Raw genomic sequence first — 114,303 nt, 5'->3', positions numbered from 1 at the left:
TCAGATGCATCGGCTTCCACTCGAGCTCGGCGATCTTCTTGATCGCCTGAGCCGCGAATTTCGGGGTGGCGATGTTGACGAAGACATCGGCGCCGGTGCCCTTGAGCTTGACGATATGGGCGTCGATCGACGGCTCCGACGTCTCGTAGCTCTCTTCGGCCACGATCAGCTTCGATGCCTTGTCACCGAACACGTCCTTGATGCCGGCGAGATAGTCCTTGCCGAAATCGTCGTTGGCATAGAAGATCGCGACCTTCGCGTCCGGCTTCTCCTTCAGGATGTACTTGGCGAAGATCTGGGCTTCGACCCGATAGCTGGGCTGGAAGCCCATGGTCCACGGAAAGTTCTTCGGGTCGTTCCACTTGCTGGCGCCGGTGGCGAGGAAGAGCTGCGGTACCTTCTTGGCATTGTGATATTTCTGCACGGCGGTCTGCGTCGGCGTGCCCAGCGCGTTGAACACCAGGAACACTTCGTCGCTCTCGATCAGCTTGCGGACCTGCTCCACGGTCTTGGGCGGCGAATAGCCGTCATCGTAGGAGATCCAGTTGATCTTGCGGCCGTTGATGCCGCCCTGATCGTTGATCATCTTGAAATAGGCTTCCTCGGTCTTGCCGATGACGCCGTAGGCGGAAGCGGGGCCGGAATAGGCCTCGACATTCCCGATCTTGATCTCGGTGTCGCTGGCGCCGGTATCGTATTTCTTCTGCGCCTGGACGCTCTGGGCCGAGAGCAATGTCAGGGCTGCCGCCGCCGCGAGCAAAGAGAGTTTCTTGTTCTTCATGGAAATTCCTTGGGTTTCTTGTGGGTTGGCAGGCACTTCAAAAAGAAAGGCGCCCGCGAGGGGCGCTCTGGTCAGGCGTTGGCGACCTTCTTGTCGACCTCGGAGGCCACCGAGAACGCCTTGCGCAAGGTCGGCTTGTGAATCTTGCCGGTGGCGTTGCGCGGCAGCGCGTCGACGAAGCGGATCTGGCGCGGGCATTTGAAGCGCGCCAGATTGGCCATGCAGTGCGTGAAGACATCGGCCTCGGTCAGCTTCTGCCCTGGCTTGACCGCGATGATGGCAAGGCCGACCTCGCCCCATTGCGGATCCGGGATACCGATCACGGCGGCTTCGGCGATCGCATTGAGCTGATGCAGGACGTTCTCGACCTCGGCCGGATAGACGTTCTCGCCGCCGGAGATGTACATGTCCTTCCAGCGGTCGACGATGTAGTAGAAGCCCTCTTCATCCATGCGCGTTGCGTCGCCGGTGTGCAGCCAGCCGTCGGTGAAGGAGGTCTTGTTCGCCTCCGGCCTGTTCCAGTAGCCCGGCGTGATGTTGGGTCCCTTGACCCAGAGCTCGCCGAGTTCGCCGACATCGGCATCGCTGCCGTCGGGGCGCACGATGCGCACTTCCGTATGCAGCACCGGTTTCCCGGCGGAGCCTGCCTTGCGCGCCGCATCCTCGCGATCGAGCACCAGCACGGCCGGCGAGGTCTCAGTCATGCCGTAGCCCTGCTGCAGGGCGACGCCGCGCGCTTCCCACACTTTGAGCAGCGGCACCGGCATCGGTGCGCCGCCGACACCGCCGACGATCAGCCGGCTGAGATCGGTGGTCGCGAAGGCCGGATGCTGCGCCATGAACTGGTAGATCGCGGGCACGCCGAAGAACACGTTGATGCCCTGCGCGGGATCGTTGATCAGGCCTAGCGCGGCGCCGGGATCGAAGGCGCGCATGATCATCACGGTACCGCCGGCGTGCAGCACGGGATTGGTGTAGCAATTCAGCCCGCCGGTGTGGAACAGGGGCAGCACGGTGAGCAGCACCGAGGCCGGCCCGATGCAGGCGGGGCCGCCGAGATTGACGCAATTCCAGAAGGTCATGCCATGGGTGATGGTCGCACCCTTCGGATGGCCCGTCGTGCCCGAGGTGTACATGATGGTCGAGACATCATCGAGCGTGACCTCTTCGGCGCGGTCGAGCGGCTTTGCGGCGGCGATGCCGGCCTCATAGGACCCGCCGGGGCCGAGCAGCAGGCTCGTTCCGACACCGCAACGCGTTGCGACGGCAAGCGCAGTCTCGGCAAGATCGGTGTCGTGGATCATCACCTTCGGCGCGCAGTCAGCCGTGATGAACTGGAGTTCGGGGACGGTGAGGCGGGTGTTCAGCGGCACGAAGATAGCACCAAGCCGCCCGCAGGCGAATTGCACCTCCAGCGTATCGGTGGTGTTCAGCGCCAGCACCGCGACACGGTCACCGCGGGAGACGTTGAGCGTGTGGCGCAGGAACGAGGCGAGGCGCGAGACGCGGGCATCGAGCTGCGAATAGGTGAAACGGCGCTCGCTCGCGAGGTCGATGACCGCGACCTTGTCAGGCGTGCGGCGGCCATGATGGACGATCCAGTCGTAGTAGCGAACGGCCAAGAATACCTCCCTCGGCGCACCATGCCCGGCATGGCCCTGGGGCCAGCCGGAGTCTGTGCAGCAACGTTTTTTGCGCCAGAGTTGGCCTGCGAGCGGGGAAAATCGTCTTGCGTTGAGTTGCTGGCTTGCAGCCTTTCCCGAAGCGCCGGCTCCTGTCAGCCACTGCGCGCAAGTGAACCGGCCATGTTCCAGCGATGGTAGCCGAAGCGAATCCGGCTGCGAGACGAAAGCGATGAAGAGCCCGTTTTATACCGCCGAGCACGACGCGTTTCGCGACGTGATGCGACGCTTCGTCGACAAGGAGATCGCTCCGTTCGCCCATGAGTGGGACGAGGCCGGTGAATTCCCGCGCAGGCTCTATCGCAAGGCCGCCGAGATCGGTCTGTTGGGCCTGGGATTCCCCGAGGAATATGGCGGGATCGCCGCCGATCAGTTCATGAAGATCGTGGCCAGCCAGGAGCTCGCGCGTGCCGGCGCCGGCGGCGTCAGCGCCAGCCTGATGAGCCACACCATCGGTTCGCCGCCGATCGCGCGGGCGGCACGGCCCGAGGTGAAGGCGCGCGTGCTGCCACAGGTGCTGGCAGGCGAGAAGATCTCCGCGCTCGCGATCACCGAGCCGGGCGGCGGCTCTGACGTTGCAAACCTCCGCACGAGGGCGCGGCGCGACGGCGATCACTACGTCGTGAGCGGCGCGAAGACCTTCATCACCTCGGGGATGCGCGCCGATTATCTGACCGTTGCCGTGCGTACCGGCGGCGAGGGTGCCGGCGGGGTCAGCCTGCTCCTGATCGAGGGCGATACGCCGGGCCTGTCGCGCACCAAGCTGAAGAAGATGGGCTGGTGGGCCTCCGACACCGCGACCTTGCATTTCGACGAATGCCGCGTGCCGGCCGAAAATCTGATCGGGGAGGAGGGCCAGGGCTTCAAGATCATCATGCAGAATTTCAACAGCGAGCGCATGGGCATGGCGGCGGGCTGCACCGCCTTCGCCCGGGTCTGCCTCGACGAGGCCATCGCCTATGCCAGGGAGCGCAAGACCTTCGGCAAGCCGCTCGCCCAGCACCAGGTCATCCGCCACAAGATCGTCGACATGGCGCAAAAGGTCGCGGCAAGTCAGGCGATGCTGGAGATGCTGGCCTGGCGGCTCGAGCAGGGCGAGAGCCCGGTTGCGGAAATCTGCATGATGAAGAACCAGGCGACGCAGACCATGGCGTTCTGCGCCTCCGAAGCTGTGCAGATCTTTGGCGGCGCCGGATTCATGCGCGGCATCAAGGCCGAGCGCATCTACCGCGAGGTCAAGGTCAACGCCATCGGCGGCGGCACCGAGGAGATCATGAAGGATCTGGCGTCACGGCAGATGGGGTTGTGACCTCGCGCTGCGCGCGCCCCGGAATGACGAAGAGGAAGAAATGCTATTCACCGCCGACCACGACGACATTCGCCGTTCTCTGCAGAAATTCATCGCCAATGAGATCAATCCGCACGTCGATGAATGGGAAAAGGCCGACATCTTCCCGGCGCATGAGCTGTTCAAGAAAATGGGCAGCCTCGGCTTTCTCGGGCTGAACAAGCCGGTCGAGTTCGGCGGCTCCGGCCTCGACTATTCCTATGCGCTGATGATGGCGGAGGAACTCGGCGCCATCACCTGCGGCGGCGTGCCGATGGCGATCGGGGTGCAGACCGACATGGCGACGCCGGCTCTGGCGCGCTTCGGTTCGGACGAGGTGCGCCGCGAATTCCTCGCGCCCTCGGTCTCGGGCGATTTCGTCGCCTGCATCGGCGTCTCCGAGCCCGGCGCGGGCTCCGACGTCGCCTCGATCAAGACGCAGGCGCGCTCCGATGGCGACGATTACGTGATCGACGGCGGCAAGATGTGGATCACCAACGGCACACAAGCCGACTGGATCTGCCTGCTCGCCAACACCGGCGACGGGCCCGTTCACCGCAACAAATCGCTGATCTGCGTGCCCATGAAAAGCAAGGGCGTCACCATCGCGCGAAAGCTCGACAAGATGGGCATGCGCTCGTCGGACACGGCGCAGATCTTCTTCGACAATGTCCGCGTGCCCAAGCGCAACCGGATCGGCGAAGAGGGCAAGGGCTTTACCTACCAGATGATCCAGTTCCAGGAGGAGCGGCTCTGGGGTGCGGCGGCCTGCCTGAAGTCGCACGAATACATCATCGACCAGACCATCGAATACACCCGCAATCGCAAGGCCTTCGGCCAAAGTATTCTCGACAACCAGGTCGTGCACTTCAAGCTCGCCGAGATGCAGACCGAGGTCGAGCTGCTGCGCGCGCTGATCTATCGCGCTGCCGAGCAGCTGGTCGCGGGCGAGGATGTGACGCGGCTCGCGACCATGGCCAAGCTGAAGGCCGGCCGGCTCGGCCGCGAGCTCACCGATGCCTGCTTGCAATATTGGGGTGGGATGGGCTTTACCAACGAGACGCCGGTCAGCCGCGCCTATCGCGACAGCCGCCTGACCTCGATCGGCGGCGGTGCCGACGAGGTCATGCTGATGGTCCTGTGCAAGATGATGGGCACGCTGCCGGGAAGTAAAGGAAACGCCTGATGATCACGCTCTATCATTGCGACGCCGCGCGCTCGTTCCGTCCGCTCTGGATGCTGGAGGAGATGGGGCTGTCTTACGAGCTGAAGATGCTGCCGTTCCCGCCGCGGGTCTTTGCCAAGGAATATCTGGCGCTCAATCCGCTCGGCACGATTCCCTTCCTGGTCGACGGCGAGACCAAGATGACGGAGTCGTCGGGCATCTGCCACTATCTCGGCATCAAGCACGGGCCGACGCCGCTGATGGTCGGGCCGGAAGATCCCGCCTATGGCGCATTCCTGAACTGGATGTATTTCAGCGATGCCACGTTAACCTTTCCGCAGACGCTGGTGCTCCGATACACCCAGCTCGAGCCGGAAGAGCGCCGCAATCCGCAGGTCGCGACCGACTACGCAAAATGGTTCCTGGGACGCTTGCGCGCCGTTGAGGCAGCGACCGCGAATGCCGAAACCTTGTGCGCAGGACGTTTCACTGCCGCTGACATTGTCATCGGCTACGCCCTCCGGCTGGCCGACAATATCGGGCTCGCCAAGGATTTTGGGCCAAATGTCGCAGCCTATTGGGCACGCCTGCAGCAGCGCGACGGTTTCAAGCGTGCTGTTGCTGCGGAGCAAAGGGCCGGCGCCGAGCAGAATGTTGCACCGCGCGTGAGAGCGTGAGCCTTCACAAGTCGGGAACTACAGACCCGCGATGGTCCCGGACGGCTGGCCGCCGTCCTGGAATGCCAACGCTTTGCGCTCCATGACAGCGCTATCGCGCCGTGACAGCGCCCAAATTTCGGCTAAGGTGACCTCCGTCCGCAGCGGCCAGAGAGCCGCGCGAGGAGGACCCCAATGGAAGATAAAGGTCGCGAATCCGACCATCTCATGCTGATCACGCCGGAGCGGGTATTTTACGCCGGCCTGCTCGGACGGCCCCGGAAGCGAACCCCCGGTTGCTGCCATGTCTATGTCGCGGTGAAGGGCAGCCTGCATCTCACCATCGATGACACGCTTGCCACCGGCGAGCTGTTCGTCACCCTGCCGAACCAGCGACACTCCATTGCCAGCGATTATCGCACCGCCATCAGCGTGACGCTGGAGCCGGAGAGCATGCCGGACGGCGTGATCGAGGCCTTGGCCGAGCGGCTGCGGGGGCCGGACAAGGCCGCCTATGCCCGCAAGATCCTGGCCGCCTACGCGCTACTCCGCCAGCGCCGCTATGGCGACATCACCACCGCCGAGTTCGACGAGATGTGTTTTGGCGAGGCGCTGCCGCGCCGCGTGCTCGATCCGCGTGTGACCCGTGCCGTCGCCCGCATCGAGCGTTTCTCCGGTGAGCCTGTGACTGCCGACACCTGTGCGGCGGAAGCAGGCCTCTCGGCCTCGCGCTTCCTGCATCTGTTCAAGGAAGAGACGGGCATCTCCTTCCGCTCCTTCCGTGCCTGGAAGCGTGCGCGGCATTTGCTGCACTTCGCCAATCAGGATCTCAACCTCGCCCATCTCGCGCAGGACATCGGCTATCCCGACTCCACCCATTTCAGCCACTCGATCCGTCGTTTCTACGGATTGAAGCCGCGCGCGATCTTCGTCGGCTCGCGCGATCTTGCGATCTATCGCAGCACCGAGACGGTGCGGCTGGCGGAAGCGAGTTAACTCCGCTCGTTATCCTTGGTAGAGGCGGGTTGGCGCAGCGTAACCCGCCTCTTTGATCTCCTCGGAGGCAGAAGTGGCGGGTTACGCTTTCGGCTAACCGCCCTGCGATTCGTCGTTTTTCCCAGCTTCTCGGCGCAAGAAGCCGCATGCCGCCCATCACATGATCGCAATCGTTGAATTCTCAACGTGCGAGATATCATTGGCATGAGCGACAAGGCCGTCATCACCTGCGCGCTGAACGGCGTGCTCACCGACCCCAAGCAGCACAACGTGCCCGTGACGCCCGAAGAGATGGCGCGGGAGGCCAAGGCTGCGTTCGATGCCGGCGCGTCCATCATGCACATCCATCTGCGCCAGCAGGCGCCGGGCAAGGGGCACCTGCCGTCCTGGGAGGTCGCTGTCAGCAAGGAGATCCAGCAGGCGATCCGCGAAGCCTGCCCCGGCGTCATCATCAACCACACATCGGGCGTGTCAGGGCCGAACTACTCCGGCGCGCTCGACTGCATCCGCGAGACCAAGCCCGAGATCGCGGCCTGCAATGCGGGCTCGCTGAACTATCTGAAGGTGAAGTCCGACAACAGTTGGGCCTGGCCGCCCATGATGTTCGACAACGCGGTCGAGAAGGTGAAGGACTATCTCGACGTCATGAACGCGGTCGGCACCATCCCCGAGTTCGAATGCTTCGACGTCGGTATCGTCCGCTGCGTCGGCATGTACCACCAGGTCGGCATGTACAAGGGGCCCCTCGAATATAACTTCGTGATGGGCGTTGCCTCCGGCATGCCCGCCGACCCTGAATTGCTGCCGATCCTGATCAAGCTGAAGCGCCCCGAGGCGCATTTCCAGGTCACCGCCATCGGCCGCGAGGAGATCTGGCCGCTGCATCAGCGTTGCGCCGAGCTCGGCGGCCATTTGCGCACCGGGCTGGAGGACACCTTCTATCTCGCCGACGGCAAGAAGGTGACGTCGAACGGCCAGCTGATCGAGGCCATCGCCGCCTGCGCAAGGCGTGCGGGCCGCGAGATCGCGAGCCCGGCGGAAGCGCGGAAGATATTTGGGACGAATCGCTGAATATCACTGTCGTTCCGGGGCAATGCGAAGCATCGAGCCCGGAACCTCGATATTCCGGTGTCAGGCTTCGCGTGCCCCGGAATGACGATCAAGGTCTGTCATGTCCACCATCGAAAACACCATCTCCCCCGGCAGCGCCGCCTACCACGCCAACCGTGACGGCATGCTCGGCCTGATCGACCGCATGCGCGCGCTGGAAGAGCGCACGCGCGCCGCATCCGCCGCGGCCAAGGACCGCTTTCACAAGCGCGGCCAATTGCTGCCGCGCGAGCGCGTCGCGCTGGTGCTCGATCCCGGCGCGCCCTTCATCGAGCTCTCCACGCTCGCCGGCTACATGTTCGACGTGCCGGATGCCGGCAAGAGCGTGCCGGGCGGCGGTGTCATCGCCGGCATCGGCTTCGTCTCGGGTATCCGCTGCATGGTCAGCGCCAGTGATTCCGGCATCGACGCCGGCGCGCTGCAGCCCTTCGGCCTCGACAAGACGCTGCGGGTGCAGGAGCTGGCGCTGGAGAACCGGCTGCCTTACGTGCAGCTCGTCGAAAGCGCCGGCGCCAATCTCCTGCGCTACCGCGTCGAGGACTTTGTCCGTGGCGGCAACATCTTCCGCAATCTGGCGCGGCTCTCGGCAGCCGGTCTCCCGGTCGTCACCGTCACGCACGGCTCCTCGACCGCTGGCGGTGCCTATCAGACCGGCCTGTCCGACTACATCGTGATGGTGCGCGGCCGCACGCGTGCCTTCCTCGCGGGCCCGCCGCTGCTGAAAGCGGCGACCGGCGAAATCGCGACCGAGGAGGAGCTCGGCGGCGCCGAGATGCACACGCAGGTCTCCGGCCTCGGCGATTATCTCGCCGAGGACGACCGCGATGCCCTTCGCATCGCGCGCGAGATCATGGCGGCCCTTGAATGGGAGCGGCCGGGCCGTGCGGCGCGCGAGTTCAAGCCGCCGCGCTACGACCAGGACGAGCTGCTCGGCATCATGCCGATGGACCACAAGCGCACCGTCGACATGAAGCAGGTGATCGCCCGCATCGTCGATGATTCCGACTTCACGGAGATGGCGCCGAATTACGGCCCGGCCACCGTCTGCGGCCATGCCCGCATCGAGGGCCAGGCGATCGGCATCATCACCAACAACGGGCCGCTCGATCCCGCCGGCGCCAACAAGGCGACGCATTTCATCCAGGCCTGCTGCCAGACCCGCACGCCGATCCTTTATCTCAACAACACCACGGGCTACATGGTCGGCAAGGCCTATGAAGAAGCCGGCATGATCAAGCACGGCTCCAAGATGATCCAGGCGGTAACGTCGGCCACGGTGCCGCAGATCACCATCTATTGCGGCGCTTCGTTCGGCGCCGGCAATTACGGCATGTGCGGCCGCGGTTTCCATCCGCGCTTCTGCTTCTCCTGGCCCAACGCCAAGACCGCTGTGATGGGCGGCGAGCAGGCGGCCGAGACCATGGCGATCGTGACCGAGGCGGCTGCGGCGCGGCGGGGCAAGCCGATCGAGAAGGACAAGCTGGACGCGATGAAGGCGCAGATCATCGGCGTCTTCGACGGCCAGATGGACGTGTTCTCTACCAGCGCGCGCGTGCTCGACGACGGCGTGATCGACCCGCGCGATACCCGCGCGGTGCTGTCCGAGGTGCTCGCGATCTGCCGCGAGGGCGATGCGCGCACGCCTCAACGCATGCAGTTTTCGGTGGCCCGCCCATGAGGAACGGATCAGTGCAGCACCGGCTGTTCTTCAAGATCCTGGTCGCTAATCGCGGCGAGATCGCGCTGCGCGTGATGCGAAGCGCGCGGCAGCTCGGCCTTGGCGTCGTCGCGGTCTATTCCGATGCGGATCGCGATGCGCTGCATGTGCGCCAGGCCGACCAGGCCGTGCGCATCGGCGAAGCCTTGCCGGCCCAGTCCTATCTCAACATCGCCGCGATCATCGCCGCCGCCAAGGCGAGCGGCGCGGATGCCGTTCACCCCGGCTACGGCTTCCTCGCCGAGAACGAGGATTTCGCGCAAGCCTGCAAGGATGCCGGTCTCGTCTTCATCGGCCCGTCGCCGCAGGCGATCGAGGCGATGGGCAACAAAGCCGGTGCCAAGGAGATCATGAAGAAGGCCGGCGTCCCCGTCGTGCCAGGCTATCAGGGCGCCGATCAGGGCGACGAGGTCATGCTCGCCGAAGCCAAAAAGATCGGCTTCCCCGTGATGATCAAGGCGGTCGCCGGCGGCGGCGGCCGCGGCATGCGGCTCGTGCCCGACGCCGCGTCGTTCCCGGATGCGCTGCGCAGCGCGCGGTCGGAGGCGAAGGCGGCGTTCGGCGATCCCACCGTGATCCTCGAACGCGCCATCCAGAATCCCCGCCATATCGAAATCCAGGTGTTCGGTGACAGCCATGGCAACGCCATCCATCTCGGCGAGCGCGATTGCTCGGTGCAGCGGCGGCACCAGAAGCTGATCGAGGAGGCACCGTCGCCGGCGGTCACGCCGGAGCTGCGCGCAAAAATGGGCGAGGTCGCGGTCGCCGCGGTGAAGGCGCTGCGTTACGAGGGCGCCGGCACGCTGGAATTTTTGCTCGATGCCGGCGGCGAGTTCTACTTCATGGAGATGAACACGCGGCTCCAGGTCGAGCATCCCGTGACCGAGGCGATCACCGGCCTCGATCTCGTCGAGCTGCAGTTGCGCGTTGCGCGCGGCGAGCCGCTGCCGGTGAAGCAGCAGGACATCAAGTTCTCCGGCCACGCCATCGAGGCGCGCCTGTGCTCGGAAGATGCCGCGCACGATTTCATGCCGCAGTCCGGCCGCATGGCGCGCTGGCAGGTGCCTGACGGCATCCGCGTCGAGCACGCGTTGCATTCAGGCTCGGAGATCCCGCCGTTCTACGATTCCATGATTGCGAAGGTGATCGGCCACGGCGCCACGCGCGAGGAGGCGAGGGGACGGCTGATTGTCGGCCTGGAGCAGCTCACCGCGTTCGGCGTCACCACAAACCAGTCGTTCCTGATGTCCTGCCTGCGTCATCCCGGTTTTGCCAAGGGCGAGGCGACGACGGCGTTTATCGGCGTGCACCGCGACGAGTTGCTGGCGCCGCGCGCGGACGCGGCATTCGATACGGCGCTGGCGGGCCTGCTGCTCTACGTCACCAATCCCCGCGCGCCGTCCTGGCAGAGTGGCCGGAGCCTGTCGGCAACGTTCCCGCTGCCGGCAAAACTCGAGATCGCGGGCCAGACGCTCGATCTCGAAATCACCCGCGAGCGCGACGGCAGCTACATCGTCGCGACAGGCGATCGCCAGGACAGGTTTGAGGTCGAGCAGCTCGACGCCGATACGGTCCGCTTCCGTCATGACGGTGTGATGGACAGCGCAAGATTCCTGCGCGATGGCGACCGGCTGTATGTGCAGCATCGCGGTACCCCTCTCGCAATCGCCGATGTCACGCTCGCCGCGCCGAAGTCCGCCGCAAGCAACGGCGGCGACGGCAAGGTGCGCGCGGCCCTGAACGGCCGCGTCGTCGCCGTCCTGGTCAAGCCGGGCGATCGCGTGACGGCCGGTCAGCCCGTGATGACACTGGAGGCGATGAAGATGGAGCACGTCCACAAGGCCGGCATCGACGGCGTGGTCGCCGCGATCGACGTCGCCGAGGGCGAGCAGGTGACCACAGGACGGATCGTGGCGGAGATCGGCGCCGTCTAGCGCGGTATCGCGGCAAAGACGCAACGCGGGTGCCGCGACCGCCCCGCAGAGAGGGACTACCCTCTCGATCCGGTGGTGCCCTCGGGCGACCGCGGTCTGCACTTATGCCTGTCCGTCTTGGGGTCGCAAGGAAACGTCTTTTGGACCTTGTCGATCATCCAGAGCATGACCGGGTTGCCGGGGTTCACCGGGTGATCGGACGAAGGGCTTTGTGCGGACGGCATCGGCGCGGCCGAACGCGCGCTGGCCGGCACGGGGCCGATGCGGGTCGAGACGGCGGTGCCGGTCGACATGGTCCGGCCGTCGGGGGCCAGCGTGTAGTTCCAGCTGCCGAGGCTGTTGGTGTAGATCAGGACGTTGCCCGAGCAGGTCCAGGTCCCCTGCACACAGGCCGGATGCTCGCTGCACAGCGCGCGGCCGTCGCGCAAGACGGACCCTCGGTTGCCGCTTCCCGAATGGCGCCATTCGCCGACGAATTTGGAGGCGCAGCTGGCGGGCGGAGCGGCGAAGGCCGAAGACGCCATCAAGGTCAGCAGCACGGAAGCGATCAACGATCTCGTAGCGATCATAATCATCATAATAACGCCTCCCTGGAAAACGCCGATCTAGCCCGGGCGGGGCCACGTTCTCAACTGGTCGGCCGGAACAGGGATTAACCGGCTAGCACAGCACGCGACGATGGAGCTGCTGTTCGCGATCTCTCCATGGGAGGACGCATGGCGCGCTTCGACTTGCCCACCTTTGATGCTTGATCCCGATCAAAGGGAAAAACCAAGTCATTACAATGAGGTTGGAACGAGGGTCAGGCGCTCGAAATGTTCCTTGAAAATTGTTCACGTTTGTGGCTACTAATGTTGAACATTGTTCGATTCGAGGTTCACATGTCTCGCGCCGACGGTCACGCCGCAATACAGGCTTTAACCCGCCGATTCTCGTTTGCCGCACCACAGCCACGCGAAAAATATCTGATCGGCGCAGTCTCGGCGCTGGTGTTGGTGACGCTCCTCGCGCCCGCGCTGCCCGCCGCCAACTGGCACATCCCGCACTTCATCGACACTCGCACCTGGCTCGGCGTGCCCAACGCCGGCGACGTGCTCAGCAATCTCGCGTTTCTCGCGATGGCCGTCTGGGGCTCGGAGCGACTGCGCGCGCGCCACGACACACCCGTGGGCGCAAGCTGGTTCTTCGTGGGATTGATCCTCACGTGCTTGGGCTCAGGCTTCTATCACCTCGATCCCGACATGCCGCAGCGGCTCGTCGCCGATCGTCTTGGCATGGCGGTCGCGTTCGCGGGCTTTCTAGGTATCGCCGCCGGTGAGCGCATCAGCGTGCGTGCCGGTGAAGCCGTGCTGGTCCTGATGATGATTGCGGGCCTGCTGGCTGCCTGGGTGGCACGCGAAAATCTCACGCCATGGGTGGTCGTGCAGTTCGGCGGCATGGCGTTCGCCGTGGGACTGGCATTGACGCGTCCTCGACCCGGCGCGCTCGGCGTGCCGCTCGGCGGCGTGATCTTCTTTTATGTGCTCGCCAAGCTTTTCGAACTGGGCGACGAGATCGTTTTCGAAGCAACAGGGCACTTCGTCTCGGGCCACACGCTCAAGCATCTGGCTGCCGCGCTGGCGGCCTGGCCGGTGATCCGCGCGTTGCGGCATGATCGGCAAGCGTAGGGCGTAACCCACCACTTTTCGTTCCGTGATGGCAAAGGTGGTGGGTTACGCTGACGCTAATCCACTCCACAGGGCTACAGCGCCGCGTTGCTCCGACCCGTCCCGTCGTTGAGCAGACACGCCACCTGATGCCCGTCGCCCGCGTCCAGCAGCGCTGGCCGCTCGATCTTGCACCGGTCCATCGCGAACCGGCAGCGGGTGTGAAACGCGCAGCCCGGAGGCGGATTGACCGGGCTCGGCACGTCGCCATCCACCAGCGGCGCGAGCTTCTTCGCCAGCGGATTGGCGACCGGCACGGAAGCGAGCAGGGCCTGGGTGTAGGGATGCCTGGGATTACGGAATAGCTCGTCCTTGTCTGCGATCTCCACGATGCGGCCGAGATACATCACGGCGACGCGGTGGCTGATATGGGCAACCACGGCGAGGTCGTGCGCGATGAAGAGATAGGAGAAGCCGTGCTGCCGCTGCAGGTCGATCAACAAATTGATCACCTGCGCCTGGATCGAGACGTCGAGCGCGGAGACCGGCTCGTCGCAGACGATCAGGCGCGGCCCCAGCGCGAGCGCCCGCGCGATGCAGATGCGTTGGCGCTGGCCGCCGGAGAATTGATGCGGGAAGTTGCGCATCTGGTCGGGCCTGAGGCCCACCTGCTCGAACAGCCTTGCGACGCGCGCCTCAAGGTCCTTGCCGCTCGCGAGCCCGTGCACGGCGAGCGGCTCCCCGACGATGTCGCCGGCGGTCATGCGCGGATTGAGCGAGGCGAACGGGTCCTGGAACACGATCTGCATCGAGCGGCGGTGCGGGCGCAGCGCCGCCTTGGACAGATGCGTGATGTCCTCGCCGTCGAGGCGGATCTGCCCTGAGGTCGGCTCGACCAGCCGCAGCACGCTGCGCGCCACCGTCGACTTGCCGCAGCCGGATTCGCCGACCAGCCCGAGCGTCTCGCCGGCCTGAAGGGAGAACGAGACGCCGTCGACCGAGTGCACGGTGCCGACCTGTCGCCGCAGCACGCCAGCGCGCACCGGATAATATTTCTTGAGGTCGGTGACCTCGAGCAGTGCCTCGGTCATGCCACCTCCGCGACTTCTTCCGCGCGCCAGCAGGCCGCGAGGTGGCCGCCGCCCCAATCCGCCAGCGGCGGATATTCGGCCTCGCAGCGCTTGATCGCGAGCTTGCAGCGCGGCGCGAAGGCGCAACCCTGCGGCAAGCGGACCAGTGACGGCACGGTACCGGGAATCTCGTTCAGCCGCGCCGGTGCGACGATGCCGGGCGCCGGCACCGCCGGGATAGAGGCCATCAGCCCGCGCGTATAGGGATGCTTCGGCGCGGCGAACAGCGCCTCGACGCTGGCTTCCTCGACCTTCCGCCCCGCATACATCACGATCACGCGCTGCGCCGTCTGCGCGACGACGCCGAGATCATGCGTGATCAGCACGAGGCCGGTGCCGAGCTCTTTCTGAAGGTCGAGGATCAGCGCCAGGATCTGCGCCTGGATAGTGACGTCGAGCGCGGTGGTCGGCTCGTCCGCGATCAAGAGCGCCGGCCGGCAGGCCAGTGCCATCGCGATCATCGCGCGCTGGCGCATGCCGCCGGACAGCTGATGCGGATATTCCTTCGCGCGTCGCGCCGGTTCGGGAATGCGCACCAGGCGCAGCATCTCGACGGCGATGGTCCGTGCCTCCCTGGCCGGGATGTTCCGGTGCAACCGCACGGCCTCGACGATCTGATCGCCGATCCGCATCACCGGATTGAGCGAGGTCATCGGCTCCTGGAAGATCATGGAAATGCGGTTGCCTCTGACGGCGCGCATCTCCGCCTCATTCAGCGCCAGCAGATCGGTGCCTTCGAGCGTGACGGAGCCGCCGACGATGCGGCCGGGCGGGTCGGGCACGAGGCGCATCAGCGACAGCGCCGTGACGCTCTTGCCGCAGCCGGATTCGCCGACGATCGCCAGCGTCTCGCCGCGCTTGACGGTGAAGGAGACGTCGTCGACCGCCTTGAACAGCCCTGAGTTGGTGAAGAACACCGTCTTCAGGTTCTTCACCTCGAGCACGAGATCGGATTTGTCCGCCATCAGCCGCGTTGCCTCGGATCGAGAATATCGCGCAGCGCGTCGCCGAACAGATTGGCGCCGAACACGGCGAGGCTGATGGCGATGCCCGGGAAGATCACCAGCCACGGCGCCGTGCGGACATATTCGGCGGCGGACTCCGACAGCATGCGGCCCCATGACGGATAAGGCTCGGGAATGCCGAGACCGAGGAAGGACAGCGAGGCCTCGGTGAGGATGGTCGAGCCGAGCTGGGCGGTTGCGAGCACGATCAGTGGGGCCAGCGTGTTCGGCAGCACGTGGCGGAGCGCAATCCGCACCTCGCTCATGCCGATCGACTTGGCGGCCTCGACGAAGGGCAGCTCCCGCAGCGCCAGCGTGTTAGCCCGGATCACGCGTGACACCGTCGGGATCAGCGGAATGGCGATGGCGATGATGACGTTCGGCAGGGACGGGCCGAGTGCCGCCGTCATGATTAGCGCCAGCACCAGCAGCGGCAGCGCCTGCAGCACGTCGGACACGCGCTGGAAGACGAGATCGACCCAGCCGGACAGATAGCCCGACGTCAGCCCGACGATGACGCCGATCGTGCCGCCGAGGGCGGTCGAGCCGATGCCGACCGCGAGCGAGATCCGCGCGCCGTGGATGATGCGGCTGAACACGTCGCGGCCGAAGGAATCGGTCCCCATCCAGTGCGCCCAGCTCGGGCGGGCGAGTGCGCTGGCGGAATCGACGGTCAGTGGGTCGTAGCGCGCGATGAAGTCGGCAAAGATCGCGGTGAACACGAACACGCCCATGATGATGAGCCCGGCCGCGCCGAGCACGTGCCGCTGCGCCAAAAACAGCACGCGCCGCCATCCACCGGTGGCATGCGCGCCGGCGCGCCGCAGTTCGAGATCGTAGTCGATTGCGGCCAAACAGCTCTCCTAATCCGTGTACCTGATCCGCGGGTCGAACACCGCGTAGAGCATGTCGACGATGAAATTCGCGACCACCACGACCACGGCGATGAACATCACCAGGTTCTGCACGATCGGATAGTCGCGCCAGCGGATCGCCTCGACCAGGAAGCGCGCGACGCCGGGGATGTTGAACACCGTTTCGGTGACGATCAGGCCGCCGATCAGGAACGCCGCCTCGATGCCGATCACGGTGATGACGGGCAGGATCGCGTTCTTCAGCGCGTGCTGATAGTTCACGGCCGTCTCGGAGGCGCCCTTGGCGCGCGCGGTGCGGATGTAATCCTGCCGCAGCACCTCCAGCATCGAGGATCGCGTGATGCGCATGGTCAGCGCCGCGCTGCGGAAGCCGACGGCGGCGGCCGGCACGGCGTAGGTCGCGAACGCCTCGAGCCAGGTCTTCGGGTTTGGATTGAAGATCGGTATCTGGCCGAACATCGCGACCGCCGCGGTGAGGATGAGCAGGCCGAGCCAGAACGAGGGCAGCGACAATCCGCTCAGGCTCACCACGCGCAGGGCGTAATCGAGCCGCGTGCCCTGCTTGACCGCGCTGATGACGCCCAGCGGAATGCCGATCGAGGCCGAGAACAGCAGTGCGAGGCCGGCCAGCTTGGCCGTGATCGGGATTCTCGGCAGGATTTCCTGCAGCGCCGGCTTCTCGGAAACATAGGAATAGCCGAGATCGCCGCGCAGAAAACCGCTGATCCAGTGCCAATATTGCACGATCATCGGCTGGTCGATGCCGAGCTCCTTCTCCAGATTGGCCTTGTCGGCGGGATCGACATAGCCGGCCGCGGCGAACAGGATGTCGACGATATTGCCGGGCACGATGCGCAGCAGAACGAAGATGACGACCGAGATCCCGAACAGGGTCACGAGCATCAGGAACAGGCGTCGCACCAGATAGGCAAACATCCTTCGCCCTCCGCGAGCCGCTAATCTTCAGCCAGGCGTGCTACTTGTCGAGCCACACATCCTCGTAGCGAAAGCCGTTATAGGAGCTGTTCGACATGATCGTGACGCCCTTGACGTAAGGCTGCCAGCAGGTGCCGGCCCGCGCGTGGAAGATGATCGGGCGGGCGACATCCTCCTGCAGCTTCTTGTCGATCTCCCAGACCAGCGGCTTGCGCTTGGCGATGTCGATCTCCTGCGATTGCACGTCGAACAGCTTCTCGATCTCCTTGTTGCAGTAATTGGTGTAGTTCCGCTCGGAGCCGCAGGAATAGTTCTCGTAGAAGGACTGGTCGGGATCGTCGACGGAATTGCCGGTCAGATTGAGGCCGAGCATGTAGTCCTTGCGCGCGACTTTCGGGAACCAGTTCGCGGTTTCCACGACGTCGAGCTCGCCGTCGATGTAGATGCTCTTGAGCTGGTCGATCAGGATCACGGCGGGGTCGCGATATTCCGCGAGATTGCGGGTCGAGACTTTCACCGCAAGATGCTTGTCGGGGCCGTAGCCCGCCTTCTGCATCAGCTTCTTCGCTTCCTCGCGGTTCGCCTTCACGTCCTGGCCGTAGCCCGGAATGGTCTCCAGCCTGTCCTTCGGCATGCCCCAGATGCCTTGAGGCGGCGGCAGCATGGTGCCGCCGATATCGGCCTGGCCTTCGAACAGGATGTCGATGAAGGCCTTGCGGTCGAGCGCAAGGGACACCGCCCGGCGAATATCGATGTTGTCGAACGGCGCGGACGTCGAGTTGACGATGATGTTGGTCGAGACATTGGTCGGCTCGACGACGCAGGTGGCGTTCGGCGCCTGCGACTTGATGTCCTTCAGCAGCGGAATCGTGATGTGCGTCGGGAAGGTCATGTCGAACTTGCCGGCGACGAAAGCGAGGATCGCGGTCGAGCGGTTCGTGATGATGGTGTACTCGACGCCGTCGAGATAAGGCAGGCCCTTCTTCCAATAGTCAGGATTTCGCGTCAGCTTGATCGATTCATTGGCCTTGAACTCGACGAATTTGAACGGCCCGGTCCCGATCGGATGGGTGCGCATGTCCGCCGGAGAGACGTGGCAGGGATAGACCGGCGTGTAGCCGGACGCGAGCATCGCCAGTAGCGAGGGTTGCGGCCGCTTCAGGTCGAAGGAGACCTCGAAATCGCCATTCGTCGTAATCTCATTGACTTCGTTGTACCAGGCCTTGCGCGGGTTCTGCCGCAGCTTCTGCTGCGATTTGCCCATCAAGAGATCGAAGCTGCATTTGACGTCGGCCGACGTGAACGGCTTGCCGTCGTGCCATTTGACGCCCTGGCGCAGCTTGAATGTCAGCTTCTTGTTGTCGCCGCTCCAGGACCAGCTTTCGGCGAGCTCGGGCCTGAGGGTGTCAGGACTGTTCTGCGCGATGTGCTGGTCGTAAATGACGAGATTGTTGAAGACCCCCATGAACGGCACGTTGACCGAATAGGTCGCGCCTTCGAGGATCGAGGCGTTGGCCGGACTGTCACGGTGGTACATCCGCAAGGTTCCGCCCTGCTTGGGCTCGCCGGCGAGCGTGGTGGTTGAGGTCGTCAGCACAGATAGCGCCGCCGTTACGGCGAGCGCCCACACGCTCCGCATGCTCATCCTCCCTGGACATCGGCCTTTTGCGGCCTGTTTGACCGGACGATAGCACGCAAGCCGAGCGAGGCAACCCCGATAGCGCCTCATGCCGCCTCGACAATTCGGATGACGGAGGCTGCAGGGGATTTCATATCTCACAATGTGAGAGTGCAGGTGCGAAGAGATGGGGCCTGTGCTGCGTGCAGAAGTTGCGCGCCGGGACGACAGCGAGTGGAGCCGCGCCCTCACACGATCCTTGACGCCTTGTTTCCCCAGTACCGGTCCCGCAGCAGGCGCTTGTAGAGCTTCCCGGTCGGCAGCCGCGGCAATTCCTTCTCGAAATCGACCGAGCGCGGCACCTTCTGCCGCGACAGCGATTTCGCGCAGAACGCGATCAGCTCTTCGGCCAGCGCCGCGTCCGGCACGACATCAGGCATCGGCTGCACCACCGCCTTCACCTCCTCGCCGAGATCGGGATTGGGCACGCCGAACACGGCGGCATCGGCGACCTTCGGATGGGTGATCAGCAGGTTCTCGCATTCCTGCGGGTAGATGTTCACCCCGCCGGAGATGATCATGAAGGTCGCCCGGTCGGTCAAATACAGGAAGCGGTCTTTGTCGACATAGCCGACATCCCCGACCGTGCTCATGCTGCCGTCGGCCGAGCGCGCCTCCCTGGTCTTCTCAGGGTCGTTGAAATATTCGAACGGCGATCCCGTCTTGAACCAGACCTGGCCCGGCGTCCCGGTCGGGCACGCCCGCATGTTCTCGTCGAGGATGTGGAGATCGCCGAGCAGCACCTTGCCGACGGTGCCGCGGTGCGCGAGCCATTCCTCGCTGTTGCAGGCGGTGAAGCCGAGGCCTTCGGTCGCGCCGTAATATTCGTGGATGATGGGTCCCCACCATTTGATCATGTCGTCCTTGACCAGAGCAGGGCAGGGCGCGGCGGCGTGGATCGCGATCTCGAGCGAGGACAGGTCGTAGCGCTTGCGCACCTCTTCCGGCAGCTTCAGCATGCGCGAGAACATCGTCGGCACCAGCTGGGTGTGCGTGATGCCCCATCGTTGGATCAGCTCGAGATAGCGCTCGGGATCGAAACTCTCCATGATGATCACGGTGCCGCCCATGCGGATCGTGAGGTTCACGGCAGCTTGCGGCGCGGAATGATAGAGCGGGGCCGGCGAGAGGTAGACCAGGCCCTCACGGTAGTGCCAGAGCTTGGTCAGGAAATCGAACAGCTGCAGATTGTGCTTCGGCGGCTCCTCCGGCAGCGGCCGCAGGATGCCTTTCGGCCGCCCGGTCGTGCCGGACGAATAGAGCATGGCGGTGCCGAGCCATTCGTCGGCGATCGGCGTCGCCGGCAGACCAGCGGTCACCTCCGCAAGGCCGACGATGCGCTCGCTCTCGCCGGGGCCATCGGCGACGATGCAGAGCTTGATATCCGGGCAGGCTTGGATCGCCTCGCGCGCGATGTCGAGCTTGGCCACCGACGTGATCAGGATCTTCGACTGGCTGTTGACGAGCAGATAGGCGAGCTCGCCCGGCGTCAGGAAGGAGTTGATGCAGGTGTAGTACAGCCCGGAGCGCTCGCCCGCGCCGCAGGCCTCCAGGTAACGCGAATTGTTCTCCATGAAGATCGAATAATGGTCGAGCCGCCTCAAGCCGTGCTTGCGGAACAGATGCGCCAGCCGGTTGCTGCGCGCCTCCAGCTCGCGATAGGTGACCGCCTCGCCGGTGGACGCCATGATGAAGGCGGGCTGCAGCGGGCGCAGGCGGGCGTGTGTACCTGTGTACATCGATCCTCCGGTTCAGATCATGCGGCGAGAAGCAGGATTTCGCGCACCTGCGCCGGGCCTTCGATCTTGCGCGGATTGCGCGGGACCCAGGGCGTGCGCATCGCCTGCTCGGCGATCACCTCGAAATGCTCGGACGACACATGCACCTCGGCGAGGCTGCGCGGCATGCCGAGCGAGCGGATGAAGGCGTCGAGCACGTCGGCGGCGTTGTGGCCGGGAAAGCCCATGGCGGCGGCGACGATCATCTGCCGCTCGGCATTGTCCTGCGCATTCCAGCGCATCACCGCCGGCAGCATGATGCAGGAGGTGTAGCCGTGCGGCACGTCGAAGGCCGCGCCGAGCACATAGCCGATGCCGTGGCTCGCGCCCATCGGCACGCCGGCGGCAAGGGCGCCCATCGACAGCCAGGTGCCGATCTGCGCGTCCATCCGCGCGTCGAGGTCGGAAGGGTCCGCCTTCACCCGCGGCAGCGCGTCGGCGAGCATGGCGAGCCCCTTCACCGATTGCGCGTCGGCATAGGGATGCGTCTCATGCGAGCAGATCGCCTCGACGCAATGGTCGATGGCGCGGATGCCGGTCGACAGGAACAGCCATTCCGGCGTGTGGACGGTAATGGCCGGGTCGAGGATGGTGGCGCGCGGCACCGTCAGCGGATGCCGCAGCATCTGCTTCACATTTGTGCTGCGGTCGGTGACGCCGGCGATCGCGCTGAACTCGCCCCCGGCGATCGTGGTCGGCACGCTGATCTGCCGCACGTGAGGGGCGATCATCTCGGGCGCGACGCCCTTGCGGACGCGGATGCGCTCGATGCCGTCGATGTCGGTGATGCCATTGGCAAGGCAAAGCTGCACCGCCTTGGCGCCGTCGGTGATCGAGCCGCCGCCGACGGTGACGATCAGATCAGCTCCAGCCTCGCGGGCTGCATTTGTGGCCGCAATCACCGCCTCGCGCGGCGTATGCGCCGGCATGGCGTCGAACAGGCCTGCGCAGCGGGAGCCCAGCGCCTGTTTGATTGTCTCGATTTCGTCGGTCTGCCGGTTGAGCGTGCCCGAGACCATCAGGAAGGCGCGGCGCGTTCCCAGCCGGTCCATCTGCGCGACAATGGCGCCGGCTGAGGGATGGCCGAACACGACCTCCTCGATCGCGCCGAAAACGACACGTCCCTGGTGCACGCCTGTCCTCCCGGACAATTTGCCTTGTTTTTGTAGGGAGAGCTTAGCCGAGCCCATTGCGGGCGTCATGCGCGAAGACGCTGGCCATCGCCACGCGCGAAGCCGGCTATCGGGCTGTCAACCCGCCATCCGGCCAGGGCGTTCGTCCGAGCATTGCGCGCACCGCGGTCTTGAAGAGTTCATCTTTGCCACCCATCTTGTGGCGCCCGCAGGTAGAGGCGTACCCTGCATTTTCTGCGGCTTTTGCACGAGGACTGGCGAGGACTTGGGATGAGCGGACCGGATGGAAGCGAGCGGTTTGTCAAAAAGCACGATCTCGTTCTGGCTCGACTGGGCGCAATCGCCGCGTTTGTCGGTGCGACTTTCGCGCTCACCGGTTGCGGGCAGCCGGCCTCGCAAGGCGCTGCTCCCCCGCCAGCGCCCGTGACCGTCGCCCAGCCGGTCAAGCGCACCGTCACCGATTGGGACGAATTCACCGGGCGCTTCGAGGCGGTCGAGGAGGTGCAGGTGCGCCCGCGCGTCGGCGGCTTCGTCAACTCGGTCGAATTCCAGGATGGCGCCATCGTGCGTCAGGGCGATTTGCTTTACGTGATCGACCCGCGCCCGTTCGAGGCGGTGGCGACGCAAGCGGAGGGCCAGCTGTCGGACGCGCGCGCCAAGGTAGAGCTTGCCAAGCGCGAGCTCGATCGAGGCCTCAGCCTGGTGCAGAGCAGCGCCGTCTCCGAGCAAGCCGTCGACCAGCGCCGTCAGGCCCTGCAGGCGGCACACGCCGCCGAGATGCAGGCCGAGGGCGCGCTGAAGGCCGCCAAACTCAATATCGAGTTCACCCATGTGACGGCGCCGCTGACGGGCCGCGTCAGCCGTCATCTCGTCAGTCCCGGCAATCTCGTGCAGGGCAGCGACAGCGGCACGTCGACATTGCTGACGTCCATCGTCACTCTTGATCCGATCTACGTCTATTTCGACATGGATGAGGCGACGTTCATCAAATACAGCAAGCTGTGGTTCGAAGGCCGGCGCCCGAGCTCGCGCGACACGGCGAACCCGGTGCAGGTGACGCTCGCCGGCGAGACCAAGCCGTCGCATGAGGGCACCATCAACTTCCTCGACAACCGGCTCGACGTCTCCACCGGCACGCTACGCAGCCGCGCGGTGATCAAGAACACCGATCTGTCGATCCTGCCCGGCCAGTTCGGGCGTGTCAGGCTGATCGGCAGCGCGCCCTACGAGGCGCTGCTGATTCCGGATGTTGCCGTCGCGACCGACCAGTCCCGCAAGATCGTGTTCGTGGTGAAGCCCGACGACACCGTCGAGGCGCGTCCCGTGGTGCTCGGGCCGCTGGATGACGGCCTGCGCGTGATCCGCGAAGGGTTGAAGGCGGAGGACCGCGTCATCGTCAACGGCATCCAGCGCGCCCGCGTCGGCGCCAAGGTCGCGCCGCAGAGCGCGCCCGCCGGTGGCAAGCCGGGTGACAAGTCATGAATCTCGGCCGTCTCTCCATCAACCAGCCCATCCTGGCGATGGTGCTGTCGATCGTGCTCCTGATCGTCGGCGCGCTCGCCTACACCACGCTGCCGGTCTCCGAATATCCCCAGGTGGTGCCGCCGACCGTGGTCGTCACCACGCAATATCCCGGCGCCTCGGCGCAGACCGTGTCCGACACGGTCGCAGCGCCCATCGAGCAGGAGATCAACGGCGTCGAGGACATGCTGTATCTCTACAGCCAGGCGACCTCGAACGGCCAGCTCACCATCACCGTCACTTTCAAGCTCGGCACCGATCTCGACAAAGCCCAGGTGCTGGTGCAGAACCGCGTCGCGATCGCGCAGCCGCGGCTGCCCGAGGAAGTCCAGCGCAACGGCGTCACCACGCGCAAGAACTCGCCCGACATCCTGATGGTCGTGTTCATGCTGTCGCCCGACGACACGTTCGACCAGCTCTACATCTCCAACTACGCGCTGCTCCAGGTCCGCGACCAGCTGCTGCGCCTCGACGGCGTCGGCGACATCCAGATCTTTGGCGCGCGCGACTATTCGATGAGGCTGTGGCTCGACCCTGACCGGATCGCCAATCTCGGCCTGACCTCGGCCGAGGTGCTGGCGGCGATCCGCGCCCAGAACGTGCAGATCGCGGGCGGCCAGATCGCCGAGCCGCCGATCGCCGACCGCGCCTTCCAGCCGAACCTGACCTTCACCGGCCGCCTGAAGGATCAGAAGCAGTTCGAGGACATTCTGATCAAGGCCGGCTCCGACGGACGCGTCGTGCGGCTCCGCGACGTTGCCCGCATCGAGCTCGGGGCGCTGGCCTACTCCACCAACAGCTTCCTGCTGCGCAAATCCGCGGTTGCGATGCTGGTGACGCAGCGGCCCGGGTCCAACGCGCTCGCCACGGCGAAGAACATCAACGACACCATGACGAGGCTCAAGGAGAGTTTCCCCAAGGGTCTCGATTACAATATCGGCTACAATCCGACGGAGTTCATCGCGCAGTCCGTCCACGAGCTGATCAAGACCATCTACGAGGCCATGCTGCTCGTGGTCATCGTGGTGCTGGTGTTCCTGCAGGGATGGCGGCCCGCGATCATTCCGATCATCGCGATCCCGGTGTCGCTGGTCGGCACATTTGCGGTGATGGCGGCGCTCGGCTTCTCCATCAACAATCTCACGCTGTTCGGCCTCGTCCTCGCCGTCGGCATCGTGGTCGACGACGCCATCGTCGTGGTCGAGAATGTCGAGCGTCACCTCGAGCACGGCATGAGCCGGCGCGACGCCGCGCTGAAAACCATGGAGGAGGTCGGCGGCGCGCTGGTCTCGATCGCGCTGGTGCTGTGCGCGGTGTTCGTGCCGACGGCGTTTCTCGGCGGCATTTCCGGGCAGTTCTTCCAGCAATTCGCCGTCACCATCGCGGTTGCGACCGCGATCTCCTGCTTCTGCTCGCTGACGCTGTCGCCGGCGCTGGCCTCGCAGATCCTCACCCCGCACGAGGCGAAGCGGCCGCCCGCGAGCTGGAATGTCATCGCGCGGGCATGGGGCGCCTTCACCGGCGTGTTCAACCGCGTGTTCGACCGGCTGGCGCACGGCTATGCCGGCCTCGCCAATTTCGTGATCCGGCATTCGGTCCTGATGCTGCTGATCTACGTCGTGCTGATCGGCAGCGCCGGCTGGCTGATCGCAACCACGCCGCAAGGCTTCATCCCGGCGCAGGATCGCGGCTACGTCATCGTGTCCGTGCAACTGCCGGGTGCGGCCTCGCTGGCGCGCACCACCGAGGTCGTGCGCGAGATCGAGCGGATCGCGCTGGATACGCCGGGCATCGTGCGCGTTGCCGCCTTTGCCGGCTTCTCCGGCGCGACGCGCACGCAGGCCGGTAACGCGGCGGCTCTGTTCCCCGTGTTCGACGAGCCCGAGGCGCGGATCAAGAAGGGATTGTCCGCGAACGCCATCACGGTCGAGCTGCGCAAGCGCCTGTCCGCGATCCAGGGTGCTTTCATCATCGTGATTCCGCCGCCGGCCGTGCCCGGCATCGGCACCGGCGGCGGCTTCACCATCCGCATCCAGGATCGCCAGGGCCGCGGGCCCGAAATGCTCGCTGCGGCCACCGACGAGCTTGTCGCCGCGGCGCGCAAATCGCCCTCGCTGCTCGGCCCCTCGGTGTTCTCGCCGTTCAGCGCCAACACGCCACAGCTCTTCGTCGACATCGACCGCACCAAGGCGCAGAAGCTCGGCGTGCCGATCTCGAACATCAACGACACGATCCAGAGCTATTTCGGGTCGACCTATGTCAACGACTTCAACCTGTTCGGCCGCACCTATCACGTCACCGCGCAGGCCGACTTCCCGTTCCGGAAGGAGCCCAGCGATCTTGCGCGCCTGCGCACGCGTAACGCCTCCGGCGACATGGTGATGCTCGGCAGCGTGGTCGAGTTCAGGGATGTCTCGGGTCCCGACCGCGTCGCGCGCTACAATCTCTATGCCGCGTCCGAGCTCCAGGGCGAGCCGGCGCCGGGCACCAGCTCGACCACGGCGCTCAACGCCATCAAGAAGCTGGCGGACGACACCTTGCCGAGCGGCTTCACCTTCGAATGGACGGACCTCTCCTATCAGCAGATCACCGGCGGCAATGCCGGCCTCTACGTGTTCCCGATCTGCGTGCTGTTCGTCTATCTCGTGCTCGCCGCGCAATATGGCAGCTGGACCTTGCCGTTCGCGGTGATCCTGATCGTGCCGATGTGCCTGCTCGCCGCCACCATCGGCGTGCGCCTCATGGGACAGGACGTCAACATCCTCACCCAGATCGGCTTCGTCGTGCTGGTGGGGCTAGCCGCAAAGAACGCGATCCTCATCGTCGAATTCGCGCGCGACATCGAGAACGAAGGCAAGCCGCGGCTGGAGGCCGTGATCGAGGCCTGCCGGCTGCGCCTGCGGCCGATCCTGATGACCTCCTTCGCCTTCATCCTCGGCGTGCTGCCGCTCGTGGTCTCGACCGGCTCGGGCTCCGAGATGCGACAGGCGGTCGGTGTCGCCGTGTTCTTCGGCATGATCGGCGTCACCCTGTTCGGCCTGTTGTTCACGCCGATCTTCTATGTGGTGGTGCGGAACCTGGCGGAGGGGCGGAACGAGGGGAAGAAGCCGGAGATGGTGGCCCCTTAAGCGTTGGTGATGACCCCTCGCGTTCCCTCTCTTACGGTGTCGTCCTCGCGAAGGCGGGACCCGTAACCCCGGGGAGACGTGCGGGGCGAAATGGGTAACCACGGGTCTTCGCCAAACCACTTCCTGTGGTTCTCGCGACGCGCGCAAGCGCTCGCGCGGAGGCCCCGGATCTTCGCTCCGCTCGTCCGGGACGACAGCGGCTATTTGGCGCGCAGAATCCCATACTAACGACCAACTTGAAATGGATGGGCAGGGCCGGGGTTCTTCCCTAATATCCGCGCGATTTCAAAACAGAAAACTGCTGGGAGCTAACAGATGAAATCAGCACTTTTGGCCGCCGTCGCAACCTCTGCTTTGGTGCTGGCGGCGCCGGCTGGCGCGCAAGGCGTCAAGATCGGCATCCTCAACGACCAGTCCGGCGTCTATGCCGATTACGGCGGCAAATGGTCGGTCGAGGCGGCCAGGATGGCGATCGAGGATTTTGGCGGCGAGGTGCTCGGCCAGAAGATCGAGCTGGTCACCGCGGATCACCAGAACAAGCCCGACCTTGCGGCGTCGATCGCGCGGCGCTGGTATGACGTCGAGAACGTCGACATGATCACGGAGCTCACGACCTCCTCGGTCGCGCTCGCGATCCACGAGCTGTCCAAGGAAAAGAAGAAGATCGACATCGTCGTCGGCGCCGCGACCTCGCGGCTGACGGGCGATGCCTGCCAGCCCTACGGCTTCCACTGGGCCTACGACACCCGCGCACTCGGCGTCGGCACCGGCGGCGCGCTGACCAAGGCCGGCGGCGACACCTGGTTCTTCCTCACCGCGGACTACGCCTTCGGCTATGCGCTGGAAAAGGACACCAGCGAGATCGTCACCGCCAATGGCGGCAAGGTGGTCGGCTCGGTGCGCGTGCCGCTCAACTCCTCGGACTTCTCCTCCTTCCTGCTGCAGGCGCAGAGCTCCAAGGCCAAGATCGTCGGCCTCGCCAATGCCGGCCTCGACACCACCAACTCGATCAAGCAGGCGTCCGAATTCGGCATCGTCTCCGGCGGCCAGAAGCTCGCGGGTCTGTTGATGACGCTCGCCGAAGTGCACGGCCTCGGACTGCAGGCCGCACAGGGCCTGGTGCTGACCGAAGGCTATTACTGGGACGTCAACGACAAGAGCCGCAATCTCGGTGAGCGCTTCCTCAAGCGCACCGGGCGGATGCCGAACATGATCCAGGCCGGCACCTATTCGGCGACGCTGAGCTACCTGAAGGCGGTCAAGGCCGCCGGCACCAAGGATCCCGATGCCGTCGCCAAGAAGCTGAAGGAGCTGCCGGTCGACGACGATTTCGCGCAAGGCGGCAAGGTGCTCGAGAACGGCCGCATGGTCCACGACATGTATCTGTTCGAGGTCAAGAAGCCGGCGGAGTCGAAGAAGCCCTGGGACTATTATAAGCTGCTCGCCACCGTCCCCGGCGACAAGGCATTCTTCACCGCCAAGGACAGCGGCTGCCCGCTGACGAAGTGAAGCTCTCTCGTGCCCCGGATGCATCGCAGCGCGCAGCGGTGCGATGCAGAGCCGGGGCCCATCTCTCCGCACAGCGTGCCGCCTGCTGGGTCCCGGTTCAGCGGCGCAGCGTTGCACGCTGCACCGCGCCCGGGACACGAGCAGGTGTGATACCATGCTTCACTTCACCAGCCGCAACACCACCGCCCCCAGTGCGCCCGCCCACAGCGCCATCGCGGCGACGCCCTGGATCATGAAACCGGGACCGCGCTTGGCCGCCGCCTTGGAATAGCCGATGAAGTAGACGACGCGGCCGACGATCCAGACCGCGCCGAGTCCGGCCGCGGCGGCATCGCCGATATAGATCGCGAACAGCCAGAGCGCCGGCAGGACAATCGGCATCCATTCCAGCGTATTCATCTGGATGCGGAAGGCGCGCTCGAAATCCGGATGGCCCGACATCGCCGGCACCTTGACGCCGGTCCTGGTGCGCGAGCGCGAGACGTTGATGGCGGTGAAGAAATAAAACGCGATCGCCAGCAGCGTGACGAGGGCGGTGAGGTGATACATCGCGGAAATCCTTTGAAGAGGTCGCGGCTTCAATACCCGGTCAGCTCGAGATAGCCAACGCCGTGATGGCTCCCGGCAAAGCTGATCGGTCCCTCCCAATAGGAAAAGCCGGTGCCCATCCAGGCCCTGGGATTGAGCGGCTTGCAGAGGATCGAGAACGAGCGCGATGGGATCGCGATCTGCCATTCCACCGGCAGCCTGCGTCCCGCGACCTCCGCGGTCGCTTTCGGAAACATCTGGATGTCACCGCCTGCGATCATCTGCGTCTCGCCGGCGGCGCTGATCCAATTGCCGAACGGATAGTCTTTGCCGTCCTTCTGCCGCAGCCGGTACAGCATCAGCTTGTCGCCGGACGACAGGTGCAGCGACAGCCAGTCCCAGCCGGTCTGGTCAGCGTCGAGCGGCTGGCTGCTCCATTCGCGGTCCATCCAGGCTTGCCCTGAGACAGCGACCGGCTTGTCATCGATGGTGAGCGTGCCGCGCGCGCGGTAGAACGGCTGGCTGTAATAATAGGACGCCTGCCCGCGCTCCGATTTGCGGCTGTAGCCGCGATCGCCCTGCAGCACGACCGGACGATTGGCCTCCAGCGTCAGGGCGTAGCTGAAATCGGTGCTGGACGCCTTCAGTGTCAGCGGCGCCAAACTGCGATCGTCGGCGTGCTCAAGCCCCTTCATCTCCCAATCGTCGATCCAGGCCGCAAACGGCTTTTCCGTGACCCCTGCTTGGCCCACACCACCACGTGAAAAGACTTCGTTGAAGCGATGGGTGTCGGCGCGCGTCACCGCCGCATGCGCCATCCATATCTGCCGATTGGCCCAGCCTTCGCCTTGCGGACCCGGCTGTGATGCCTGGCGGAACAGCGTCCATTGCAGGCCGCACGCCGCACCGCTGCCATCGACGAGATTTGCCGTCAGATACCACCACTCGATGCGAAACTCCGGATGCGGCCCGTGATCGGCCGGAAATGCGAATGTCTTTCCCGGCGTCACCTGTGCAAAGCCGTCCGCGGTCTCGCCGAGGCCGGCATAGCCTTGCGCGCCGGCGCGGCGTGCGAGCGCCAGCGCGGCGATGCCGCCGGCGAAGGCGCGGCGCGAGATGCGATCAGCGCTCATTGGCGAACACCTTGACGAGGCTGGCCGGCTGCATCCGTGCGAGCCGCACGACCGGCAACAGGGCCGCGAGCAACGAGGCCAGCAGCGCCACCGCGACGAGCCCGATCAACTGCGCCGGAAACACATGGAACGGCAGCCGCCAGCCGAATGCCTTCACGTTGACGATCGCGATCAGGCACCACGCCACCAGGAGGCCGAGCGGCACGGCCAGCAGCGATGTGAACAGCGCGACCGACAGCGTCTTGGTCAGTTCGATCGCGGCGAGGCGCGGCCGCGTGATGCCGATCGCCCATAGCGGCGCGAGTTGCGGCAGGCGGGAGTTCGCCAGCGTCAATAGGCTCGTGAACAGCGCGATGCCGGCGACGCCGAGCGTGAACGCATTCAGCGCGGACGTGACCGCAAAGGTGCGGTTGAAGATGCGGATCGATTCTGCCTTCACCGTTGCCTGGTCGGCGACGCTGCGGTCGTCGAGCGCAAACTGCTTCTGCAGCGCCGCGACCAGGCCGGGGATATTCTCCCTGGCAACGATCAGGCCCATCCGCGTCTGCGGCGTCTGCGGAAACTGCCGCATCAGCGCCGCGACATTCACCGCGAGCTGTCCCTTGGGATTGCCGTAATCGGCATAGATGCCGACGATGTCGAGCTCCCAGGTCCCGCCAGGTGCCGGCACCTCGACGACGTCGCCAATGCGCACATTCAGGCGGCGGCTGAGCTGCTCGCTGATGAAGGCGGCATTCCCCGGCACGAGCCGGGTCCAGACGCGGGGCGCGGCGTCTAGCAGCGGCCAGCGCTCGCGATAGAGTGCATGATCGGGCAGGCCGAGCAGCTCCACCGGCTGGCCCTGAACCTGCGCTTCGGCGCGGCCGCCCGACAGGATCGCCTCAACGTCGCTGCGCTGCTTCAGCCAGTTGCGGATCTCCGTGCCTTGCGCGTTGTCGGCGGCGCTGATGTAGACGTCGGCGGCGAGCCGTCCGTTGAGCCAGCCGATGAAGGTGCGGCTGAACGTCCCCACCATGGTGGAGACCCCGACATTGACGGCGAGGGCGAGCAGGAGCGCCATCAGCGCCAGCGACAATCCCGAGAGCTGCTGCCGGCTGTCCGCCCAGAACCACAGCGCCAGCGGTTTTCGCGCGGCACGTTGGCCGGCCAGCAGGAGCAGTTCGAGGAAGGCCGGCAGGATCAGGGCCGCGCCGAGCATCAGGGCCGCCAGCACGCCAAAGCCCGCAATCAGCGATTCGCCATAGCGCAGCAGCAACAGCGCGACCGCGAACACGGTGCAGGCGGCCAGGCTCTGCAGGATCAGCCAGCGGCGCTGCCGCTGCTGCCAGGCGTGCGGCTGGGCCGTTGCCAGCACCGGCATCCGGATCGCCTTGATCAGGCTGGTCGCCGCCGCGACGAGCGCGCCCGCAATGCTGATGCCGATGCCGGCGAGCCACCATTCGGGCCGCAAGCTGAGCTGCCCGGGGATTTGCGCGCCATACAGCCCGCGCAGAGAGGCCGCGACATCGGGCAGGAGCACGGCCGCGATGAAATAGCCACAAACGAGCCCGATCAGCCCGGCGATGAGGGCCAGCGCCACCAGTTCGACCACCAGCACGCTGTTGACGAGCCGCGCCGAGGCACCGCAGGCCCGCAAGGTGCGCAGCATCGGCAGCCGCTGCTCGAAGGCGAGGCCGACGGCTGAGTTGACGATGAAGAGGCCGACGAAAAACGACAGCAGGCCGAACGCCGTGAGGTTGAGATGGAAGCTGTCGGTGAGGTGCTCCAGCTCGGTCTCCGCGCTCGGCTCGATCAGCTGCAACTGATCGCCGACAACGCTGGCCAGCGGCGCCGGCTTGCTTCGTGGCTTGCCGATCAGCAGCCGCGACACCTGGTCCGGCTTGTTGAGGAGACGCTGCGCCACGCCGATATCGACCACCAGCACGTCGGGCACCAGCTGCGGCAGCACGCGCAGCGGCGGCAATGTTGCGCCGTCGCTGGTCGGAGGCGCCGCGCCCTCCTGCTCCCGCAGATCGCGCAGCGTTTCCCGTGCCACCAGCGTCTGGCCCGGCGGTGCAACGAAACTGCCGAGATCCGCGGCACCAAGGCGCGGCGCATTGCCGACATCGACAGGGAGCGTCACCGGCTCGATGCCGAGCAGCCGCACCGAGCGGCCGTTGATCTGGACCCGGCCCTCCAGCGCCGGCGATACCGGCCAGCCGGCGCGGCGCAGCTTGACGAACAGGTCCTGCGAGAAGGTTGCCGCATGCGGCGCGACCAGCATGGCCGTGCGGCTGCCGCCGAACGTCGCCGCGGCGCGGTCATAGGCGGTGCGGGCCTGCTGGTTGATGGCCTGCACGCCGCTCCACAGCGCGGTCGCCGCGATCAGCCCGATCAGCAGCGTCGCGAACTGCATCTTGTGACGCCGCCAATGGCTGAGCAGCACCGCGAGAATCCACAGCGCGCGTCTCATGCGATCCGTCCCGCATGCAAGGTGAGGTGGCGGTCGAGCTGAGCGGCCAGATGCAGGCTGTGCGTCACCATCAGGAAGCCGCAGCCGGTGCGCGCAACGAGGTCGCGCGTCAGCGCCAGCACATCCTCGGCGGTGTCTTCGTCCAGATTGCCGGTCGGCTCGTCCGCCAGCAGCAGCGACGGCTTCGTCGCCAGCGCCCGGCCGATGGCGACGCGCTGTTGCTGACCTCCGGATAATTGCTCGGGATAGCGCTTCAGAAGAGCGCCGAGCCCGAGACGTTCGGTCAGCTCGCCGGTCCAGGCCGCATCGTGACGGCCCGCAATCCGCGCCTGAAAGATCAGATTGTCCGCGACCGACAGGCTCGGGATCAGGTTGAATTGCTGAAACACCAGGCCGATCCGGTCGCGCCGCAAGCTGGCGCGCCCCGCGTCAGAGAGCTTGGTGACCTCGGCGTCTCCCAGCCGGATCGAGCCGCCATCGGCGGCATCGAGTCCCGCGATCAGGTGCAGCAGCGTGCTCTTGCCGCTGCCAGACTCGCCGGTCAGCGCGACGCGCTCGCCGTCGGCGAGGTCGAGATCGACGCCGCGCAGCACATGGACCGGTTCGCCGGCCGAGGAGAAGGTCTTGGAAAGATTACGGATGCTCAGCACGATGAATGGCGCCGGACGGAATTAGCGGACTTGTTGCGTAGCACACTTGCTGCAGAAATGCCGGGTTGCGTTGGTCTCGAAGCCGTTGTTAGCTCCCAAGACGGCCAAATCAAAAAAGTGCCAAAAAGACATGCGGGGAGAACGATGAGCGCTCAGGGAACGCCTGATACGGCGGGCAGCACGGCGGGGAACTCCAAGGCTTCGGCAAAGCCGACGCCGAAGGGCGCCTGGACCGTCACTTTTCTCCTCTTTCTCTTCATGGTCGTGAACTTCGCGGACAAGATCGTCGTCGGCCTCGCCGGCGTGCCGATCATGACCGATCTGAAGCTCTCACCGGGGCAGTTCGGCCTGCTCGGCTCCTCGTTCTTCTTCCTGTTTTCGATCGCCGCGATCGTGGTCGGCTTCATCGTCAACAAGGTGCCGACGCGCTGGGTGCTGCTGGCGCTCGCGGTGGTCTGGGCGCTGGCGCAATTTCCCATGGTCGGCACCGTCTCCTTCACGACGCTGTTGATCTGCCGCATCGTGCTGGGCGCCGGCGAAGGCCCGGCCTTCTCGGTCGCCGCGCACGCGATCTACAAATGGTTTCCCGACGAGAAGCGCACGCTGCCGACCGCGATCTTGTCGCAGGGCTCTGCCTTCGGCGTGATCCTCGCCGTGCCAGCGCTGAACTGGGTCATCGTCAATCATTCCTGGCACTATGCCTTCGGCACGCTCGGCGTCGTCGGCCTGATCTGGGTTTGTGCCTGGCTCGCGCTCGGCAAGGAAGGACCGCTGGAGGACACGCAGGTCCTGGCCGCGACCGAGTCGAAGATTCCCTATTTGCAGCTTCTCACCTCGCGCACCTTCATCGGCTGCGTCGCGGCGACCTTCGGCGCCTATTGGGCGCTGTCGCTCGGCCTGACCTGGTTCACGCCTTTCATCGTCAAGGGGCTCGGCTTCTCGCAGAGCCAGGCCGGCTTCATCTCGATCCTGCCCTGGGTGTTCGGCGCCACCATCGTCATCCTCACGGGATGGATCTCGCAGGTGATGATGGCGCGGGGCTACAACACCCGCGCGGCCCGCGGCGTGCTCGGCTCGGTGCCGCTGGTGATCGGCGGGCTGATCCTGGCAATGATGCCGCATGTCCAGGGCGCGGGCCTGCAGATCGCGCTGCTCGTGGTCGGCTCGGGCCTGTGCGGGGCGATCTATGTCGTCTGCCCGCCGATGCTCGGCGAGTTCACGCCGACGTCGCAGCGCGGCGCGATCCTCGCCATCTACGGCGCGCTCTACACGCTGGCCGGCATCGTCGCGCCGGCCGTGATGGGGGCGATGATCCAGCGTGCCGGCAGCACGATCGACGGCTACATGACCGGCTTCACCATCAACGCCGTGATCATGGTCGGCTCCGGCCTGCTCGGCCTGCTGCTGCTCTGGCCGAACACGGAAAAGGCGAGGTTGAGCCGTGGTGCCGCGGCGCAAAGCGCCGAGCTGAAGGGCGCGGTGACGCTGACGTAAGGGGGCTCACACGCCGCTGTCGTCCCTGCGAACGCAGGGACGACACTGAAAGTGAGGCGCGTGCTGCGCACCTCACAACTCCACCTAGTTCATCCCCTTCGCGCCCCGGATCAGCTTCCCCGGCCGCCGGCCGGTGGCCTCGCCGTGCCGCCGCGTCACCACGCCCGACACGATCGTGGCATCATAGCCGTCGACATCCTGCAGCAGCCGTCGCCCGCCGACCGGCAGATCGTAGCGCACCTTGGGCGGATGCAGGTGCAGGCGGTCATAGTCGATCACATTGACGTCGGCCTTGTAGCCGGGCGCAATCAGCCCGCGGTCGGTGAGGCCGACCGATAGCGCGGTCTTGCGCGACTGCGCCGCGACCACGAACGGGATCGACAGCTTCTCGCCGCGCGTGCGGTCGCGCGTCCAGTGCGTCAAGAGATAGGTCGGGAAGCTCGCATCGCAGATGATGCCGCAATGCGCGCCGCCGTCGGACAGGCCCGGCACCGATTGCGGGTCGATCAGCATCTCGCGCGTCGCGTCGAGATTGCCGTCGGCATAATTGAGGAACGGCACATAGAGCATGCCGCGGCCCTCGTCCGACAGCATCGCGTCATAGGCGAGCTCCTCCGGCTGGCGCCCCTGCTTGCGCGCCTGCGGCCCCAGCGCGTTCTCCGGCGGCTGCTCGTAATCAGGGGGATCGCCGAGCAGGAACATCTTGTCGTAATTGGGCCGGAAGAACAGCGGATCGTCGGTCGCGGTCGCCGTCTCGCTCAGGATCGCCTTGCGCACCTCCGGTTGATGCAGCCGCGCGAGCCTCTCTCCAAGCGGCAGATGCGCGATCGCCTTGTAGCTCGGATGGGTCTGGAACGGGTTGCGCGACAGCTCGAGGCCCAGCAGCAGGCCGACCGGGCGCGCCGCGATCTGCGCGGTGATGGAAAGGCCGCGCCTCGCCGCCGCGTTGATCTCGTCCAGCGTCTGGCGCCAGCGGTTTGGCGCCTTGTCGTTCTGCGTGATCGAGAACGAGATCGGGCACTTGGTGGCATCCGCCACCCGCAGCATCATCGGCAGGTCTTCGTGGATGGTGGAGAGATCCAGCACGAATTGCAGCACACTGCGGCCCTGCCGATGCATGGCGCCGGCAATTGCAGTGAGCTCGTCCTCGCCGGCCTTCAGCGTCGGCGTAAAGTCGCCGGTCGACGTGCGATGATTGAGCGTGCGCGACGTCGAGAAGTCGAGCGCGCCCGAGCGCACCGCTTCGCCCGCGAGCCTTGCCATCGCGGCATTGTCTTCCGCGGTCGAAGGATCGCGGCGCGCGCCGCGCTCGCCCATGACATAGACCCGCAGCGCGGCATGCGGCAGCTGCGCGCCGACGTCGATGTCGAAATCGCGCTTGGCGAGCCAGTCCATGTAGTCCGGAAAGCTCTCCCAGGCCCAGGGAATGCCGGCGCTCAGCACCGGCTCGGGAATGTCCTCGACGCCTTCCATGAGCTGGATCAGGCGGGTGTGGTCGGCGGGCTTGCAAGGCGCGAAGCCGACGCCGCAATTGCCCATGATCGCGGTGGTGACGCCGTTCTGCGACGACGGCGTGATGTCCTGGCTCCAGGTGACCTGGCCGTCGTAATGCGTGTGCACGTCCACGAAGCCCGGCGTCACCAGCTTGCCGCGTGCGTCGATCTCTTCGTGTCCCTTCGAGGCGACCTTCCCGACCTCGCTGATCTTCCCTCCGGTGATGGCGACGTCCGCCTCGAACAGCTCGCCGACGCGTCCGTCCGCGACGGTGCCGCCGCGGATCACGAGATCAGGGGTGCTCATGGTGTTTCTTCCCGAATGGTTGTTTTGCTTGGGCGCATTTTCAGGCGCGCCTGCGCAGTGTCAACCGCGGGGAAGTGCGCTCAGGGTTGCGTCGCCGCGTTGGCTTCCCGCTTCCGTTCCGTGAACGGCGACAGCACCACGGTCGCGACCATGAAGATCACCGACGCGCCGAACACCCAGTGCGGTGCGCCCTGGTCCATGATCCAGCCGAACAGCAGCGGCGAGACGATGCCGCCGAGATTGAAGCCGGTGGAGACGATGCCGAAGGCGCGGCCCGCTGCGCCCGGTGGCGCGGCGTTGCGCACCAGCATGTCGCGCGAGGGAGCGATCACGCCGGAGAGGAAGCCCGCGAGCGTCATCGCAGCGGTCAGGATCCAGCCGGGCAGCGTCACGAGCGCGATCAGCAGCACGATGGCCGCGTTGACGGCAAAGCAGGCCGCGGCGACGTAACCGTGGCGTTCGGTATGATCGGCGAGGAAGCCGCCGGCGAGCACGCCCGCGGCGCTGGCGCCGAGGAATGCCGTCAGCATGACGTTGGCCGCCGAATAGGACGTCCCGTAGCCGCTCATCAGCGCGACGACACCGAAATTGTTGATGCCGGCGACCGACAGGCTGAGCAGCATGAACAGCGCCGTCAGCGTGATCAGCGCCGGAGTGATGACGGCTTGCTTCGGCGCGTTCGCAGCGCCGGGCTTCTTCTTGCTGGCGCCGGCGTCGGGAATGTTCATGGTGAGCAGCAGCAGCGCCACCAGAATGCCGATCGCGCCGGACGCGATCAGCGCGCCGACGCCGCCGGACATTGTGACGAGGCCAGCCACGATCGCGGGCGCCACCGCGCCGCCGAGAAAGCCGGCAAAGGTGTGGATCGAGAAGGCGCGGCCCATCCGCGCCTCGTCCATGTGCTCGGCGAGGATCGCGTAATCCGCGGGGTGATAGACGCTGTTGGCGAGACCCAACAGCACGGCGCAGGCGATCAGCGAGACATAGCTGAGATGCAGGCCAAGCAGGATCAGCGCGCAGCCGCCAAGGGTCAGCCCGATCAGCAGGATCTTGCGCGCGCCAAAATGGTCGACGAGATAGCCGGTCGGCGCCTGCGTCAGCCCCGACACCACGGCGAACACGGTGAGCGCGAAGCCCAGCTCGATATAGCCGACGCCAAGCTGCGCTTTGAGGAACGGGAACAGCATCGGCAGGACCAGCAGATGGAAATGGCTGACCCAATGCGCGATCGAGATTCCCGTCAGCGTGCGCAGCGCGCTGTCCGCCTTGCCTTGCTGCGGTGCGGCGAGAACGTCGACCATTGCAGTTCCGTTTCACTCCCGATGGAGGCGGAAACTATCGGGGAGAGCGGTTATTTGTCCATGAACGCAGGCGCATGGCAGGTAGTGCGGGTGGCGACGACAGCGGAGTTTGAGGCCACCCCTCACAACGGTTCGTCGTCCACGCCGTAGCGATCGCGTTTGGGCGTTGCGATGTCGCCGTCCTCGTAATCGTCGTCATCGAGAGAAGGCGGGGGGAGCTTCCCCTTGTTGTCTGCCGGCTTCTTCCCGACGGTGTTCTTCTCGGCGATTTTGGGCGGCTCGCCCGGTTTGCAAATCTTGGTCATGGCTGGTCCCGGATGGTGATGCTGCACCCGATCCTACCCTGGAAATATGAGCGGTCCCTGACCTAGCGCAAGGACCGCGCGTGGCGATGGCCAAGCCCGTCAATGCACGAGCGGCCCGCCTGCCTTCTTCCAGGCATCCACGCCGCCGGCGATGTGCGCCGTGTTGGAGAGGCCGGCCGCCTTGGCGGCCGCCACCGCCATCGCCGAGCGCTCCCCAAAAGCACAGAAGAACACCACGCGGCGTCCCGTTGCGGCCGCGACCTCGCGCAGCATGCCGCCTGGTTTGAGGCTGTCCTCGACGGACGGATAGGGCGTGTGCAGCGCGCCTTCGAGCATGCCGTGCTTGGCACGCTCGTTGGCCTCGCGCAGATCGACCAGGAGGATGTCGGGCCGGCCGAGCGCACGGATCGCCTCGACGGCGCTGAGCGCGCGGCCTTCCTTCTCCAGCTCTTCCTGATGCAGGCCGACATGCATGTTGGCCGGCACCGCCACGTCCATCATCTTCGGATTGGGCAGCTTCAGATTGGCCATCAGCTCGATATATTCGTCGACCGAGCGCACCTGGAGGCGCGGGTTGTAGCGTTTCTCCTCGCCGATCGTGGAGACGGTGTCGCCCTTGTAGTCGTGCGCAGGGAATACCATCGTCTCATCAGGCAGCTTGAGCAGCCGGTTGAAGATTGAATCGTATTGTGCGCGCGACGAGCCGTTCTGGAAGTCGGTGCGACCGGTGCCGCGGATTAGCAGCGTATCGCCGGTGAAGACGCGGTCGCCCATCAGATACGAATAGGAATCGTCGGTGTGGCCGGGCGTGTACATCACGTCGAGCGACAGGCCCTCGATCGTCACCTTGTCGCCGTCGGCGACCCGCATCGCCACGACGTCGGCCTTGGTCTGGTCGCCCATCACCGTCATGCAATGGGTGCGGTCGCGCAGCTCGGCGAGGCCGGTGACGTGGTCGGCATGCAGATGGGTATCGACCGCCTTGACGAGCTTGAGGTCGAGCTCGCGCAGCAATTGGCAGTAGCGGTCGACCTTCTCCAGCACGGGATCGAGGATCAGCGCCTCGCCGCCGGGACGGCTGGCAAGGAGATAGCTGTAGGTGCCCGAAACGCTGTCGAAGAGCTGACGGAAGATCATAGCAGGAGGTCCGGCAGTGGAACTGATAGTCGAGGATTCTACTACAACAGGGGTCGGAGAGAGAAGTATTTTGCTGCGAGGCGAGCAAAATATGGAAGATTATTGTTGCGTGCTGTCGTCGCCCCCTAGTGCGCAATTGCGCACAGGGGCGGGCGATCCAATCGTCCAGAGGCCGAGATGGGATACGGAGGTGCTGCGGAGGACTGGATTCCCGCCTGCGCGGGGAATGACCCCGAATGGGGCGTTACACTGTGGGGACGGTCAGACAGCCCTACGGCCGCACCAGCGTGTACCCGTTCTCCGCCAGGAACAGGATCTGTCCGACGCCCACCTGCACCGGCGTCGCCGCGGGAATGAACTCCGGCCGCTTGCCTGTCTCGCGCTCGATCGTATCCACCGTGTTGAGACAGATGTCGAAGCGCACGCCTTGCGCGATCAGGCTTTCGACCTGCTTGCGACGCTCGTTGCCGGACAGCAGGAGCTCGATGCCGGGGCCGAACGCCACCACTTCGACCGCGATCTTGTCGGGGTCGTAGGCCTTCAGCAGGTTGTTGGCGACGCTCAGCACCAGCGCCTGCTTCCTGGCATCGCCGTCGGAGAGCTGCAGCACGATCCTGTGCTCGGCGAACGGCTTGTCCTGCAGCGGTACCTGTTGTGCCGAGGCCGGCGCGACGGCGGCGAAGGAGAGCAGCGCCAGCATCAGCGCGGAGAGGATCTGCGCGCGCCTCATCCCTGTCCCGTAATGCCTGGATTGTCTTCGACGCCCCTCAGCGTGACGCCGGAGCCGAGCCGTTCCGGAAACATCCGGCCCGAGCTCAGATATTTGCCGACGACGTCCCACACCGGAGCGCCTTGCCGGCCGGTGACCGAAGCCCAGCCCGCGACCTTGTAGCGGTGGCTGGCGCCGAGCGCCTTGCCGCTATTGAGCTTCAGCTCCGAGATGCGGCTGCCGATCGCGGCGTTCGGCGTGCAGGTGTAGCTGAGCCCGCCGGCGCGCACCATGTCGCCGCCCTGCTGGTAATAGGGATCGGTATTGAAGAGGTTGTCGCAGATGTCTTCCAGCACGTCCTTGATCTCTGCGCCCGTCATCTCCTGCACATAGGTCTCGGGATAGGTGATCGCCGTCTCCGCGAGCAGATCCTCCATGGTCAGAGCCTGGCCGGACAGCGCGGTGACGCCCCAGCGGAATCCCGGCGACAGCGCGATCTCGGTGTCGAGCTCGGCGCGCAGCGCGGTGCAGATCAGCTCGTCGACCGGTCCGGAGAAATTGCCGCGGCGATAGAGCAGGCGGTCCGGCGTTGCGATCTTCGCCGACCAGTCGGCCACATGCGGTGCGCGCAGCCGGCCGATCAGCTCAGCCATTGCCGGGTCGGGCTTCAGCAGCTCGGAATAAACCGGCAGCAGATGGTAGTGCACGTCGCTGACCTTGCCCTTGTCGATCGCGAGATCGAGCACGGCGAGGAATTTCCCGTTGGAGCCGGCATTGGTGACGAGCGTGGTGCCGCCGGCGTTCTTCACTGGCATAGGCTGCGGAACGGCATCATGGGTGTGGCCGCCGAGGATGACATCGATCCCGGTGACGCGGCTTGCGAGCTTGAGGTCGACATCCATGCCGTTGTGCGACAGCAGGATGACCGCATCGACCTTCGCGGTGCCGCGCAAGGCATCGACATGCTTCTGCAATTCCTCCTCGCGGATGCCGAAGGTCCAGTCCGGCGTGAACCGCTTGGGATGCGCGATCGGCACGTAAGGGAAGGCCTGACCGACGATCGCGACGCGGTGGCCACCGATCTCCCTGATCATGGATGGCTTGAACACGCGCCCACTGGCCTTGTCGAAGGCGGCGGCGTCGTTGAACGCGGCTTCCTCGGTCAGGAAAACGTTCTGCGCCAGGAACTCGCCCTTGAAGCGCTCGAGATTGTCGCGCAGCACCTGTTCGCCATAGGTGAATTCCCAATGCCCGGTCATCGCTTCGATGCCGAGCAGATTGGCGACCTCGACCATGTCGCGGCCCTGCATGACATTGGCAAGCCCGCTGCCCTGCCAGAGATCGCCGCCGTCGAGGAGCAGCGAGCGCTTCTCGCCGACATCCGCACGCAGGCGGTCGACCAATGTCTTCAGATGGGCAAATCCGCCGAGCTTGCCGAAGCGGCCTGCCGACTTCTCGAACTCGACGCAGGTGAAGGCGTAGGCATCTGCGCTGTCGGAACGGATGCCGAAACGGTCGAGAAAGGCGCGGCCGACCAGATGCGGCGGCCGTCCCGCCATCTCGCCGATGCCGATATTGATGCTGGGCTCGCGGAAATAGACCGGGTTGAGCTGCGCATGCGTGTCGGTGATGTGCAGGATCCGCGCATTGCCGAACCGCTCGAGGTCGTAGAGGCTCGCGGCCTCGGTGCCCCGCGCAAGCCGCGGCAGGCTGAGCGATGCGGCGGCAAGGCCGGCAGACTTCAGGAAATCGCGGCGGCGGATCGCCATCCAAAAATTCTCCGCGCCCTCAGTGATCGCAAGGCTGTTGCACCAGAGCGTTTTCGAGCGAAGTGGATACCGCTTCGCGTGAAGAAAACGCGTCAAAAAGCTCTAGCGAACAGTCTAGCGGATTTCCATCGCCTTCCAGGCTTCTTTTTCGGACGTCGCCTGGAAGATCGACGCCTTTGCCAGCGCCTCGGCCTCTTTGGCCGCGGCGGTGGCGCGGTCGAAATCGCCGCCATCCGCCGCTTTTTTGGCCGCGGCCAGCGCAGAGACGGTCACGGTCCACTGGTTGCGCAAGCCGGCAGCCTCCTTCGATGCGGCTTCGGCGGCGGTGTAGGCCGCCTTGTAGTCCGCTTCATTTGCCGCGCGCGCCGTGGCGGCGAGGCCGAACGCGAGCAGCATGGCCAAGGCAAGTGTCCGCTTCATGGCCGCGCTCCCGGGCCCGAAATCGGCAGGCCGTTGGCGACGTAGGACAGGAAATATTCGACGTCGCGATATTCATCCGCCTGCGGCGCCAGCGGAACCGCGCGAGTCTGGCTGTTGCAGGTGACGAAGCGGCGGCTGGTCGTGCCCATGCCGCTCCATTCGGAGCGGTAGATCGGCATTGCGTTCAGGATGCCGAGCGCCGGCGCCAGGATCTCGGCGCGGATGCGCTCGCCCGGGCTCTGCACATGGCAGCTCGCGCAGGAGAAATTCATCTGGCCGCGGCGGGTGTAGAAATAGCGCTTGCCGTTTTCGAAGGCTTCGAGCGCACGCGGATCATCGGGGATCTTGATGTCCATCAGCTTGCCGCGCGACGTGTAGGCCATGTACGCGGTCAGCGAGGCCATCTCGTCCTTGACGTAGGAGTAGGGCGCTTCCCCATTGGCTTCGCGGCAGCGGTTGAGCGCGAGCTCCAGCGTGACGACCTTGCCTTCCTTCGTGTCGAAATAGGGATAGTTCTGGCGGATGCCGACGCCGCCATTCGGGAAGCAGTCGGCATAGGTCTTGCCGTTCTTGAACGGCGTCGCGAACATCTCCTTGCCGGCATCGAGCGCGAACTCGTAAGGCGGGAATTCTTCCTTCTCCTGCCATTGCCGCTTCAGATCGGCGTTCATGGAATAGGGGCCGTTGACGAAGTCCTCGTGCTTCACATCAGGAAACTTCTGGAAGAAGAAGTTCTGGAACGCCTTGGCATCGGCGACGGGATCGACCTTGTCGGCCGCGACGACGCGCGGAGAGGTTAGGGCGAACGCGACGAGCGCGGCGCTGAGCGAGCCAAGCAGCAAGGAGGTGCGGGTTTTCATCACGCGATCTTCGCGGTGGTCGTATCCGACGCACCCTTGTTGTCGGTCCAGGAGATCTTGAGCTCGTCGCCCTTCTTGGCGCCCTTGAAGCTGAACTTCACATAGGGGTCCTTGGAGACCGCGGTGCCCCAATCGGCGACGAAGACGTCCTTGCCGTTACATTCGAATTTCAGCTGCTGGATGTAATGCGCGGGGATCAGTTCGCCGGCGGGATTTTTGACGAGGCCAGTATCCATGGGGTGCTGGATCAGCGCCTGCACCTCGGTGATGTCGCCGTTGGATGTTGCGCGCACGCGAATGCTTGATGCCATCGGACCGATCCTCCTAGCCGCCGCAGCCGCCGACGGTGACCTTCACTTCCTTGGTCGCGCTGTAGAGCTTGCCGTCAGCCTCTACGATGGCGACCAGTTTGGTGGTCTTGGCCATCTTCAATCGGTTGGCGACAGCAGGAATCGTACCCTCGGCGATCTTGTAGGACGCCGCGAGCGCGTATGGGTTCTCGGTTACGAAGAACGAGATCGAGCTCACCTTGTCGAGCGTCGTCGTCACCGAGACCGGCACCACGCCGCCATTCTCGGCGATCTCCGGCGCATCCAGCTTGACCTTGTCGGAGGGCTCGGCGGTCTTGCCATAGAGCGCCTTGATCGCGTCGGCCTCGTTCTTCTGCTTGAAGGCCTCTTCCGGATATTTGTCGTTGGCCGCGGCACGCGCGGGCGTCGCGAACGGCAGATTGCCGAGGCCGAGCAGTGCGACGGAGGCCGCGCCCTGAAGGATCAGGCGCCTCGTCGCAAGCGGGCCGGTGGTCGTGGTCATCTCAAATCTCCTGGGCAGCCGGCCGTTACAGGGTCTGCAGGAAATCAACGATCGCGCTGATCTCCTGTTCGGTCAAAATCCGGTTCCGGCCGAACGGCGGCATCATGGTTTGCGGATTGCGCTTGGTCTCGTCGAAGATGATCGCGGTGAGCTCGTTTCGATCGGGATACTTGGCCTTGAGGTCCTTCAGTTCCGGACCGATCGTTCCCGGCAGGTCGCCGCCCTTGATGACGTGGCAGGTCAGGCAATTGCCCTTGCCGCGGTCGAAGGCGAGCTTCTGGCCGTCGGCCACAGCGGATTGCGCCTGCGCCGGGGCCACGGAAGCGGCGGCGGCGAAGGCCAGCGCCACCAGGATGGCAGGCTTGCAAGGAATGGCGGTCAAGGCATCGTCCCGAGCGTTATGTCGATGATCTCGTTTGTGGAAATATAGGCGTTCCAAAGCACAAAGGGCACCGCCTGACAATCAAGACTATGCACGCAGCAAAATGGAGTTAATATCCTGCGCATTGCAACCGATGAGATAGTTCGTTCATCCTGCGGGTTGGCGCTAGCAAATTATTCTAGGGGCGTTTGGCCCTCAGGCCTTCGTTGTTGTTTCACATATTTTGGGGATCTCGCTTGGCTGAATATGTCGTCGAATTTGGCAGGGATGGTGGGCGGGTCGAGTCGGACGGGCGGCTCGATGCGCCGGCGTTCCATCGCAATCACGTGCCGATCTGGGCTGCGCTCGAAAAGCACCTCGCCGGGCTGACCGGCAACGTGGTCGAGCTCGGCAGCGGAACCGGCCAGCACGTGGTCCATTTCGCCCGCCACACGCCCGGCCTGGTCTGGTGGCCGAGCGACCTCAATCAGCGCCATCTCAGGAGCATCGAGGCCTGGCGCGTGTATGCGGGCCTGCCGAACATCCGCCCGCCCCTGCGCATCGATCTCACCGATCCCGACTGGTGCGTGGAGATGAAGAACGGGCAGGCACCGACGAGTCTTGCCGCCGTGTTCTGCGCCAATGTCATCCACATCGCGCCCTGGGCGGTGGCCGAGGGCCTGTTCGCCGGGGCCGGCCGCTATCTGCGTCCCGACGGCAAGCTGTTCCTCTACGGCCCCTTCAAGCGCGACGGCAAGCACACCGCGCTCAGCAATGCGGTGTTCGACACCTCCTTGCGTGAAGGCAATCCGGAATGGGGCGTCCGCGACGTCAGTGACGTCGAGGCGCTCGCGAAAGCGACAGGCCTCCGCCTGGTCGATTCCACCGACATGCCCGCGAACAATCTGACGCTGGTGTTTGCGCGCTAGCTACGAGGGAGGTGCGCTCCCTCACCAGCCGTGCCTCGCACGTCGACCTCTCCCGCAAGCGGGAGAGGTGCACCACCCGCGACGCTCGCGTTTACGCATCAAGCGGCCGTCAGCCCTCACCATCCCTCCACCCGATTTTCTCCTTTAAAAACCGGAACCCCAGCACCTCGAATCCCGCACGCTCCTTGTTGTCCTTGCCGTAGCCGTGACCGCCGGCGGCCGGCTCGTAGAACCAGGCCTCGTAGCCCATCGCCTGCAGCTTCGCCGCCATCTTGCGCGCGTGGCCGGGATGGACGCGGTCGTCGCGCCGCGTGGTGGCGATCAGGATCGGCGGATAGGGTTGGCCGGCCTTCACGTTGTGATAGGCCGAGTAGGTCTTCAGCCACTCCCATTCTTCGGGCTTGTCGGGGTCGCCATATTCCGCGATCCAGCTCGCGCCCGCCAGCAGCTTGGTGTAGCGGCGCATGTCGATCAGCGGGATGGTGCAGAACAGCGCGCCGAAGCGCTCGGGATAGCGCACCAGCATGTTGGTGATGAGGATGCCGCCGTTCGAGCCGCCTTGGGCTGCGATGCGCTTCGGCTGCGTCACGCCGCGGCGGACGAGATCGGCGGCGACCGCGGCGAAATCGTCGTGCGAGAGCTTCTTGCCGGCGAGCCGGCCGGCGTCGTGCCAGCGCGTGCCGAACTCGCCGCCGCCGCGCAAATTCGCCTGCACCGTCGTACCGCCGCGCTCCAGCCACAGCTTGCCGAGCGAGGAATTGTAATACGGCTTCACCGCGAGTGCGAAGCCGCCATAGGCGCTCATATAGACCGGCGCATCGCCGGTCTCGTTGGCCGGGCCGGTCTGCACATAGGGGATCCGTTCGCCGTCGATCGATATTGCTTCGTGCTGCGTCACCACGAGCCCGTCGGCGGTGAAGGTCTTCGGCGCCTGCTTCAGCACGGTCGGGCTGGCGACACCGCGTTCGAGCAGCAGCAGCGAGGGCGGCGTGAGCGGATCCTGCACATTGGCGAGCAGATCGCCGTTGCTCTCGCTGGGATGACGATCGAGCGCCCAGACGTCGACGACGCCGATCTCGGGCAGGCCAGGAAGCGTCTCGCGGCGCCAGCCGGCGGCCGACGGCGTGCAGATCTCGAAGTGCGGGCGCAGCTCGTCGAGGATCGACAGCACGAGCTTGCCCGCCGCCCAGAACAGACCCTGCAGAGCGCGCCGCGGCGCCGGCTCGAACAGCACCGCGAAATCGCGGCTGCCGGCAAGGAACGCCGAGAGCGAGATGCCGAGCACGGTGTCGGTAGCGTAGGTCCGTCCCTCGACCTGCCAGTCCTTGCGCAGCTTGATCGCGAACCAGTCGCCATGGGCCTGCATCCAGACGCCGGTCGGCAGATCGAGCTTCGTCATGCTGCCGGCCGCATCGCGTAGCCAGATCGCGCCATTGAAAAAGTCGATCTGGTCGACGATCCACACGCGCGGCTCAGGCCCGGTGTCGTCAGTGCTGCCATAGATCACCATGTGGTCGGCGGTGGTCTCGATGATCACCTCGGCCTGATCGACAGGCTGGCCGCGCCGCCACAGCCGCACGGTCCGCGCATAACCCGAGCTCGTCGCCATGCCCTCGCCAAGGGCGCTCGACAGCAGCAGCGTATCGGCATCGAGCCAATCGACGCCGCCCTTGGCCTCCGGCAGCGCAAAGCCGTTCGTCACAAAGCTCTTCGTCCCGAGGTCGAATTCCCGCAATGTCACCGCGTCGCTGCCGCCGCGCGACAGGCTCAGAATCGCCCGCGAGCTTCCCGGCCTCGTGGCGATGCCGCTCAGCAGCCAGTCCTCGCCCTCGCTCGCTGCGAGCTTGTCGATGTCCAGCATGGTCTCCCATGCAGGAGTTGCCTTACGAAACTCCGCAAGCGTCGTCCGCCGCCACAGACCGCGCGGATTGACGGCGTCCTTCCAGAGATTGTGCAGATCATTGCCGCGCCGGGTGACATAGGGAATGTTGTCAGGCCGATCGTAGATCGCCGCGAGCACATCGCGGTCGTGCTCGTAGGCTTTGCCGCCGAACGCCTGCAGCGTCAGCTCGTTCTGCCGCTCGACGAAATCGAGCGCCTGCTTGCCCTCGATCTCCTCCAGCCACAGGAAGGGATCGTCGTCGGGAGCGTTGAGCGTGGGCCTGTCGTCGACGGTCATGAGCGAAACTCCTGGAAGTCGCGGAGAATAGGATTTGATCGAGCGCAAGCCGTCAAGCGCGCGGGGCCGCTATCATCCAGCCGATTGCGCCACAGGCATGGCCTGCGCCCGTTTGCGCCGGTTGCCCGCCGACTCGCGTCCCTCCATAGTGCCCGGGAATCAACCAAGCCCGTTGGGCGGAACAGCCGATGCTTGACGTGACTTCAACCCACGAGATTGCCGACGACGCCCGCGCGCGCGCCAATGTGGTGCGCCTGGCCGCCGCACAGGCGTTGACCGGCGCCAACTCGGCCGTGATCTTCGCCACCGGCTCGATCGTCGGCGCGACGCTGGCACCTGACATGTCGCTCGCGACCGTGCCGCTGTCGATGTACGTGCTGGGACTCGCAGCAGGCACGCTGCCGACCGGCGCGATCTCGCGCCGTTTCGGCCGCCGCGTGGCCTTCGTCATCGGCACGGGCCTCGGCGCGCTGACCGGGCTGCTCGGCTCGTTCGCGATCCTGCACGGCTCGTTCGCGCTGTTCTGCCTCGCGACCTTCCTCGGCGGCCTCTACGGCTCCGTCGCACAATCCTATCGCTTCGCCGCCGCCGACGGCGCCAGCGCGGCCTACCGGCCCAAGGCGGTGTCCTGGGTGATGGCGGGTGGCGTATTCGCCGGCGTGCTCGGTCCGCAGCTCGTGCAATGGACCATGGATGTCTGGCAGCCTTATCTGTTCGCCTTCAGCTTCCTGGTGCAGGCCGCTGTGGCGCTTGTCGCGATGGGCATCGTCGCCGGCGTCGATATCCCGAAGCCCGCGCCGGCCGATCTGCATGGCGGCCGGCCATTGCTCACCATCGTGACCCAGCCCCGCTTCATCGCCGCGGCGCTGTGCGGCGTCATCTCCTATCCCATGATGAACCTGGTGATGACCTCGGCGCCGCTCGCCATGAAGATGTGCGGCCTGTCCGTGTCCGATTCCAATTTCGGCATTCAATGGCACATCGTCGCCATGTACGGGCCGAGCTTCTTCACGGGCACGCTGATCGCCCGCTTCGGCGCGCCGAAGGTCGTGGCCGCCGGCCTGCTGCTGGAAGCCGGTGCTGCCGGCATCGGACTCTCCGGCCTCACGGCGATGCATTTCTGGGCGACGCTGGTCGTGCTGGGCGTGGGCTGGAATTTCTCCTTCATCGGCGCCTCCGCGCTGGTGCTGGAGACCCACCGCGCGCAGGAGCGCAACAAGGTGCAGGCCTTCAACGACTTCCTGGTGTTCGGCATGATGGCGATCGGCTCATTCTCCTCCGGGCAGCTGCTCGCCAGCTACGGCTGGTCGGCGGTGAACCTGGTGGTGTTCCCGCCGGTGATTCTCGGTCTCGTCGTGCTCTCGCTGGTCTCCTGGGCCCGCCGCCGCAGGGCGCGGCTGGAGACCGCGATGGGCGAGTTCCCGGACGCGGTGTGAGCTGGCAGGAGGTTGTCAGCAGCGTTGACAGTTCGATCGCCGTCGAAGTGATTTTCGGACGCTCGGTTGTTACGTGATGCTTGTCATGAACAGCGAGCGCGAAAGCACGGCGCTCGCGGGGGAATGAAAGACCGGCGCAAATGCTCGACAATCCCCACACCGCCGCGCCCATCGACGAATCCTCCCTCCGTTACGAAGGCTGGCGCATCGTCGCGGTCTGCTTCCTGCTCGCGACCTTCGGCTGGGGGCTCGGTTTCTACGGCCAGAGCGTCTATGTCGCCGAGCTGCAGCGCGCGCGGGGCTGGCCGACCACGCTGATCTCCTCCGGTACGACGTTCTTCTATCTGTTCGGCGCGCTGCTCGTCGTCTTCGTCGGCGAAGCCGTGCGAAAATATGGTCCGCGCCTCAGCCTGGTCGCCGGCACGCTGGCGATGGCGGCAGCGAGCGTCGCGATCGGCGCGGTGCGCGAGCCGTGGCAGCTTTATCTCGCCGATGCCGTGCTCGCCTTCGGCTGGGCCGGCACAAGCCTCGCCATGATCACCAACACGATCAGCCTGTGGTTCGACCGCAAGCGCGGCATGGCGATCAGCCTCGCGCTCAACGGCGCCAGCTTCGGCGGCATCGTCGGCGTGCCGCTGCTGGTCACCCTGATCGGTCATGTCGGCTTCGCCAGCGCGATGTACGCCGCGGCCGGCGCCATGCTGGTGCTGCTGCTGCCGGTGATCCTGCTCGTCGTCGGCCGGCCGCCCGCGTCCCACGGCCGGCACGCGGCGACGAAGACGAAGGTGCAATCATCGGCGCAGATCCGCGCCTGGGCGCTGCGTGACGTCGGCTTCCTCTCGGTGACAATTGCATTCGCGCTCGTGCTGTTCGCGCAGGTCGGCTTCATCGTGCACCTGATCTCGTTCCTCGATCCCGTGATCGGCCGCGAGCGCGCCGCGGTGGCGGTCGCGGTGCTGACCGCGATGGCGGTGGTCGGCCGCGTGCTGTTCTCGCTGGTGATCGACCGTCTCAACCAGCGCCTCGCCTCGGCGCTGTCGTTCCTCAGCCAGGCCGCGGCGCTTCTGGTCGTCATCAACCTGCACAATGATTACGTGCTGATCGCGGCCTGCGCATTGTTCGGCTTCTCGGTCGGCAATCTCATCACGCTGCCGTCGCTGATCGTGCAACAGGAGTTCGACAGCGCCGCGTTCGGCGTGCTGATCAGCCTGAACACCGCGATCAACCAGGTGACGTATGCGTTCGGCCCCGGCGTGGTCGGCGCCTTGCGCGACTGGTCAGGCGGCTATGCTCTGCCGTTCTATCTCTGCATCGCGCTGGAGCTGGCGGCCGCCGCGCTGATCATGTTGCGAGGAAAACAGGTCCAGTAGGGCGGATTAGCGAAAGCGTAATCCGCCAACTTCGTTCCGCATGTGCTGAAGCGCGGCGGATTACGCTCCGCTAATCCGCCCTACGGCATCAGGCCTCCCGCGCCGCCAACAACGCTTCCACGTCCAGCCGCTTGGTGAACATCGCAAGCTTGCCGTCCGCTCCGAACGGCCATTGCTCCCTCGGCTTGTCCCAATACAGCTCGACGCCGTTCTCATCCGGATCTCGCAAATACAGCGCCTCGCTGACGCCGTGGTCGCTGGCGCCGTCCAGCGCGATGCCGGCCGCGAGCACCCGGTGCAGCGCATCGGCCAGCGCTGGCCGCGTCGGATAGAGGATCGCGGTGTGATAGAGCCCGGTCGTTCCCGGCGGCGGCGGCGAGCCGCCCTTGCTCTCCCAGGTGTTGAGCCCGATGTGGTGGTGATAGCCGCCGGCCGAGATGAAGGCCGCACCGGATCCCATCTTCTGCATCAGCTCGAAGCCGAGCACGCCGCAATAGAAGCCGAGCGCACGATCGAGATCGGCGACCTTGAGGTGAACGTGGCCGATCCTGGTGCCGGCGACGACGGCTGGGCTTTGCGACATGTGAATGCTCCGTTGATGCACTCCACATAGGGTGGACCTCGGGACACTGCTATTGGCCTATCCTGAAACCCAGCGTTTCCTGATGCGCAATTGCGCATCAGGATAGGCAATCAAGCCAGCTCTTTCACCTCGCCCTCGGGCAGCTCGAACTCGAAGGTGTTCAGCGTCATCGACACCATCGTGTAATAGCCGCACAGGCCGATCACCTCGACCACGCCGCGCTCGCCGAGCAGCTTCACCGCTTCATCATAGAGGCCCTTCTCGACGCCGTGACCCTCGTGCAGCGACTTCGCGAGGTCGTAGATCATCTTCCCCTTGGGGTCGTCGAACTCCGGCGTGCGGCGATCGCGGATGGCGTCGATGATGGCAGGGTCCATGCCGCCCGCGAGCGCGAGGCGCTTATGGGCGTACCATTCGTAATGCGCGGTCCAGTGCCGCGCCGTCACCAGGATTGCGATCTCCGAGAGTTTTGCCGGAAAGATCGTGTCGTAGCGCAAGACCTCGCCGAGCCGCGTGGCGTGGCGGGCCATGTCGGGACTGTTCAGCCAGGCCATCATCGGCGCCGGCGGCTTGCCGCGTTTGCCGGCAATCGACTCGTCATAGGTCTGGCGCTGGCTCTCGTTCATTTCGCCAGGCGAAAGAAGTTTCAGGCGCATCGTCGTTTCCTCTTTGTTTTCAAGCACCGTCTTGGCCGCGACTATAGCGGAATGCGGGCGCGCGGAAGTGGTTGAATTCCGCAGGAGCTTGGCCCAGAGTCGTGCCCAACAAGTCGATTTGATTGATGGAAACGACCATGAGTGACACTGACTCCACCGAGCTCGAAACATTCCGCAGCGAGACGCGCGCCTGGCTGGAGGCCAATTGCCCGCCGGAGATGCGCAAGCCCGCGACCTCGGATGCCGACGTGTTCTGGGGCGGGCGCAACGCAAAATTCTCCTCCGAGCCGCAGCGCATCTGGTTCGAGCGCATGCGCGACAAGGGCTGGACCGTGCCTGATTGGCCGAAGGAGTATGGCGGCGGCGGCTTGAGCGCGGCCGAGCACAAGGTGCTGCGCGCCGAGATGGCGAAAATCGGCGCGCGTCCGCCGCTGTCGAGCTTCGGCATTTGGATGCTCGGGCCGGCGCTCTTGAAATACGGCAATGAGGCCCAGAAGAAGGAGCATCTGCCGAAGATCGCGGCCGGCGAAATCCGCTGGTGCCAAGGCTATTCCGAGCCGAATGCCGGCTCCGATCTGGCTTCGCTGCAGACCCGCGCCGAGAGCGACGGCGACGATTTCGTCATCACGGGCTCGAAGATCTGGACCTCCTACGCCAATTACGCCGACTGGATCTTCTGCCTCGTCCGCACCGATCCCACGGCGAAGAAGCACGACGGCATCAGCTTCATCCTGTTCGACATGACCTCGAAGGGCGTGACGACCAAGCCGATCCTTCTCATTTCCGGCTACTCACCGTTCTGCGAGACCTTCTTCGACGGCGTCCGCGTGCCGAAGTCGCATGTGGTCGGCACCGTCAACCGCGGCTGGGACGTCGCCAAATATCTGCTGCAGCACGAGCGCGCGATGATCTCAGGGATGGGCGAGCGCGGCGTCGGCCGTCCGCTCGGCCAGATCGCGGCGGACTCCGTCGGCACCGATACGCAGGGCAAGCTCGACGATGCCATGCTGCGCGGGAAGATCGCCACCTTCGACGTCGATGAAGCCGCACTCGCGGCCTGCGCCGAGCGCGCGGTCGATCTCGCCAAGGCCGGGCAGGCGCATCCGGCGTTCTCCTCGGCGATGAAATATTACGGCACTGAGCTCAACAAGCGCCGCTACGAGATCCTGATGTCGGCCGGCGGCGTCGATGCGCTGGAATGGGAGAGCGAGCGCTCCAGGCAGGGCGCTCGTCCGCGCGCCTGGCTGCGCACCAAGGCCAACTCGATCGAGGGCGGCACGACGGAGGTGATGCTCGGCATCGTCGCCAAGCGCATCCTGGATTTGCCGGGGGCGTGAGCCTTTCCGTCGCTCCGGGGCAGTCCGAAGGATCGACCCCCGGAACCTCGAGATTCCGGGTTCGATGCTGCGCATCGCCCCGGAATGACATCAACAATATGCGTCACGCGATATTAGAGACTTAAGCACCATGGCCCTCGTCCTCACCGAAGAACAATCGATGCTCCGCGATAGCGCGCGCGGGCTGATCAGCGACAAGGCGCCGGTGTCGCACCTGCGGCATCTGCGCGACAGCAAGGACCCCACCGGCTTCTCCAAGGAGCTCTGGCATTCCTTCGCCGAGATGGGCTTTGCGGGCTTGCTGGTGCCGGAAGAATTCGGCGGCAGCGGCCTCGGCGTCATGGAAGCCGGAATCGTGATGGAGGAGATCGGCCGCACCTTGATGCCGTCGCCCTTCCTCGCGACCTCGGTGGTCGCGGCCTCGGCGCTGACCCGCGGCGGCAGTGCCACGCAGAAATCGGAATATTTGCCGAAGATTTCGAACGGCTCGCTGCTCGCCACGCTCGCGATCGACGAGGGCGCCAAGCATCGTCCGCTGCAGACCAGCCTGCAGGCCGTGCGCGCCGGCAACGGTTTTAAACTTTCCGGCGCCAAGGCGCTGGTGGTCGACGGCCACGTCGCCGATCTCCTGATCGTCGCCGCGCGCACGTCCGGCGCTGCCGGCGAGCGGGACGGCCTGACGCTGTTCCTGGTCAACCCCAAGGCCAAGGGCGTTGCGGTCGAGCGTACCATCATGGTCGACGCGCACAATGCGGCGCGGATCGAGCTTTCCAATGTCGAGGTCACCGCCGACAGCGTGCTCGGCGAAGTCGATCAGGCGGCCGGCCTGCTCGAAGGCGTGCTCGACATCGGCCGCGGCGCGGTCGCCGCCGAGATGGTCGGGCTCAGCGAGGAGGTCTTCAACCGCACCGTCGAGTACCTCAAGAACAGGAAGCAGTTCGGCAAGCTGATCGGCGAATTCCAGGCGCTGCAGCACCGCGCCGCCGAGCTCTATGTCGACATCGAGATCACCCGCGCCGCCACCATGAAGGCGCTGCAAGCGCTGGACGCCGATGTCGCGAAGGCGGCCTCAGCCGTCGCGGTCGCCAAGGCGAAGGCCGGCACCACCGCCACGCGCGCGGTGCAGGAAGGCGTGCAGATGCACGGCGGCATGGGCATGACCGACCAGTTCGACATCGGCTTCTTCATGAAGCGGGCCAGGGTCTGCGAGGAGCTGTTCGGCGATGCCAATTACCACACCGAGCAGCTGGCACGGGCGCGGGGGTATTGATCGGGAACCTGTAGCCCGGATGGAGCGAAGCGAAATCCGGGATTCTGTCCGCGAGACTGCCCCGGATTTCGCTACGCTCCATCCGGGCTACAGGCCTTCGCGAGGATGGAAGCTCGCGCCCCGTCATTGCGAGGAGCGCTTGCGACGAAGCAATCCAGAATCTTTCTGCGGAGGCAGTCTGGATTGCTTCGCTACGCTCGCATGACGCGGCTGGATCGCCGCCTTACCTCATCGGCGGTGCGTACTGCACGCCGCCGGCGTTCCACAGCTGGTTCATGCCGCGCGGAATCTTCAGCTTCGACTTCTCGCCGATATTGCGCTCGTACATCTCGCCGTAATTGCCGACGTGGCGGATGATGCGGACGACCCAGTCCTTGGTGAGGCCGAGCTGCTCGCCGTAATTGCCCTCGGTGCCGACGAGGCGCATTACTTCCGGCTTCTTCGACTTCAGGGCTTCGTCGATGTTCTCCGAGGTCACCCCTAATTCCTCCGCGTTGATCATCGCGTAGAGCGTCCACTTCACGATCATCATCCAGTCGTCGTCGCGCTGGCGCACGACCGGAGCGAGCGGCTCCTTGGAGATCATGTCCGGCAGGATCATGTGGTCGCCGGGCTTGGTCAGATTCAGCCTGAGCGCGTAGAGCTGCGAGACGTCGGCCGAGAGCGTGTCGCACTTGCCGCTGTCGTAGGCCTTCACGACGTCGTTGAGATTGTCGAGCTTGACCTCCTCATACTTCATGTTGTTGGCACGGAAGTAGTCGGAGACGTTGAGTGCCGTTGTTGTTCCGCTCTGCACGCAGACCTTGCTGTCCGCGAGGTCCAGCGAGGTTTCCTTGTTGCGAGCGCGAGGCAGCATGAAGCCGACGCCGTCGTAATAGGCCACGGCCGGGAAATAGAGGTCATAGTCGAGCTCGCGCGCCATGCTCCAGGTCGAGTTACGCGAGAGGATGTCGACTTTCCGGCTCTGCAATTCCTTGAAGCGCTCGTTGGCGTCGAGCGGAACGAACTTGGCTTTGCCGGGATCGTTGAAGATCGCCGAGGCCACCGCCCGGCAGAAATCGACGTCGAACCCGGTCCAGTTGCCCTTGTCGTCGGGGATCGAGAAGCCCGGCAGGCCCTTGTTGACGCCGCACAGCACCTCGCCGCGGCGCACGGTGCGCTTCAGGGTGCGGGTGTCGTAGAATTCGTAGATGATGGCCAGAACGGCGACCAGCACGGCGACCGCGAGCCCGATCAGCAGGCCGCCTCGAAAACTGCGCATCATGTTGCTCTCTCGAAAAATCGGGAAAAGGAATTGGGAGGAGGGCGCAGAGCATGATCCCCGGGGATCATGCTCCAACGATAGCCTTACAGTTCAGGCTTCTGACGGATGACGACCTTGGTGCCGACAGGCACGCGGTCGTAGAGATCGGCGACGTCGTTGTTGACGAGACGGAAGCAGCCTGAGGACACCTTGGTGCCGATCGTGTCGGGGCGGTTGGTGCCGTGGATGCGGTACACGGTGGTGCCGAGATACATGGCGCGGGCGCCCAGCGGATTGCCGGGGCCGCCGGCCATGAAGCGCGGCAGATAGGGCTGGCGCTGGATCATCTCCGGCGGCGGCGTCCAGTCCGGCCACTCCTTCTTGTTCGTGATGGTCACGAGGCCCTGCCACTGAAAGCCGTCGCGGCCGACGCCGATGCCGTAGCGGATCGCTCGCCCGCCCGGCTGCACCAGATAGAGATGCCGTTCGGCGGTCGATACGATGATCGTGCCCGGCGCCTCGGTGGTGCGGAAATAGACGACCTGCTTCTGCCATTCCGGCTCGAGCTGGTAGCCGTCGTCGGCGACCAGGCCCGGCTCGTCGCCGCGGTCAGGCTGCTGGGCGAAGGCGGAGGGCGTGGACAGAATGAGCCCCACCGCAGCCATGAACATCCCGGTCAGGCGACGAAAATCCGTCATCTCAAGCTCTCCCCGCTGCCACAGCGCAAATCATTCAGAAGCATCAAACCTGAGGGGCAGGTTCATGGCAAGTTGATGGCGCGCCGCCCTGATATGTCACGAGAATGCCTATGGTTTTTTAACGGTGCCGGGCAATGCCACAAACAGGGGATGGCGCGAAAAGCTTAGGTCGCGGCGGCAACGGGGCTGCGCTCCCTCCCCCGCTTGCGGGGAGGGCCGGGGAGAGGGTGTCTCCGCAACGGGACACTTCCCCAGAGGAAAGAAACTTCACCCGCGCGACCTCTCCCGCAAGCGGGAGAGGCTCAGACCGAGCCCGCGTTGATGTCTACATCGACCATTGTCATCGGAAGCCAGTCAGATCTTATTGCTCTCCGCCGCGATCCCCAGCCGCCGCACGATCTCCGTTCCCACCGCGCGCGCCTCCACCCGCGAGCCGATCCGCGGGCTGCGAAACCTTCGCCCCGAATGCAGTCGAATCACGACGATGCAATGCTCGTCCTCGGACCGGCCGCGGCGCTCGACCGTGATGGTCTTCACGTCGGGTCCTGCGATGTGGTCGGCGCGCGGCGTGCCGTCGCCCCACAGCCGTTCGACGCGGATGTCGCGCTCGCGGATGATCCAGAGCGCGCCAGTGAGGAGGTTGGCATAGCGATGCACGGCGAACGCCGCGAGCACCCCGAGCGGTAGCAGCAGGATGTCGACATGGCTGGGCGGCCATCCGCGCCAGAGTTTATAGGCGTAGGGCACGGCGGACAGAGCGACGACGATCAGAGAGACAATCCTGATGTCCCGCGTGGGAAACGCCTCCAGCGGCTCGCCGAGATGCATCTCCGGATTGCTGGCATCGAGCGGATTGACGGGCTCCTCGACATTGGGAACCTCGAACTGCGCCGCGATCCGGGCCACGGTGTCGCGCACATGCGTGACGTCGGAGATCGGCGGCGACGTCAAGCGCTCTCCCGAGGCCAGCGTGAACACGAGTTGAAAGCGCGCCTTCACCCGCTTGCTGCCGGGAACCTGCAACGCCGTGATGTCGTCCTTCGCGACGATGCGCGTACGCAGCTTTCCGAACGGGCTTTGCCGTCCGATCAGGATCTCGTTTGCCGTGATGATCCACACCACGGCCGGCGCCAGCATGATGCCGACGACGAATCCCGCCCCGATGAGCAGCGCCACCACCGATATGATGATTTCCAGGGTGTCGTGCGTGAACAGGCCCGGCGTGAAGCACAGCGCAACGGCCGCCGCGAAGCCTGCCACGACCAGCCGCTGCGCGATCGAAGAGCCTTCACGAAGGCGGATGTCGGTGCTGGTGTTCGCGTCGTCCATCGCGGGCGGCTGATTCCGATGCCGCGAACCTCCACGGACGGGTCCGTGGAGTCAAGCAACAAGGGCGACAACTAAAACCCGCCGCGCGGCGTCCGTGCGGCATCAGCTGCTGGCGTTCAGCAGCTTGGCCACGGTGCGGTCGATCTCGTCATAGCGGCCTTCGCCGGCGTGCTGGAACACGATCTTGCCGTTCTGGTCGATGATGTATTGCGCCGGCCAATATTGGTTGCGGTAGGCGTTCCAGGTCTTGGAATCATTGTCCTGCGCCACCGGATACGTGATGCCGTGGCGTTTCAGTGCGGCCTGCACGTTGGAGGCCGAGCGCTCGAACGGGAATTCCGGCGTGTGCACGCCGACCACGACGAGGCCCTTGTCCCGATACTTGGCGTAGAGCTCGGTGACGTGCGGCAGCGTGTTGACGCAGTTGACGCAGCCATAAGTCCAGAAGTCGACCAGCACGACCTTGCCGCGGAGCTCAGTAAGGCTGAGGGGCTTCGAATTGAACCAATTGTTGATGCCGGCGAAGTCGGGCGCCGTCTGCTGGCTTGCTGCGGCGACGGTGATCGGCACGGCGGGCGCGGCTTCGTCGCAGAAGCCGGGGATGACGGCGCCGGTGGCAGTGAGGCCGACAAGTGCAGCTGAGACGGCGAGCAGTTTGAACGTCATGGGCGAGTCCTCCGGTGAAGATGAGGGATTACAGGCCGATCTGGCCGGTCGGGTAGAAGCCGGTGAGCCACGCCACGATCAGCGTGTCGTATTGGAAATAGGCGGCAACCGCGAAGGCGATCACGACGATTCCAAAGCCCTGCTGCAGGCGTGGGGTGATCCGCGACAGGCTGCGCACCCGGGTGGTCGCGGCCTGTCCGCCGTAGGCGATCGCCAGCATCGGGATCGCCGCGCCGATCGCATAGGCGATCAGCAGCGTGCCGGCCCAGGCCAGATTCTTCGAGGTCGCAACCAGCGTCAGGATCGAGCCGAGCACCGGGCCGGCGCAGGGCGTCCAGACCAGGCCCAGCGTGGTGCCGAGGATCAGCCCGCCGAGCGCGCCCTCGCGTGGCGCGCCGCCTGCGCTGCCGAGATCGAGCCAGCCATTGAGCCGGATCGACAGCCATTCGAACGGCGTCGGCCACAGCATCAACAGGCCAAAGCCGAGCAGCAGGATCGCGGCGGCCTCGCGCAGCACGTTCGGATCGAAATCGAGCAGCCGCGTCAGTGCGCCGAGCAGCAGCGCGACCGCCGAGAACGAGACGACGAAGCCGAGCGCGATCATCAGGGGGCGCAGCCGACCGTCGCGCCCGATCGAGGCGCCGAGCAGGATCGGCAGCATCGGCAGCGTGCAAGGCGCGGCGATGGTGAGGATGCCGGCAAGGAGAGCGAAGAGCAGTTCGAGCATGGCGCACTCGCGAGGGAGGTCACGAGGGCAGTTCGGGCGCGGTGGGGTGGTCGTTACGCACCGTCACGCCTTCGTGACGGGGCCGAATCTCGGCCATGACGATGTGGAAGCAGCCGTGGCTTCCAGCGTCTGCGACCCCCAAACACAAAACGACCCGGAGGGGGGCATCCCGTCCGGGTCGCTGGAGGTCCTTGGGAGGTTTAAGCAAAACCGTATGTGAGCTTTATAGGGAGGAAGTTTTTCCGCCTGATGTTGTGCTTTGTTTCAATTGTTTCGTCGGCGGTAACACTTCCGTGTCCCGGGGTGGGGCCGCCTGGCGGGCCTCAACCCTTTGAAATCGTTGCCTCAGGCGGCGAAACGCTCGACGCCGGCGCCTTTAAGCAATTCGGCCAATTGCTTGCGGGCGTAGAACATCCGCGTCTTCACGGTGCTCTGGGGGATGCCGATGATCTGCCCGACCTCCTCCACCGACTTCTCGTGGTAGTAGACGAGGTTGATGATCTCGCGATGCGCGGGCGACAGCTTCTGCACGCAGGCGCGCAGGATGGCGCTGGTGTCGCTGCGGTCGAGCGAGGTCTCGGGCGTGTCGTTGCCATCAGGAATCTGGCGCACGTCCTCCTGGTCGATGTCCTCGAAGCGGCGCTGGCGCATCGCTGTCAGGGCCTTGAAGCGGGCGATCGAGAGCAGCCAGGTCGAGACCTGCGAGCGGCCCTGGAACTGGCCGGCGGTCCGCCACACGTCCAGAAACACCTGGCTGACCAGGTCTTCCGCCGCGGTGGCGTCGCGCACGATGCGCAGGATGAAGCGGTACACCCGCACATTGTGCCGGCAGTAAAGGATGTGCATGGCCGTCCGGTTACCGTCGGCAATGCTTTCGAGGAGCATGTCGTCCGAGGTCGCCTGAGCGGCGATGATGCTCTGGCTGGCTTGGGCGTTGATGGCGATGACGTTCCGCATGGACTTGGCTCCCCGTAGCGCCGCAACCGAGCGGCGTTTCCTTGGACCAAAGTGTTAATGAGCCAACGTTTCGGGACGTCTGCACGAAAAGCGGAAAATGGTTTCGTGCGCCGCCAAATTGTTTCGTCGAAGGGGGCGCGACGAAACATTCGGGGCAAAAAGCCGTGGAATTTCAATGTACGGAAAATACGGGTGTGGGGATTTGGCGGCGCCCTGAGCAGTCAGGAACGTATTTCCGGGTCTTGCGTTCGGTCGCGCTGCACCCACCGATGTCGTTCCAGATGGGCGCTCCGTGAAGCTCCATCCGGGCTACGGCACCGCGCTCCGCCGCCCGCCCTCTACGCCTTCTCGCCCTGCGGCGAGAACAGATAGCCGCCGCCGCGGATGGTGCGGATCACGGCCGGCTTGGCCGGATCGGGCTCGATCTTGCGGCGGATGCGCATGATGCGCAGGTCGACGGCGCGGTCGAAGGCTTCGGCGTCGCGCGCATTGGCGAGTTCGAGCAGGCGCTCGCGCGACAGCACGCGCTTGGGATTGGCCGCGAACACTTTCAACAGCCCGAATTCGGATGCGGTCAGCGGGTGCTCGTTGCCCTCGTCGTCGCGCAAGGCCTGGGCTTCGAGATCGAGCCACTTGGTCCCGAACCGTACCAGCTGCTCCTTGTCGGACTTCGCCGCCGCCTCGGGCGCGGCCGCCTTGGCCGGCACGCTCCGGCGCAGCACCGAGCGGATGCGCGCCATCAGCTCGCGCAGCTCGCAGGGTTTTGCCACGTAATCGTCGGCGCCGAGCTCGAGCCCGACGACGCGGTCGATCGGGCTCGCGGTCGCCGTGAGCATGATGACCGGCACGTTGATGCGGCTCTTGAGGTCGCGGATGATCGAGAGGCCGTCCTCCTCGGGCATGTTGAGGTCGAGCACGACGAGATCCGGCATGCTGCCCTGGATCGCGGCGCGCAAGCTCTTGCCGCCGTCGCACAGCGTCACGGTGAAGCCGTGCATCTTGAGATAATCGCCGACCATCTCCCGGGCCGGGGCTTCGTCGTCGACGATCATGATGTGCTGGCTTTGGGTCATGGTCTCTTGATCACGGCATTTCGGTCGCGGGGAGGGCGATGGTGAAGGTCGAGCCCTTGCCGGGCCCATCGCTGTCGGCGGTCACCTCACCGCCGTGCATGTCGATGATGCGCTTGACGATGGAGAGGCCAAGCCCCGTCGAGCTCTCGCCGGCGGTCGGCTTGGCCGACAGCCGCTGGAACCGGCCGAACAGGCGGCCGAGATCCTCCGGCGACAGGCCGGCGCCCTCGTCGCTGACGCGGACGATGGTGTCGCCGCCCTCATGGCTGACGGCGACGTCGATCTTGCCGCCGATCGGCGAATATTTGATGGCGTTGCTGATGAGATTGTCGATGGCTTCGCGGATGCGGTCGGTGTCGCACATGGTAACGATGTTGGCCGGTGCGATGACGCTGATCGCCTGCTGCTTGTTGACGGCCAGCGGCTGGTTGGCCTCGGCGACCTCCTTGACCAGGGCCGCGACGTCGACCGGCTCGCGGCGGATGGTGATGTCGAAGGCGTCGGCCATCGCGTCCGAGATCAGGTGGTCGACCATCGTGGTCAGCCGCTTCGTCGCATCGCGGATGTGATCGACCTGGGCGACCACGCCGCTTTCCGAGGCGCCGGTCGAGATCAGCTCCTTCAGCATCTCGGTGCGGCCGAGGATGACGCCGAGCGGGTTCTTCAGATCGTGGGCGACGGTGCCCAAAATCTCGTTCTTGAAACCATTGGCGCGCTGCAGCCGCAGCCATTGCGCGGAGAGGCGGCGATTGGCCTGCATCAATGCGCGGGTGCGCTGGGCGACGCGGTCCTCAAGCTGGGTGTTGGCGTCCTGCAGCTGCTGGTAGAGGATGACGTTGTCGAAGGCGATCGAGAGCCGGGAGGAGAAGATCTCGACCAGCGAGCGGTCGGTCTCGGACAATTCGCGCTCGGCCTGCAAGAGCACCACGACCTCGCGGCCGGATCCGGTGCGCAGATAGATCACGCTGCGATGGTCGGCGAACTCGTTCTTGCGGCGCTGGAACGCCGCCTCCACCATCTCGCGCAGATCGGGGTCGAGCGCCTTCGACGTCGTGGTGCCGATGAAGCGGCTGTAGCAGCCGCTGCCGGCGAGCACCGAGAGCTCGGGATCGATGCCGCCATTGTCGCGCAGGACCAGGATGCCGGCGCAGTCGACGTTGAGCAGCGAGGCGAGCTGGGTCAGCACGCCCTCGGCGAGCCGCTGCATCGACTTGAAATCGTACAGCGTCGACGCCGCATCGATGATGATCTCGAGCCCCCGCCTTGTCTGCACCATGCGCTCGAGCTGCTGATAGGAGCGCAGCGCCGCGGTCAGCGAAGTGAACAGCTTGTCGGCGGTGAGCTCGGTCTTGGCCTTGTAGTCGTTGATGTCGTACTGCACGATCACGCGCCGCTCCGGCGCCTGGCCGGGCTGGCCGGTGCGCAGGATGATGCGCACGGTCTCGTTCTTGATCTCGTTGCGGATGAACTCGACCAGCTCGAGGCCGGCGACGTCGGTCTCCATGATGACGTCGAGCAGCACGGCGGCGATGTCGCCGTGCTCGGCCATCAGCTTGCGGCCTTCCGCCGCGGAATAGGCCGACAGGATCTCCAGGCTCTGGCCGTTCAGGCTGTAATCCGAGAGGGCAAAACGGGTGCCGTCATGCACCGCCGGATCGTCGTCGATGACGGCGATCTTCCATTTCCGGGCGTTGCTATCCTCCGACGCGGTACCGGTGTCGTCGATCAGGTGGAGGACATCGTCCTGTTCGGCCATTGAGAAGTCCCGTCGCTTTCTGTGCTTTGCGCGCCGCCCTTGGCGATGCGGGGCATGATAATGCGAAAAGTAGTGCCTTGTCCCAGCTTGGATTCCAGCATCATGCGGCCGCCGAGCTGCTGGGTGACGAGGTTATAGACGATATGCAGGCCAAGTCCCGTGCCGCCTTCATTGCGCCGGGTGGTAAAGAAAGGGTCAAAGGCCTGGCGCTGCACGTCAGGGGTCATGCCGGCCCCGTCGTCGGTGAAGCTGAGCTCGATGTCGTCGGCCCCGCGCGGCCGCGCCGAGATCGTGATCGTGCCGGCGCGCCCGTCGGCGAAGGCGTGGTTGGCGGCGTTGAGGAAGAGGTTGGTCAGGATCTGGCCATAGGAGCCCGGATAGCCGTCGAGCAACAGGCCCTCGGGCACGTCGACCTCGAGCGTGATCGGCGAGCGCTTCAGGACCGGCCTGAGGCTTGCAATGATCTGGTCGGTGGCCTCGCTGAGCGAGAATTGCCGCCGCTCGGCATGGGAGCGGTCGACCGCGACCTGCTTGAACGACTGGATCAGCTCGCCGGCGCGCTGCAGGTTGGCGACCAGCTGCTGCGAGGCATCGCGCGAGGACTGCACGAACTCCTCCAGCTGCGAACGGCGCAGGCCGCCCTCGCCCTTGAGCTGGGCCTCGAAGATCTCGGTGCGGCGGGCGAAGCTGGAGGCAACGGTCAGGCTGATGCCGATCGGGTTGTTGACCTCGTGGGCGACGCCGGCGACGAGGCCGCCGAGCGCCGCCAGCCGCTCGGCGTCGATCAGATTCTGCTGCGCGGTATTGAGCTCGAGCAGCGCGCTTTCGGCCTTCTCCTTGGAGGCGCGCAGCTCGTCCTCGGTCTGGCGCTTGGCGATCGCGTTCTCGCGGAATACCTCCACGGCGCGCGCCATGGCGCCGACCTCGTCGCGCGCCTTGGTGCCCTGCACCTCGCGGTCGAGATCGCCGAGCGTGATCGCGCGCATCGCGGTCATGATCTGTTGCAGCGGCAGCCGGATCGACAGCGCGATCATCACGCCGGCGGTGAGGATGATGCCGAGGAAGATCACCGCGATCGACAGCACCCGCCGTGAGATATCCGCCAGCGTGCGGTCGAACGTCTCCTGCGCCTTCTGCTCGCGCTGGCGCATCATGGTCGAGAGGTCGTCGATGGCGCCGATCGCCTCGGCCTGGCTGGCGTCGATGGTGTTGCGCAGCAGCTCGGTGCGGCTCGCGAGCTGCTCGGAGAGTTTTGCAAAGCCCTCGCGCAGCGCGGCGGTGCGGGCCCCGAGCCGCTGCAGCGCCATGCGCTGGAGATCGTTGTCGGCGAGATCGATCATCACGGGGATGGTCTTCTCGATCGTCTCGGTGTTGCGGCGGGCGTCATCGGCCGCGCCCGTCGACAGCGACAGATAATAGGAATTGGCCGCCACCAGCATCGCGGTGAAGGCCTCGCGGGACTTCCCTAGCGAGGGCCAGATCAGCGCGTCGCGATGGCCGGTGGCGCCTTCGATGATGGAATAGAGGCCCGCCATGTCCCGGGCCGGACCCTGCACCTGCTCCTCATAGGTCTTGGCGATGGTGGCCTGCACACTGCGCAGCTCGCCGAAGCCGTTGAGGAAGCGGTCGGTGGTGCGCTCCAGCTCCTCGACCGACCCCGACAGCATCGGGTCCTTGGCGGCGCGGTTACTCAGCGTGCCCAGCACCGCCTCGCGCAGCAGCAGGATCTCGGCGAACAGGTCCGGGCTCGGCTGGTTGATGTAGCGGTGGATCAGATTGTGCAGGCGTCCGGTCTCGCTTTCGAGCAGCGCCAGGATGCGATCGGATTCGCGCACCTGGCGGACGTCGTCCCAGGCCGAGCCCAGCACCTGCGCGCCGTTCCAGATCATGGCGACCAGCACCACGACCACGGCGGAGTTCAGCGCGGCGATCGACAGGATGCGCCAGCGGATCGGCACCGCTCGCAGCACGCCGACGAGACGTGCGCGCAGCCGACCGATCGGGCCGGCCGGCCGCTCCGCGTGCTCGTGATGTCCAAGTGCAGCCAACGCGGCTCACTCCACCTTGCGAATGCGTTCGATCAGCGCGGCCGCCGCGGGATCGCGCCCGGCCTTGGCATAGATCGCCGCCATCGCGTCCTCGAACGGCTTGCGGTCGATGTCCCTGATGATGGTGACGCCGGCCTCCTCTGCCTTACGCTGTGACTGCTCCTCGAGGTCGCGCCATTTCTCGCGCATGAACCGGCTGGAGCGCTGCGCGGCCTCGCGGAAGATATTCTGGTCGTCCGGCGACAGGCTCTGCCAGGCCTTCAGCGAGATCACCAGCACCTCGGGGCTCATCGTGTGCTCGGTCAGCGTGTAGTGGCCGGCATGCTTGTAATGGTCCGTCGTCACGAAGGATGGCCAATTGTTCTCGGCGCCGTCGACCAGATGATGGGCGAGCCCGGTCAGCACCTGCCCATAGGGCATCTCGACCGGCTCGGCTCCGAGCGCGCGGATCATCTGGCTCATCAACTCCGACTGCTGCACCCGGATCCGCAATCCCTTGAGATCCGCGATGCTCTTCACCGGGCGGACACCGTTGTAGATCGAGCGCGCGCCGGAATCGTAAAAGGCGAGCCCGACGAAGCCATAGGGCTCGAAACTATCAAGGATCTCGCTGCCGACAGGCCCGTCCAGCACCTTCTGCATGTGCTCGATGGACCGGAACAGGAACGGCATAGCGAGCACGTTCATCGCGGGAACGAAGTTGCCGATCAGCGCCACGTTGGTCCGGTTGAGGTCGATCGCGCCGACCCGGGTCTGCTCAATGGTCTCCTTTTCCTCGCCGAGCTGACGGGAGTGGAACACCTTGATCTCGTGACGGCCCTGGGTGCGCTCGGCGATCAGGGCGCCCATGTAGCGCAGCGCCTGGACGGTCGGGTAATCCTCGGTCTGGGTATCGGCGGCGCGAAATTCGCGCGCAACGGCGCCCGTCGCCCGCATGCCCATCGAGACTGCGGCGAGCAAAAGCGCGACGAAGATTACCCCGGTCCGCGAGAGTTCGGCACGGTTTAGCACTGGCACACTCAACCCCTCAGTGGTGGAGTCTATGGCGGGGGCAAAAGGTTCAATGCAATCTAGCAGATGGTCGGGGGAAGACCATCCCGCCGCGGGGGCTGGGATCGATTGTGCGGCGCGGCCGCCGTTCATTCACGGTTGAAACCGGCTATGCCGCGCCTTAAGCAGGGCGGCCGCCTTGTCGACCGCGGCGTGGGAAGAGCCATCGCAATGCCAGCCTTGCGCGTTCTACGAATCGTCGCCGCCCTCGCGGCCTTCTCATCGGCTTTCTCATGGGCTGTCCCTGCGGGCGCCGCCACCGACATCGCGCTGTGGCACGCGATGTCCGGCGAGCTCGGCCGGCAGCTCGAAAAGCTCGCCTCCGATTTCAACGCCTCGCAGTCCGATTACCGAATCGTGCCCGCTTACAAGGGCAACTACACCGAGACGGTGACCGCCGCGATCTTCGCGTTCCGTTCGCGCAGCCAGCCCGCCATCGTCCAGGTCAACGAGGTCGCCACGGCCACCATGACCGCGGCCAAGGGCGCGATCTATCCGGTGTTCACTTTGATGCGCGACCAGGGCGAGCCGTTCTCGCTCGCCGACTATTTGCCGGCGGTCTCCGGTTATTACACCGACGCGGCCGGCAATCTGTTGTCGTTCCCGTTCAATTCCTCGACGCCGATCCTCTACTACAACAAGACCATGTTCCGCGACGCCGGCCTCGATCCGGAGGCGCCGCCGAAGACCTGGCCGGCCCTGGGGCTCGCGGCACAGCGCCTGCGCGACCGCGGCGCTGCGTGCGGCTTCACCACGTCCTGGCCCTCATGGATCCATGTCGAGAATTTTTCCGCCTTCCACAATCTGCCGGTGGCGAGCCGGGCGAACGGCTTTGCCGGGCTGGATGCGGAATTGACCATCAACAATCCCACCCTGGTGCGCCACGTCGCCCAGCTTGCCGAATGGCAGAAGACCAAGGTGTTCGACTATGGCGGACGCGGACAGGCCGCCGAGCCGCGCTTCCAGAACGGCGAATGCGGCATCTTCATCGGTTCCTCGGCAACGCGCGCCGACATCAGGGCGAATTCGAAGTTCGAGATCGGCTACGGCATGATGCCGTATTGGCCCGACGTGAAGGACGCGCCGCAGAACTCGATCATCGGCGGCGCCACGCTGTGGGTGCTGCGCGACCGGCCGCGCGAGGAGTACAAGGGCGTGGCGCGGTTCTTCGCCTACCTGTCGCAGCCCGGCGTGCAGGCGGCCTGGCACCAGAACACCGGCTATTTGCCGATCACCCGCGCCGCCTCCGAGCTGACGCGCGCGCAAGGCTTCTACGAGCGCAATCCGGGCTCGGCGATCTCGTTCGAGGAGATCACGCTGCATCGGCCGACGGAGAATTCGAAGGGCATCCGCCTCGGCTCCTTCGTGCTGATCCGCGGCGCGATCGAGGACGAGCTGGAGCAGGCCTTTGCCGGCCACAAGAGCGCGCAATCAGCCCTCGATTCCGCCGTCGAGCGCGGCAACAAGCTGCTCCGCCAGTTCGAGCGCGCCAGCCCGGACCGGTAGCGTGGAGCGATTGAACACCGCTGCAGCCGCGCGGGCGGTGCGCTCCCTCCCCCGCCTGCGGGGGAGGGTTGGGGAGAGGGCTCTCTCCACAATGGGACAATCCCCTAGAGGAGAAAGCCCCCACCCGGCGCTTCGCGCCGACCTCCCCCGCAAGCGGGAGAGGTGCACCGCCTGCTCGGTTCGCACTGAATCAATGAAGCTCATATCGTTGAGCTATCCCAAATGATCTCCGCTCCATTGCAGGGGTTGCCAGACCTCCTCGACGCCGAAAGCTTCCGCGCCTTTCGCGCCGCTCCCTCACATTGGCTGCCGATCGCGCTCGACATCGCGCGCAGCCATGGTCTCGATACCAGCACGCCGCATGTGTTTGTAACCGGCACCAATCTCGTGGTCGGGCTTGGCGAACAACTGATCCTGAAGATCTTCCCGCCGCTGCTCCGCGCCCAGTTCGTCTCCGAGCGCGGCTCGCTTGCGCAGCTCAAAGGCCGTCTCGATCTGCCGATCCCGGAGATCGTCGCGGAAGGTGAGCATGACGGCTGGCCCTATCTCGTCATCACGCGGCTATCAGGCGCGCTCGGCTCGGAGGTCTGGCCCTCATTGCCGGAAGCGCAGAAGGAGCGTGTGCTGCGCCAGATCGGCGAGACCATCGCCGCCGTGCAGCGCGCGCCGCTCGGCCCGCTCGCGCAGATCGAGCCGCGCTGGGACGATTTCATGCGCGGACAGATGCGGGGCTGCCGCGCGCGTCATACCCGTCTCGGCCTCGCGCCAAAATTTCTCGCCGGCCTCGATGATCTCCTGCGCGATGCGGAAAAGCTGATCCCCATGGACGCGCCGCCGGTGATCCTGATCGGCGAATACATTCCCGAGAATTTTCTGCTCGCCTGCGATGATGACCAATGGTCGCTCGCCGGCCTGTTCGACTTTGGCGACGTGCTGGCGGGATGGCGCGACTACGACCTGCTCGGCCCCGGCGCCTTCATGGCGGCGGGCCGGCCGGGGAGGGTGAAGAGCCTGCTCGAAGGCTTTGGCTATCCGAAGCCGGATTTCGCGCTCAAGCGCCGCCTGATGGCCCTGATGCTGCTGCACCGCGCCAGCGACCTCAACAGCCACATCTGCATCGAGGGCTGGCAGGAGAGGGCCGATGATTTGGTCGAATTGCAGGAACTGATCTGGGCCACCTGATCGAGCCACGGCTCTGATTAGAAGGCGGGCGACTGTTGGTCATCGCCTATAAAATGAGCAAATCCGCATCTTTGTATGCAATGTGAAGAGCCGAGGCGAAGGTCGCACATAGGTCAGAATCTAAATTATTGTTTTAAAATTAGTTACTTAGATCGATCGTAAGCGCTTCTTAACCCTTGGCACGAACCTTGCGAATCCAGTTCCAACCAAACCCTTTGCGTTGGAGCCATTTCATGAAGCGCCGCGATTTCCTCAAGTCCGTGTCCGGATTGGCCGCCGGAGCGGCGCTTCCGGCGATGCCGTCCGTGATCTCCACCGCCTATGCCGACGCGCGCTCGGAGACGCTGCTGATCGTCTCGGAGGGCGGACCGAACAATCTCGACATTCACGGCATCGGCACCAACGTGCCCGGCTATGAGGTGTCGTGGAATTGCTACGACCGCCTGATCAGCCACGAGATGAAGGTCGGCCCCGGCGGCGTGCCCTATTACGACCGCGACAAGTTCAAGGGCGAGCTCGCCGAGGACTTCAAGATCGACGACATGTCGGTCACCTTCAAGCTGCGTAAGAACGCCAAATTCCACGACGGCACGCCCGTCACCGCCAAGGACGTGAAATGGTCGCTCGACCGCGCCGTCAGCGTCGGCGGCTTCCCGACCTTCCAGATGAGCGCGGGTTCGCTGACCAAGCCCGAGCAGTTCGTCGTGATCGACGATTATACCGTGCGCGTCGACTTCCTGAAGAAGGACAGGCTCACGATCCCCGATCTCGCCGTGATCGTGCCCTGCATCGTCAACTCGGAGCTGGTGAAGAAGAATGCCAGCGAGAAGGATCCCTGGGGCCTCGAGTTTACAAAACAGCAAACCGCAGGCTCCGGCGCCTACAAGGTGACGAAGTGGACCGCCGGCACCGAAGTCATCATGGAGCGCAACGACGATTGGGCGTGTGGTCCGCTGCCGAAGATCAAGCGCGTGATCTGGCGCATGGTGCCGCAGGCCGGCAACCGCCGCGCACTGCTGGAGCGCGGCGACGCCGACATCTCCTACGAGCTGCCCAACAAGGACTTCCAGGAGATGAAGGCGAACGGCAAGCTCAACGTGGTGTCGCTGCCGTTCTCCAACGGCATCCAGTATATCGGCATGAACGTCACCAAGCCGCCCTTCGACAATCCGAAGGTGCGTCAGGCCGTCGCCTACGCGCTGCCCTATCAGAAGATCATGGACGCCGTGATGTTCGGCCTCGCCAACCCGATGTTCGGGGCGCCCAAGGACAAACCGACCGAAGTCGCCTGGCCGCAGCCGCACAAGTTCAACACCGACGTGGACAAGGCGAAGGCGCTGCTGGCTGAGGCGGGTTATGCCAACGGCTTCGAGACCACGATCTCGTTCGACCTGAATTTCGCAGGCGTCAACGAGCCGCTCTGCGTGCTGGTGCAGGAATCTCTCGCGCAGATCGGCATCAAGACCACCATCAACAAGGTGCCCGGCGCCAACTGGCGCACCGAACTCAACAAGAAGGAGATGCCGCTCTTCACCAACGTGTTCTCGGGCTGGCTCGATTACCCCGAATACTTCTTCTACTGGTGCTATCACGGCAACAATTCCGTCTTCAACACCATGAGCTACAAGTCGGCCGAGATGGACAAGCTCATCGACGGCGCGCGCACCGCGGCCGCGAGCGGCGACAAGGCAGCCTACGATGCCGACGTGAAGGGCTTCGTCGATCTCGCCTTCACCGACATCCCGCGCATCCCGCTCTACCAGCCCTTCGTCAACGTCGCGATGCAGAAGAACATCAGCGGCTATCAATACTGGTTCCACCGGAGGCTGGACTATCGCGCGCTCGTGAAGGGGGTGAGTAACAAGTAGAGCTAGGCACCGCATATGGCGTTCAGAAGCTTATCGGCTTGCTCCGTTCGCCTCTCCCGCTTGCGGGGGAGGCCGACGTGCTCGGAGAGCGCGGCGGGTGGGGGCTCTCTCCACACGAAGAATCCCTGTGCTGAAGCACCCCCACCCCAACCCTCCCCCGCAAGCGGGAGAGGGGGCGCAGTTCGACCTGTTGCGTCATCTCCTCTCATCAGGAGCATCCCATGCTGACCATGATCGGCAAGCGCCTGATGTTCGCGATCCCCTCGCTGATCGGCGTGGTCATCGTCACCTTCCTGCTGACGCGCGCGCTGCCGGGCGATCCCGCGGCCTATTTCGCCGGTCCCGCCGCAACCAAGGAAGCCGTCGAGCAGATCCGCAAGAAACTCGGTCTCGACAAGCCACTGATCGAGCAGTTCTTCCGCTACACCAACGATCTCGCCCATGGCGATTTCGGCAACTCGTTGACGACCGGCCAGCCGGTCGCGGCCGAAATCCGCAACCGCTTGCCGGCCTCGGCCGAGCTGACACTGCTCGGCCTCGTCGTCTCCATCGTCATCGCCATCCCGCTCGGCGTGCTCGCGGCAACACGGCCGGGATCGTGGGTCGATCATCTCTGTCGCATCACGACGACAGCGGGCGTCTCGCTGCCGGTGTTCTTCACCGGCCTCGTGCTGGTCTACGTCTTTTATTTCCGGCTCGGCTGGTCTCCCGCGCCGCTCGGGCGCCTCGACGTGTTTTACAGCGCGCCGCCGACGGTGACGGGCTTCTATCTGGTCGACACCCTGCTCGCGCGCGACCTCAAGGCGTTTCGTTCTGCGCTGAGCCAGCTCATCCTGCCGGCAACGACGCTTGCGATCTTCTCGCTGGCGCCAATCGCGCGCATGACGCGCGCCTCGATGCTGGCGGTGCTGGCATCCGAATTCGTCCGCACCGCGCGCGCCAGCGGCCTGTCGCCGGCGACCGTCATCGTGACCTACGCCTTCCGCAACGCCATGCTGCCCGTCATCACCACGCTCAGCATGGTGTTCTCGTTCCTGCTGGGCGCCAACGTGCTGGTCGAGAAAGTGTTCGCCTGGCCCGGCATTGGCTCCTATGCGGTGGAAGCGCTGATCTCGTCGGACTTCGCGCCGGTGCAGGGTTTTGTCCTCACCATGGCGGTGATGTACGTGCTGCTCAATCTCGTGATCGACATCCTCTACGGCGTGATCGATCCGCGCGTGCGGCTGGAAGGGTAGGGGGACTCCATGAGCTCCGTTGCGCCTGCTGTTGAACCCGTCGGTCCCGCCCGCACGTCAGGGCTTACCGCAATCCTCGAACAGACCCGCTACGTTCTCAGCGAGAACAAGGTCACCGGCTTTGCCTTCGCGCTATTGATCCTGATCCTCGCGGCCGCGATCTTCGGCCCGTATGTGGTGCCCTATGATCCACTCGCGTCGGACACCGCTGCCGCGCTAAAACCGCCCTCCGCCGCGCACTGGTTCGGCACCGATCAGCTCGGCCGCGACATCTTCAGCCGCGTCGTCGTGGCGACGCGGCTCGACACGTTCATCGCAATCGCCTCCGTCGCGCTGGTGTTCTTGATGGGCGGCCTCGCCGGCATCGCGGCCGGTTACTTTGGCGGCTGGACCGATCGCATCGTCGGCCGCATCGCCGACACCATCATGGCCTTTCCGCTGTTCGTGCTCGCCATGGGCATCGTCGCCGCGCTCGGCAATACCGTGCAGAACATCATCCTCGCCACCGCCATCGTGAACTTCCCGCTCTATGCCCGCGTCGCGCGCGCCGAGGCCAATGTCCGGCGCAATGCCGGCTTCGTGCAGGCCGCGCGCCTCTCCGGCAACGGCGAATTCCGCATCCTGCTGGTGCACATCCTGCCGAACATCATGCCAATCATGATCGTGCAGATGTCGCTGACCATGGGCTATGCCATCCTCAACGCCGCCGGCCTCTCCTTCATCGGCCTCGGCGTCCGCCCGCCGACGGCGGAATGGGGCATCATGGTCGCCGAAGGCGCGGGCTTCATGGTGTCAGGCGAATGGTGGATCGCGCTCTTCCCCGGCCTCGCGCTGATGATCGCCGTGTTCTGCTTCAACCTCCTCGGCGACGGCCTGCGCGACATCGTCGATCCCCAGCGGAGGACGTGATGGACAATTTCTGTCCAAAATTCCGTAACGATTCCAACGCCATTCTACTGTGCATGGGGTTGTTTTCGGGTTTCTTGATCGGCAGGCCCGCATGACCACCCAGCCCCTGCTCGACGTCCAGGACCTCACGGTCGAATTCACCACTCGCCGCGGCATCGTCAAAGCCGTGCAGCACGTCAACATTTCCGTCGCCAAGGGCGAGACGCTGGCCATCGTCGGCGAGTCCGGCTCCGGCAAGTCGGTGACCTCATATGCGGTGATGCGCATCCTCGACCGTGCGGGCCGCATCGCCGAGGGCTCGGTGATGTTCTCCGGCATCAACGTCAAGGCCGCGAGCGAAGACCAGATGCGCGATTTGCGCGGCCGCGAAGTCTCGATGATCTTCCAGAACCCGCGTGCGGCGCTGAACCCGATCCGCAAAGTCGGCGACCAGATCGAGGACGTGTTGCGCACCCATGTGCAGCAGGCCCAGGTCGCTGACCGCGGCGAGAAGGCGATCGAGGCGCTGGAGCAGGTCAAGATCGCCCGCCCGCGCGAGCGCTACCACGCCTATCCGTTCGAGCTGTCGGGCGGCATGTGCCAGCGCGTCGTCATCGCGCTCGCGCTTGCCTGCAATCCGCAGCTGCTGATCGCGGACGAGCCGACGACCGGTCTCGACGTCACCACGCAGAAGGCGGTGATGGATCTGATCGTCGAGCTGACGAAACGCCGCGCGATGTCGACCATCCTGATCACCCACGATCTGGGCCTCGCCGCCGCCTATTGCGACCGCGTCGTGGTGATGGAGAAGGGCCGCGTGGTCGAGACCGCCAACGCCGCAGACATCTTTGCCAATCCGCAGCATCCCTACACAAAAAAGCTGATGCGCGCGACGCCGCGGCTCGGGGTGAGCTTGCGGGATTTGTTGCCGGAGGAAGAGGGTGCCGCGCCCGCGGTGCCCGCCGAGTCGGCCCCGGCCGCCGCAGCGAGTGCAGAGAGCCAGAAGCCCCTCCTCCTCGTCGACAAGCTCGTCAAGGAATATCCCCGCCAGGGCGCTACCGCCGTGCTCGGCAAACTGTTCGGCCGCAAGCCGCCCGTGGAGCCGGACGTCTTCCGCGCCGTCGACGGCATCAGCTTCTCGATCAGCCATGGTGAGAGCGTCGGCCTCGTCGGCGAGTCCGGCTGCGGCAAATCGACGACGTCGATGATGGTGATGCGCCTCTTGGACCAGACCTCCGGCCTGATTCAGTTCGACGGCGAGGACATCTCCGGCATCGCGCCATCAGCTTTTGCCCGGATGCCGCAGCGCAGCCGCATCCAGATGGTGTTCCAGGATCCGACCGACAGCCTCAACCCGCGCTTCACCGCCGCCCGCGCCATCGCCGACCCGATCCTGCAGCTTGGCGACATCAGGGGACGCGATGCGCTGCGCGCGCGCTGTGAGGAACTGGCGACCATGGTCGGCCTGCCGCACAATCTTCTGGACCGCTTCCCGCACCAATTGTCTGGCGGCCAGAAGGCCCGCGTCGGCATCGCCCGCGCCATCGCGCTGCACCCGAAGCTGGTCATCCTGGACGAGCCGACGGCGGCGCTGGACGTTTCGGTGCAGGCGGTCGTGCTGAACCTGCTTCAGGACCTCAAGGCGCGGCTAGGTATGAGCTATCTGTTCGTCTCGCATGATTTGAATGTGGTGCGCTTGCTGTGCGATCGTGTCATTGTGATGCGGACGGGACGGATCGTCGAGGAAGGCACTTCCGAGCAGGTGCTCGGCGATCCCCAAGACGACTATACCAAGGAACTGCTGACGGCGATCCCGCATCCGCCGTTGCCGACACATTGATTGCTGGGACGCGTGATGGCCGAACCGTTGGACGATTATATCGACGCCTTATCGAAAGCGCTGGCACTGCCGGTCGAGGAAGCCTGGCGGCCAGCGGTGCGCGCCAATCTCGAAGTCTCGCTGCGGCTTGGCCGCATGGTCGACGAATTCGCGCTGCCGGACGAGACCGAGCCGGCACCGATCTTCACGGCCTAATGCCGCCATGACCAGCAAGCCAGAGATGACGGCCGCCGAGATCGCCAGCGCGGTTGCGACCCGCAAAATGTCCGCGCTCGATGCCACGGAAGCCGCGCTCGCGCGCATCAAGCAGCATGACGGCATCCTCAATTCCTTCACCGATATCACCGCCGATCGCGCCCGCACGAAGGCACGCGCGGTCGATGCCGACATCGCCGCCGGCAAGGACGTCGGCCCGCTCGCCGGCGTGCCCTTCGCGGTGAAGAACCTGTTCGATGTTGCTGGCCTGCCGACACGCGCCGGCTCGAAGATCAACCGCGACCGCGCACCCGCCAAGCGCGATGCGATGCTGATCGAGCGCATGGAAGCCGCCGGCGCCGTGCTCGTCGGCGCGCTCAACATGGGCGAATACGCCTACGACTTCACCGGCGAGAACGTCCATGACGGTCCCTCGCGCAATCCGCATGATACGACGCGGATGACCGGCGGCTCCTCCGGCGGCTCGGGCAGCGCCGTCGGCGGCGCGCTGGTGCCGATTGCCCTCGGCTCGGATACCAATGGCTCGATCCGCGTGCCGTCCTCGTTCTGCGGCATCTTCGGCCTGAAGCCGACCTATGGAAGGCTGTCGCGGGCGCGCTCGTTCCCCTTCGTCGCGAGCCTCGATCATCTCGGTCCGTTCGCACGCTCCGCCGCCGATCTCGCGCTCGCCTATGACGTCATGCAGGGCCCGGACACGGAGGATAGCGCCTGCACGACGCGCGGGCTCGAGCCGACGCTGCCGCTGATCGCCAATCCGGTGTCGGATTTGCGCATCGCGATCGCCGGCGGGTATTTCCAGAAGAACGTGTTCCCGGAAGCCGTCGAAGCCGTCAGCCGCGTTGCCAAGGCGCTCGGCGCAACGCGAGTCGTCGACGTGCCCGAGGCGGCGCGCGCTCGCGCCGCGGCCTATGTCATCACCACCACCGAAGGCGCCTCGCTGCATCTCGACCGCTTGCGCCAGCGCCCGAACGATTTCGATCCGGCGGTGCGCGACCGGCTGATCGCCGGCGCCATGGTGCCGTCGCCGCTGGTCGACCGCGCGCAGAAATTCCGCCGCTGGTACCGCGCGCAGCTCGCCGAGATCTTCAAATCGGTCGATGTGCTGCTGGCGCCGGCAACGCCCTGCACCGCGCCAAAGCTCGGCCAGGTGAACTTCAATCTCGACGGCGTCGAGCTGCCGGTACGTGCCAATATCGGCGTCCACACCCAGCCGATCTCCTTCATCGGCCTGCCGGTGGTGGCAGTTCCGGTGCCGCTCGAGCCGCTGCCGATCGGCGTGCAGATCATCGCCGCGCCCTGGCGCGAGGACATCGCACTCCGTGTCGCCTACGCGCTGGAAAAGATGGGCGTCGCCGCCGCGCCCGCGCCAAGGGGACTTTGAGAGGAATTTGAGATGGAGATCGATCTCCCCGACGTGATTGCGGAAGTCAGAGCCGCGTTCGACCGTTATGAGCAGGCCCTGGTCAGCAATGACGTCGCCGTGCTCGGCGAGCTGTTCCGCAACGACCCCCGCACGCTGCGCTATGGCATCGGCGAGAACCTCTACGGCTATGAGGCGATCTCGGGCTTCCGCGCCGCGCGCTCACCCGTCGGCCTCAATCGCCGCACTGCCAGGACGGTCATCACCAGCTATGGCCGCGACACCGCCGTGGCCTCCACTCTGTTCTATCGCGACACGGCGCCCGGCAAGGTCGGCCGGCAGATGCAGACCTGGGTTCGTTTTCCCGAGGGCTGGCGCGTCGTCGCCGCCCATGTCAGCATCATCGACGAGCCGAAAGAGGCGTGACCGCATGACGCTCGACGATCTTCCGCCAGACGCCGTGCCGGCCGAGCCGGTGGTGCCGCGCGTCGACCGGGCGCAGCCCAGCGTGCACAAGATCACGCGCGCCGAGGAGCTGCGCCTGCAGCTTGCGGACGAGATCGTGCGCGGCGCTCTCGCCCCCGGCGCGCCGCTGGACGAGACCGACATCGCGCGCCGCTTTAACGTCTCGCGGACGCCGGTGCGCGAGGCGCTGCGTCAGCTCGTGGCAAGCGGCCTCGTCGAAGCGCGCGCCCATCGCGGCGCGGTGGTGGCGCAGCCGTCGATCGAGCGGCTGAAAAGCATGTTCGAGGCGATGGCGGAGCTGGAAGCGCTGTGCGCCGGCCTCGCCGCTGAGCGCATGGCAGCGAGCGAGCGACATGGCCTCGAGGCGATCCACGAAGAGCTGCGCGTGCTCAGCTACACCGGTAATCCCGATCGCTTTCACGAGGTCAACGAGCGCTTCCACAACGCGATCTATGCGGGATCGCAGAACGGCTACATCGCCGAGATCACGCTCGCCACCCGCGTCCGCGTGCAGCCGTTCCGCCGCGCCCAGTTCCGCAATCTCGGACGTCTCGCCAAATCGCAAGCCGAGCACGACCGCGTCGTCGTCGCCATCATGCGCGGCGACAAGCAGGGCGCCGCCGCCGCGATGCGCGCGCATATCGAGCTGGTGCGCGGGGAGTATGAGAACTACGCGGTGTCGGTGTAGCGCCGCACGATCGGTGCCGTAGAGTTGGCAAAGCGAAGCGTGCCCACCCTACGAGACCTACGCCTTGGCTGCTTCCTTCATATACGCGCGCCATCCCCCATACGTCGTGATATCGCGCGCATCGCCCAGCACCTCCGGCTCGACGAGAAACCCCTTCACGCTGCGACCATCGGCAAGCCGCACCGTGCCGATCGCCATCGGCGCGGGAATGGCGTTGACGAACTTGCCGAACGCCGACGACGACAGCGACCAGATCTCCAGCTCGATCGCCGCGCCGTTACCGGCTGCAACCCGCAGCATGCCCGGCTTCGGCGGCGTGGTCTGAAGCGCGAAGAGCTTGTAGTCGGGTGCGGTTTTGGTCGCCTCGATCAGCGTGGCATTCAGCGCCGTCAGTTCACCGTTGAGAGCCATGCCGGACAGATGTGCACCGACGACCGCGATCGGGATCTCGTCGCCGCTACTTGCCGGCAGAGGCGCGAGCGGTGCCTGCGCCACGCCCCCGGCGCCGAGGCTCAGCTTCGTATCCGCATGGAACATACGCCCGATGCTCGCGAGCAGCGCGTCATGTCCCGCCGGCGCCAGCAGCGTGATGCCGAACGGAATGCCATCGGCGCGCATCGATGCCGGCAACGCCAGGCCGCAGAGGTCGAGCAGGTTGACGAAATTGGTGTAGGTGCCGAGCCGGCTGTTGAGCTCGATCGGGTTGGCGAGCACCTGCGCGGTCGTGTAGGCCGTCGGCGCCGTCGGCAGCACCAGCGCGTCGATGCTCGCAAACGTCCGCTCGGCGATCTTGCGCAGGCCTTGCAGGCGATACAGCGCCGAAAATGTCTCCGCCGCCGTCAGCCGTGCGCCGGCCGCGGTGATCTCGCGCGTCACGGGATGGATCGCATCCGGCGCGGACGCCAGCAGGTCCTTGATCACGAGATAGCGCTCGGCGACCCACGGGCCCTCATAGAGCAGCCGCGCCGTCTCGTAGAACGGCTCGAGGTCGAACTCGACCAGCGTGGCGCCGAGCGCGGTCCAGCGCTTCAGGGCATCGGCGTAGGCGGCCTCCGATGTCTTGTCGCCGAAGAAGATCAGCTGCCCGTTGCGCGGCACCCCAAGGCGCAGGTTTGCGGGAAACGGCGTGATCGGCTGAAGCGGCCGGTCGCGCGAGAACGGATCGGCCGGGTCCGGTCCCGCCATCACCGACAAGGCGAGCGCAGCATCATCCACCGTCAGAGCGAAGACCGAGATGCAGTCGAGCGTTCGGCAGGCCGGCACGAGACCGGCGTTCGAGATCATGCCGAGGCTCGGTTTCAGCCCGACGATGTTGTTGAGCATTGCCGGCACCCGTCCGCTGCCTGCGGTATCGGTGCCGAGCGACAGCGGCACGAGACCGGCGCCGACGGCGACCGCGGAGCCCGAGCTCGATCCGCCGGGCACGAGATCCTCACGGACCGAATTTTTGGGGATGCCGTAGGGCGAGCGCACGCCGACGAGGCCGGTCGCGAACTGGTCGAGATTGGTCTTGCCGATGATGATGGCCCCGGCGGCACGCAGCCGCGCCACCGCGGTCGAGTCGTGCGTCGGCGTGGTGGAGAAGGCCGGGCAGGCCGCGGTGGTCGGAAAGCCGAGCGCGTCGATATTGTCCTTCACCGCGACCGGCACGCCGTAGAGCGGCAGGCCAGCGGCATCCGCGCGCGCGGCAAGCTGCTCGGCCTCCGCGACCGCATCCGCCTCGTCGCGCAGGCTGATGAAGATGGCTGGATCGTTGCGGTCACGGATGCGCTGATAGGTCCGCGCGATGGTCTGTGCCGGCGTCATTGTGCCCGCGCGATGCGCGGCCACAATCGCGGCGATCGTTTCAGGCTGCTCAGCCCCCACCTCAGCCCTCATGGCGATAAAACTCCGGCAATCTGTCCTCGCTCGGAGCGAAGCAAGCGATGTGCCATTGTGTACAATACCGTCGGTCGGACGAATGCTCAGGATATTGTCGATTAATCAATAGCTTGAGATTTATTGGACGAGGTCACGCCGACGCCCCGCGACGGGCATCTGCCCAAATCGTAGGCAATCCAGATCAGGTGAAGCCAGCGAGGATCCGGAGCAGCTGCACCCGGTTGTCCTTGCCGATCTTATCCTCGACATGCCGCTCGTGCTCGGCCGCGAGCCGCTTGAATTTCGCCAGTGCCGTCTCGCCCTGCGCGGTGAGGTGCAGCGCATGGGAACGGCGGTCCGCCTTCGACTTGACCCGCTTGACGTATTTGCGCTGCTCGAGGCTGTCGAGCAGGTGCACCAGCCGGGCGCGCTCGATGCCGAGGCGCTTTGCCACCGCCATTTGCGACAGGCCCGGATTGGCGCCGATCAGCGTCAGCACCGAATATTGCGTCGGCCGGATGTCGACCTCGCCGAGCGTCTTGATGAAGTCCTGGAAAATCCAGATCTGGAAGCGCCGCACCGCGTAGCCGGCGTGCCCGACCAGCGCGTCGAGGCCAATCTCGTCGGCGGCATCGCGAGGCGCCGCGCCGTGGCGCTTGCGTGGGGCAGTCTGGGTTGCGCTGGCTGTCACATCGTATCTCCCGCCAGGCCAACCTTAGCGCTTCGACAACGCGAGCGAAAGATTGTTGTTGACGACAACAATTGTCATGCCCAACATTATGGTCAAAGCAGCCCGAACGAGGCTGCCGCCGATCCGTATCCGGACGGAGGAGGAAACCCATGACAGCCGCCCCACGCGGTGACGTTGCAGGCCTGTTCGCAACGCCGAGGACGCTCGCAGAGCATCGTCCCGATGGCAGCATCGTGTTGCGCTCGCCCGAACCCTTGGGCGACAGCGCCCGCTGCGTCGGCGACTGGCTGGAGCATTTTGCGCGGCACGCGCCGGATGCGGTCTTCCTCGCCGAGCGCGGCCAAGTCGATGCGCCCTGGACCACGGTCACCTATGCCCAGGCGCTGCGCCAGGTGCGTGCGGCGGCGTCCTGGATCCTGGCACAGGGCCTCAGCGCCGAGCGCCCGCTCGCGATCCTCTCCGACAACAGCGTCGACCACGCGCTGCTTGCGCTTGCCGCCCAGCATGTCGGCGTGCCCTCGGCTGCGATCTCGCCGGCCTATTCGCTGATGTCGAGGGATTTCGAGAAGCTCAAGAGCATGATCATGCTGCTCGAGCCGGGTGCGATCTACGTCTCCGCGACGAAACCCTTCGCGGCCGCGCTGGCCGCCATCGCGCCGCTGCACAATGCGCAGATCATCAGCGGCAAGGCCGACGATGCCGATACGCTTGCCTTCAACGTCATCGCGGCAATGCCCGAGACGCCTGACGTCGCAAAGGCGTTCGCCGCGGTGACTCCGGACACGATCGCAAAATTCCTGTTCACGTCAGGCTCGACCGGCACGCCGAAGGCCGTCATCAACACCCAGCGCATGCTGACCTCGAGCCAGCAGGCCAAGGCGCAGACCTGGACCTTTCTCGAACCGGGTCGCGGCGATCTCGTCATTCTCGACTGGCTGCCCTGGAGCCACACCTTCGGTGCCAACCACAATTTCAATCTCGTGCTGCGCAATGGCGGCTCGCTCTATATCGACGGCGGCAAGCCCGCGCCCGGGCTGTTCGCGACCTCGCTCGCCAATCTAAAAAGCGTGATGCCGACGGTCTATTTCAACGTGCCGCGCGGCTTCGACATGCTGATCGCGGCGCTGCGCGGCGACGAGGAGCTGCGCCGCCGCTTCTTCAGCGAGGTGAAATTCGCCTTCTATGCCGGCGCCGCGCTGCCGCAGAATCTCTGGGATGCCATCGAGGAACTCTCCATCAAGACCGTCGGCCGCGCGCTGCCGATGGTCTCGGCCTGGGGCTCGACCGAAACCTCGCCGCTGGCCACCGACTGTCATTTCCTCGCCGAACGCTCCGGCAATATCGGCGTGCCCATCCCCGGCACTGAGCTGAAGCTCGTCACATCAGGCGACAAGCTGGAGGTGCGCGTGCGCGGCCCCAATGTCACGCCGGGCTATTGGAAGGCACCGGAGCAGACGAAGCAGGCGTTCGATGACGAGGGCTTCTATCTGATCGGCGATGCCGTCAAGCTTGCTGATAGTGCTCGGCCGGAGCGCGGCCTGTTCTTCGACGGCCGCGTCGCAGAGGATTTCAAGCTCAATTCCGGCACCTGGGTCAATGTCGGCACGCTGCGCGTCGCCGGCATCGCGGCGCTTTCGCCGCTGGCGCAGGACATCGTCGTCGCGGGCCATGGCGGCGACGAGGTGCGCTTCCTGGTGTTCCCGAACATCGCTGCCTGCCGCACGCATGCCGGCCTGGGCGAGACGGCCGAGGTGAACGAGGTGCTCGCCCACGACAAGGTGAGGACCGCGATTGCGCAGGGCCTCGCAAAGCTGAAGCAGCAGGGTCCCAACTCCTCCGGCCACGCTACCCGCGCGCTGCTGCTGGCCGAACCGCCGTCGGTCGACGGCGGCGAGATCACCGACAAGGGCTACATCAACCAGCGCGCCGTGCTGACGCGGCGTGCGGAGGCGGTGGCGCGGTTGAATGATGATGCGCCGGGCGCGTGGATCGGGTTGCAGCGTGAATAGCTATCTCGTCGCTCAACCACTCTCGTGCGCCGGACGCAGCGCAGCACGCGGGCGATGCGAAGCATCGCCCGATGTGATGAGCTGCAGAGCCGGGGCCCATCGCCCCTAGCATACGCCGCCGCATGGGTCCCGCTCTGCGCAGCAGCGTTTCACGCTGCAGCGCGGCCGGGACACGAGGAGCCACACTTCCCACTAAGTCAGGCACCCTGCCGCAATATATCTCCAATTCTTTTGTTGCCTAAGCAACTAATTTATGCGAACCGTTCCGGGGAGCGATGACGGCGGGGAAAACTGCCGCGTCCGGTCCTGGAGGAAACGATGCTCGGCCCGCACGGTGCCGTCGGCAAACGACGGCGCATGCCTGGATGTGACGCAAGGTGGCGCCTGGTGCGCGGCCCGTCAGGCCTCAGTGCTGCCGGTGACCGCACCGAGATTTTCGTGCAACCGGCGCAGCAGATCGATCAGCACCTCGCGCTCGTCCTTGTTCAGGCAGGACAGCAGCCGCCGTTCGCGCTCGAGCGCGGCGACGATCACCTTGTCATGCGTGGCGCGGCCCTTTGTCGTCAGCGCGATCGAATGGGTGCGGCCGTCATTCGGGTCGGTGCGGATCGAGACCAGCCCGCGCTTCTCCAGGCCCGCCAGCGTCCGGCTCACTGGTCCCTTGTCGAAGCCGATGACGTGGCAGATGCGCGAGGCTGGAATGCCGGGCTCGATCGCCAGCAGCGACATGATCCGCCATTCCGTGACGTTGACGCCGAACTCCCGCTGATAAAGCGCGGTCGCGCTGTTCGAGAGCTTGTTGGCGATGAAGGTGACGAACGCCGGAACGTAACGGTCGAGATCGAGCGTCGGTCCCGCGTCGGTGGGCGCTGGCTTTTGGCGGGATCGGGTCAAGGACGGCGGCATGGCGGGATTCGGACTCGCGGCGGGTCAAACGACCTAAGGGCATGCGCCGGCCTTTCACAAGATCAAAATGAGGGAGGACTTCAATGAGCGCACCCGGCTCGGCTGTATCAGGCGTCCCGCATCTCGACGTCGATCCCTTCGACATGAATTTTTTCGCCGACCCTTATCCCACGCATCAATTGCTGCGGGAGGCGGGGCCGGTGGTCCATCTCGACAAGTGGAACGTCTACGGCGTGGCGCGCTATGCCGAAGTCCATGCGGTGCTGAACGATCCCGCGACCTTCTGCTCCAGCCGCGGCGTCGGCCTGTCCGACTTCAAGAAGGAGACGCCGTGGCGGCCGCCGAGCCTGATCCTCGAAGCCGATCCGCCCGCACACACCCGCACCCGTGCCGTGCTGTCGAAAGTGCTGTCGCCGACCGCGATGAAGCAGGTGCGCGACCGTTTTGCCGCCGCGGCCGAGGAGCGGGTGGACGCGCTGCTGGACAAGCGCAGCTTCGATGCGATCGCCGATCTCGCCGAGGCTTATCCGCTCTCGATCTTTCCGGATGCGCTGGGCCTGAAGCCGGAGGGGCGCGAGCATCTGATTCCCTATGCCAGCGTCGTGTTCAACGCGTTCGGCCCGCCGAACGAGCTGCGCCAGCAGGCGATCGCGCGCTCGGCGCCGCACCAGGCCTATGTCGCCGAGCAGTGCCAGCGCGACAATCTCGCACCCGGCGGCTTCGGGGCCTGCATTCATGCGCAGGCCGACGTGGGTGCCATCACGGCCACCGAGGCGCCGCTATTGGTGCGCTCGCTGCTGTCGGCCGGCCTCGACACCACCGTCGACGGCATCGGTGCCGCCGTCTATTGCCTCGCGCGCTTCCCCGAGCAGTGGCAGCGCCTGCGCGATGATCCGACGCTGGCGCGCAACGCTTTCGAGGAGGCCGTGCGGTTCGAGAGCCCGGTGCAGACTTTCTTCCGCACCACCACGCGCGATGTCGAGCTCTCAGGCGCAAGAATCGGCGAGGGCGAGAAGGTGCTGATGTTCCTCGCCGCCGCCAACCGCGATCCCAGGCGCTGGGACCAACCCGACAGCTACGACATCACGCGCCGCACTTCCGGCCATGTCGGCTTCGGCTCGGGCATCCACATGTGCGTCGGCCAGCTCGTCGCCCGCCTCGAAGGCGAGGTGATGCTGACGGCGCTGGCCCGGCGCATCGCGAAGATCGAGATCACCGGCGAGCCGAAACGCCGCTTCAACAACACGCTGCGCGGGCTCGACAGCCTGCCTGTCACCATCACCCCGGCCTGACGAGGAGCCTTGATGCCCGCCATCACTTTCATCCATCCCGACGGCAAGTCCGATCGCGTCGAGACCTCGGGCGGCGAGAGCGCCATGCAGGCCGCGACCCGTCACGGCCTCGACGGCATTCTGGCGGAATGCGGCGGCAACGCCATGTGCGCGACCTGCCACGTCTATGTCGATGAAAGCTGGCTCGCGCGCCTGCCTGCCATGGCCGACGACGAGGACGCATTGCTCGACGGCACCGCAAGCGAGCGGCGGCCGAACAGCCGGCTGTCCTGCCAGATCAAGATGACGCCGGAGCTCGACGGGATCGTCGTGAAGCTGCCGGTGCGGCAGGTCTGAATTTCCCGCGCCGGCAACACCGGCGCGGCAACACATCAACAGGGGAGGGAACCATGAAGCATTCGAAGTGGACGCTAGCGCTGGCCGCGAGCCTCATCGGTAACGCGGCGAGCGCCGAGATCTCGGACAATGTCGTGCGTGTCGGTGTGCTCAACGACATCTCCGGCATCTTCCAGGACACCAACGGCATGGGCTCGGTGGAAGCCGCGCGCATGGCGGCGGAGTATTTCAACGGCGGCGGCAAGAACATCAAGGTCGAGATCGTCTACGCCGACCACCAGAACAAGGCCGATGTCGGCAACGCCATCGCGCGCAAATGGCTCGACGTCGAAGGCGTCGATGCCATCGTCGACGTGCCGAATTCAGCCGTAGGCCTGTCCATCAACACGCTGCTGCGCGACAGCCGCATGACGTTCCTGGCCTCCTCGACCGCAAGCTCCGATCTCACCGGCAAGGCCTGCTCGCCCAACACCATCCAATGGGTCAACGACACCTGGGCCACGGGCAACACCACCGCGGCTGCCATGATGTCACGCGGCGGCAAGGACTGGTATTTACTCACGGTGGATTACGCGCTGGGCAAGGGCATCGAGGCCGAGGCGCAAAAATACATCGACGGCCATGGCGGCAAGGTGTTGGGCTCCTCCAAGCATCCGCTCGGCACCTCGGACTTCGCCTCATTCCTGCTGCAGGCGCAAAGCTCGAAAGCGCAGGTGATCGGCCTTGCCAATGCCGGCGGCGACACCATCAACGCCGTGAAGCAGGCCGCCGAGTTCGGCATCCAGCAGAACGGACAAAAGCTCGTCGCCTTCCTGCTCTTCATCAACGACGTCCACGGCATGGGCATCAAGGTCGCGCAGGGCCTGCAACTGATGGAAGCCTTCTACTGGGACATGAACGACGACACCCGCGCCTTCGCAAAACGCTTCGCCGCGCGCCCCGGCATGAACGGCAAGATGCCGAGCGGCAACCAGGCCGGCGTCTATGCCTCGACGCTCGCCTATCTCAACGCGGTTGCCGCCACCGGCAGCGACAACGCCAGGGATGCCGTCCCCGAGATGAAGAAGTTTCGAGGCAAGGACAGGCTGTTCGGCGACACCACCATCCGCCAGGACGGCCGCGTGGTGCATCCGATGTATCTGTTCGAGGTGAAGAAGCCGGAGGAGTCGAAATATCCGTACGATTATTACAAGCTGGTCTCGACGATTCCGGCGGAGCAGGCGTTTCGCCCGCTGGCGGAGGGCGGGTGTGAGCTGGTGAAGTAATTGCAGCAGCGAGCGCTGCTGCACCCTCTCCCCCTGTGGGAGAGGGTGGCTTCGCAAAGCGAAGCCGGGTGAGGGGTTCTCTCCTCACGGAGGATCTCGCGAGTTGAGAGAACCCCTCATCCGACGCTTCGCGCCACCTTCTCCCACAAGGGGAGAAGGAAGAAGGTTACACCACCTTGCTACTCCCCTGCGTGATCAACCGCGCGGCGCGCTGGTCGCGTGCGTAGATCCAGAGCCAGCTCAGTGCGACGCTGAGACGGTGGCGCAGGCCGATCAGGAAGTAGATGTGGGCGATGCCCCAGATCCACCATGCGATGGCGCCGCGCAGCTTGAAGCGGCCGAAATCGATGACGGCGAGCCGCTTGCCGATCTGGGCGAGGCTACCGGCGTGCTTGTAGCGGAACGGGCCGGTCGCGGCACCACGCAGGCGGGCCTTGATGGTCTCTGCGACGTGACGGCCCTGCTGCTTCGCGGCCGGCGCGATGCCCGGCACCGGCTTGCCCTCCCAGGCGTTGATGCTGACGGTATCGCCGATCGCAAAGATCTCGGGATGGCCGGGAATGGTGAGGTCCGCTTCGACCTGCACGCGCCCGGCGCGATCGGCTGGTGCGCCCAGCCATTCGGCGGCGGGCGAGGCGCGGACGCCGGCGGCCCAGATCCTGGTCTTGGCTTCGAGCAGCTTGCCGCCGAACACGACGCCCTCGCGGTTGATCTCGGTGACGGCCTGTCCCAGCACGACCTCGACGCCGATCTTCTCCAACGACGCCTGCGCATAGGCCGAGAGGTCGTCGGCGAAGCCCGCGAGCACGCGCGGCCCCGCTTCGATCAGCACGACGCGCGCTTTCGTCGTGTCGATGTTGCGGAAATCGCCGGGCAAGGTGTGGCGCGCCATTTCGGCGATGGTGCCGGCGAGCTCGACGCCGGTGGGGCCGGCGCCGACGATGACGAAGGTCAACCGCGCGGCGCGCTTCTGCGGATCGGTCTCGCGCTCGGCGCGCTCGAACGCCACCAGGATGTGACGGCGCAAGGTGGTGCCGTCCTCGAGCGTCTTCAGGCCCGGCGCCCATTGCTCCCATTCGTCGTGGCCGAAATAGGCGTGACGCGCGCCGGTCGCCAGCACCAGCGTGTCGTAGGGTACCTCGCTGCCGTCGTCGATCAGCACGCAGCGCCTTGCCGCATCGACGCCGCTGACCGTCGCGAACAGCGTCGTCACGTCGGGCCGGTCGCGCATGAGATGGCGGATCGGCCAGGCGATCTCGCTGGTCGCGAGCGAGGCGGTCGCGACCTGGTAGAGCAGCGGCTGGAACAGATGATGGTTGCGGCGGTCGATCAGCGTGATCTCGACGCCCGCGCCTGCAAGCCGGTAGGTCGCCTCCAGCCCGCCGAAGCCGGCGCCGACAATGACGACGCGATGGGGATGTGCGGCCATGATACGTCCTCGAATCTCGCTGCTGCCTCTTCCTCATTTAAGTGCGGATCGGGGGCCGCGGTCCAATAGAGGTCATCAATCGCGACATAGGCGGGATGTATCGTTCCGGCGCGGGAAACGCCGCGGCTCCGGACCGGCCTCAGGCCGGCCTCGGTCAAAGTGAGTAGAATTATATTTCTTGCCATCCGCATTGGGGGCGAAATATGGTGCAGGGGCGGGCGCTGAGCCATTGGCGGCGCGACAGATTTTGCGTTCAATAGAGAAGGCCCGGGGCGGCGATCACCCCGCTTGCGGGCTCAATCATAAGGAGGGGAGTGATTATGAGGACGGCATTCTGGCTGGCGGGCGCAGCGGCGCTGGTGCTGGCGAGCCCGGCTTTCGCCGGCGACACCATCAAGATCGGTTTCGTCTCGACCTTCAGCGGCCCGACCGCCGTGATCGGCAACGACATGCGCAACTCCTTCGAGCTCGCGCTGGATCACATGGGCCGCAAGATGGACGGCAAGCCGGTCGAGGTCATCTACGAGGATGACGGCCAGAAGCCCGATGTCGGCAAGCAGAAGACCGAGAAGCTGGTGCAGTCGGACAAGGTCGATTTCATCGTCGGCTATATCTGGTCGAACGTGCTCCTGGCCTCGCTGAAGACGGCCGTGGATTCGCAGACCTTCCTGATCTCGGCCAATGCCGGTCCGTCGCAGCTCGCTGGCGAGCTCTGCTCGCCTTACGTGTTCTCGACCTCCTGGCAGAACGACCAGACGCCGCAGGCGATGGGCCTCTACATGAACCAGAAGGGCGTCAAGAGCGTGTTCCTGATTGGCCCGAACTATGCCGCCGGCAAGGACATGCTCGCGGGCCTGAAGAACACCTTCAAGGGCGAAATCAAGGGCGAGGAATACACGGTCTGGCCGAGCCAGCTCGATTTCTCCGCCGAGCTCTCCAAGGCGCGCGCCTCGGGCGCCGAGTCGATCTTCGTGTTCTATCCCGGTGCGGCCGGCGTGCAGTTCCTCAATCAATATGCGCAGGCCGGCCTCAAGAGCACGATGCCGCTCTACACGGCGTTCACCGTCGACGAGCTCTCGCTGCCGCTGCAGAAGGAGAACGCGCTCGGCGTGCCCGGCGCGCAGGAATGGGTCAACGACCTGCCCAACGAGCAGAACAAGCGCTTCGTCGCCGACTACCGCAAGAAATATCCCGGCCTGCGCCCGACCTATTACGGCGCACAATCCTATGACGCCGCCCAGCTCATCAACAGCGCGGTGGTCGCTGTGAAGGGCGACACCAGCAAAAAGGACGCGATGAAGGCCGAGATGGAGAAGGCCAACTTCAAGTCGCTGCGCGGCGCCTTCAAATACGGCAACAATCACATCCCGGTGCAGAGCTTCTATCTGCAGGACGTGGTCAAGGACGCCGAAGGCCAGCTCGCGCTGAAGACGGTGGCGACCATCGTGGAGAACGACCAGGACCGTTTCCACGACAAGTGCAAGATGAAGTGAGGTCGTAGCTACAAGTGACGTGGCGCGAAGCGCCGGAGGGGTTCTCTCCACTCTTGCAATTGCGAGTGAGGAGAGAACCCTCGCCCGTCTCGCCGCTAGCGCGGCGAGCCACCCTCTCCCACAAGGGGCGAGGGAAACAAGAGCCTACACCCTCGGCATGCTCGCGGGTCGCACTTCGCGGGCCTGCGCTGCGAGCCTGATGCCGGCGTTCGCCGCGCCAAATCCCTGATAATTCCTGCGTTCGACGATCTCGAAAAAGAACCGCTCGTCGAAGATGTGGGTGTAGACCTGGAAGAACTCGCCGTCGCCCTCGCGGTCGTAGAGAATGTGGTTGGCGCGCAGCTGCGCCATCAGCTCGGGGGCGAGATCGTATTTGGCTTCGATGTCGTCGTAGTAATTGGCGGGGATGTCGAGAAAATCCGCTCCCCGCGCCCGCATCTCCGCGACCGTCGCAAAGATGTCCCGGCACGAGAACGCGACGTGCTGCACGCCTGATCCGAAGAACTCGGAGATGAAGCGCGCCGGCAGCGTGCGGTTGGCTGAGGAGCCGTTGAGCACGAAGCGCAGGCTCTGGTCGGCGTTGACGATGGCCTGGCTCTGCACGAGGCCCCTGGGATCGGCGATCTCCATCTGCGGCAGCCGCTTCAGGTCGAGGATGCCGGTGTAGAACAACAGCCACGACAGCATCTCGTCATAGGGCATCGACTGCGCGATGTGATCGACCGCGAGCAGCGCGTCGGCACTCGCCTCGCTCGGCACCGGCTCGAAATCGGTGTCCCAGTTCTTGCCGGCCTGATCGAGGAAATACAGCAGGCTGCCGCCGACGCCGTGGATCGCGGGAATCTCCAGCTCGCCCGGTCCGACGGGCTGGTAGAAGGTGCGCGTCTTCAGCATCTCGGCGCGCTGCATGGCAAGGCCCGCATTGTCGACGTCGAGCGCGATGGCGCAGACGCCGGGGCCGTGGGTGACGTAGTGGGAATGCGCAAAGCCGTCGGTCTCGCTGTTGATAACGAGCTCGACCTTGCCCTGCGACCAGCGTTCCACCGCCTTGCTGCGATGCTGACCGGTCCTGCGGAAGCCGAGTTGCGAGAACAGCCGGGCGAGCTCGCCGGCCTTGGTCTCGTTGACGGCAAACTCCACGAAGCCGGTGCCGCGGCTCTTCGCCTTCGGCGCCAACGGCTCGGCGGCGAATTTCGGCCAATCCGGCGCAAGCTGGTCCTCCAGCAGGATCAGCGAGCGCAGGCCGTCGAGCGCGGTCTGCGCGGCCGAGCCGGCGCGGAATTGGTCGTTGAAGATCTCCAGCGACAGCGGTCCGGCATAACCGGTTGCCGCGACCGCCGCCATGAATTCACCGACCGGCAGATCGCCCTGGCCGGGGAAGGAGCGGAAGTGCCGACTCCAGGACAAAATGTCGAGTTCGAGCTTCGGCGCGTCCGCGAGCTGCACCAGGAAGATCTTGTCGCCGGGAATCGAAGCCATCGCACGGACCGGAAAGCCCGGCGCGAGCGCGTGGAAGCTGTCGAGGATGATCCCGATCGCGGGGTGATCGGCGCGCCGCACGATCTCCCAGGCATCGCGGTAGTCGTTGACGTGGCGGCCCCAGGCCAAGGCCTCGTAGCCGACGCGCAAGGACCGCTTGGCCGCGCGCTCGCCGAGCTCGCGAAAATCGTCGGCGGCGCGGTCGATGCCGCCAAGCGAGGCGGGCGAGACGTTGGAGCAGATCAGCAGCAGATCCGTGCCGAGCTCCTGCATCAGATCGAACTTGCGCTCCGCACGGGCAAAATTGCGCGCCCGCTGCGGTTCGGGCATGCCCTCGAAATCGCGGAACGGCTGGAACGCGCAGATCTCGAGATTGAGATCCTTGCAGAGCTTTGCGATGTCGCGCGGGCCGGCGCCGAACGACAGCAGGTCGTTCTCGAAAATCTCGACCGCGTCGAAGCCCGCGGCCGCGATGGCGCGGAGCTTCTCGTCGAGAGCGCCGGAGAGGGAGACGGTGGCGATCGAGCGTTTGTTCATGCTGCCTGCTCCATGATCCGGCTTGGCGAGATCTTTTGTCCGGTGCGCGCCGCTTCGCTGACGGCCTCGACGACGGCGAGCGTGCCCATGGCGTCCTCGACCGAGATCAGCGGCTGCTCGCGGCCGGCGATCACGGCCTGGAAATGCCGGAGCTGCTCGACGAGCGGATCGTAAGCCGAGAGTGCGACGGGCTCGCGAACCAGCGGCGCGTGCCAGCCGGGATCTTGTCGATACGACCACAGCTCCATGGTCGGCACCGACAGCGAACCGTTGGTGCCGGCGAAGACGTAACAGGGCTGGTCCTGTTTGGGATAGACCGCATTCTCGCCCGCGGTCAGCTCCCAGCTCCACGGCGCCGGCGTTGCGTCCGACACTGTCACGGTTCCGAGTGCACCATTGGCAAAGCGCAAGAGCAGGGCGGCGGTGTCCTCGACCGCGAAGCCGCGCGCCTTGTTCGACGTCAGCGCCTGCACCTCGACGATCTCGCCGCAGATGAAGCGGAGATTGTCGATATCGTGGATAAGGTTGATCAGCAAAGGCCCGCCGCCCGCCTCACGCCGCCAGGCCATTTCGAAATAGTCGTCGGGCTTCTTCAGCAGCCACAGCCCGACCACGGCGGTGAGCTGGCCGAGCCTGCCGCTGGCCACCGTTTCGCGGGCCGACTTGATGATCGCATTGTGCCGCCGGTGTTGGCCGACCAGCATCGGAACGCCGGTGCGCCTCACCGCGGCGCAGAGGCGCTGCGCGGAGGCGACCGTCTCGGTCACCGGCTTCTCGATCAAGGCCGGCACGCCGGCTTGCGCGCAGTCGAGCGCCATCGGCAAATGCAGATTGTTGGGCGAGGCGATGACGAGGCCGTCCGGCTTCTCCTGTGCCAGCAACGCGCGATGGTCGGGATAGCAGGGCAAATTGTGCGCCAAGGCAAAGTCCTTCGCGGCGGGCGAGGGATCGGCGATGCCGGCCAGCGCGCAATCCGGCGACGCCTCGATCAACTCGATGTGGCGGCGGCCGATCAGGCCGGCGCCCGCGACCGCAATGCGCATTCGCGCGCTCATGCCGCGCTCTCCTCCATGGCGCCGCCTAGGAAGAGCTGGCCGATGCGCGGATCGTTCAGGATGCGCTTGGCGTCGTCGACCATGCGGGTCTGGCCGAGCTCGAGCACGATGCCGATGTCGGAGATCTCCAACGCCGAGCGCGCGTTCTGCTCGATCATCAGGATGGTGACGCCGCGGTCGCGTAGGCTTTTGAGGATGTCGAAGGTCTGCTGCACCATCAGCGGCGACAGGCCGATCGAGGGTTCGTCGATCAGGACCAGCTTGGGTTCGAGCAGCAGCGAGCGGGCGATCTCGAGCTGCTTCTGCTCGCCGCCCGACAGCGTCGAGGCCTGCTGTGTCGACTTCCGCCGCAGCGCCGGAAACAGATCGAGCGCCGCCTCGATCCGCTTCGGCAGGTCGAGGCCCTTGCCGGCGGCGACGCCGCCGAGCTCGATGTTATGGCGCACCGACAGCTCGGGGAAGATGTTGCGGCCCTGCGGCACGTAGCAGATGCCGGCATTGAGCAGGGCGCGCTGGCTTAAGTTCGTGACGTCGCGGCCGGCGAAGCTGATCTTGCCCTCGCGCAGCTTGAGCAGGCCGAAGATCGCCTTGAACACGGTGGACTTTCCGGCGCCGTTCGGGCCGATGATGGTCGTGATGGTCGCCCGCGGCACGCCGAATGTGGTGCCGTTCAGGATGGTCATCTTGCCGTAGCCGCCGACGAGATTGTGAACCGAGAGGATCGGGTCGCTCATGGTCAATGTCCCAAATAGGCTTCGATCACGGCGGGGTTCTTGCGCACCTCGTCGGGGCGTCCCATCGCCAGCACCTTGCCTTCCGCCATCACCATCACGCGCGAGCACAGCGACATCACGAACTCCATGTTGTGCTCGATCACGACGAAGGTGGCGTTCTTCTCGCGGTTGATCGCAACCAGTCTTTCCTTGAGGTCCGCCAGCATCGACGGGTTGACGCCGCCGGCGGGCTCGTCGAGCAGCACGAGGTGCGGGCCGCCCATGAAGGCCATGGCGGCATCGAGCAGTTTCTGCTGGCCGTAGGAGAGTCCGCCCGCCGGCTCGTCGGCGAGATGGTCGAGCTTGAAGAAGCCGATCATCTGGTTGGCGGCGTCGGTCAATCCGGCGTCGGAGCGGCCGACCAGGCGCGAGGCCATGCTGCCCTGGTGCTCCTGTCCCGCGAGGATCAGGTTCTCGCGCACCGAGAGCTTCGGAAACACCTGCAACAGCTGGAAGGTGCGGCTGACGCCGAGCTTGTTGAGCTCGGCGGGACGCAGGCCGGTGACGAGCTTGCCGTCGAGCTTGACCTCACCGCCCGATGGCGTGAGCTGGCCGAGGATGCAGTTGAACAGGGTCGACTTGCCGCAGCCATTCGGCCCGATCAGGCCGAGGATCTCACCTTCCCGCACCTCGAAGGAAACGCCGTCGACGGCGCTGATGCCGCCAAAGTTCTTCTTGATGTCGGTGACTTCGAGGACCGCACTCATTGCGCCGTCTCCAGGCGGGATTTTGCGACGGCGCGCAATGCGGACGCCGCCTTGGTGCGACGTTCGGCGAGATAGCGATCGAGGATGCCCAGGATGCCGGTGGGTGACCAGATTAGCAGCAGCATCACCGCCACCGCATAGAGCATCAGATAATAGCCTTCCGTGAAGCGCAGCCATTCCGGCAGCAGCACCGCGATCATCGCGCCAAGGAACGGGCCGAAATAGAAGCCGGCGCCGCCGACGATCACCATCATCAGCAGGTCGAGCGAGAGCGACAGGTTGAAGGGCACAGGATCGATATATTGCGTCAGCGGCGCATAGAGCGCGCCGGCGATGCCGCCGAGCGCCGAGCCGATCGCGAATGCCATCAGCGTGTAGCGCCGCGTGTCGATGCCGAGCGATTGCGCGCGCAGCGGATTTTCGCGCAGCGCCATGAAGGCGCGGCCCCAGGGCGAGCGGATCAGCCACCACACCGCGAGCGACACGATCGCGAGCGCGCCGAGGCAAACATAGTAGAAGGGGAGGGGCTTGTTGGTCGCGAAGCCGAAGATATGGGGACGCGGGATGTTGGAGATGCCGTAGATGCCGCCGGTGAGCCAGCTCTCGTTGCGGAACACCAGGAAGGCGAGGGTGGAGAAGGCCAGCGTGACGAAGGCGAGATAGTGGTGCTGCACGCGCAACGCGGGATAGCCGAGAACCCAGCCGACCGCGAAGCTCAAGACGATCGCGACCAGGATCGCGGCGGGCAGAGGCCAGCCATGCGTCGTCATGATCGCCGCGGCATAAGCGCCGATGCCGACGAAGGCGCCCTGCGCCAGCGAGACCTGGCCGGCATAGCCGAGCGTGAGGTTCAGCCCCATCGCGGCGATGCTCATCACCGCCCATTGGCTGAGGATGAACAGGCCGTAGCGGTTGAAGTTCATGGGGATGATGATCAGGCCGGCGATGACGGCAAGGCCGAGCGCGATCTTCAGGGGCTTGGCGAAGCTGGTCATACCGTGCGCTCCTCGGCGCGACCGAGCAATCCTTGCGGCCGGAACAGGATGACCGCGATCAGGAAGATCATCGGCACGGCGGCGCGGTACTGCGTCGAGACATAGGCGGCCGCGAGATTGTCGAGCACGCCGATCAGGATGCCGCCGGCGATCGCACCGCGCACCTGGTTGAAGCCGCCGACGATGGCGGCGATGAAGGCAGCCTGGCCCAGCACTTCGCCGGAGGAGAATTTTGCGAGGTAGATCGGCGTGATCAGCAGCGAGGCCAGCGCCACCAGGAAGGCATTGATCAGGAACGTCAGCAGGATCATGCGCTCGACGGGCACGCCGATGATGCGCGCCACGGTCGGATTCTGCGCCGCCGCCTGCATCTGGTGACCGAGCGAGGTGCGGTTGAGCAGCGTGGTCAATCCGAGCACGGCGAGGATGGCGACGACGAGCACGCCGATACTCTGCAGCGACACCGCGTGGCCGAAGATGGAGACGTCACCGGTCGGCACGATCGAGGGGAAGGGCGAGGCCTCCGCGCTGAAGAACTGCTTGACGGCTTCCTTGAGGCCAATGGCGAGCGCCATGGTCGCAATCGCCAGCGGCAGCACGCCGTGGCGCATCATCGGGTCGACCAGCAGCATCTTGAAGGCGAGCCCGAGCAGGATCATCGAGAGCAGGATGCCGAGGATGATCGCGAGCCAGAACGGCGCGCCGGCATGCATCGCCGCCAGCATCAGGAATGCCGGCAGCATCACGAACTCGCCTTGCGCGAAGTTGATGGTCTGCGAGGTCTGCCACAGCAGCGTGAAGCCGACCGCGACCAGCGCATAGATCGCGCCGGTGGCGAGCCCTGCGACCAGAAGATCGAATAGGTTGGACATGGGTTCTCTTTGAGCCCGAGTGAACTCGACGCGAATTCAGGTCTATCGCTCCCTCTCCCCATAAGAAGAACGGTGAGAGGGAGAAGAAAGATCTCCCCGCTCGCAGGGAGAGGCAAAGATCACTTCACCTTCGGCAGCACCTGCTTCACGACCTGCTTGCCTTCGACCACCTCGACCAGAAAGCTCTGGCGGTCGATGTCGCCGGTGTCGCTGAAGGTGACGTCCATCAGGATGCCCGGCTCGTCCGCGGCCTTGATGGTGAGACCGTGCAGCGTATCGGCGAACTTCTTCGGGTCGACCTTGCCCATCTTCTCGGTGGTGGCCTTCACCATGTAGACGGCGAGATAGCCCTTCAGGCCGTTGTGATCGGGGACGTAATTGTACTTCTTGGAGAACTTCTCGCGGAATTGCTTGACGAGGTCGACCGGCGCATCGGTGGTGAGACCGACATGGCCGCGGGCGCCGTTGGCGGCATCGCCCGCAAGCTCGATCACCTTCTGGCCGATCAGCGTGGTCTCGCCCATCAGCGGCGCGGTGACGCCCTGGCGCTTCAGCTCCTTCAGGATGCGCGCGCTCTCTTCTTCGTTGAGATAGACGAACACGGCATCGGGATTGGCAGCCTTGATCTTGCCGACGTCGGCGGCGAAATCGGCCTGCCCGGCTTCAGTGGAGAGGTCGGCGACCACCTTGGAGCCGAGCCGCTCGAGCTCCTTGATGACGACGTCGCGGCCGCCGCGGCCGAAATCGTTGTTGACCCAGACCACCGCGACCGTTTTCGCCTTCATGTCGTCGTGGATGTATTTTGCGACCTTCGGCATCGAGGATTGCTGGCCGAAGGAAGTGCGGAACAGAAACTTGTTGCCTGCCTGCGTCAGCTCGGCGGCTTCGCCTCCCATGATCTGCGCGATGCCGGCTTCGGCCGCCAGCGGCGCCGTCACCTTCACCGAGCCGGAATAGCCGGGCCCGAGCAGTACATAGGGCTCGGCATCGAGCGCCTTCTGCACCTGGGCGCGCGCCACGCCCGGGTTGGACTGCGAGTCGGCGTGGGTCACCTCCAGCTTGCGGCCGAGCACGCCGCCCTTGGCGTTGATCTCCTCGATCGCGAGGTCGATGCCGTTCTTCCAATTGGTGCCGACGGTGGCGCCGCCACCCGAGAGCTCGGCGACGTCGGCGAGCTTGATCGCCTGGGCAAGGGCGCTCGTTGCAGTCAGGGCTGTCAGCAGCGCGCCCACCAGTAGCGTTGATTTCATCGTCCTCTCCTCCCGTTTCAAATTTTGCAAGCGGCCTTGTGCCGGCCGCTTTGCCTCAAGCTGCCTGATAGGCGGCGTTGCGCGCAGCCATCACGGCGTCGAAAGCCTCTCCCATGACTTCGGTCGATGGGGCAAGGCCGGTGAACAGTTCGAAGGCGTCGGCGGCCTGGTAGATCGCGAGCTCGCGACCGGTCATGATCCGAGCGCCTCTCTCTCGCGCTGCGGCAAGCAGCGGTGTGATCAGCGGCGAATAGACGGCATCGGCGACCCACAGGTTTTCGCGCAGTAGCGAAGCCGGCACCGGAGTGTCCCGGTTCGGCAGCATGCCGACCGGCGTGCCGTTGACGAGGCCGGTTGCGCCGGCAAGTGCGTCCTCCACGCTTCGGGCCACTCGCGCACCACCGTGCGGGGCCAGCAGCGTCGCAAGTTTTTCCGCTCGCGCCGGCTCGCTGTCGAAGATGCGGAGGTCAGCCACTTTCAGGTTCGCCAGCGCAAAGGCGATCGCCTTGCCGACGCCGCCGGTGCCGATCACGGCCACCGCGTTTCCGGTGCGCGCCAGCAGCGGTGCGACGGCACGCGCAAAGCCGGTCGTGTCGGTGTTGTGGCCGATCAGCCTGTTATCCCTGACGACGACGGTGTTGACCGCGGCCATGGTCGCCGCAGCCGGCGCCAGCTCGTCGAGCAGCGGGACCACCGCTTCCTTGTAGGGAAAGGTGACATTGACGCCGGCAAAGCCGAGCCGCCGTACGCCTTCCAGCATCATGCGAAGGCCGGCCGCATCGGCGCCGGCGACCTCGATGAGCTGATAGTGCCCGCGCAGGCCGAGCGCCTCGGCGGCACGTTCATGCATGGCGGGCGACGCGGAAGACGCGATCGGCGCGCCGATCAGGCCGGTGAGGAGCTTCTTGCTGGCGGCGGATCCGCGCGTCGACATGGTTCGCTATCGTCTCGTTGAGAGCTTTCGGTCCCGGTCATTAGCGGAGAACCCCGCGCAATTCCAAGGGGCGTCAAAGGGGCTTCCGGTCTGACGATAGCCTTTCCCCTGCCTAACACAATTACCCTTTTATCCGACAAACCTAACATCATGTTATTTCTTCCGCCCGCGCGCCGGTGCGGCCTTGCCGGGACCGCCCGGCACGGCCTTGCCGTTGCCACCCGGCACGGCCTTGCCGTTGCCGCGCGACGGCTCGACCGCACGCATCTCGGCGCGCAACGCCTCGATGAAAGACTCGGCATGGAGCGACAGCGGCGCGCCGCGCTTGACCGCGATGTAGGTGTCGAAGCGCGTCGGCTCGGTGATCTTCAGGAGCTCGATCCCGGGATAGCCGCCATGAGCTACGGTGAACTGGTCGATGATGGCGATGCCGAGCCCCGCCTTCACCAGCGCGCAGACCGTGGTGCCGAAGCGCGCGCGGATGGTGATGTTGTAGTCGAGCCGGTGGCGCGCGAAGATCTCGGCCATGATCCGGCCGTAGGGATCGTTGGGATCAATGCCGATCAGCGGATAGCGGGTGATCTCGGCGGCCGAGACCTGCTTGCGGCCGGCGAGCTCGTGGCCCGGCGGCACGATGCAATACAGCTCGCCCGAGGCGAGCGGCATGAAGTCGAGCGCCGAATGCTCGAGCCGGTAGCTCATCGCGACGCACTCGCCGCGGCCGAGCATGAGATAGTCGATGGCCTCCTCGAGCTTGAGGATGTTGATGTCGATGCCGAGGTCGGGATAGCGGCGCCGGACGCGCTCGATCGCGCGGGGCACCATCACCTGCGAGATGCTGGGCACCGAGCCGATCCGCAATTCGGAGAGGCCGCCACGGCCGATCTTGGAGATGATCTCGGAGAGGTCGTCGACCTTCTTGTAGACGCCGTTGATCTGCTCGAAGATGTTCTCGGCTTCCGGCGTCGGGAAGTAGCGTCCGTTCTGGCGCTGGAAGAAGCGGATGCCGAGCGAGCGCTCGGTGTATTTGACGAGGCGGCTGATCCCCGGCGCGGAGACGTTGAGCAGCTTCGCCGCGCCGCCGATCGTACCCGTCACCATCACGGCACGGATCACTTCAACCTGGCGCAGCGTCATCATGCTCTTGGCATCCGAAAGAGGATCGTGGCGGCGATCATCTCACGAGAGCATCGGTGTCATCCAGCGGCAAGTGCGTCGCTGTGGAGGGCGAGCCGCTCTCGCGTTCCCGGCGCGGAGTCAGGACCCAAAAGGCCAGAGAGGAGGTTGCGGATGGGTGGGCCCCGGCTCTGCAGCGCATCGTCGAAGAGACGCGGCGCTGCGTCCGGGGGCACGTGGGCTCGTCGCCTTCTCAAATGGGAGGAGAGTAACTTCGCGGCCAGATTGTTTCGGCAGCGCGCTCAAATGGAAGGGCGGCGGCGCGCGATCTGTCGCATGGTCGTTTACCGCAACTGCGCTCTAGCTCGCCGGGCCCTCGGGCGAGACGCTGTCGGCCAACTCCGCACACTCGCTTTGCAGCACCTTGCGCGCGAACTCGATGATCTTCTGCTTGTTTGCCGTTTCGCGGACGGCGAAAAACACGCGATTCAATTCCAGGCCGAGCACGCTGTTGAGGGCGATGTCCTCGTCTTCCATCGTGGTTTTCCCGCTTCGGACGCGTTGAGGTGTATCGTGAGGTCAATTCTGCCACAAGTAGTTTAAATCTTCAGGCCGGATGCGCACCGGGAAACTACGGTCGCAGCAGATTTGAGGCCGCGCCCAAATACGTGCTATATGGCGAGGGCCAAGGTCAGGAAACGTACCGATGTCCGCCGTTGATGCCGTTGATTATGGCCGCGAGGCGCTCGACTTCATCGAAGGGCTCGGAGCCTATACCAAGGTTCCGGACGCGATGAATGCGCTTGAGACGGCTTTCGGCCGCTTCGGTTTCGAAACCATCATCGTGACGGGATTGCCGAATCCCGACCAGCGGTTTGCACAGATGGTGCTCGCCAAGCGCTGGCCGGCGGGCTGGTTCAGCCTCTACACCCAGAACAATTACGACCGCTTCGATCCCGTGGTGCGGCTGTGCCGGCGGTCGGTCAATCCGTTCGAATGGTCGGAAGCGCCCTACGATGCCGACCTCGAGCCGAATGCGGCCGAGGTGATGAACCGCGCCACCGACTTTCGGATGTCGCGAGGCTTCATCGTGCCGATTCACGGCCTCACCGGCTATGAAGCCGCGGTGTCGCTTGGCGGCGTTCATCTCGACCTCAATCCGCGCAGCAAGCCGGCACTGCACCTGATGGCGATGTACGGCTTCGACCACATTCGCCGACTGCTCGAGCCGGCGCCTTATCCGTCGACGCGCCTCACCCCGCGCGAGCGCGAGGTGATCTCCTGGGCCTCGCAGGGCAAGTCGGCCTGGGAAATCGGCGAGATCCTGCACATTACGCAACGCACTGCTGAAGAGCATCTTGCAACCGCCGCGCGTAAGCTTGGTGCCGTCAACCGCACGCATGCGGTCGCGCTTGCGATTCGGAGCAAGATCATCGCTCCCTGAGCCCCGTACTGGGAAATTTCCCAATACCGAACCCGGCTGTTTTCGCAGACTCTGCTCCCATTGAGGCTGAATGGGGGTTTTTATGATTCACGCAATTTCTGCGGTAAATCGCCACCTCTATGAAGACGTGATTGAGCAGCATTTCCGGCTGCGTCATGAGGTCTTCGTCGAGGAGCGGCGCTGGGAGACGCTGCGCAGGCCGGATTGCCGCGAGATCGATTCCTACGACGACGAGGATACCGTCTATCTGCTCGCTCTGGAGGGACGGCGGGTCATCGGTGGTCACCGGCTCTATCCCACCACCAAGCCCTCGATGATGAGCGAAGTGTTCCCGCATCTGGCGTCGGTTCGCGGCTGCCCTGCGGATCCGCTGATCTGGGAATGGTCGCGTTATTTCGTCGTGCGCGATCGCCGCGATGGCGCGCTCAATCTGCAACTGATGGCCGCGGTGCAGGAGTTCTGCCTCGCGCAAGGAATCGCGCAGGTCAGCGCGATCATGGAAACCTGGTGGCTGCCGCGCTTCCACGAGGCCGGCTTCGTGGTGACCCCGCTTGGCCTGCCGGCGCTGGTGGAGAACGCATGGACCATGGCGGCCACCATCGACATTCGTCGCGAGACGGTCGACGCCCTGCACGATCGTATCGGCATGGCATCGGTCGTGCGCCAGGACGGCCCGCATCTGGACGCCGTCGCCCGTGCCAACCTTTGCGGCGCTGCAGCCGCGCAACGAAAGAGTGCCTGAGATGTCGAACATGATGCGGGACAGCCAGATCATGGCGCAGACCAGGGACGAGACTCTCGGCTACATGTCCGACATGGCGCTGGAGCTGGCGCAAATGGCGGAAGACACCGGATTGGCGACGCTCGCCTATCTGTTCCGGATGGCGGCGCTGGAGGCCTCGACGGCCAACAGCGTGCTCGCCGAACCGGATGACCTCCCCCAGCAGATGACGTCGCACTAGACGCATCCAGGGATCCGACAGATTGCGGCACCCTCCTCCGGCAACGGGGGAGGGTGATCGCATTCATGCGACAGAGGTCGTCATGGCCGGGACAAGCCTGGGCATGACGACGTGCGGCAGGTTGCCCCAGCCCGGCGCGGCAGCCTTCTTGCAAGGTCATTTTGAAAGGTCATTCTAATCGCATGCATCGGCATGCAACAAAGTGCATGTTTGGTGTCGAATCGCTCTTGCCTCGGAACGATACTGCCATTACCCATTTTTCCGCCTTGATGAGGCAGGGGGAGCTCTTTCACTGATGGCGACTGTGTTCGAACATCGGCGCGCGTCCGTATGCGCCTGAAAGAGTCCTGATGCTGCTCGTCGTCGAACAGTTCCTGAACGGATTGCAGTTCGGCCTGCTGCTGTTCCTGCTCGCCGCCGGCCTGACGCTGGTGTTCGGGATCATGGATCTCGTCAACCTCGCGCACGGCTCGCTCTACATGATGGGCGCCTATTTCGCCGCGACCTTCGCGGCGTGGACCGGCAGCTTCCTGCTCGGCGCGCTGCTGGCGCTGGGCGCGACGCTGGTGCTCGGCATCGTGCTCGAGATGAGCGCGCTGCGGCATCTCTATGGCCGCGACCATCTCGACCATGTGCTCGCAACCTTCGGGCTGATCCTGTTCTTCAACGAAGCCGTGCGGCTGATCTGGGGCCCGGCGGGCCTCGCGCTGCCGCTGCCGGCCTGGCTCACGGTGCCGGTGCCGATCCTGCCCGGCATTCACTATCCCGCCTATCGCCTCGCCATCATCGTCGTGGCACTGCTGGTGGCGCTCTTGCTCTATCTCGGCGTGATGCGCACCCGCATCGGCATGCTGATCCGGGCAGGGGCCTCCAACCGCGAGATGATCGGTGCGCTCGGCATCAACATCAAGCTGCTCTACACCCTGGTGTTCGGCCTCGGTGCGGCGCTCGCCGGATTGGCCGGGCTGATGCAGGCGCCGATCCTCACCGTGCAGATCGGCATGGGCGAGAACATACTGATCCTCGCCTTCGTCATCATCGTGATCGGCGGCATCGGCTCGATCCGCGGCGCGTTCCTCGCCGCGATCTTCGTCGGCATGATCGACACGCTCGGCCGCGCCTTCCTGCCCAATCTGCTCCGGCAGGTCTTGAGCGGCGCCGCCGCCTCCACCGCCGCGCCCGCGCTGTCCTCCATGCTGATCTATCTCCTGATGGCGATCGTGCTGGTGGTGCGGCCGGAGGGGCTGTTTCCGGCCAATCGCCGATGAAGAGTTTGACTGTGAGCAAGGCCGTCACGGCCCTGATGCTGGCGGGCCTCGTGCTGCTGCCGCTGTATTCGCAGCTTAGCGGCAACATCTTCATCCTGACGCTGTTCACCCGCATCATCATCCTGGCGCTGGCGGCCGCGAGCCTCAACCTCATCATGGGTTTTGGTGGCATGATGAGCTTCGGCCACGCCGCCTATCTCGGCATCGGCGGCTACGCGGTCGGCATGCTCGCGCAGGAAGGCGTAGGGTCCGGCTTCATCCAGTTTCCGGTCGCGCTGGCGGCCTCCGCCATCTATGCGCTGGTGATCGGCGCGCTCTCTTTGCGCACCCGCGGCGTCTATTTCATCATGATCACGCTGGCCTTCGCGCAAATGGCCTATTACGTCGCCTCAGGCCTTGCGCGTTACGGCGGCGACGACGGCCTTACCGTCTACAAGCGCAGCGACTTCTCCGGGTTGATCAACCTCTCGAACCGCACGCAGTTCTACTATCTCTGCCTCGCCTGCCTGCTCGGCGTCGTCTTCCTGATCTGGCGCATCGTCAATTCGCGCTTCGGCCTCGTCGTGCAGGGCCTGCGCTCGAACGAGCAGCGCATGCAGGCGATCGGCTTTCCCGCCAAGCGCTACAAGCTCGTCTGCTTCGTCATCTCAGGGACCATGTGCGGGCTCGCCGGCGCGCTGCTCGCCAACAACACCGATTTCGTCAGCCCGGCCGTGATGTACTGGACCCGCTCCGGTGACCTCATGGTGATGGTGATCCTGGGCGGCATGGGCACGCTGTTCGGCCCGATCATGGGCGCGGTGGTGTTCCTGCTGCTCGAAGAGTTCCTGTCGCAGATCACCGAATATTGGGCGCTGATCATGGGCCCGCTGCTGCTGCTGATCGTGCTGTTCGGCCGCGGCGGCATCATGGGCCTGCTCGGGAGGGTTGGCCGTGGCTGAACCCCTGCTCCGCGTCGAGAAGCTTGTGCGTCGCTTCGGCGGCATCATCGCCACCGACAACGTCTCGCTCGATGTCGCGGCCGGCGAGCTGCACGCCATCATCGGCCCGAACGGCGCCGGCAAGACCACGCTGATCAGCCAGCTCACCGGGCATCTGGAACCGCATTCCGGCAGCGTCTCGCTGGCGGGGCGCGACATCACCTACTTGCCGGCCTATCGCCGCTGTGCGCTGGGCCTTGCCCGTTCATTCCAGATCACCTCGCTGCTGCTCGATTTCACCGCTGCCGACAATGTCGCGCTGGCGGCGCAGGCGCATGCCGGCACCTCGTTCCGCTTCTTCGCCGATGCGCGCAAGGAGAAGGGTCTGCGCGATGCCGCCCATGCCGCGCTCGATCGCGTCGGTCTCGCTCATCGCGCCGATGTCCTGGTCTCCAAGCTCAGCCATGGCGAGCGACGCCAGATCGAGCTCGCGGTCGCGCTCGCCAGCAAGCCGAAACTGCTGCTGCTCGACGAGCCCATGGCCGGCCTCGGCGTCACGGAATCCCAGGGCATGGTGAAGCTGCTGCAGGAGCTGCGGAAGGAGGTCTCGATCGTGCTGGTCGAGCACGACATGCCGGCGGTGTTCGCGCTGGCCGACCGCATCTCGGTGCTGGTCTATGGCCGCGTCATCGCCTCCGGCGATCCGGCCGCGATCCGGGCCAATGAAGACGTCAAGCGCGCCTATCTCGGTGACCAGCATGTGGTGACGCATCATGGCTGACACGCTGCTCGACGTCGACGGCATCGAGACCTGCTACGGCCTCTCCCAGGTGCTGTTCGGCCTGTCGCTGTCGATCAAGCCGGGCGAGATGGTCTCGCTGATGGGCCGCAACGGCATGGGAAAGACCACGACGATCCGTTCCATCATGGGCCTGACGCCGGCGCGCGCGGGCGCGATCCGGTTTGCTGGCACTGAAGTACGGCAGCTGCCGTCCTACAGGATTGCAAAACTCGGCGTCGGTCTCGTTCCCGAGGGACGCCAGATCTTCCCGAACCTCACCGTGCGCGAAAATCTCGTGGCCGCCGCCGCCGATCGTTTCGGCAGCTCCAATCCCTGGACGCTGGCGGCGATCTACGTGCTGTTCCCGCGCCTCGCCGAGCGTGCCGCCAACATGGGCAACCAGCTCTCCGGCGGCGAGCAGCAGATGCTCGCGATCGGCCGCGCGCTGATGACCAATCCGAAGCTTCTGATTCTGGACGAAGCGACCGAGGGCCTCGCGCCGCTGATCCGCGAGGAGATCTGGCACTGCCTGTCGCTGCTCAAGAGCCGCGGACAGTCTATCCTGGTCGTCGACAAGAACGTCGACCATCTCGCTCGCATCTGCGATCGCCATTACATCATCGAGCGCGGCAAGACGGTGTGGAGCGGCACATCCGACGAGCTGATGGCCGAGCCGGATCTCCAGCACAAATATCTGGGCATCTGAGCGCGCCAGTTTCGAAGCTCTCCAAACTGGGCGCAGAGGTCTTGAGTACGCCGCCGCGGGCCGTCAATGTCGCCGCGTAAGCGGATGCGATGCGGGACTTTTACGATCACATTGTCGGACGGCCTCAAGACGACGTCATCGGTGCCGCACAGCGAGGGTCTTCCGCTCAATGGCTGGATTTCCCGGGCTGCGTGTTCGTCAGAGGTGAGTTTCGCGCCGGTCTCGACGGGCCCGCGATTGTCGCGCCGGGCCTGTTCATTTCCGTCGCGTTCGACGAGAGCGCAAGCCGCGGCATTCTGACGCGCGCAGCCGGGGAAAGGCAGATGACGGCCATTGCCGTGCGCGAAGCCGCCGCTGCGGGACATTCGGTTCGATGTGACGAGCGTCCTGCGATCGGCCTGGCGCTCCCGCAGGCCTCCATCGACGAGCTCGGACTTGGCGACGCGTTTCGGGCGCTGTTCAGGGATGACGACGCGGGCGCGGCCACGGTATCGCTGACGGTGTCGGCGCGCGTGCATGCCGTTGCGGCGGAGATGTTCTCGCCGCCGGTCGCCGGAAGCGCCGCGCAATTGTTGCTGTCGGCGCACGCCGCCGAGATCGTGGTCCACGCCTTGTTCGGCGAGCGCGGCCGGATCGCGGTCGATCCCGCCGCCGATCTCCAGCGCACGCGCCTGCAATCGGTCAAGGAGCGGATAGATGCCGATCTCGCCCATCCCTGGAGCATCGAAGAGCTGGCGCGGAACGCGGGGCTGAGCCGCCGCTCCTTCAACCAGAAATTCCAGATGGCGTATGGCGAGAGCGCGATCGACTATTTGCGGCGCCAGCGCCTTGATGCCGCACGCGAGCTGCTGATTCATCAGCGGTTGTCGGTCACCGAGGCGGCCTATCGCGTCGGCTACGCGCATCCCGCGAATTTCGCCACCGCGTTCCGCAGGCGCTTCGGCCACTCGCCGAGTGGCTGCCAGTAATTTTGCACTGAACTGCACCGAACTTGAAAGCCTCCAAGCGCGATCAAAGGTGATTTGCGCGCGCGCAAAGGCGGCGCACGTCCCGATCTGGTTACACCCGGGTTCGAACACGGAACTCGGGGACGATGATGACGCGGAATGACGGGCAAACGCCCGGCTGGGAACGAATGGTGAGAACTGGTCTCGGCGCGGCCGGTTTGGGAATAGTCCTTCACGCGACGCCCTCGGCGGCACAGACCTCCGGGACCAATTCGACGTCGACGGCGGCGACATTGCCTCCCGTCACGGTGGAGGCACCGAACCAGGCGCGTCCGCGCGCCCAGTCTGCCCAGCGCGCCTCACAATCGCAGCGTGGCCGCGTCGCGTCGCGGCGCAGTTCCGAGGGCGCGCAAGCCGGAAACATGCGCGAGGCTGGCGACAGCAGCGGCAACGCGTCGAGCGAGCGCAGCTATGTCGCAAGCGGCAGCTCGGCCGGCACGAAGACGAACACCCCGTTGCTGGAGACGCCGCAGTCGATTTCCGTCGTGACCCGCAAGGAGCTCAACGACCGCGCCGTGCAGACGCTGACGGAGGCGGTCGGCTATCAACCGGGCGTCCGCATCGATGCGTCCGGCTACGATCCGCGCTTCGACGCCATCTCGATCCGCGGCTTCGACATCACGTACAACGGCATTTATCTCGACGGCTTGCGTCTCGTCGGCGCCGGTCTCAGCGTGTTCAAGACCGAACCCTATGGCGCCGACAGCATCACCGTGGTGCGCGGGCCGAGCTCGGCCCTCTACGGCCTCGGCTCGCCCGGCGGACTGATCGACCTGCAGAGCAAGCTGCCGACCAGCCAGCCGTTCCACGAGGTGCAGACGCTGTTCGGCGACCGCGAGCGTGCGCAGGGCAATTTCGATTTTTCGGGGCCGATCGATCCCAACGGCCAGTTCTCGTATCGGCTGACCGGCGTGGTGCGCGACGCCGACGTGTTCGTGCCCGGCGGCAAGGACAATCGCACCTATGTCGCTCCGGCCGTCACCTGGAAACCGGATCAGTCGACGACCCTGACGATTCTCGGCGCTTACCAGAAATCGAAGACGCCGGGGTCCATGTTCACCTATTCTTCGGGCACAGGGACCGCGACGGACATCTTCACGGGCAGCCCCTCCTACAACTCGCTCGATCAGGAGCAGGGACGCGTCGGCTATTTGTTCGAGCATGCGTTCAACAATGCCGTGACCGTCCGCCAGAAATTCCGCTATGTCGACGTCGACGCGGTCACTCGCTATGTCGGCTTTCTCGGCGCTCCCGTGAACAACGTCGTCTCGCGCTATACCGGCTATGTCCACGACACCCTGCAATCGGCCATCATGGACAACCAGGTCGAAGCGAAACTCTCGACCGGTCCCGTGCAGCACACGCTGTTGGTCGGCACCGACTACACCGCGTCGAAATTCAACGACAAGCAGGGCTTCGGCTTCGGGGTCTCCGACCTCAATCTGGCCGCGCCGGCCTATGTGCCGGAATCGATTCCCGATCCCGCGATCTCGACCTCGACGCGGCAGCGGCAGACCCAGTCCGGCGTGTACATCCAGGACCAGGCCAGGCTCGACCACTGGATCCTGACGCTGAGCGGCCGCAGCGACTGGGTCAGCACCACCGGCGAGGATCTGTTCGCGGTGACAAGGCAGACGCAGTCCGACCAGGCCTATAGCGGGCGCGCCGGACTGACCTATGTGTTCGATTCCGGCGTTGCGCCCTACGTTGCCTATTCGACCTCGTTCTTTCCCAATCTCGGCGTCGATCCCTCAGGCGCCTTTTTCAAGCCGACCACCGGCGAGCAGACCGAGATCGGCATCAAGTATCAGCCGCCGGGGACGCGGAGCTTCGTCACCGCTGCATTGTTCGACCTGACCCAGACCGGCGGCCTCGTGACGACGGGAACGGGCATCACGGTCCAGCGCGGCGAAATCCAGAGCCGCGGCTTCGAATTGCAGGGGCTCGCGAGCCTCGGCGGCGGTTTCGACGTCACCGCGTCCTATACCTATCTTGACATGGTCACCAAGCAGGCCGGAGACAGCGCGTTGATCGGCAAGTTTCCGTCGGGCAATCCGCCGCACACCGCGACGCTGTGGGCGAACTATGCCATGCCGCTGGCAGGCCCGTTCGCAGGACTGAGCCTCGGCGCCGGCGCGCGTTACATGTCCTCGAACTATGGCGACGATCTCAACACGTTCAAGAACAGCTCGGTGACCCTGGTCGACGCGGCGCTGAAATATGATTTCGGCCAGGCGGCAAGGGAGCTGAAGGGGCTCACATTCCAGGTCAACGCCAAGAACCTGTTCAATCTGCACTACACGACGTGCCAGGTCGGATATTGCTACCGCGGAGCCCCGCTGACCGTCATCGCTACGCTCGGCTACCGCTGGTGAGTCTCTTCGCGAGGGGTGGGTTGCCTGAACCAAGGTCCGTGGCCCAATAAGCCGGTGGCGCTGCAACTCGCGGACCACGCGGGTCGCGACAGAGGGGCATCGTCATCACCGCTAACTGGCCAATCCAGCTCACCTAAATTCCCGCCGGGGAGCGCTAGCGCGCGAGCCGGTGTGTGCCGATTTCGATCAGCGTCGCCCGGCAAGACAAGCGATAAATCAGGCTGAACAATTGAGCAAACATGATCGAACTCCACTGTTGATCACGGCCATGATCGTAGACCCTGCGTCTTTCGGGCGTTTTTCGAGGCGCCGGAAAACGGCTTCGTCGGATGTGCCAGGATGTCGTCGGAACAGGGGGCGACGAAGTCGCTTCACAGGGGCGTGAGGGGGCAGCGCTCTCTATGCCCTCGGGAAGCGTCGGGTATCAAAACACCTCGAAATATTCGCGGTGCTCCCAGTCGGTCACTTCAGACAGGAAGCGGTCGATCTCGGCGTTCTTGATGTGGGTGTAATAATCGACGAATTCGGCCCCGAGCTTCTCGCGGAAGAAGGGATCGTCCTTGAGCGCACTGACCGCATCCCTCAGCGATTTCGGCAGCAGCGGCGCCTTGGTTTCGTAGGGCGTGTCGGCGGACGGGCCGGGATCGAGCTTGCGATCGACGCCGTCGAGCCCGGAGAGAATCTGCGAGGCCATGTAGAGATAGGGATTGGCGGCGGGCTCGCCGATGCGGTTCTCCAGGCGCGTGGCGGCATCGTTGGCGCCGCCGAGCACGCGGATCATCACGCCGCGATTGTCGCGGCCCCAGATCGCGCGGTCCGGCGCCAGCGAATAGGAGCGGTAGCGTTTGTAGCCGTTGATGGTCGGCGTGGTGAACAATGTCGAGGCGCGGGCATGGTCGAGCAGGCCGGCGAGCCAGGCCCTGCCGAACGCGCTGAGCGGCTCGGTGCCGTCCTTGACCATGAACTGGTTCTCAGCCGTAGCGCGCGACACGATCGACTGATGCAGGTGCCAGCCGCTCGCGAACAAGTTCGGCAGCTTCGGGCGGCACATGAAGGTGGCGTGATAGCCATGGCGGCGCGCGATCTGCTTCACGGCGCTCCGGAACAGCACCATGTTGTCGGCGGGCTCCAGCCCCTTCCGCGGCGCGAAGGTGAATTCGCACTGGCTCGGCCCGAACTCGACCTCGACCGAACGCAGCGGCAGCCCGAGCGCGACGATGTCGCGGCGCAGAATCTCCAGCACCGGCTCCATCTGATCGAAGCGTTGCTCGGTCAGATATTGATAGCCGTGGCTGAGCAGGCTGACCGATGGCGGCGTGCCGGGCTGGCCGGCGTCCTCGGGCCGCATATGCGCGTCGTCGAGCTTGAAGATGTGGAATTCGACCTCGAGCCCCGCGACGAAATCGTGGCCGCGGCTGGCGAGCTCGTCGAGCACCTTGCGATAGAGCGAGCGCGTCGCGAACGGCACCGGGCGGCCGTCGCCAAAATAGAGATCGCACAGCACCCAGCCCGTCGCCGGCGCCCACGGCAGGATACGAAACGTCGTGGGATCGGCGACCATCAGCACGTCGGCCGCGCCCTCCATCTCCTTCATGCCGAAGCCGCCGCCCGCGGTGAACACCGGAAACACCGTGCGGTGCGAGGTGTCCTTGGCGAGCATGGTGGTGGTGATGGAGCAGCCGCTCTCCAGCGACGCGATCGCCTCCGAGGCGATGATGGTCTTGCCGCGCAGGATGCCGTGCTGGTCGGGGAAGGCGAGGCGGATGACTTCGAGGCTCTTGTCCTCGACGATGCGGCGCATGCGCGCCGCGGCGTCCTTCTGCTCATCCGACCACAGCGCATGACGCGCGACGAAAGTCACTTTGGTTGCTCCCTTGCTACCTGTCATTTCCGGGGCTCGCGAAGCAAGAACCGGAAACTCGAGATTCTCAGGTGCGCAATTGCGCACCATAGTTCGATGCTGGCGCATCGCTCCGGAATGACGGTGCTACAGACTACTCCGCCGCCGTCAGCTTGTGCACGTTGTCGGCGATCTCCTTCGGCACCGGCGCGGTCCAGGGCGCGCCGCGGCGGCGCTTGACGTCGACTTCCATCCAGTAGGTCTCCCAGCCCCGCGTCGGCCCGATGCCGTCCATGGTCGCCGGGCCCTGGATGCTGCGCGCATTGGCCTCGTCCAAAAACAGCATCGGCTTCTCGCCGCCGCCGACCTTCTCGATCTCCTGCCGCAGCAGGCGGCGGTACTGCACGATCGCCTTGTCGCTCGACCCGAGATGCTCCTTGGTGCGGTCCTGAATCGCGCCCATCGATTCCACCGCCCATTGGTCGTGGACGTTGATGTCGGTGCCCATGCCGGTATAGGTCGCGGTCTGCTGCTCGTGCGGATCGAAGCCGTAATCGTTGGCTCTGTTCTTGCGCGACTTGTAGTCGGGCAATTCGTAGAGCTCGAGCCGCTGGTCGCGCATCTTCTTCTTGTCGACCGGGTTCGCATAGCTGGTGAAGATCGCGTACCAGTAGCAGTTCTCGTCGTCGACCGGGACGTGCCACTGCGTGATCGTCATCTCCGTGCTCATGGGGATGACGAAGCCATGCGGAAACAGCTGGTTGGTAACGCGCACATGGGTGCGCTCCTCGTCGATCTCGCGCAGCGCGATCAGCCGCAGGCCGTATTCGGTGTGCTCGACATTGATGATCGGCCGGTCGTATTCGCGCAGGATCTTCGTCATCGGCAGATCGGAGCCGGCTGATGCACCGCGGAATTGCTTGCCATAGGCGGTGGAGGTGTCCTCGTCTTCGAAGAAGCGGTGCAGATAGGAAGCGTGCGCGGGATCGATGCCGACCTCGAGCGCCTGCAGCCAGTTGCAGGCCATGTGGCCCTTGAACGCGAACGTGTGGGTATCAGGTGCGACGAAGCAGTCGAGCTCGGGAAAGGCCGGCGGTTCGCCTTCGCCAAGATACGCCCAGAGGATGCCGCTCTTCTCCACCACCGGATACGAACGCTGCCGGATGTTCTGGCAGAGCTTTGAATCCTTCGGCTCGGCAGGCGTCTCGATGCACTGGCCGGTGGCGTCGAACAGCCAGCCATGGAAGGCGCAGCGCAGGCCGCCATGTTCCAGCCGCCCGAAGGCGAGGTCGGCGCCGCGATGGGCGCAGTGGCGATCCATCAGGCCGTAGCGTCCCGTCTCGTCGCGAAACAGCACGAGGTTCTCGCCAAGCAGTCTGACGGGACGGATCGGCCGCGAGCCTTCGAGCTCATCCACCAGCGCCGCCGGCTGCCAATAGCTCCGCATCAGCTTTCCGCACGGATCCTTCGGCCCGGTGCGGGTGATCAGGTCGTTCTGCTCCTGGCTCATCATGGCGTGTGCATCCTTGTGGAGTGGCGATTGTTCGCCTATTGAACGAATGGGCGAATTATGACATGCCTTGGATCAGCGGCAAGCACTATTTTGCAGGATTATCCCTCACCCATGCCCAAGCTGAAGCGAAGTGACACGGACGAGCGCGTGACGGATTTCGTCGAAGCCCTCGATCGCGGCCTGCGCCTGCTGCAATGTTTCGGCACGATCGCCGGTCCGATGACACTGAGCGATCTCGCCCGCGCCGCCGATCTGCCGCGCGCCACCGCGCGGCGCATGCTGTTCACGCTCCAGCGCGGCGGCTTTGTCAGCGGCGACGGCAAGCTGTTCTCGCTGACGCCGCACGTGCTGACGCTGGCGGCGTCTTATTTGCGCTCCAACCAGCTCGTCGCGGTTCTGCAGCCCGTGCTCGATGGCGTTGCGACCGCAGCGAACGAAATCTCTTCGCTCGCGGTGCTCGACGGCGATGACGTCGTTTTCATTGCCCGTGGCAGCCCGGCGCGGGTGTTCTCGGGCGGGCTGGAGATCGGCTACCGCCTGCCGTCCTTCTGCACCTCGGTCGGCCGCGCCATGCTCGGCCAGCTCGACGATGCTGAGCTTGCCGCGCGCCTGACGGCGATGACGCGGGAGGCACTGACGCCGCAGACGGTGACGGATCCGAAGGCGCTGCTCGCGCGCATTGCCGCCGACCGCGCGCAAGGCTATTCCCTGGTCGACCGCGAGGCCGAGCCGCATTTCCGCTCGATCTCGGTCCCGGTGCGCCGCTACGACGGCGTGATCGTCGCCGCCATCAACATGGGCGCCCATGTCGATCGCGTGCCGGAACAGGAATTGATCGATCGTTTCCTGCCGTTGTTGCGGGAAGGTGCGGAGAATGTAAGGGACAGGTTGCTATGAAAAACGGCGTGAAAAGCACACCTCTTCTTACGCTGACGCATATGGATACGGGTGTGAAGTTCTATCATCTCAATGATGAGAGAGCATTCTTTGAATGGTTGACGCGAATCCCGTGCGTGCAGAGTTGCGAGGGCGATGGCAATCGGGGTCTGGTTGTTCGGTTAAAGCGTCGGCCCGGAAACGACGATCTCAGACAATTTCTTGCGCTCTGCCGTCGCTATGGCGTCGATATGAAGCAATTGGCAAAATTCGAGACGACAAAAAATCGTGTCTGGTTTCGCGATCCACAGACGCCCTAGTACCGGGCAGTGTTCGGAGAACGATCCGCGCGGGGATCGTAGAGTAGATCAGCTGCTGTTGCCCGGGTGAGCGAAGCGAGACCGGGAACTTGTCGCGAAGCGGCCCGGATGTCGCTTCGCTTATCCGGGCTCGGCCGCATTCCCGCCGCCTCGAAACCGGTGCTATAATGGTCGCAAAGCACAAGAGATCAGGGAGGACGCCATGCAACACACCATGGTTCCCAGTGATCGCGTCGAGCACGTCACCGTCTACGGGTGTGACGGCAAGAAGCTCGGCACGATCGAGCGATTGATGCTCGACAAGGCGAGCGGGACGGTCGCCTACGCCGTGATCAAGACCGGCGGGCTGTTCGGCACTCATCACCATCATCCCGTGCAGTGGAGCGCACTGAAATACGATCCGGGACGTCAGGCCTTTCAGGTCGATCTGACGCCGGAGCAATTGAGCAGCAGCCCCTGCGAAGCCGATGGCGATGAATTCGACTGGGGCGACCGCTCGCGGCCGTACCAGCATCCGAATTACTGGTCGGTCTAGCAAGAAAGACGGGCTTGACCGCCCGTATTCTCGGCGTGACGGCAGGGCTCGGGCCGCGGCCGCCGAGCCGCGTCTGACGTGAGCGTCCAGCTATCCGGCGAGCGGTTGTTCGCCGACCTTGGGCCAATAGGTGCCAAAGCTCCAGAGGCCGCCTTCCGGATCGCGCGCCGCGAAATCGCGGCTGCCGTAATCGGTCGTGTAGGGCTCCATCTCGATCTGCGCGCCTGCGGCTTTCATCTTCGCATAAAGCGCGTCGGGATCATCGACGGCCAGATAGACGGCGTCCGTCCGCCGGCCGCCGATGTCACCGACCTGTTTCGCATAGGCGTCGTCGCGATGGGCGCCCAGCATGAGGATCGACGATCCGAACGCCAGTTCGGCGTGAACGACCGTGCCATCCTTGCGGTACACCACGCGTTCGGCGAAGCCGAGAACGTCCTTCATCCATCCGATCATCGCCTCCGCATCCTTGCAGCGCATGGTGTGATAGAGACGCGGCGCTTCGTAGCCGTTCGGCTGATTCATGAAACTCTCCAAATTCGGTGCAAGACGTTCGGTGCGGGACGCGGAGCAGGTCCCGACAACCCGCGAAGCCGACCCTAGTTCGGATCACGGCGGCCGGCTTGAACAAATGGGACTTGCTCGCGTCTCGCGCGCCCGGCGCTAGCCCCCGCCGTCGCGCATCAGGCGTGGATCGACGACATCGAGCCGCGCCGCCCACCCGGTCGGCGTCTCGCCGCTGAATATCCGGAAATCGCGTGCAAGATGCGCCTGGTCCGCATAGCCGGCGTCTGCTGCAATCGCGGCCCAGCCGCCTGTGCCACCTGCCCGGGCCAGCGCGCAGGCCCGATGAAAGCGCAGCATCTGGGCCAGCGTCTTCGGCGGAACGCCGATCTCATTGTGGAAGCGGCGCGTGAGATGCTTGCGGCTCCAGCCGATGTCGGAGGCGATATCGGCGATCCTGACCGCCCCTGCGTCTCGCCAGAGCGTCGCCAGGGCGAAAGCGACAGCCGGCGAGGGTTCGTGTACGGCGCGGCGAAATACGAACTCTTCCACAATCGCGAATCGTCGTTGCCAGCCGGCGGCCTCGGCCACCCTGGCCCAGAGATCCTCGCCGTCCCGTCCGAGAATATCGTCGAGGCCGACCACGCGTGCGGTCAGGTCAGGCACGGCTCCGCCAAAGAAGCGATACGCCCCGAGCGGCGTGAAATCGATCTGGACGCATTCGGCGCGGCCGTCCGATTCGATCACGACCGGTCCGGGAAAGAGACCCGCCGCGAAACTCGGCCGGGCATCGGCACGATCCGGTTGCTGTCCGAGCGCAATGCGGAAGGGTGTTCCCAAATTCACCAGCAGAGGCAGCGCAAGCGGCGCGGCATGCCGGAACGCGGTTAGGCCGAGGCCTCGCTCGCGGTAGAACGAGATGCTCGAGACCAGGTGCGCAAGGCGTCGGGTGGCCGGTCGACGGATGACATCGGGAGGCGCGTCCATCGTGCGCTACCGTCCTTCCGCCTCACACTCCATGTCGCGGCCCGAAAAGTCCTCGCCCTGCATGTTGGCGTAGTCCCGCGCCATCTCGCGCATCAGGAATTTCGCCGGCACGTCGTGGTAGGTGCCGCGATCGTTGACATATTGCATGTAGGCGCGGCCCTCGCCGTCGAAGGGATGCAGCAGCGCATCGGTGTGACCGTCGAAATCGAGCGGCGCCACGCCGACCTTGGCGCAGAGCGTATCGTTGAACGTGGGCGTCGCCTTGCGCCAGGCGCCGTCGACATGCACCTCCGTAAAGCCATGCCAGGTGAAGATGTCCGTGCCCATGCTCGCCCGCAGCTTCTCGGTGGTGAGATGGTTCTTGACGTCCGCGAAGCCGACCCGTGCGGGAATGCCATGGACGCGGCAGGCAGCGGCATAGAGCGCGGCCTTTCCGACGCAATAGCCCTGGCCCGCGGCGAGCACGCTTGAGGCGCGAAAGGTCTCGGCGACGCGCATGTTGACGTAAGGATTATAGCGGATGCCGTCGCGCACCGCCTTGTAGAGCACGCTCGCCTTGTCGCGCGCGCTCGCATCCGCGCGCACGGCGCCTTCGGCAAATCGCTGCACGGCAGGATGATCGCTGTCGATGTACTCGCCGGGATCGGTGTAGAGGCGGCGGATCGTATCAGGGAGGATGTCGGTCATGGCGCCAGCTTAGCAGGCGATTTGCACGGAACTCAAATCACGCGATACACGGACTTTGGGCGAGGACGTTGCGTGTTCTCGACTTGCGTCGAGGCGCTGACCTTCCGTCTCACGACCGGTTGCGCATCCAGTCGGCGAGGCCGGACAGCGCCTTGTCGAGGTCCTGCCGCGCGGCGGCGTCGGTCACCGTCTCCTCCATCGCGCCGCGCATGCAGAGCATCCACGCATCGCGCTCGGCATCGCCGATGGCAAAGCCGATGTGCCGCTGGCGCAGCCGCGGATGGCCCTTCTCGGGGGTGTAGAGCCGCGGCCCCCCGGTCCATTCGGTGAGATAACGCTTCAAGACGTCCCTGATCAGGCCGAGGTCGTCCGCGTGCATGGCGCGGACGATTGCCGCCTCCGGCAGCGTGTCCATGCGCTCGTAGAAGCGGTCGACGAGAAGGTCGATGGTGGCGCTGCCGCCGATCCGCTCGAACATGGAGGTGGTGACGTCGGTGGAGGTCATTTCTACAGCGCCACGCTCCGCAGGCCGAAGCTGCGGGCTTCGTTTTGCAGCACCGGCCGCACCGCATCGATCAGCCGTGCT

At 65.2% G+C, this 114,303-nt stretch carries 103 protein-coding genes (2 of these 103 cut by a window edge); 44 read left to right on the top strand and 59 right to left on the bottom strand.

Annotated elements, in window-relative coordinates; translation table 11 throughout:
• Positions 1–781, bottom strand: the 5' portion of a protein-coding gene (locus RPS27_RS12775; protein ID WP_211415458.1) for an ABC transporter substrate-binding protein. The gene continues 443 nt to the left of window position 1, outside the view; the window shows 781 of its 1,224 coding nt (coding positions 1–781); the start codon lies at positions 779–781; the stop codon falls past the left edge of the window.
• 71 nt (positions 782–852) lie between these two features.
• A complete protein-coding gene (locus RPS27_RS12770) occupies positions 853–2,403 on the bottom strand; it encodes an acyl-CoA synthetase (protein ID WP_212065005.1) in 1,551 nt (516 codons plus the stop codon).
• A 232-nt stretch (positions 2,404–2,635) separates the two neighbouring features.
• Between RPS27_RS12770 and RPS27_RS12765 the strand changes: the two genes are divergently transcribed.
• The 7 genes from RPS27_RS12765 to RPS27_RS12735 all read left to right on the top strand — a co-directional run bounded on the left by RPS27_RS12765 (position 2,636) and on the right by RPS27_RS12735 (position 11,368).
• Positions 2,636–3,772: an acyl-CoA dehydrogenase family protein gene (locus RPS27_RS12765; RefSeq protein ID WP_212065006.1), complete on the top strand. Its 1,137-nt coding sequence runs from the start codon at positions 2,636–2,638 to the stop codon at positions 3,770–3,772.
• A 40-nt stretch (positions 3,773–3,812) separates the two neighbouring features.
• Positions 3,813–4,976, top strand: coding sequence for an acyl-CoA dehydrogenase family protein (locus tag RPS27_RS12760; RefSeq protein ID WP_194404979.1), 1,164 nt, complete (start codon positions 3,813–3,815; stop codon positions 4,974–4,976).
• Positions 4,976–5,632 (top strand): glutathione S-transferase family protein, encoded by a 657-nt coding sequence (locus tag RPS27_RS12755; RefSeq protein ID WP_194404978.1) that lies wholly within the window; start codon positions 4,976–4,978, stop codon positions 5,630–5,632. Before RPS27_RS12760 ends, RPS27_RS12755 begins: the two co-directional genes overlap by 1 nt.
• Positions 5,633–5,806: 174 nt before the next feature.
• Complete coding sequence (locus tag RPS27_RS12750) at positions 5,807–6,607, top strand: helix-turn-helix domain-containing protein (RefSeq protein ID WP_194404977.1); 801 nt, start codon at positions 5,807–5,809, stop codon at positions 6,605–6,607.
• A 204-nt stretch (positions 6,608–6,811) separates the two neighbouring features.
• Positions 6,812–7,678, top strand: a complete 867-nt coding sequence (locus RPS27_RS12745; RefSeq protein WP_212065007.1) for a 3-keto-5-aminohexanoate cleavage protein — start codon at positions 6,812–6,814, stop codon at positions 7,676–7,678.
• A gap of 100 nt (positions 7,679–7,778) precedes the next feature.
• Positions 7,779–9,395, top strand: coding sequence for an acyl-CoA carboxylase subunit beta (locus tag RPS27_RS12740; RefSeq protein ID WP_313754060.1), 1,617 nt, complete (start codon positions 7,779–7,781; stop codon positions 9,393–9,395).
• Entirely contained in the window at positions 9,392–11,368 is a 1,977-nt protein-coding gene (locus RPS27_RS12735; protein WP_212065009.1) for an acetyl/propionyl/methylcrotonyl-CoA carboxylase subunit alpha, read from the top strand. Before RPS27_RS12740 ends, RPS27_RS12735 begins: the two co-directional genes overlap by 4 nt.
• 56 nt (positions 11,369–11,424) lie before the next feature.
• On the opposite strand, the gene RPS27_RS12730 is transcribed toward RPS27_RS12735, so the two are convergent.
• Positions 11,425–11,946 carry a hypothetical protein gene (locus tag RPS27_RS12730; protein ID WP_212065010.1) on the bottom strand — a complete coding sequence of 174 codons (522 nt, stop codon included), beginning with the start codon at positions 11,944–11,946 and terminating at the stop codon, positions 11,425–11,427.
• A gap of 303 nt (positions 11,947–12,249) precedes the next feature.
• Between RPS27_RS12730 and RPS27_RS12725 the strand changes: the two genes are divergently transcribed.
• Complete coding sequence (locus tag RPS27_RS12725; protein WP_212065011.1) at positions 12,250–13,035, top strand: hypothetical protein; 786 nt, start codon at positions 12,250–12,252, stop codon at positions 13,033–13,035.
• Between the two features lie 74 nt (positions 13,036–13,109).
• Here RPS27_RS12725 and RPS27_RS12720 read toward each other — a convergent pair whose 3' ends face one another.
• The 7 genes from RPS27_RS12720 to RPS27_RS12690 form a co-directional block, all read right to left on the bottom strand.
• Entirely contained in the window at positions 13,110–14,105 is a 996-nt protein-coding gene (locus RPS27_RS12720; RefSeq protein ID WP_212065012.1) for an ABC transporter ATP-binding protein, read from the bottom strand.
• Positions 14,102–15,109, bottom strand: coding sequence for an ABC transporter ATP-binding protein (locus RPS27_RS12715; protein ID WP_212065013.1), 1,008 nt, complete (start codon positions 15,107–15,109; stop codon positions 14,102–14,104). The genes RPS27_RS12720 and RPS27_RS12715 overlap by 4 nt, the downstream gene beginning before the upstream one ends.
• Positions 15,109–16,002 (bottom strand): ABC transporter permease, encoded by an 894-nt coding sequence (locus RPS27_RS12710; RefSeq protein WP_194404969.1) that lies wholly within the window; start codon positions 16,000–16,002, stop codon positions 15,109–15,111. The genes RPS27_RS12715 and RPS27_RS12710 overlap by 1 nt, the downstream gene beginning before the upstream one ends.
• Before the next feature lie 9 nt (positions 16,003–16,011).
• Complete coding sequence (locus RPS27_RS12705; protein ID WP_211415470.1) at positions 16,012–16,959, bottom strand: ABC transporter permease; 948 nt, start codon at positions 16,957–16,959, stop codon at positions 16,012–16,014.
• Positions 16,960–16,999: 40 nt separating this feature from the next.
• Positions 17,000–18,598: an ABC transporter substrate-binding protein gene (locus tag RPS27_RS12700; protein WP_194404967.1), complete on the bottom strand. Its 1,599-nt coding sequence runs from the start codon at positions 18,596–18,598 to the stop codon at positions 17,000–17,002.
• 227 nt (positions 18,599–18,825) lie between these two features.
• Complete coding sequence (locus RPS27_RS12695; RefSeq protein ID WP_212065014.1) at positions 18,826–20,376, bottom strand: AMP-binding protein; 1,551 nt, start codon at positions 20,374–20,376, stop codon at positions 18,826–18,828.
• Positions 20,377–20,393: 17 nt separating this feature from the next.
• Complete coding sequence (locus RPS27_RS12690; protein ID WP_211415473.1) at positions 20,394–21,548, bottom strand: iron-containing alcohol dehydrogenase; 1,155 nt, start codon at positions 21,546–21,548, stop codon at positions 20,394–20,396.
• 270 nt (positions 21,549–21,818) lie between these two features.
• Here RPS27_RS12690 and RPS27_RS12685 point away from each other — a divergent pair, with 270 nt between their 5' ends.
• The 3 genes from RPS27_RS12685 to RPS27_RS12675 all read left to right on the top strand — a co-directional run bounded on the left by RPS27_RS12685 (position 21,819) and on the right by RPS27_RS12675 (position 27,706).
• A complete protein-coding gene (locus RPS27_RS12685; protein WP_211415474.1) occupies positions 21,819–23,030 on the top strand; it encodes an efflux RND transporter periplasmic adaptor subunit in 1,212 nt (403 codons plus the stop codon).
• Positions 23,027–26,197, top strand: coding sequence for an efflux RND transporter permease subunit (locus RPS27_RS12680; RefSeq protein ID WP_212065015.1), 3,171 nt, complete (start codon positions 23,027–23,029; stop codon positions 26,195–26,197). Before RPS27_RS12685 ends, RPS27_RS12680 begins: the two co-directional genes overlap by 4 nt.
• A 315-nt stretch (positions 26,198–26,512) precedes the next feature.
• A complete protein-coding gene (locus RPS27_RS12675; protein WP_211415476.1) occupies positions 26,513–27,706 on the top strand; it encodes an ABC transporter substrate-binding protein in 1,194 nt (397 codons plus the stop codon).
• 159 nt (positions 27,707–27,865) lie between these two features.
• On the opposite strand, the gene RPS27_RS12670 is transcribed toward RPS27_RS12675, so the two are convergent.
• From RPS27_RS12670 to RPS27_RS12655, 4 genes are read right to left on the bottom strand one after another with little or no spacing between them, the layout of a single operon-like run.
• Positions 27,866–28,255 carry an MAPEG family protein gene (locus tag RPS27_RS12670; RefSeq protein WP_211415477.1) on the bottom strand — a complete coding sequence of 130 codons (390 nt, stop codon included), beginning with the start codon at positions 28,253–28,255 and terminating at the stop codon, positions 27,866–27,868.
• 29 nt (positions 28,256–28,284) lie between these two features.
• Positions 28,285–29,367, bottom strand: a complete 1,083-nt coding sequence (locus RPS27_RS12665; protein ID WP_212065016.1) for a lipocalin-like domain-containing protein — start codon at positions 29,365–29,367, stop codon at positions 28,285–28,287.
• Complete coding sequence (locus tag RPS27_RS12660; RefSeq protein WP_212065017.1) at positions 29,357–31,819, bottom strand: ABC transporter permease; 2,463 nt, start codon at positions 31,817–31,819, stop codon at positions 29,357–29,359. Before RPS27_RS12660 ends, RPS27_RS12665 begins: the two co-directional genes overlap by 11 nt.
• On the bottom strand, positions 31,816–32,469 hold the full coding sequence (locus tag RPS27_RS12655) for an ABC transporter ATP-binding protein (protein WP_211415480.1): 654 nt from the start codon (positions 32,467–32,469) through the stop codon (positions 31,816–31,818). Before RPS27_RS12655 ends, RPS27_RS12660 begins: the two co-directional genes overlap by 4 nt.
• 144 nt (positions 32,470–32,613) lie before the next feature.
• Here RPS27_RS12655 and RPS27_RS12650 point away from each other — a divergent pair, with 144 nt between their 5' ends.
• On the top strand, positions 32,614–33,963 hold the full coding sequence (locus RPS27_RS12650; protein WP_212065018.1) for an MFS transporter: 1,350 nt from the start codon (positions 32,614–32,616) through the stop codon (positions 33,961–33,963).
• 84 nt (positions 33,964–34,047) lie between these two features.
• Here the strand turns inward: RPS27_RS12650 and RPS27_RS12645 are convergent, their stop codons facing one another.
• From RPS27_RS12645 to soxX, 11 genes are all read right to left on the bottom strand, one after another.
• Complete coding sequence (locus RPS27_RS12645) at positions 34,048–35,763, bottom strand: amidohydrolase family protein (RefSeq protein ID WP_212065019.1); 1,716 nt, start codon at positions 35,761–35,763, stop codon at positions 34,048–34,050.
• An 80-nt stretch (positions 35,764–35,843) separates the two neighbouring features.
• Positions 35,844–37,064: an MFS transporter gene (locus tag RPS27_RS12640; RefSeq protein ID WP_212065020.1), complete on the bottom strand. Its 1,221-nt coding sequence runs from the start codon at positions 37,062–37,064 to the stop codon at positions 35,844–35,846.
• A 122-nt stretch (positions 37,065–37,186) separates the two neighbouring features.
• Positions 37,187–37,369, bottom strand: a complete 183-nt coding sequence (locus tag RPS27_RS12635; RefSeq protein ID WP_212065021.1) for a hypothetical protein — start codon at positions 37,367–37,369, stop codon at positions 37,187–37,189.
• A gap of 99 nt (positions 37,370–37,468) precedes the next feature.
• Positions 37,469–38,506, bottom strand: coding sequence for an MBL fold metallo-hydrolase (locus RPS27_RS12630; RefSeq protein ID WP_211415485.1), 1,038 nt, complete (start codon positions 38,504–38,506; stop codon positions 37,469–37,471).
• A gap of 271 nt (positions 38,507–38,777) precedes the next feature.
• A complete protein-coding gene (locus RPS27_RS12625) occupies positions 38,778–39,236 on the bottom strand; it encodes a hypothetical protein (protein ID WP_259218026.1) in 459 nt (152 codons plus the stop codon).
• On the bottom strand, positions 39,233–40,984 hold the full coding sequence (soxB, locus tag RPS27_RS12620) for a thiosulfohydrolase SoxB (protein WP_212065023.1): 1,752 nt from the start codon (positions 40,982–40,984) through the stop codon (positions 39,233–39,235). The genes RPS27_RS12625 and soxB overlap by 4 nt, the downstream gene beginning before the upstream one ends.
• 114 nt (positions 40,985–41,098) lie before the next feature.
• Positions 41,099–41,404, bottom strand: a complete 306-nt coding sequence (locus RPS27_RS12615) for a hypothetical protein (protein WP_212065024.1) — start codon at positions 41,402–41,404, stop codon at positions 41,099–41,101.
• Positions 41,401–42,264 (bottom strand): sulfur oxidation c-type cytochrome SoxA, encoded by an 864-nt coding sequence (gene soxA, locus RPS27_RS12610; RefSeq protein WP_212065025.1) that lies wholly within the window; start codon positions 42,262–42,264, stop codon positions 41,401–41,403. Before soxA ends, RPS27_RS12615 begins: the two co-directional genes overlap by 4 nt.
• Complete coding sequence (gene soxZ, locus RPS27_RS12605) at positions 42,264–42,575, bottom strand: thiosulfate oxidation carrier complex protein SoxZ (RefSeq protein ID WP_194404948.1); 312 nt, start codon at positions 42,573–42,575, stop codon at positions 42,264–42,266. The genes soxA and soxZ overlap by 1 nt, the downstream gene beginning before the upstream one ends.
• A gap of 13 nt (positions 42,576–42,588) precedes the next feature.
• Positions 42,589–43,077 (bottom strand): thiosulfate oxidation carrier protein SoxY, encoded by a 489-nt coding sequence (gene soxY, locus RPS27_RS12600; RefSeq protein ID WP_212065026.1) that lies wholly within the window; start codon positions 43,075–43,077, stop codon positions 42,589–42,591.
• Between the two features lie 25 nt (positions 43,078–43,102).
• Entirely contained in the window at positions 43,103–43,450 is a 348-nt protein-coding gene (gene soxX, locus RPS27_RS12595) for a sulfur oxidation c-type cytochrome SoxX (protein WP_371746372.1), read from the bottom strand.
• A 245-nt stretch (positions 43,451–43,695) separates the two neighbouring features.
• On the opposite strand from soxX, the gene RPS27_RS12590 reads away from it, so the two are divergent.
• Positions 43,696–44,367, top strand: a complete 672-nt coding sequence (locus RPS27_RS12590; RefSeq protein WP_212065027.1) for a DUF938 domain-containing protein — start codon at positions 43,696–43,698, stop codon at positions 44,365–44,367.
• A 109-nt stretch (positions 44,368–44,476) separates the two neighbouring features.
• Here the strand turns inward: RPS27_RS12590 and RPS27_RS12585 are convergent, their stop codons facing one another.
• Positions 44,477–46,546, bottom strand: coding sequence for a prolyl oligopeptidase family protein (locus RPS27_RS12585; RefSeq protein WP_212065028.1), 2,070 nt, complete (start codon positions 46,544–46,546; stop codon positions 44,477–44,479).
• A gap of 188 nt (positions 46,547–46,734) precedes the next feature.
• On the opposite strand from RPS27_RS12585, the gene RPS27_RS12580 reads away from it, so the two are divergent.
• Together RPS27_RS12580 and RPS27_RS12575 are read left to right on the top strand one after the other, a co-directional pair.
• Entirely contained in the window at positions 46,735–47,982 is a 1,248-nt protein-coding gene (locus tag RPS27_RS12580) for an MFS transporter (protein ID WP_212065029.1), read from the top strand.
• Between the two features lie 140 nt (positions 47,983–48,122).
• Positions 48,123–49,352: an MFS transporter gene (locus RPS27_RS12575; RefSeq protein WP_212065030.1), complete on the top strand. Its 1,230-nt coding sequence runs from the start codon at positions 48,123–48,125 to the stop codon at positions 49,350–49,352.
• Positions 49,353–49,440: 88 nt separating this feature from the next.
• Here the strand turns inward: RPS27_RS12575 and RPS27_RS12570 are convergent, their stop codons facing one another.
• A complete protein-coding gene (locus RPS27_RS12570; protein WP_212065031.1) occupies positions 49,441–49,935 on the bottom strand; it encodes a VOC family protein in 495 nt (164 codons plus the stop codon).
• Positions 49,936–50,045: 110 nt separating this feature from the next.
• Positions 50,046–50,591, bottom strand: a complete 546-nt coding sequence (locus tag RPS27_RS12565) for a carboxymuconolactone decarboxylase family protein (protein WP_212065032.1) — start codon at positions 50,589–50,591, stop codon at positions 50,046–50,048.
• Between the two features lie 137 nt (positions 50,592–50,728).
• Between RPS27_RS12565 and RPS27_RS12560 the strand changes: the two genes are divergently transcribed.
• Positions 50,729–51,928: an acyl-CoA dehydrogenase family protein gene (locus RPS27_RS12560; RefSeq protein WP_211415497.1), complete on the top strand. Its 1,200-nt coding sequence runs from the start codon at positions 50,729–50,731 to the stop codon at positions 51,926–51,928.
• Positions 51,929–52,058: 130 nt separating this feature from the next.
• Positions 52,059–53,198: an acyl-CoA dehydrogenase family protein gene (locus tag RPS27_RS12555; RefSeq protein ID WP_212065033.1), complete on the top strand. Its 1,140-nt coding sequence runs from the start codon at positions 52,059–52,061 to the stop codon at positions 53,196–53,198.
• 223 nt (positions 53,199–53,421) lie between these two features.
• Here RPS27_RS12555 and RPS27_RS12550 read toward each other — a convergent pair whose 3' ends face one another.
• From RPS27_RS12550 to RPS27_RS12505, 10 genes are all read right to left on the bottom strand, one after another.
• Positions 53,422–54,459 (bottom strand): amino acid ABC transporter substrate-binding protein, encoded by a 1,038-nt coding sequence (locus RPS27_RS12550; protein ID WP_211416574.1) that lies wholly within the window; start codon positions 54,457–54,459, stop codon positions 53,422–53,424.
• Between the two features lie 86 nt (positions 54,460–54,545).
• Positions 54,546–55,139 (bottom strand): L,D-transpeptidase, encoded by a 594-nt coding sequence (locus RPS27_RS12545; RefSeq protein WP_211415499.1) that lies wholly within the window; start codon positions 55,137–55,139, stop codon positions 54,546–54,548.
• A gap of 354 nt (positions 55,140–55,493) precedes the next feature.
• Positions 55,494–56,468 (bottom strand): hypothetical protein, encoded by a 975-nt coding sequence (locus RPS27_RS12540; protein ID WP_212065034.1) that lies wholly within the window; start codon positions 56,466–56,468, stop codon positions 55,494–55,496.
• A 102-nt stretch (positions 56,469–56,570) separates the two neighbouring features.
• The gene (locus RPS27_RS12535; RefSeq protein ID WP_212065035.1) at positions 56,571–57,134 is read right to left on the bottom strand and encodes a thioredoxin family protein; all 564 of its coding nucleotides are present in this window, start codon (positions 57,132–57,134) and stop codon (positions 56,571–56,573) included.
• A 28-nt stretch (positions 57,135–57,162) separates the two neighbouring features.
• Positions 57,163–57,861, bottom strand: coding sequence for a cytochrome c biogenesis CcdA family protein (locus RPS27_RS12530; protein WP_313754059.1), 699 nt, complete (start codon positions 57,859–57,861; stop codon positions 57,163–57,165).
• Positions 57,862–58,206: 345 nt separating this feature from the next.
• Positions 58,207–58,818 (bottom strand): sigma-70 family RNA polymerase sigma factor, encoded by a 612-nt coding sequence (locus tag RPS27_RS12525; protein ID WP_194404933.1) that lies wholly within the window; start codon positions 58,816–58,818, stop codon positions 58,207–58,209.
• 338 nt (positions 58,819–59,156) lie between these two features.
• Positions 59,157–59,891 carry a response regulator gene (locus RPS27_RS12520; protein WP_194404932.1) on the bottom strand — a complete coding sequence of 245 codons (735 nt, stop codon included), beginning with the start codon at positions 59,889–59,891 and terminating at the stop codon, positions 59,157–59,159.
• Between the two features lie 10 nt (positions 59,892–59,901).
• Positions 59,902–61,647, bottom strand: coding sequence for a DUF3369 domain-containing protein (locus tag RPS27_RS12515; RefSeq protein ID WP_313754058.1), 1,746 nt, complete (start codon positions 61,645–61,647; stop codon positions 59,902–59,904).
• A complete protein-coding gene (locus RPS27_RS12510) occupies positions 61,617–63,695 on the bottom strand; it encodes an ATP-binding protein (protein ID WP_313754057.1) in 2,079 nt (692 codons plus the stop codon). The genes RPS27_RS12515 and RPS27_RS12510 overlap by 31 nt, the downstream gene beginning before the upstream one ends.
• A gap of 6 nt (positions 63,696–63,701) precedes the next feature.
• Positions 63,702–64,712 carry a TRAP transporter substrate-binding protein gene (locus RPS27_RS12505; protein ID WP_212065038.1) on the bottom strand — a complete coding sequence of 337 codons (1,011 nt, stop codon included), beginning with the start codon at positions 64,710–64,712 and terminating at the stop codon, positions 63,702–63,704.
• A 204-nt stretch (positions 64,713–64,916) separates the two neighbouring features.
• On the opposite strand from RPS27_RS12505, the gene ugpB reads away from it, so the two are divergent.
• The 10 genes from ugpB (at position 64,917) to RPS27_RS12455 (ending at position 75,993) form a co-directional block, all read left to right on the top strand.
• The gene (gene ugpB / locus RPS27_RS12500; RefSeq protein ID WP_212065039.1) at positions 64,917–66,251 is read left to right on the top strand and encodes a sn-glycerol-3-phosphate ABC transporter substrate-binding protein UgpB; all 1,335 of its coding nucleotides are present in this window, start codon (positions 64,917–64,919) and stop codon (positions 66,249–66,251) included.
• 222 nt (positions 66,252–66,473) lie between these two features.
• Complete coding sequence (locus RPS27_RS12495) at positions 66,474–67,433, top strand: phosphotransferase (protein WP_212065040.1); 960 nt, start codon at positions 66,474–66,476, stop codon at positions 67,431–67,433.
• A 233-nt stretch (positions 67,434–67,666) separates the two neighbouring features.
• Positions 67,667–69,301, top strand: coding sequence for an ABC transporter substrate-binding protein (locus tag RPS27_RS12490; RefSeq protein ID WP_212065041.1), 1,635 nt, complete (start codon positions 67,667–67,669; stop codon positions 69,299–69,301).
• Between the two features lie 221 nt (positions 69,302–69,522).
• Entirely contained in the window at positions 69,523–70,536 is a 1,014-nt protein-coding gene (locus RPS27_RS12485) for an ABC transporter permease (protein ID WP_313754056.1), read from the top strand.
• 9 nt (positions 70,537–70,545) lie between these two features.
• Positions 70,546–71,445, top strand: coding sequence for an ABC transporter permease (locus RPS27_RS12480; RefSeq protein WP_194404925.1), 900 nt, complete (start codon positions 70,546–70,548; stop codon positions 71,443–71,445).
• Between the two features lie 91 nt (positions 71,446–71,536).
• The gene (locus RPS27_RS12475; protein WP_313754055.1) at positions 71,537–73,264 is read left to right on the top strand and encodes an ABC transporter ATP-binding protein; all 1,728 of its coding nucleotides are present in this window, start codon (positions 71,537–71,539) and stop codon (positions 73,262–73,264) included.
• A 15-nt stretch (positions 73,265–73,279) separates the two neighbouring features.
• Complete coding sequence (locus RPS27_RS12470; RefSeq protein ID WP_194404923.1) at positions 73,280–73,459, top strand: DUF4089 domain-containing protein; 180 nt, start codon at positions 73,280–73,282, stop codon at positions 73,457–73,459.
• A gap of 7 nt (positions 73,460–73,466) precedes the next feature.
• Complete coding sequence (locus tag RPS27_RS12465) at positions 73,467–74,861, top strand: AtzE family amidohydrolase (RefSeq protein ID WP_212065043.1); 1,395 nt, start codon at positions 73,467–73,469, stop codon at positions 74,859–74,861.
• 12 nt (positions 74,862–74,873) lie between these two features.
• Entirely contained in the window at positions 74,874–75,266 is a 393-nt protein-coding gene (gene hpxZ, locus RPS27_RS12460) for an oxalurate catabolism protein HpxZ (protein ID WP_211415508.1), read from the top strand.
• A 4-nt stretch (positions 75,267–75,270) separates the two neighbouring features.
• The gene (locus RPS27_RS12455) at positions 75,271–75,993 is read left to right on the top strand and encodes a GntR family transcriptional regulator (protein WP_313754054.1); all 723 of its coding nucleotides are present in this window, start codon (positions 75,271–75,273) and stop codon (positions 75,991–75,993) included.
• Positions 75,994–76,050: 57 nt separating this feature from the next.
• Here RPS27_RS12455 and atzF read toward each other — a convergent pair whose 3' ends face one another.
• Complete coding sequence (atzF, locus tag RPS27_RS12450; RefSeq protein WP_212065045.1) at positions 76,051–77,871, bottom strand: allophanate hydrolase; 1,821 nt, start codon at positions 77,869–77,871, stop codon at positions 76,051–76,053.
• Positions 77,872–78,055: 184 nt separating this feature from the next.
• Positions 78,056–78,544: a MarR family winged helix-turn-helix transcriptional regulator gene (locus tag RPS27_RS12445; protein WP_212065046.1), complete on the bottom strand. Its 489-nt coding sequence runs from the start codon at positions 78,542–78,544 to the stop codon at positions 78,056–78,058.
• Between the two features lie 149 nt (positions 78,545–78,693).
• Between RPS27_RS12445 and RPS27_RS12440 the strand changes: the two genes are divergently transcribed.
• Positions 78,694–80,553 carry a feruloyl-CoA synthase gene (locus RPS27_RS12440; protein ID WP_212065047.1) on the top strand — a complete coding sequence of 620 codons (1,860 nt, stop codon included), beginning with the start codon at positions 78,694–78,696 and terminating at the stop codon, positions 80,551–80,553.
• A gap of 399 nt (positions 80,554–80,952) precedes the next feature.
• Here RPS27_RS12440 and RPS27_RS12435 read toward each other — a convergent pair whose 3' ends face one another.
• Positions 80,953–81,459 carry a MarR family winged helix-turn-helix transcriptional regulator gene (locus tag RPS27_RS12435; protein WP_194404917.1) on the bottom strand — a complete coding sequence of 169 codons (507 nt, stop codon included), beginning with the start codon at positions 81,457–81,459 and terminating at the stop codon, positions 80,953–80,955.
• Between the two features lie 83 nt (positions 81,460–81,542).
• Here RPS27_RS12435 and RPS27_RS12430 point away from each other — a divergent pair, with 83 nt between their 5' ends.
• From RPS27_RS12430 to RPS27_RS12420, 3 genes are read left to right on the top strand one after another with little or no spacing between them, the layout of a single operon-like run.
• Positions 81,543–82,751 carry a cytochrome P450 gene (locus tag RPS27_RS12430; RefSeq protein ID WP_212065048.1) on the top strand — a complete coding sequence of 403 codons (1,209 nt, stop codon included), beginning with the start codon at positions 81,543–81,545 and terminating at the stop codon, positions 82,749–82,751.
• Between the two features lie 12 nt (positions 82,752–82,763).
• Entirely contained in the window at positions 82,764–83,087 is a 324-nt protein-coding gene (locus RPS27_RS12425; RefSeq protein WP_212065049.1) for a 2Fe-2S iron-sulfur cluster-binding protein, read from the top strand.
• A gap of 53 nt (positions 83,088–83,140) precedes the next feature.
• On the top strand, positions 83,141–84,352 hold the full coding sequence (locus tag RPS27_RS12420; RefSeq protein WP_313754053.1) for an ABC transporter substrate-binding protein: 1,212 nt from the start codon (positions 83,141–83,143) through the stop codon (positions 84,350–84,352).
• Positions 84,353–84,518: 166 nt separating this feature from the next.
• Here RPS27_RS12420 and RPS27_RS12415 read toward each other — a convergent pair whose 3' ends face one another.
• The gene (locus RPS27_RS12415; RefSeq protein WP_194404913.1) at positions 84,519–85,781 is read right to left on the bottom strand and encodes an NAD(P)/FAD-dependent oxidoreductase; all 1,263 of its coding nucleotides are present in this window, start codon (positions 85,779–85,781) and stop codon (positions 84,519–84,521) included.
• A 320-nt stretch (positions 85,782–86,101) separates the two neighbouring features.
• Between RPS27_RS12415 and RPS27_RS12410 the strand changes: the two genes are divergently transcribed.
• Positions 86,102–87,274, top strand: a complete 1,173-nt coding sequence (locus RPS27_RS12410; RefSeq protein WP_194404912.1) for an ABC transporter substrate-binding protein — start codon at positions 86,102–86,104, stop codon at positions 87,272–87,274.
• Between the two features lie 144 nt (positions 87,275–87,418).
• On the opposite strand, the gene RPS27_RS12405 is transcribed toward RPS27_RS12410, so the two are convergent.
• From RPS27_RS12405 to RPS27_RS12360, 10 genes are all read right to left on the bottom strand, one after another.
• Positions 87,419–89,290, bottom strand: a complete 1,872-nt coding sequence (locus RPS27_RS12405) for a bifunctional sugar phosphate isomerase/epimerase/4-hydroxyphenylpyruvate dioxygenase family protein (protein WP_212065051.1) — start codon at positions 89,288–89,290, stop codon at positions 87,419–87,421.
• Positions 89,287–90,345, bottom strand: a complete 1,059-nt coding sequence (locus RPS27_RS12400) for a Gfo/Idh/MocA family protein (RefSeq protein WP_212065052.1) — start codon at positions 90,343–90,345, stop codon at positions 89,287–89,289. The genes RPS27_RS12405 and RPS27_RS12400 overlap by 4 nt, the downstream gene beginning before the upstream one ends.
• Positions 90,342–91,079: an ABC transporter ATP-binding protein gene (locus tag RPS27_RS12395; RefSeq protein WP_212065053.1), complete on the bottom strand. Its 738-nt coding sequence runs from the start codon at positions 91,077–91,079 to the stop codon at positions 90,342–90,344. The genes RPS27_RS12400 and RPS27_RS12395 overlap by 4 nt, the downstream gene beginning before the upstream one ends.
• 2 nt (positions 91,080–91,081) lie before the next feature.
• Entirely contained in the window at positions 91,082–91,825 is a 744-nt protein-coding gene (locus RPS27_RS12390; protein WP_212065054.1) for an ABC transporter ATP-binding protein, read from the bottom strand.
• A complete protein-coding gene (locus RPS27_RS12385) occupies positions 91,822–92,820 on the bottom strand; it encodes a branched-chain amino acid ABC transporter permease (protein WP_212065055.1) in 999 nt (332 codons plus the stop codon). The genes RPS27_RS12390 and RPS27_RS12385 overlap by 4 nt, the downstream gene beginning before the upstream one ends.
• Complete coding sequence (locus RPS27_RS12380) at positions 92,817–93,692, bottom strand: branched-chain amino acid ABC transporter permease (protein ID WP_313754052.1); 876 nt, start codon at positions 93,690–93,692, stop codon at positions 92,817–92,819. Before RPS27_RS12380 ends, RPS27_RS12385 begins: the two co-directional genes overlap by 4 nt.
• Before the next feature lie 119 nt (positions 93,693–93,811).
• Positions 93,812–94,942: an ABC transporter substrate-binding protein gene (locus RPS27_RS12375; RefSeq protein WP_212065056.1), complete on the bottom strand. Its 1,131-nt coding sequence runs from the start codon at positions 94,940–94,942 to the stop codon at positions 93,812–93,814.
• Between the two features lie 55 nt (positions 94,943–94,997).
• Positions 94,998–95,876 carry a shikimate dehydrogenase gene (locus tag RPS27_RS12370; protein ID WP_211415522.1) on the bottom strand — a complete coding sequence of 293 codons (879 nt, stop codon included), beginning with the start codon at positions 95,874–95,876 and terminating at the stop codon, positions 94,998–95,000.
• Positions 95,877–96,029: 153 nt separating this feature from the next.
• Entirely contained in the window at positions 96,030–97,016 is a 987-nt protein-coding gene (locus tag RPS27_RS12365) for a LysR family transcriptional regulator (protein ID WP_313754051.1), read from the bottom strand.
• A 336-nt stretch (positions 97,017–97,352) separates the two neighbouring features.
• Positions 97,353–97,529 (bottom strand): hypothetical protein, encoded by a 177-nt coding sequence (locus RPS27_RS12360; protein ID WP_194404903.1) that lies wholly within the window; start codon positions 97,527–97,529, stop codon positions 97,353–97,355.
• A 169-nt stretch (positions 97,530–97,698) separates the two neighbouring features.
• Here RPS27_RS12360 and RPS27_RS12355 point away from each other — a divergent pair, with 169 nt between their 5' ends.
• From RPS27_RS12355 to RPS27_RS12315, 9 genes are all read left to right on the top strand, one after another.
• Entirely contained in the window at positions 97,699–98,436 is a 738-nt protein-coding gene (locus RPS27_RS12355; RefSeq protein ID WP_194404902.1) for a LuxR family transcriptional regulator, read from the top strand.
• An 82-nt stretch (positions 98,437–98,518) separates the two neighbouring features.
• Complete coding sequence (locus RPS27_RS12350; protein ID WP_194404901.1) at positions 98,519–99,178, top strand: acyl-homoserine-lactone synthase; 660 nt, start codon at positions 98,519–98,521, stop codon at positions 99,176–99,178.
• 1 nt (position 99,179) lies between these two features.
• Positions 99,180–99,398 carry a hypothetical protein gene (locus RPS27_RS12345; protein WP_128922916.1) on the top strand — a complete coding sequence of 73 codons (219 nt, stop codon included), beginning with the start codon at positions 99,180–99,182 and terminating at the stop codon, positions 99,396–99,398.
• A 350-nt stretch (positions 99,399–99,748) separates the two neighbouring features.
• A complete protein-coding gene (locus RPS27_RS12340; RefSeq protein ID WP_008143427.1) occupies positions 99,749–100,666 on the top strand; it encodes a branched-chain amino acid ABC transporter permease in 918 nt (305 codons plus the stop codon).
• The gene (locus tag RPS27_RS12335; protein WP_212065057.1) at positions 100,663–101,607 is read left to right on the top strand and encodes a branched-chain amino acid ABC transporter permease; all 945 of its coding nucleotides are present in this window, start codon (positions 100,663–100,665) and stop codon (positions 101,605–101,607) included. The genes RPS27_RS12340 and RPS27_RS12335 overlap by 4 nt, the downstream gene beginning before the upstream one ends.
• A complete protein-coding gene (locus RPS27_RS12330) occupies positions 101,600–102,367 on the top strand; it encodes an ABC transporter ATP-binding protein (RefSeq protein ID WP_194404898.1) in 768 nt (255 codons plus the stop codon). The genes RPS27_RS12335 and RPS27_RS12330 overlap by 8 nt, the downstream gene beginning before the upstream one ends.
• Entirely contained in the window at positions 102,360–103,073 is a 714-nt protein-coding gene (locus RPS27_RS12325) for an ABC transporter ATP-binding protein (protein ID WP_211415525.1), read from the top strand. Before RPS27_RS12330 ends, RPS27_RS12325 begins: the two co-directional genes overlap by 8 nt.
• 191 nt (positions 103,074–103,264) lie before the next feature.
• Positions 103,265–104,041, top strand: coding sequence for a helix-turn-helix transcriptional regulator (locus RPS27_RS12320; RefSeq protein WP_259217990.1), 777 nt, complete (start codon positions 103,265–103,267; stop codon positions 104,039–104,041).
• A 167-nt stretch (positions 104,042–104,208) separates the two neighbouring features.
• Complete coding sequence (locus RPS27_RS12315) at positions 104,209–106,455, top strand: TonB-dependent siderophore receptor (RefSeq protein WP_313754050.1); 2,247 nt, start codon at positions 104,209–104,211, stop codon at positions 106,453–106,455.
• A gap of 424 nt (positions 106,456–106,879) precedes the next feature.
• On the opposite strand, the gene RPS27_RS12310 is transcribed toward RPS27_RS12315, so the two are convergent.
• Both RPS27_RS12310 and RPS27_RS12305 read right to left on the bottom strand, forming a co-directional pair.
• Positions 106,880–108,316: a glutamine synthetase family protein gene (locus RPS27_RS12310; RefSeq protein WP_212065059.1), complete on the bottom strand. Its 1,437-nt coding sequence runs from the start codon at positions 108,314–108,316 to the stop codon at positions 106,880–106,882.
• Between the two features lie 133 nt (positions 108,317–108,449).
• The gene (locus tag RPS27_RS12305; RefSeq protein ID WP_212065060.1) at positions 108,450–109,808 is read right to left on the bottom strand and encodes an aromatic ring-hydroxylating dioxygenase subunit alpha; all 1,359 of its coding nucleotides are present in this window, start codon (positions 109,806–109,808) and stop codon (positions 108,450–108,452) included.
• Between the two features lie 111 nt (positions 109,809–109,919).
• Between RPS27_RS12305 and RPS27_RS12300 the strand changes: the two genes are divergently transcribed.
• The 3 genes from RPS27_RS12300 (at position 109,920) to RPS27_RS12290 (ending at position 111,539) form a co-directional block, all read left to right on the top strand.
• Complete coding sequence (locus RPS27_RS12300) at positions 109,920–110,705, top strand: IclR family transcriptional regulator C-terminal domain-containing protein (protein ID WP_212065061.1); 786 nt, start codon at positions 109,920–109,922, stop codon at positions 110,703–110,705.
• The gene (locus tag RPS27_RS12295) at positions 110,702–111,004 is read left to right on the top strand and encodes a hypothetical protein (RefSeq protein WP_259217981.1); all 303 of its coding nucleotides are present in this window, start codon (positions 110,702–110,704) and stop codon (positions 111,002–111,004) included. Before RPS27_RS12300 ends, RPS27_RS12295 begins: the two co-directional genes overlap by 4 nt.
• Positions 111,005–111,206: 202 nt before the next feature.
• Positions 111,207–111,539 (top strand): PRC-barrel domain-containing protein, encoded by a 333-nt coding sequence (locus RPS27_RS12290; RefSeq protein WP_212065062.1) that lies wholly within the window; start codon positions 111,207–111,209, stop codon positions 111,537–111,539.
• A 90-nt stretch (positions 111,540–111,629) separates the two neighbouring features.
• On the opposite strand, the gene RPS27_RS12285 is transcribed toward RPS27_RS12290, so the two are convergent.
• The 5 genes from RPS27_RS12285 to RPS27_RS12265 form a co-directional block, all read right to left on the bottom strand.
• A complete protein-coding gene (locus tag RPS27_RS12285) occupies positions 111,630–112,064 on the bottom strand; it encodes a VOC family protein (protein WP_212065063.1) in 435 nt (144 codons plus the stop codon).
• A 138-nt stretch (positions 112,065–112,202) separates the two neighbouring features.
• Complete coding sequence (locus RPS27_RS12280) at positions 112,203–113,030, bottom strand: AraC family transcriptional regulator (RefSeq protein ID WP_212065064.1); 828 nt, start codon at positions 113,028–113,030, stop codon at positions 112,203–112,205.
• A gap of 6 nt (positions 113,031–113,036) precedes the next feature.
• Positions 113,037–113,717, bottom strand: coding sequence for a transglutaminase family protein (locus RPS27_RS12275; protein ID WP_212065065.1), 681 nt, complete (start codon positions 113,715–113,717; stop codon positions 113,037–113,039).
• 109 nt (positions 113,718–113,826) lie between these two features.
• A complete protein-coding gene (locus tag RPS27_RS12270) occupies positions 113,827–114,222 on the bottom strand; it encodes a group II truncated hemoglobin (RefSeq protein WP_212065066.1) in 396 nt (131 codons plus the stop codon).
• 2 nt (positions 114,223–114,224) lie between these two features.
• Positions 114,225–114,303 carry the 3' end of a helix-turn-helix transcriptional regulator gene (locus tag RPS27_RS12265; RefSeq protein WP_211415534.1) on the bottom strand. 830 nt of this gene lie beyond the right edge of the window, so 79 of the gene's 909 nt are visible here — the last part of the coding sequence; the start codon falls outside the window, past its right edge; it ends in the stop codon at positions 114,225–114,227.

The sequence above is a fragment of the Bradyrhizobium sp. WYCCWR 12699 genome, from assembly GCF_032144035.1.
In the GTDB taxonomy this organism is placed as follows: domain Bacteria; phylum Pseudomonadota; class Alphaproteobacteria; order Rhizobiales; family Xanthobacteraceae; genus Bradyrhizobium.
Note: the sequence above shows the minus strand (reverse complement) of the source record. Positions and strands in the feature narration are given on the sequence as shown.

Excerpts from the sequence above, each read along its gene's own strand:
- RPS27_RS12765 (WP_212065006.1), top strand. The coding sequence starts at position 2,636 with ATGAAGAGCCCGTTTTATACCGCCGAGCACGACGCGTTTCGCGACGTG.
- RPS27_RS12760 (WP_194404979.1), top strand. The coding sequence starts at position 3,813 with ATGCTATTCACCGCCGACCACGACGACATTCGCCGTTCTCTGCAGAAA.
- RPS27_RS12755 (WP_194404978.1), top strand. The coding sequence starts at position 4,976 with ATGATCACGCTCTATCATTGCGACGCCGCGCGCTCGTTCCGTCCGCTC.
- RPS27_RS12750 (WP_194404977.1), top strand. The coding sequence starts at position 5,807 with ATGGAAGATAAAGGTCGCGAATCCGACCATCTCATGCTGATCACGCCG.
- RPS27_RS12745 (WP_212065007.1), top strand. The coding sequence starts at position 6,812 with ATGAGCGACAAGGCCGTCATCACCTGCGCGCTGAACGGCGTGCTCACC.
- RPS27_RS12740 (WP_313754060.1), top strand. The coding sequence starts at position 7,779 with ATGTCCACCATCGAAAACACCATCTCCCCCGGCAGCGCCGCCTACCAC.
- RPS27_RS12735 (WP_212065009.1), top strand. The coding sequence starts at position 9,392 with ATGAGGAACGGATCAGTGCAGCACCGGCTGTTCTTCAAGATCCTGGTC.
- RPS27_RS12730 (WP_212065010.1), bottom strand. The coding sequence starts at position 11,946 with ATGATGATTATGATCGCTACGAGATCGTTGATCGCTTCCGTGCTGCTG.
- RPS27_RS12725 (WP_212065011.1), top strand. The coding sequence starts at position 12,250 with ATGTCTCGCGCCGACGGTCACGCCGCAATACAGGCTTTAACCCGCCGA.
- RPS27_RS12720 (WP_212065012.1), bottom strand. The coding sequence starts at position 14,105 with ATGACCGAGGCACTGCTCGAGGTCACCGACCTCAAGAAATATTATCCG.
- RPS27_RS12715 (WP_212065013.1), bottom strand. The coding sequence starts at position 15,109 with ATGGCGGACAAATCCGATCTCGTGCTCGAGGTGAAGAACCTGAAGACG.
- RPS27_RS12705 (WP_211415470.1), bottom strand. The coding sequence starts at position 16,959 with ATGTTTGCCTATCTGGTGCGACGCCTGTTCCTGATGCTCGTGACCCTG.
- RPS27_RS12700 (WP_194404967.1), bottom strand. The coding sequence starts at position 18,598 with ATGCGGAGCGTGTGGGCGCTCGCCGTAACGGCGGCGCTATCTGTGCTG.
- RPS27_RS12695 (WP_212065014.1), bottom strand. The coding sequence starts at position 20,376 with ATGTACACAGGTACACACGCCCGCCTGCGCCCGCTGCAGCCCGCCTTC.
- RPS27_RS12685 (WP_211415474.1), top strand. The coding sequence starts at position 21,819 with ATGAGCGGACCGGATGGAAGCGAGCGGTTTGTCAAAAAGCACGATCTC.
- RPS27_RS12680 (WP_212065015.1), top strand. The coding sequence starts at position 23,027 with ATGAATCTCGGCCGTCTCTCCATCAACCAGCCCATCCTGGCGATGGTG.
- RPS27_RS12675 (WP_211415476.1), top strand. The coding sequence starts at position 26,513 with ATGAAATCAGCACTTTTGGCCGCCGTCGCAACCTCTGCTTTGGTGCTG.
- RPS27_RS12670 (WP_211415477.1), bottom strand. The coding sequence starts at position 28,255 with ATGTATCACCTCACCGCCCTCGTCACGCTGCTGGCGATCGCGTTTTAT.
- RPS27_RS12665 (WP_212065016.1), bottom strand. The coding sequence starts at position 29,367 with ATGAGCGCTGATCGCATCTCGCGCCGCGCCTTCGCCGGCGGCATCGCC.
- RPS27_RS12660 (WP_212065017.1), bottom strand. The coding sequence starts at position 31,819 with ATGAGACGCGCGCTGTGGATTCTCGCGGTGCTGCTCAGCCATTGGCGG.
- RPS27_RS12650 (WP_212065018.1), top strand. The coding sequence starts at position 32,614 with ATGAGCGCTCAGGGAACGCCTGATACGGCGGGCAGCACGGCGGGGAAC.
- RPS27_RS12645 (WP_212065019.1), bottom strand. The coding sequence starts at position 35,763 with ATGAGCACCCCTGATCTCGTGATCCGCGGCGGCACCGTCGCGGACGGA.
- RPS27_RS12640 (WP_212065020.1), bottom strand. The coding sequence starts at position 37,064 with ATGGTCGACGTTCTCGCCGCACCGCAGCAAGGCAAGGCGGACAGCGCG.
- RPS27_RS12635 (WP_212065021.1), bottom strand. The coding sequence starts at position 37,369 with ATGACCAAGATTTGCAAACCGGGCGAGCCGCCCAAAATCGCCGAGAAG.
- RPS27_RS12630 (WP_211415485.1), bottom strand. The coding sequence starts at position 38,506 with ATGATCTTCCGTCAGCTCTTCGACAGCGTTTCGGGCACCTACAGCTAT.
- RPS27_RS12625 (WP_259218026.1), bottom strand. The coding sequence starts at position 39,236 with ATGAGGCGCGCGCAGATCCTCTCCGCGCTGATGCTGGCGCTGCTCTCC.
- soxB (WP_212065023.1), bottom strand. The coding sequence starts at position 40,984 with ATGGCGATCCGCCGCCGCGATTTCCTGAAGTCTGCCGGCCTTGCCGCC.
- RPS27_RS12615 (WP_212065024.1), bottom strand. The coding sequence starts at position 41,404 with ATGAAGCGGACACTTGCCTTGGCCATGCTGCTCGCGTTCGGCCTCGCC.
- soxA (WP_212065025.1), bottom strand. The coding sequence starts at position 42,264 with ATGAAAACCCGCACCTCCTTGCTGCTTGGCTCGCTCAGCGCCGCGCTC.
- soxZ (WP_194404948.1), bottom strand. The coding sequence starts at position 42,575 with ATGGCATCAAGCATTCGCGTGCGCGCAACATCCAACGGCGACATCACC.
- soxY (WP_212065026.1), bottom strand. The coding sequence starts at position 43,077 with ATGACCACGACCACCGGCCCGCTTGCGACGAGGCGCCTGATCCTTCAG.
- RPS27_RS12585 (WP_212065028.1), bottom strand. The coding sequence starts at position 46,546 with ATGACCGTCGACGACAGGCCCACGCTCAACGCTCCCGACGACGATCCC.
- RPS27_RS12580 (WP_212065029.1), top strand. The coding sequence starts at position 46,735 with ATGCTTGACGTGACTTCAACCCACGAGATTGCCGACGACGCCCGCGCG.
- RPS27_RS12575 (WP_212065030.1), top strand. The coding sequence starts at position 48,123 with ATGCTCGACAATCCCCACACCGCCGCGCCCATCGACGAATCCTCCCTC.
- RPS27_RS12570 (WP_212065031.1), bottom strand. The coding sequence starts at position 49,935 with ATGTCGCAAAGCCCAGCCGTCGTCGCCGGCACCAGGATCGGCCACGTT.
- RPS27_RS12565 (WP_212065032.1), bottom strand. The coding sequence starts at position 50,591 with ATGCGCCTGAAACTTCTTTCGCCTGGCGAAATGAACGAGAGCCAGCGC.
- RPS27_RS12560 (WP_211415497.1), top strand. The coding sequence starts at position 50,729 with ATGAGTGACACTGACTCCACCGAGCTCGAAACATTCCGCAGCGAGACG.
- RPS27_RS12555 (WP_212065033.1), top strand. The coding sequence starts at position 52,059 with ATGGCCCTCGTCCTCACCGAAGAACAATCGATGCTCCGCGATAGCGCG.
- RPS27_RS12550 (WP_211416574.1), bottom strand. The coding sequence starts at position 54,459 with ATGCGCAGTTTTCGAGGCGGCCTGCTGATCGGGCTCGCGGTCGCCGTG.
- RPS27_RS12545 (WP_211415499.1), bottom strand. The coding sequence starts at position 55,139 with ATGACGGATTTTCGTCGCCTGACCGGGATGTTCATGGCTGCGGTGGGG.
- RPS27_RS12540 (WP_212065034.1), bottom strand. The coding sequence starts at position 56,468 with ATGGACGACGCGAACACCAGCACCGACATCCGCCTTCGTGAAGGCTCT.
- RPS27_RS12535 (WP_212065035.1), bottom strand. The coding sequence starts at position 57,134 with ATGACGTTCAAACTGCTCGCCGTCTCAGCTGCACTTGTCGGCCTCACT.
- RPS27_RS12530 (WP_313754059.1), bottom strand. The coding sequence starts at position 57,861 with ATGCTCGAACTGCTCTTCGCTCTCCTTGCCGGCATCCTCACCATCGCC.
- RPS27_RS12525 (WP_194404933.1), bottom strand. The coding sequence starts at position 58,818 with ATGCGGAACGTCATCGCCATCAACGCCCAAGCCAGCCAGAGCATCATC.
- RPS27_RS12520 (WP_194404932.1), bottom strand. The coding sequence starts at position 59,891 with ATGACCCAAAGCCAGCACATCATGATCGTCGACGACGAAGCCCCGGCC.
- RPS27_RS12515 (WP_313754058.1), bottom strand. The coding sequence starts at position 61,647 with ATGGCCGAACAGGACGATGTCCTCCACCTGATCGACGACACCGGTACC.
- ugpB (WP_212065039.1), top strand. The coding sequence starts at position 64,917 with ATGCCAGCCTTGCGCGTTCTACGAATCGTCGCCGCCCTCGCGGCCTTC.
- RPS27_RS12495 (WP_212065040.1), top strand. The coding sequence starts at position 66,474 with ATGATCTCCGCTCCATTGCAGGGGTTGCCAGACCTCCTCGACGCCGAA.
- RPS27_RS12490 (WP_212065041.1), top strand. The coding sequence starts at position 67,667 with ATGAAGCGCCGCGATTTCCTCAAGTCCGTGTCCGGATTGGCCGCCGGA.
- RPS27_RS12485 (WP_313754056.1), top strand. The coding sequence starts at position 69,523 with ATGCTGACCATGATCGGCAAGCGCCTGATGTTCGCGATCCCCTCGCTG.
- RPS27_RS12480 (WP_194404925.1), top strand. The coding sequence starts at position 70,546 with ATGAGCTCCGTTGCGCCTGCTGTTGAACCCGTCGGTCCCGCCCGCACG.
- RPS27_RS12475 (WP_313754055.1), top strand. The coding sequence starts at position 71,537 with ATGACCACCCAGCCCCTGCTCGACGTCCAGGACCTCACGGTCGAATTC.
- RPS27_RS12470 (WP_194404923.1), top strand. The coding sequence starts at position 73,280 with ATGGCCGAACCGTTGGACGATTATATCGACGCCTTATCGAAAGCGCTG.
- RPS27_RS12465 (WP_212065043.1), top strand. The coding sequence starts at position 73,467 with ATGACCAGCAAGCCAGAGATGACGGCCGCCGAGATCGCCAGCGCGGTT.
- hpxZ (WP_211415508.1), top strand. The coding sequence starts at position 74,874 with ATGGAGATCGATCTCCCCGACGTGATTGCGGAAGTCAGAGCCGCGTTC.
- RPS27_RS12455 (WP_313754054.1), top strand. The coding sequence starts at position 75,271 with ATGACGCTCGACGATCTTCCGCCAGACGCCGTGCCGGCCGAGCCGGTG.
- atzF (WP_212065045.1), bottom strand. The coding sequence starts at position 77,871 with ATGAGGGCTGAGGTGGGGGCTGAGCAGCCTGAAACGATCGCCGCGATT.
- RPS27_RS12440 (WP_212065047.1), top strand. The coding sequence starts at position 78,694 with ATGACAGCCGCCCCACGCGGTGACGTTGCAGGCCTGTTCGCAACGCCG.
- RPS27_RS12435 (WP_194404917.1), bottom strand. The coding sequence starts at position 81,459 with ATGCCGCCGTCCTTGACCCGATCCCGCCAAAAGCCAGCGCCCACCGAC.
- RPS27_RS12430 (WP_212065048.1), top strand. The coding sequence starts at position 81,543 with ATGAGCGCACCCGGCTCGGCTGTATCAGGCGTCCCGCATCTCGACGTC.
- RPS27_RS12425 (WP_212065049.1), top strand. The coding sequence starts at position 82,764 with ATGCCCGCCATCACTTTCATCCATCCCGACGGCAAGTCCGATCGCGTC.
- RPS27_RS12420 (WP_313754053.1), top strand. The coding sequence starts at position 83,141 with ATGAAGCATTCGAAGTGGACGCTAGCGCTGGCCGCGAGCCTCATCGGT.
- RPS27_RS12415 (WP_194404913.1), bottom strand. The coding sequence starts at position 85,781 with ATGGCCGCACATCCCCATCGCGTCGTCATTGTCGGCGCCGGCTTCGGC.
- RPS27_RS12410 (WP_194404912.1), top strand. The coding sequence starts at position 86,102 with ATGAGGACGGCATTCTGGCTGGCGGGCGCAGCGGCGCTGGTGCTGGCG.
- RPS27_RS12405 (WP_212065051.1), bottom strand. The coding sequence starts at position 89,290 with ATGAACAAACGCTCGATCGCCACCGTCTCCCTCTCCGGCGCTCTCGAC.
- RPS27_RS12400 (WP_212065052.1), bottom strand. The coding sequence starts at position 90,345 with ATGAGCGCGCGAATGCGCATTGCGGTCGCGGGCGCCGGCCTGATCGGC.
- RPS27_RS12395 (WP_212065053.1), bottom strand. The coding sequence starts at position 91,079 with ATGAGCGACCCGATCCTCTCGGTTCACAATCTCGTCGGCGGCTACGGC.
- RPS27_RS12390 (WP_212065054.1), bottom strand. The coding sequence starts at position 91,825 with ATGAGTGCGGTCCTCGAAGTCACCGACATCAAGAAGAACTTTGGCGGC.
- RPS27_RS12385 (WP_212065055.1), bottom strand. The coding sequence starts at position 92,820 with ATGACCAGCTTCGCCAAGCCCCTGAAGATCGCGCTCGGCCTTGCCGTC.
- RPS27_RS12380 (WP_313754052.1), bottom strand. The coding sequence starts at position 93,692 with ATGTCCAACCTATTCGATCTTCTGGTCGCAGGGCTCGCCACCGGCGCG.
- RPS27_RS12375 (WP_212065056.1), bottom strand. The coding sequence starts at position 94,942 with ATGAAATCAACGCTACTGGTGGGCGCGCTGCTGACAGCCCTGACTGCA.
- RPS27_RS12370 (WP_211415522.1), bottom strand. The coding sequence starts at position 95,876 with ATGTCGACGCGCGGATCCGCCGCCAGCAAGAAGCTCCTCACCGGCCTG.
- RPS27_RS12365 (WP_313754051.1), bottom strand. The coding sequence starts at position 97,016 with ATGATGACGCTGCGCCAGGTTGAAGTGATCCGTGCCGTGATGGTGACG.
- RPS27_RS12360 (WP_194404903.1), bottom strand. The coding sequence starts at position 97,529 with ATGGAAGACGAGGACATCGCCCTCAACAGCGTGCTCGGCCTGGAATTG.
- RPS27_RS12355 (WP_194404902.1), top strand. The coding sequence starts at position 97,699 with ATGTCCGCCGTTGATGCCGTTGATTATGGCCGCGAGGCGCTCGACTTC.
- RPS27_RS12350 (WP_194404901.1), top strand. The coding sequence starts at position 98,519 with ATGATTCACGCAATTTCTGCGGTAAATCGCCACCTCTATGAAGACGTG.
- RPS27_RS12345 (WP_128922916.1), top strand. The coding sequence starts at position 99,180 with ATGTCGAACATGATGCGGGACAGCCAGATCATGGCGCAGACCAGGGAC.
- RPS27_RS12340 (WP_008143427.1), top strand. The coding sequence starts at position 99,749 with ATGCTGCTCGTCGTCGAACAGTTCCTGAACGGATTGCAGTTCGGCCTG.
- RPS27_RS12335 (WP_212065057.1), top strand. The coding sequence starts at position 100,663 with ATGAAGAGTTTGACTGTGAGCAAGGCCGTCACGGCCCTGATGCTGGCG.
- RPS27_RS12325 (WP_211415525.1), top strand. The coding sequence starts at position 102,360 with ATGGCTGACACGCTGCTCGACGTCGACGGCATCGAGACCTGCTACGGC.
- RPS27_RS12315 (WP_313754050.1), top strand. The coding sequence starts at position 104,209 with ATGGTGAGAACTGGTCTCGGCGCGGCCGGTTTGGGAATAGTCCTTCAC.
- RPS27_RS12305 (WP_212065060.1), bottom strand. The coding sequence starts at position 109,808 with ATGATGAGCCAGGAGCAGAACGACCTGATCACCCGCACCGGGCCGAAG.
- RPS27_RS12300 (WP_212065061.1), top strand. The coding sequence starts at position 109,920 with ATGCCCAAGCTGAAGCGAAGTGACACGGACGAGCGCGTGACGGATTTC.
- RPS27_RS12295 (WP_259217981.1), top strand. The coding sequence starts at position 110,702 with ATGAAAAACGGCGTGAAAAGCACACCTCTTCTTACGCTGACGCATATG.
- RPS27_RS12290 (WP_212065062.1), top strand. The coding sequence starts at position 111,207 with ATGCAACACACCATGGTTCCCAGTGATCGCGTCGAGCACGTCACCGTC.
- RPS27_RS12285 (WP_212065063.1), bottom strand. The coding sequence starts at position 112,064 with ATGAATCAGCCGAACGGCTACGAAGCGCCGCGTCTCTATCACACCATG.
- RPS27_RS12280 (WP_212065064.1), bottom strand. The coding sequence starts at position 113,030 with ATGGACGCGCCTCCCGATGTCATCCGTCGACCGGCCACCCGACGCCTT.
- RPS27_RS12275 (WP_212065065.1), bottom strand. The coding sequence starts at position 113,717 with ATGACCGACATCCTCCCTGATACGATCCGCCGCCTCTACACCGATCCC.
- RPS27_RS12270 (WP_212065066.1), bottom strand. The coding sequence starts at position 114,222 with ATGACCTCCACCGACGTCACCACCTCCATGTTCGAGCGGATCGGCGGC.